The sequence below is a fragment of the Actinoplanes sp. M2I2 genome (assembly GCF_023544445.1).
Classification (GTDB): domain Bacteria; phylum Actinomycetota; class Actinomycetes; order Mycobacteriales; family Micromonosporaceae; genus Actinoplanes.
In genome coordinates, this window is sequence record NZ_JALPVJ010000012.1 from 1 (window position 1) to 111,390 (window position 111,390).

Consider the following 111,390-nt stretch of genomic DNA (forward strand, 5'->3'; position numbering starts at 1 on the left):
ACGCCACGTCCGGTGAGTGCACGAGCACCTCCCGGCCGGAGTCGACAGATCCCAGGCAAGACCCGAAGTCAGTGGGAGGGTGGGTCAAACCCCGGCGGGAGGTGCTCATCACCATCCTCTCTGTGGGCGGGGGAGGCGGAGGCGCACCAGGCAAGATCGAGCGGTTGATCGGCGATCTAAGCTGTGACTGTGCCGGCTTCCGCCTCGCCCCGCCTCCGCGCGATCGTGCACGCGCTGCCCCTGCGGCCCCACCTGCGCGTCCTCGAGATCGGCTGCGGTCCCGGCGTCGCCGCCCGGCTGGTCGCCGCCCGGCTCGACAGCGGCCACATCCTGGCGATCGACCGGTCGGCGGCCGCCGTCGCGCAGGCCAGGGCCGGATCGGCCGAGGAGATCGCCGCGGGCCGTCTGATCGTTCGCCAGATGGCAGCCGAGGAGCTCGTCCTGAGTCTCGGGGAGGACCCGTACGATCTGGTGTTCGCCGTGCGGGTCGGCGCGCTCGACGGCCGCCACCCGGCCCTGGGCGAGCGGATCATGGCCCGCCTCACCGACGCCACCCGTCCCGGCGCCCGGCTGTTCGTCGACGGCGGCGACCCGCTGCGGGAACTCCCTCTGCCTCGTTGACGCTGCGACCGCCCGCCACGCGTGGGGAGCAGCGCGGCGGGCCGAGGATCGAGCTCGGACGGGCGCCGCCGACGTACCGGCCCTGGCAGGATGGCCCAGGTCGGCATTCACCACGGCGGGGGGCGAACATGGGACAGCCGGTTGTCCACTTCGAAATCATCGGGTCCGATCCCGGCCGGCTGCGCGGTTACTACGGCGAGCTGTTCGGCTGGGAGTTCGCCACGGGCGGGCCGGTCGCCGAGACGGTGTCCGAGGCCGGCGACTACGGCTTCACCGAGGGCGCGACGATCCCGGGCGGAGTGGGTGGCGGCGCCGGCTTCCGGCCGCACACCGTCTTCTACGTCGGCGTCCCGGACGTGGAAGCCGCGTTGGCGAAGGCCGAAAGTCTCGGCGGCCGCCGGGTCATGGGTCCGGTACGGTCCCCCGGCACCAAACTCGTCGTCGCCCACTTCACCGACCCCGAGGGCAACGTGATCGGCCTGGCCGGCGAAGTCCCTGACTGACGAGCCACGGACCTGCTACAAAGCCGCACGCGGCCACCGGAGCCACCCGCCGGAACGCTTCCGGAATCCGGCTCGGGCGGCGGCGGCCTCGTGCCGGACGCGGCGACCGGCAGGCCGAGCGCGGGCCGGCCCAGCGCATCATGCCGGACAGGCCCGCGCCCGCGAGGACGACTCAGCGCTTGAGCGTGAAGGTGAAGTCGCCGGAGACCGTTCCTCTCAGCCGAATCGTCGCAGCGACTCGGCCCTGCGCGATCAGCCGTTCGACCTCGGCTCGCGCGAGACCGCAACCCTCAGCGATCAGTCGCGCCGGCCGGACCGGGATCGGCGCCCCGAACCGGACGGCGACGTCGATCACCTCGCGGTCCCGGTAGTCCGACCCGCCGGTGTCCAGGCGCCAGGCGCCACCCCAGTCGAGGGCGATGCGATTGCGCCGCTGGAAGCCCGGATCCCCGAGCACCTCGGTTATCAGGCCGGGATTGTTGCCGTACAGCTGATGCAGCAGCTCAGGTCGTATGGAGCGCACCGTCACCCGCTCCAGGATCGCGAGCTTCGCTGTCGCTCCACATGCGGCACAGAGCACGAGGAGCCAGGCGTCGATCAGCTTGTGGTTGGCGTTGACACGAAATTTGCCGCTCGGGCGGAACCGCTCGGACGCGCAGGCGTGGCAACGGAGACGGACGAGGGGCAGGCCGATGGGCACGACCATCCAGTTGTCGAGCACAGAAGTACACCGGTTTCAGTGAGAAGTCCGCAGCAAGAAGGAGCGCGGCGCCAGATGCGCGACGCGCGACAGATCAGCGCTCGGGAGGTCTCACAGGGTGTACAACGGCACGTCCTCGCCTTGACGTCCTGGTCGAGCCGCACGGTAATAGCGCCCCGCGGTGCCGAGCCACCGGTTTTCAGGGCCGGGGCGGCGCGCGGGGCCTGTGTCAGCAACAGCCAACGCCGTGCCGCGGCCAGGAACACCGGCCGAGAAAAGCGCCTCCGTACGTGCGTGTCGTCTTCCCCCGGTTTCGCGTGTCGCGGCCGCCGAGGGGTTGGATGAGCTGATGCCCCAGGTGACCATCAGCGCAGCCGACCACGCCCTGTTCTCCTCGTCCGCCGCCGCGGCGGGCCTCACCGTCGACGAGTGGCTGGCCGAGGCGGGCCGGCGCCGCGCGTCGCTCACCCCGCCGCCGAAGAGCCTGGACGAGGTGTGGGCCGACACCCAGCACGACCTCATGGCCGACGTGACCTCCCGGCAGCAGCGGTCGTTCCTGGCGGTGACCCGCCTGACCGCCATCGTCGAGGGCGTGGCGCTCGTCGACGTCCCCGACGCGTTCACCCGCGACGTCCTCGAGTCGCGCCTGCGCCCGGCCGTCGTCGAGGCACTGAGCCGCCGGCTCGGCACACCCCTGCAGATCGCCGTACGGGTCACCGAGCCGCCGGCCCCCGCCACGCCGTCGCCGGACGGCCCGCAGCCTCCCGACGACATCCGGCGCTACGCCGAACTGATCTCCCGCCCCGAGGTGGCCCGGCAACTCGCCGAGGTCCTGGCCGCGGCCGACCGCTGAGGGCGCATCGCCCGGTCCGCGGGCGTCCCACCGCCCTCTCAGCTGAGGCGACCAGCCGACGCCACGGCCGAGCCGCCTCCGCGCCGGCCTGCGGTGGCGTCGGTCATCGGTCCTCCTCGTCGTGGGGTACCGGCGGCTGCCACCCGAGCCGGTGCCCCGATCCCCGGGTCGCCACGCTGATCCTGTGGGACGACCTCGGCTACCCGCCGCGAGCGCGACACGCACGCAGGTCGCCCGGGCGGGGTGAGCGTTCCGGGCGCGCCAGCGCCCTGCTCGCCCCGCCCGGGCCCTCGGCGTGAGCAGCGGTCGGCACCACCCACCCCGCTACGACACCGGTCTGTGCTTCGCGGTTGATTTCCCGATGATCCGCAGACGCGGCTCAGGCGTGACTTAGGGGGCTGGGTGGGGGCGATGCCCGATGACACGCACCGCTGTCGATGGCAACGCTGAGCTCTGTCGACTCGTGGAGGGAGCGCAACGATGTCCTACAGATTCTGGGTGGCCGGACTGGCCGCCGCCGCGATGATCGCTGTGGTGACGCCGGTGCAGGCCGGGCCGGGAAAGCTGCAGCGGGACCTCGACGCCATCGTGGCCGAGGGGCCGGTCAGCGCGCTGGTCGAGGTGCGTGACGGGCGCCGGACGGTGCGGTTGGCCGCCGGGAGTGTCCGGTACGGGACGGGCGAGCGGGTCGATCCGCGCGGCCGGTTCCGGGTCGGCAGCGTCACCAAGATGCTGATCGCGTCCGTGGTGCTGCAGCTGGTGGCCGAGCGGCGGATCCGGCTCGAGGATCGGGTCGACCGGTGGCTGCCGGGGCTGTTGCCGGCCGGGAACGGTGTGACGGTGCGGCAGTTGCTCGATCACACGAGCGGCCTGTACGACGTGACGAGGACACTGCCGCTGCGGCCGCCCGTCGCGTTCCTGCCGTTGCGGTGGAAGACGTGGACCCCACGGGAGCTGATCGCACGGGCCACAGCCGAGGAACCGACGTTCCCGGCCGGGCGCGGCTACGCCTATTCGAGCACCGGATATCTCGTTGCCGGCATGCTCATCGAGCGGGTCACCGGGCAGCCGTATGCCGTCGAAGCATCGCGGCGGCTGCGACTGCCGGAGACGATCTTCCCCGGCACCGGCACCCGGATCCCCGGGCCGCACGCGCACGCCTATGTGCCGGACGGCAACGGGGGCGTCGTGGACGTCACCGAGCTGAACCCGTCGGTGATGGGCGCCGCCGGCGAAGTCATCTCCACGGCGGCCGACCTGAACCGGTTCCTGACGACCCTGCCGCCGCGCCTGCTCAACCGCATGAAGCCGGTGCGGCCGCCGTCCGAGCGCGGCCTCGGGCTCGAGTTCGTGGACACCCGGTGCGGCACCGCCTACGGGCACATGGGAGACGCGTACGGGGCGTCGGCGTGGGTCTTCGCGACCGGACCGCACCGGGCGGTGACGTTGTCGGTCGCCTGGGGCACCGACCGGCCGAGTGACGAGGCCGTGCAGGCACTGCTCGACGACGCCCTGTGCCCGACGAGATAGCGCCCGACGAGATAGCGCCCTACGAGGTGATCATCAGGTAGAGCCAGCCGAGCAGCACCACGCCCAGGACCGCGGCCAGCACCCAGGTCGGCACCCGGTGGCCGCCCTCGCGGTTGCGCCGGATCTCGGCGCGGATCCGGTTGCGCCGGCGCTCGAGGCGGGACGGGGGTGGCTGGTCGGGCGGGCTCATCGCCCGACCAGCCTAACGCCCGGTCACATGCTGGCGATCAGGCGTTCCACCCGCTCGTCGTAGGCGCGGAACGGGTCCTTGCACAGGACGGTGCGCTGCGCCTGGTCGTTGAGCTTGAGGTGCACCCAGTCGACGGTGAAGTCGCGGCGCTTCTCCTGCGCGTGACGGATGAACTCGCCGCGCAGGCGAGCCCGGGTGGTCTGCGGCGGGGTCTCCTTCGCCTCGAAGATCTCGAGGTCGTTGGAGATGCGGTCGACCTGCTTGCGCTTCTCCATCAGCGCGTAGAGGCCGCGGCCCCGGCGCACGTCGTGGTAGGCCAGGTCGAGCTGGGCGATCCGCGGGTGGCTCATCGGGATCTGGTGCTTGGCCTGGTATCGCTCGATCAGCTTGTACTTCGACACCCAGTCGATCTCGCGGGCCACCGGGTCGAGATTCTCGCTCTCGATGGCGTTGAGCACGCGGCCCCACAGCTCGACGACGCGCTTGGCGGTCGGGTCGCCGCCGCGGCGCTCGACGAACTCGGTCGCCTTGGCCAGGTACTCCTGCTGGATCTCGAGCGCGCTGACCTCCTTGTTGTTGGCCAGGCGGATCTTGCGGCGGCCGGTGATGTCGTGGCTGACCTCGCGAATGGCGCGGATCGGGTTCTCCAGCGACAGGTCGCGCATCACGACGCCGGCCTCGATCATGCGGAGCACGATGTCGGCACTGCCCACCTTGAGCAGCGTGGTGACCTCGTTCATGTTCGAGTCGCCGACGATCACGTGCAGACGCCGGTAACGCTCGGCGTCGGCGTGCGGCTCGTCGCGGGTGTTGATGATCGGGCGCGACCGCGTCGTCGCGCTGGAGACGCCCTCCCAGATGTGCTCGGCCCGCTGCGACAGGCAGAACACGGCCCCGCGCGGCGTCTGCAGCACCTTGCCGGCGCCGCAGATCAGCTGGCGGGTGACGAGGAACGGGATGAGGACGTCGGCGAGCCGGCCGAACTCGCCGTGCCGCGACACCAGGTAGTTCTCGTGGCAGCCGTACGAGTTGCCGGCCGAGTCGGTGTTGTTCTTGAAGAGGTAGATCTCCCCCGCGATGCCCTCGTCGTGCAGCCGTTTCTCGGCGTCGACGAGCAGGCCCTCGAGGATGCGCTCACCGGCGCGGTCATGGGCGACCAGATCGGTCACGGAGTCGCACTCGGGCGTCGCGTACTCAGGGTGGGAACCGACATCGAGGTAGAGACGGGCACCGTTACGGAGAAAGACGTTGCTGCTGCGTCCCCAGGACACCACTCGGCGGAACAGGTAGCGGGCCACCTCGTCGGGAGACAGCCGCCGCTGCCCCCGGTAAGTACACGTGACGCCGTACTCGGTCTCGAGGCCGAAAATTCGCCGTTCCATGACGAAACACTAGCCGCATAAGCCATCCATTGGCAGTCACCACTCGCGCTTTCACCGGCGCCTGGCGCCCGCGACGCGCTTAGACTCGCGACAGGATGAACGTCTTGGTCACCGGTGGCGCCGGCTTCATCGGCTCGCACTTCGTGCGGGCCGCCCTGGCCGACCGCCTGGCCGGCCTCGAGGGCGCGCGGGTCACGGTCCTGGACAAGCTGACGTACGCCGGGAGTTTCGCCAACCTGGACGAGGTGGCCCACGACAAGCGCCTCGACTTCGTCCCCGGCGACGTGGCCGACACCGCCCTGGTCGAGGTGGTGGCCCGCCGGCACGACACGGTCGTCCACTTCGCGGCGGCCGACGACGCGGTCTCCAACGTGCTCGGCACCCAGGTGCTGCTCGACGCCGCCCGCCGCTCCGGCGTGGCCCGATTTGTGCACATCTCGACCGATGAGGTGTACGGGCCGATCGCGACCGGCGCCTGGACCGAGACCGCGGCCCTGTCACCGACGACCCCCTCCGCCGCGACGAAGGCCTCCGCCGACCTGCTGGTGCTGGCCGCCCACCGCACCCACGGCCTGCCGGCCACGATCGTCCGGCCCAGCGACACGTACGGGACCCACCAGCACCCGCGGAGGCTGATCCCCGGCCTCGTGACCGGCCTGCTCACCGGCGCGACGGCGGACCTGCCCGGCGACGGCGCCCACACCCGCGACTGGTTGCACGTCCACGACCTGATCCGCGCCGTGGCGGCCGTCGTGGCCGGCGGCCGGCCCGGGGAGGTCTACAACGTGGGCGGCAGCATCGAGCTCACCCACCGCGAACTGACCGGCCTGCTGCTCGAGGAGCTCGGCGCCGGCTGGGAGCGCGCCCGGTACGTCGCCGACCACCCGGGACACGACGCCCGGCACGCCGTCGACGACGGCAAGATCCGCCAGGAGCTCGGGTGGCGCCCCCAAGTCGAGTTCGTCCCGGGCCTCAACGCCACGGTCCGCTGGTAGCGCGACAACCCAGGCTGGTGGCAGCCCCTGCTGAACGACTGACCGGCCCGCGGGCGGGCGCCAGAGCCCGTCGCGCCACCACCAACGGCGGCTGCTGTAGCCGGGGCGACGATCGTCGGCGGCCATGAAAGCCGTCGCCGAAGTGAGCCCCGGCCCTGTCCTGGTTCTGCCCCCGGACTATCCGGCCGGGGGCAGGACCACGTCAGGAACCGTCGCCGTTGACGCCGTCGGCCGGCTCAGCCGGGTCGGCCTCGGTCGAGGACGGCTTCCCGGCCGCCCCGGTCGCCTCCGGCTTTCCGGCGACGTCCTCCTCGGCCGCCGCCGACACCGTGGGCTTGTCGACCGACGGGGGCTGCGGCGGAGCCGCGTCCACGCCGCCCAGGTCCTTGTCGAGCACGTCCTTCAGACCCTCGAGCAACTGGATCAGCGGCGGACCCTGGATGCGCCGGAACGCCCGGCCCTTACGCCGCCGGTCGAGCACGGCGACCTCGAGCTGCTTCTGGTCGAGCTTGCGGGTCTGACCGTTCTCGCCACCCACGCTGCCCAGCGCGGCCGCCGCCAGCGCCAGCGCGGCCGGCAACTCGGCCGACGCGTCGTGCCGCTCACGCAGCACGTTCGAGATGGCCTCGGCCTGGCCGCCCATCGCCATGAAACCGGGCTCGTCCATCACCGAACCGTCGTACGTGATCCGGTACAGCTCGTCCGTCTCCGGCGACGACCCGACCTGCGCGATGCAGATCTCCACCTCGTACGGCTTCTGCGTCTCGGTGAAGATGGCGCCCAGCGTCTGCGTGTAGGCGTTGGCCAGGAACCGGCCGGTCACGTCACGCCGGTCGTAGCTGTAACCGTTCACGTCGGCCATCCGGATACCGGCCCGGCGCAGACTCTCGAACTCGTTGTACCGCCCGACCGCGGCGAAACCGATCTTGTCGTAGATCTCGCTGATCTTGCGCAGCGTCGTGATGTTCTCGGCGACCAGCAGGATGCCGCCCTCGTACGTCAGCACCACGGCGGAACGGCCGCGGGCGATGCCCTTACGGGCGTACTCCGAACGGTCGCGCTGGACCTGCTCGGGTGATGCGTAGAACTGCATGGCCACGGGTGGCTACTCCCTCTCGTCCCTGGTGAATTCGGCTGCGGAGAACAACCGGACTCAGCCGCCCGGATTTTCCATGCGCCCGGCGACGACCTGCTCGGCCACCGCGGTGATCTCGGCCTCGGTCAGCCGGTGCGTCCCGTTCGCCGTCGCCGACATCACCACCGGGAAGATCTTGCGGGTCAGGTCCGGCCCACCCGTCGCGGTGTCGTCGTCGGCCGCGTCGTACAACGCCTCGACCGCCAGCCGGACAGCGTCATCGGTGCTCAGACCCGCGCGGTACTTCTTCTTCAGCGCCGACTTCGCGAACAGCGAACCCGAGCCGATCGCGTCGTAGCCGGTCTCCTCGTAGAGGCCACCCGCCACGTCGAAGCTGAAGATGCGCCCCACCTTGGCCGGGTCGGCCGGGGACAGGTCGTAACCGGCGAACAACGGCACCACGGCCAGGCCCTGCATCGCCGCGCCCAGATTGCCGCGCACCATGCCGGCCAGCCGGTTGGCCTTGCCGTCCGTCGAGAGCATCGTGCCCTCGATCTTCTCGTAGTGCTCCAGCTCGACCTGGAACAGCCGCATCAGCTCGATGCCGATGCCCGCCGTCCCGGCGATGCCGATCAAAGAGTACGAGTCGGCCGGATGCACCTTCTCGATGTCCCGGCTGGCGATCAGGTTGCCCATCGTCGCGCGCCGGTCGCCGGCCATCACGACACCCTCGGCGGTGGCGATCGCGACGATCGTCGTGCCGTGCGGCGCGATGTCGGCCGACAGACCCGGGGGCAACGGCCGGCGACCCGGCAGCAGCTCGGGAGAAACGTGCGTCAGGAACTGCGTGAAGGAGGACGTTCCCGCATTGACGAAGTAATCCGGTACACGCCCGGATGGATCAAAGTCCTTTGCCACGTGGTTCCCTTCAAATACTCGATCGCGCCGGCGAGGTAGTCCTGGTTGTCCCGGAACTGCCCCAGGCCGCCGTTGCAGTTGAAGCACAATATCCCGCGCACAGCGCCGGTGCGATGATCGTGATCGACGTGTTGAGGGTCCGGCGCCCGGCAGATCGCGCAGCGTCCGAATTGGCGCCACAGCATCTCGTCGAAGTCAGCCTGACCGATGCCGTAGCGCCGCCGCAGGTGGTACTCGCGAGTGCCGCCGTTGAGCCTGATCTTGGACTCGACACCTCGGGCCGTATGACAGGTCAGGCAGTAGGAGTGGTAGCCGCTCGCCTTGGCTGTCGTGCGGGCGAAGTCGATGAGCGGCTTGATGGTGTCGCAGTCCGGACACCATTGGGACCCGACCGGCACGGGCTCCGCCGACCGTTTGCGCGGCTGCACGCCACGCTTGCGCCGGCTCGTCTCGGATCGCTGCGCCGCACAGTCGCGGCAATAGAAGGCCAAACCGTCCGGCCGTCGAACGTTGCTGTGGAAACTCTCCCGTGGCAACGTCCGACGACATTGAGGGCAGTGCTTTCCGTCCGACCCCCGTAAATCGGACATTTAGTTCACTCCCCCCCTTTTTGCACGTATCCCCTCACGAATTCTTCGGCATTTTCCTCAAGAACGGAGTCGATTTCGTCGAGCAGGTCGTCGACGTCCTCGGTGATCTCGGCATGCCGCTCGGCTACCTCCGGGTTGGCCTCGACGGTGGCGTCCTGGACTTCCTCGTCCTGCCGGCCCTTGCCCGATTGCGACTGCCCGCCGCTGTCCCGAGTTGCCATCGGTGTCCCCCTTCTCAGCCACCCGAAGCCTGTGACATCGGGTTGGGAAAAACCTACCTCGCGGTTGTGACAAAACCGCCTGCTGCCATGGGCGTTTCTCAGCGACTGGTGATCACTTCGAGCAGATCCTTCGCGCTCTCACACTTGTCGAACAGCGCGCCCACGTGCTTCTTGGTCCCGCGCTCGGGCTCCATCATCGGAACCCGGACGAGCGACTCGCGGCCGACGTCGAAGATGACCGAGTCCCAGCTGGCCGCGACCACTTCGGACGCGTACTGGGCCAGGCACCGGCCCCGGAAGTAGGCCCGGGTGTCCTCCGGCGGCTCGGACATCGCCCGCTGGACGTCGTCGGGGTCGAGCAGCGTCTTCATCGATCCGCGCGCGACCAGCCGGTGGTAGAGGCCTTTCTCGGGCCGCACGTCGGCGTACTGCAGGTCGACGAGCTGGAGCTTGTGCGACGACCAGCCGAGGTTCTCGCGTTCGCGGTAGCCCTCGAGCAGCCGCAGCTTGGCCACCCAGTCGAGGGTGTCGGCGCATTCCATGGGGTCGCGGCCGAGCCGGTCGAGGACGTCCTCCCAGCGGTCGAGCACGTCCTTGGTCTGCTCGTCGGTGTCGTCGCCTTCGCGCTCGTCGACGAACTGGCGGGCGCGCTCGTAGTACGCCCATTGGAGGTCGAGGGCGGTGAGTTTGCGACCGTCGCGCAGCCGGATGAGGTGTTTGAGCGACGGGTCGTGGCTGACCGCCTTGAGCTCGCTGACCGGGTCGGCGATGCCGAGGTCGCCGCTGAACACCTTTTCCTCGATCATGTTGAGCACGAGCGAGGTGGTGCCGACCTTGAGGTAGGTGGCGATCTCGGAGAGGTTGGCGTCGCCGATGATGACGTGCAGGCGCCGGTATTTGTCGGCGTCGGAGTGCGGCTCGTCGCGGGTGTTGATGATCGGCCGCTTGAGCGTCGTCTCGAGTCCGACCTCGACCTCGAAGAAGTCGGCGCGGGAGCTGATCTGGAAGCCGGAGCCGGAGCCGTCCTGGCCGAGGCCGACGCGCCCGACGCCGGTGAAGATCTGCCGGGTGACGAAGAACGGCGTGAGGTGGGCGACGATGTCGGCGAACGGCGTCTGGCGCCGCATCAGGTAGTTCTCGTGGGAGCCGTACGAGGCGCCCTTGTTGTCGGTGTTGTTCTTGTAGAGCTGGATGCGGTGGGTGCCGGGGATGGTGGCGGCGCGGCGGGAGGCTTCGGCCATCACCCGCTCGCCGGCTTTGTCCCATTTGACGATGTCGAGCGGGTTGGTGCACTCGGGGGTGCTGTATTCGGGGTGGGCGTGGTCGACGTAGAGGCGGGCGCCGTTGGTCAGTATCACGTTGGCCAGGCCGAGGTCTTCGTCGGCGAGGGCGTCGGCCGGGTCGTAGGCGGCGCCGGAGTAGGTGAAGCCGCGCGCGTCGCGCAGCGGTGATTCTTCCTCGTAGTCCCAGCGTGCGCGCCCGTTGCGGTTGAGCTCGGGCCGTGCTCCGTAGGCGTTGACGACCTGTGAGGAGGTGACCATCGGGTTGGCGCCGGGCTGCCCGGGGACGCTGATGCCGTACTCGACCTCGGTGCCCATAATCCGTCGAACGCTCATGCGACCACCCCGCCTGCCACGTTGCCCCTGTTGCTCATGTAATGAGCCTAGACGCTCTCGCGGCTGTTCTCGCCCCGCCGGGTGCCCGATGCGGCACGCTCGGTGGTCGTTTGCCGGTGTCGCGGCGGATGTGTGTCGATCGCGCGCAGGAGGTGACGGCCGAGGGCCTGACCCGGTTGTTCCACCATGCGGTATGACAGTCCGGCCAGGGCGAGCACAAGGATCACGTACGTGAGCCCGGCCGCGACGCGGATGGGCAGGGTTGCCGTCCCGATCTCTGGGACGAGACGCGGCATCAGGAAGAGCACCGGCACGTGCAGCAGATAGAGCGAGTAGCTGACCTGCCCGAGCCAGGTGAGCGCTCGGGGCATCGCGCGGGTGCGTAAAACGTACGCCGAAAGGAAGGTCGCCATCACCGCCAGGACGGTCCAGATCTTCTGTGTATCGATGAGTCCGGCAGTGACGACGGTCAGCGCGGTCAGGCCGGCGGCGCGTCCGGTCTGCCCGTGCTGCCATCGGTAGACGACCGTGCCCGCGAACATGACGGCCAGCAACAGCAGCCCCTGCTGCGACGACGTGACGGTGCTGCCCGCGCCCGGGTGCCCGTTGAGGGCCGGCAGGAGCACGAAGGCCACGCCGATCGCCCCGGCCACCAGTCCCCTGATCTGCAGGGCCACGGTCAGGACCACGACCAGCACCAGTACGGCGGCCAGCACGCGACGGTCCTGCCGGGAGCTCACAAGGAGCGCGTCCGGCAGGTGCGGCCCGGCGAGCACCGCGAGCAGCCCGAGCCCGCCCGCGTACCAGGCGCTGTGCCGGTGCCCCCGCCACGCGAAGAGCCCGGCCACGATCAGGTAGAAGACCATCTCGTACGACAGGGTCCAGAACACCCGCACGACGCCGCGCACGCCGACCAGGTCGGGCATCATCGTGACGTGGGCGAGCAGCCCGGCGCCGGTCTCGGCACGCAGGGACGCCGGCCAGTGCAGCAGCCCGGCCGTCGCGAGCACCGCGAACAGCGCGATGGTGGCGAGGTAGGCCGGGTAGACGCGGCAGAGCCGGCCGATCCAGAACCGCCGCAGCGATCCGTGCCGTTCCAGCGACATGGGGATGACGTAGCCGCTGACCAGGAAGAACAGCAGCACGGCGTACTTGCCCAGGTCGATGTGCCGCAGGACCGCCAGGTGCGGCCCGGTGCCGATCACCTGCGGGCTCAGGTGGAACAGCACGACGGTGACGGCGGCGAGCCCGCGGAGGGCGTCGAGCCAGGCCAGCCTTCTCATGCCGGGTGCAACGACAGCACGGGCCGGGGGAAACCCCGGCCCGCGCTGGCTGAGCGTTCGTTACAGGTACTGACCGGTGTTGCTGGCCGTCTCGATGGAGCGGCCGGCCTCGGCGCCCTTGCCGCCGGAGACGAGCGTGCGGATGTAGACGATCCGCTCGCCCTTCTTGCCGGAGATGCGGGCCCAGTCGTCCGGGTTGGTCGTGTTGGGCAGGTCCTCGTTCTCGCGGAACTCGTCGACGCAGCTGTCGAGCAGGTGCTGCAGGCGCAGCCCCTTCTTGCCGGAGGTGAGGAACTCCTTGATGGCCATCTTCTTGCCGCGGTCGACGATGTTCTGGATCATCGCGCCGGAGTTGAAGTCCTTGAAGTACAGGACTTCCTTGTCACCGTTGGCGTAGGTGACCTCGAGGAAGCGGTTCTCCTCGGTCTCCGTGTACATCCGGAGCACGACCGCCTCGATCATGGCGGCGACCGTCATGTCGCGGTCGTTGCCGTGCTCGGTGAGGTCGTCGCTGCTCAGCGGCAGGTCGGACAGGATGTACTTGCCGAAGATGTCCTTGGCCGCCTCGGCGTCCGGACGCTCGATCTTGATCTTCACGTCGAGACGGCCGGGGCGCAGGATCGCCGGGTCGATCATGTCTTCCCGGTTGGACGCGCCGATCACGATCACGTTCTCCAGGCCCTCGACGCCGTCGATCTCGCTGAGGAGCTGGGGGACGATCGTGTTCTCCACGTCGCTGGAGACACCGGAGCCACGGGTCCGGAAGATCGAGTCCATCTCGTCGAAGAACACGATCACCGGGGTGCCCTCGCCGGCCTTCTCGCGAGCCCGCTGGAAGACCAGGCGGATGTGCCGCTCGGTCTCACCCACGTACTTGTTGAGCAGCTCCGGGCCCTTGATGTTGAGGAAGTAGCTGGTGTGCTTCTCCTCGCCGCGCCGCTCGGCGATCTTCTTCGCCAGCGAGTTGGCGACCGCCTTGGCGATCAGGGTCTTGCCACAGCCGGGCGGGCCGTAGAGCAGGATGCCCTTGGGCGGGCGCAGCTGGTGCTCCCGGAACAGGTCGGCGTGCAGGAACGGCAGCTCGACCGCGTCGCGGATCTGCTCGATCTGCGAGTGCAGGCCGCCGATGTCGGTGTAGTCGACGTCGGGGACCTCCTCGAGAACGAGCTCCTCGACCTCGCTCTTGGGGATGCGCTCGTAGGCGTACGCCGACCGCGGTTCGATCATCAGCGAGTCGCCCGCGCGGAGCTTGCTGATCTCGAGCGAGTCGGCCAGGAAGACGATGCGTTCCTCGTCGGCGTGCGAGACGACCAGAGCACGGTCGCCACGCTGGCCGTCGGGGCCCGCGAGGACCTCCTTGAGCGTCACCACCTCGCCGCTGCGCTCGAAGCCGAACGCGTCGACGACGTTGAGCGCGTCGTTGAGCAGCACCTCCTGCCCGCGCTGGAGCTCCTCGACCTCGAGGGACGGGGAAACCGCCACGCGGAGCTTGCGGCCGCCGGTGAAGACATCGACGGTGCCGTCCTCGTGTGCCGTGAGGAATACGCCGTAACCGCTGGGCGGCTGGGCGAGCCGGTCAATCTCTTCCTTGAGAGTGACGATCTGAGCTCGGGCTTCCTTGAGGGTCGCCACGAGCCTGTCGTTGTTCTCGGTCAGTCGGGCCAGCTGCGTCTGCGTTGCCGCGAGCCGTTCCTCGAGCTGCCGGACGTGTCGTGGGCTCTCGGTCAACTTCCGCCTAACGAGGGCGAGTTCCTCTTGCAGGAACGCGACCTGGCTGGAGAGATCGTTGGCCTCTTTCTCCCAACGTGCGGCTCGTGAGTCCGCCTCGTCGCTACGTGCCACGTCCCACCTCCCCGGGGGCTCGAACGTCTTGCGTCAACATTAGCCGCTGCGGACCGGATTTCGACCCATGCAACACCCTCGTCACCGAGTCTTGATCCGTTCGGCCGGTGCTGGCAAGGAGTTTGTCGGGGGGTTCCGGTACGGTCGGGCCGCTGTGCCTCCCCGCGGCCGGGCGTGTCCGCGCACACCCGGGGCGACCCGCCCCAGATCGGGGCGGATCAGCACGTTTGCCGTGGGAGGGGCCTCCGCGCGACCGGTCGTCGGGCCCTCACGGGTACGCCGGAAACGGTGCTCTCGAAGGGCGGCGGCCGACCCGGCACCGGTCAGATCCCGGTGCGGCGTTTACGAAAAAAGTCACACGCCCGAAACGCTTTCCGCCGTCCGGGGCGGCCGGATCCGGGACCCGGCTACAGCGTGGGCCGGCCCACCAGGGAGGCCACCACCCGCGAGAACTCCTCCAGACGGGCGATTTGTCCGGGTCCGCCGTCGTCCAGCGTCTTGCCGAAGCGCAGCGCGTCGTGGCGGATCGTCGTCCGCGACTCCGCCTCGTCCATGCCGGGCGGGGGAACCGCGTCGTCGACCGAGCTCAGCAGCAGGTAGACGTCGATGCTGTCGACCCGGGCCTGACCGTTGGAGGTGCGGGTCAGCCGGCGCCGGCAGCCCACCTCGGTGACCGTGGAGAGCGGCACCACCCGCAGCGAGGAGGTCATCGAGCCGACCGGCCCGTCGCCCGGGGCGACGTCCTCGCCGTGCCACAGCACCAGGCGGCTGCCGTCGCAGATGACGACCTCCTGCCAGACGCCGTTGACCTCGTTGACGAATCGCTCGAGCGTGAAGCAGAGCACCGACGCTCCCCGCAGCACCCCGAACAGGGCGTCCAGCGCCACCTCGGGATCGCGCAGGTAGGCCCGCGCGGCCGAGTCGAGATCCTGATAAGGCGACCAGTCGGGGAAGACCGCCGGCATCTCGTTGCTGCCACCGAACGGCGGAGAACTCATCGCGCCCACCCGATCCTCCCCGAGCCGTGCCACTGCCGAACTGGAAGCTACCCGAACGCCGCGCGCCGCGTCACATCGCCAGAGCCGGGCGGCCTCATTCCGTCGCTGAGCGGTCCCCGGCGGCCTCGTCCGGCGTATCCTCATCGATCTCGGCCGCGTCGAGCCCGGCCGCGGCGGCCAGAGCGGCCTGGGCCGCGCGCCTCAACGCGTACGCCTCGGCGCCCTTGCTGGGCTTGCGGCGCCTCGGCGGGGCGGTGACGCCGGGCGCGAGCTTGCGGGCCGAGACGAGGAACGCCGTGTGCGCGATCATGCGGTGGTCGGGCCGGACCGCCAGGCCCTCCGCGTGCCAGTCGCGGACCAGCGACTCCCAGGCCCGCGGCTCGGTCCAGCCGCCCCGCTCGCGCAGGGCCTCGACCAGCTCGGACAGCTGCGGCGTGGTGGCGACGTAGCCGACGAAGACGCCGCCGGGCAGCAGGGCCCGCTCGACCATGTCGAGCGCCTCCCAGGGCGTCAGCATGTCGAGGACGATCCGGTCGAAACCGGTCTCCGCGTTGCTCGCGACGTCCCCGGCGTGCAGGTGCCAGGCCGGGTGCGGTCCGCCGAAGAACGACTCCACGTTCTTGCGGGCGATCGCCGCGAAGTCGTCCCTCAACTCGTACGAGTGCAGCTCGCCGCTCGTGCCGACCGCGCGCAGCAGCGAGCAGGTCAGAGCGCCCGAGCCGACGCCGGCCTCGAGCACCTTGGCGCCCGGGAAGATGTCGCCCATCGCGACGATCTGCGCCGCGTCCTTGGGATAGATCACCTGGGCCCCGCGCGGCATCGACAGCACGTAGTCGCTGAGCAGCGGGCGCAGCGCCAGGTAGGCCGTGTTGCCGGTGGAGGTGACGACGCTGCCGTCGGGCAGGCCGATCAGGGCGTCGTGCTCGAGCGCGCCGCGGTGGGTGTGGTACGACTTGCCCGGCTCGAGCACGATCGTGTGCATCCGACCCTTGGGGTCGGTGAGCTGGACGCGGTCACCCGCCCGGAACGGCCCGCGGTGGGCGGGCTGCGATTCGTCGACGACGGTGGCAGGTGAAATGGTCACTACTTCTCTCTCTGCTTCACGGACGGTCCGGCACGGCGGGGCTCCAGCACCCGGGCGACGTCGCCCACGCGCAGAACTCCCACCACATCCTCGCCCGAGGTGACGACGTATTGCGCGGCAGGGTGCGCCTGCAACGCGCGCACGACCTGCTCGCCGGTGAGCCCCAGCGGCAGCGCGGGCACGGCGTCGCGCGAACGGGACACGCTGTCGACGGCCACCCACGGGCGCCGGTCGACCGGGACGCGCTCGGCGGCGACCGGATCGACCAGAGCCGTGAGGTTACCGGCCGAGTCCGACACGGCCAGCACCACGTCGGGTCGCGGGTCCTGCGAGCGGCGGCGCTGGGCCTCCCCGAGCGGGGTGCCGGCCGGCACGGTGAGCAGCGGCCGGGCCAGGCCGGCCAGGTCGACCAGCGGGAAACGGCGGGTCATCCGGGCCAGCCGGATCGACTGCCCGGCGCCCTGCCACAGCGTGAACACGACCAGCAGCACGAACAACAACCCGATCAGGGTGAGCGTGCCCAGGCGGTAGAACCAGAAGGCGGTCATGCCGGTGCCGAACGCGATGAGCCGCCCGGCCCAGCCGGCCGCCTCGGTGGCGCGGTCGCGGTCCTTGAGCATCGCCCACAGACCCGCGCGCAGCGCCCGCCCGCCGTCGAGCGGCAGACCCGGCAGCACGTTGAAGACGGCCACGAGGATGTTGCTGGCGGCCAGCTGGAACGCGATCTGGCCGGCCATCGTCCGGTCCGGCAGCGCGACGAACGCGGCCGTGGCGATCCCGCCGAGCAGCAGGCTCACGGCCGGGCCGGCCAGACTGACCAGGGCGTCGACCCGGGGCGTGGGCGCGTCCCGGTCCATCTCGGTCCAGCCGCCCAGCAGCTCCAGCGTGATGCCGCGGACCCCGATGCGGAAACGGCGGGCGGTCAGCGCGTGGCCCAGCTCGTGCAGCAGCACCGAGCCGAGCAGGCACACCACGAACCCGAAACCCACCAGGTACGCCACCGGGCCGGGCAGGTCGAGCTGACCCCGGACGTAGTTGCCGTAGACGACCGTCACCAGCACCGCGAGCAGGATCATCGACCCGTTGACGAAGATCGGGATGCCGAGCACGTGGCCCACCGGCCGGGCCGGGCGGCCCGTCCGCCGCCGCTGCCTCGCCCCGTTGCCGCCCGCCGCGCTGTCAGTCACGGCGTCGATGCTACGGAGTCGTCCTGGGAAGTCCCGGGGCGCGTTTTGTCGTACCCCTGCCCTAGCCTTTTCCCCATGACGGCACCGACGGTCTCCCCCACCGACCCTGCGGCTGACAGTGACTCAGCTGACAGCGACACTCCGGCTCCACACTCGGGGCCCTCGCTGTCGCCGTCGCGTGCGGCCGACTTCAAGACCTGCCCGCTGCTGTTCCGCTTCCGCACGGTCGATCGCCTCCCCGAGCAGCCCACCGCCGACCAGGTGCGCGGCACGCTGGTGCACGCCGTTCTCGAGGCCTTGTTCGACCTGCCCGCGGCCGACCGCACCCCCGCCGCCGCGGCGGCGCTGGTCGCCCCGTCGTGGGAGCGGCTGCTGGCCGAGGAACCGGCGCTGGCCGAGATCTTCGCCGCCGCCACCGGCGACCCGGCCCCACCCACGCTGCTCGACGCGGCCCCGGCCGGCGACCTGTTGGTCGACCCGGCTGCCGCCTCGGCCGAGATCGACGCGACCGGGGGCGTCACCGCGACCGCCGACGGGCACGCCCGGCTGGCCGCGTTCCTGTCCAGCGCCCAGGCCCTGCTGCCCGGCTACTTCGCCGTCGAGGACCCGCGCCGCCTCGAGCCCGCCGAGCGCGAGACGCTGGTGTCCACCCTGGTCGACGAGGAGCTGCTGATCCGCGGCTACATCGACCGGCTCGACGTGTCGCCGGCCGGCGACCTCCGCGTGGTCGACTACAAGACCGGCGGCGCGCCGCGCGAGGCCTTCGAGGGTCGCGCCCTGTTCCAGCTGAAGTTCTACGCCCTGGTGCTCTGGCGCACCCGTGGCGTCGTCCCCCGGGTGCTGCGCCTGGTCTACCTGAAAGACGCCGAGGCCTGCGACTACAGCCCCGACGCCGAGGAGCTGGAACGCTTCGAGCGCACGCTGGTGGCCCTGTCCGAGGCCATCGAGCGGGCGAAGCGTGAGCAGAACTTCCCGCCCAAGCCCAGCCGCCTCTGCGGCTGGTGCAGCCACCAGGCGCTGTGCCCGGCGTTCGGCGGCACACCCCCGCCCTACCCGGCCGCGCCCGGCGCCTCCGCCGATCCCCTGCCGGCCGGCCCGGCCGACGACGACCGCCTGGCCTGACCGCCCAGCCCGACCCCCTAGGGTTGCCGCCATGCCTTCCACGCGCGCCCGGGACGCCCGGTGACCGCACCGCGGCCCCTGCGGGTCCTGCTGGCCGACGCGGCGCCCCTGCAGCGCTCGGGCCTCCGCGCCGTGCTGACGGCAGCGCCGCACCGCGCGACCGCGCCGCCACCCGCCGGCGACGCGAGCATGCCGCCCGATGGCGACGCGGCAGCAGCCAGGACGCTGCCCGGCAGAGCCACGGAAACGGCCGGGATGCAGCTCGGCGACGATGCAGGGACGGCGGCCGGGACGTTCCGGGCCCGCAACTCCGAGGCGGGGACATCACACGGCGGCGGCCCGGCAGCTCACGGCGGCGGCCCGGCAGCTCACGGCGGCGGCCCGGCGGCTCACGGCGGCGGGTCGGCCGCATACGGTCGCGGTGCAGCGGCTCACGGCGGCAGCTCGGCAGCTCACGACGGCAGCTCGGCAGCCCACGGCGGCGGCCCGGCGGCTCACGGGGGTAGCTCGGCGGCGCACGGCGAGATCGTGGTGGCGGCCGAGACCGGTGACGGCGGCGAGGCGGTGGAACTGGCCCGGCGCCTGCTCCCCGACGTGCTGATCACCGACCTGACCCTGCCCCGCCTGGACGGGCTGGGCGTCACCCGCGCTGTCGTGGCGGCCGGCCTGCCGGTGCGCGTGCTGATCGTCACCGACCACGACACCGACGAGGACGTGCTCGCGGCGATCGCCGCCGGGGCGGCCGGTTACGTGTGCAAGGACGCGCCGGCCGACGAGCTCGTCGCCACCGTTCGCGCGATCGCCGCCGGCGGCGCGGTCGTCACCCCGATGGTGCTGGCCCGCATCCTGACCCGTGTCGCCGAGGCGCTGCCCGCCCCCGAGACCACCACGTCGTCCAAGCTGGACTCGCTGACCGAACGCGAGCGCGAGGTTCTCGTCCACGTGGCCCGCGGCCATTCGAACGCCGAGATCGCCGCGGCCCTGCAGGTCGGCGAGACAACCATCAAGACGCACGTCGGTCACGTCCTCACCAAGCTGCGCCTGCGCGACCGCACCCAGGCGGTGGTGCTCGCCTACGAGACCGGACTGGTCAAGCCGGGCGCCTGAAGCCGTGCGGTCGCTGCGAGGTCCGGCCCCCGAACCCGCAGACCACGCAGCCCGCAAACCACGCAACCCGCAGACCCCGCAGACCACACAGCCCGCCCTCCTCAGGGGGCTCCCCCGCTGTTCATTATCGCGGAAAGCCGCATGATCCTGCGGGTGAGGAGCGCCGGGCTGTGGACAACCGGGGACTGTGGACAACCGAGAACTGTCGACAACACCCGGCTGCCGACCCAGCGCCCGGGCCGGGGCGAAATCCCGGCTCGGGCGGGCGGCGATGGGCGGGCGGCGACAGTCAGTCGGACCGGCGGGGGTTCGGGGTGGGGCCCCGGCTCACCGGCCAGTCCGGCGGGGTGAACCGGCCGGCCCGCTTGCGACCGGCGGTGAGGCGGCGGCGTACGGAGCTTTCCAGGTTGAAGCGGTTGTCGGGGAGCATCAGGCGGCCTTCCTTTCGGCGGTGGCGCGGTGCAGGTGGATGTCGCCGCTGGCGGTGCGGACGGTCAGTTCGATGGTCGGGCCGTCGGTGGTCGGCGGGGCGACGCCCTGCTGGGTCAGGTCGGTGATGGTGCGGCCGGAGGCGGTGCTCACGTCGAGCCACACGCCCGCGCCGGGCTCGATGCCGACCTGGACGTCGCCGGACGCGGTCTTGATCAGGCTCTGGCCTTCGCGCAGCCGGCCGACCCGGATGTCGCCGGAGGCGGTGGAGGCGCGGAGCGCGCCGTCGATGCCGTCGAAGCTCAGGTCTCCGCTGGCCGACTTCGCCGCGACGTCACCGGTGACGTCGCCGACGCGTACGTCTCCGGAGGCGACGCTGACGCGCAGCGAGCCGCCGATGCGGCCGATGCGCAGGTCTCCGCTGGCGCTGTCCACACCGGCGTCACCGGCGGCCTCGTCGATCTGGACGTCGGCCGAGGCGACGTCCAGGGTGACCGTGTTCCAGTTGCCGGTGGCGGTCACGTCGGCCGAGGCGCTCTTGCCGGCCACCGAACTGCCCGCGGGCACCCGGACGGTGATGGCCAGCTTCGGGGTCCGGCGCAGCGACCACGACATGGTGCCGGACTCCCCGACGATCAGGGTGTCGCCCTCGAGCAGTACGGAAGTCTTGTCGGCGGCCTCGCGGGAGGTGTCCTTGCCGTCCATCGGCTCGACCGTGACCTGGATGTCGTCGCGGTCCTCGGCCGAGAGCCGGACGACTCCGTTGCGGGCGTGCAGCGCCACGGTGACGGGGGTGGGGTGCGGGAACTCGTACATGAGGGGTCTCTCTTCCTGCCGGATGAGGGCATGCGGATGAGGCTCGACCCTCACCGAGGGTCAAGGTCAAGCAGGGAGGGCGGGGGTCAGGCCTGGAAGTAGCCGGTCACCCGCTTCGGGTTACGGCCACCAGGCGAGCCACCGGGCGGGCCACCGGGCCGGCCACCGGAAAAGGGGAACGGGGGCGGTGCCGGCGCGTTGACCGCGGCGGTCACCGCGCGCACCAGCCATGCGTTGACCGAGATGCCCTCGGCTGCCGCCGTCTGTTCGACGTGGGTCTTCAGCGCTTCGGGCATCCGCAGGGTGAGCCGGGTCAGGTCGCCCGCGTCCGGTGGGAGCGGGGCGGCCGGCGGCGCCGGCGGGGTCGGCGGCGCCGGCGGCTCGGGGACGTGGTGGTTGACCACGAGGTCGGCCTCGCGGCCGCGCAGCCGCACCTCGACGCTGGCGTCAGGCAGCCGCGTGGTGATCTCGGCGGCGGCGTCGGACAGCGCCTCGAGCAGCGCCAGCCGGGCGGACGACTCGAGGGAGTGCCCGAGCAGTTCGGCGGCGCGGCTCGTCTCGGGGCCGGCCGGCGCCGCGGCGGCGGCGAGGTCCGCCCGGAGCGTTTCGAGGTACGGCGTCAGGTCCATGAGACCACTATGACGTCACTCATGACGTCAGTCAAGTGTCACACCGCAGTCACCATGACATCTCAGGGTGGACCCTGAGAGGCCCCTGGGTGCTCCCCGTACCCGAATCTCCGCGTTCCCGTACGCCCGTGGGCTGACGTCAACGCGCCGTCATACCGGAACACTGACCCCAGCAGAAACCACGACCAGGGGGCAGAGATGAACGGGACACAGGCCGCACGCGCCGACGACGTCTGGAAGGTGTACGGCAAGGGCGAAGCGCGCGTGGTGGCGTTGCGCGGCGTGAGCGCGAACTTCGAGCGCGGCAAGTTCACCGCCATCATGGGCCCGTCGGGCAGCGGCAAGTCCACCCTCATGCACTGCCTCGCCGGCCTCGACACGGTCACCCGTGGCACGGTGCACATCGGCGGCACCGAGGTCACCGGCCTCGGCGACAAGGCGCTCACCCGGCTGCGGCGCGACCGCGTCGGCTTCATCTTCCAGCAGTTCAACCTGCTGCCGACGCTCACCGCGGCCGAGAACATCCGGCTGCCGCTCGACATCGCCGGGAAGAAGCCCGACCCGCAGTGGTGGGACACGGTGATCGGCACGGTGGGCCTGGGCGACCGGCTCGGCCACCGGCCCAGCCAGCTCTCCGGCGGCCAGCAGCAGCGGGTGGCGTGCGCGCGGGCGCTGATGAGCCGGCCCGACGTCATCTTCGCCGACGAGCCGACCGGCAACCTGGACTCCAAGGCCGGGGCCGAGATCCTGTCGTTCCTGCGCAGCAGCGTGATGGAACACGGCCAGACGATCGTCATGGTCACCCACGACCCGGTCGCCGCCGGCTACACCGACCGGGTGGTCTTCCTGGCCGACGGTGAGATCGTCGCCGAGCTCGACAACCCGACCCCCGAGTCGGTGCTCGAGCAGATGAAGGCCGGGGAGGTGCTCGTCTGATGCTGCGCGCGACGCTGAAAAGCCTGCTGGCCCGCAAGCTGCGGCTGGTGCTGTCCGGGCTGGCGGTGGTGCTCGGGGTCATGTTCGTCGCCGGCGCGTTCGTCACCACCGACACGCTGGGGCGCACGTTCGACAACCTGTTCGCCGAGGGCTACGCGACGACCGACGTGGCCGTCAAGGCCAAGCCCAAGATCGCCGTGGCCGAGATGGACGGCGAGCAGGTCGACACGCCACTGCCGGCGTCGGTCGTGGCGACCGTCGGCCAGGTCCCGGGCGTGCGGGAGGCCATCGGCGTGGTCGCCACCGACGGCGCCCGGGTGATCGGCTCGGACGGCAAGGTGGTGACCAGCTTCGGTCCGCCGCGGATCGGTATGAACTGGGTCGGCACCGACGACATCATGGAGATGCGCCAGGGCCGCGGGCCTGGCCAGGACACCGAGATTGCGGTCAACGAGGCGGTCGCGAAGGCCGCCGGGCTCAAGGTCGGCGACCGGGTGGGCGTGCTGACCCAGCTGCCGAAGGAGACGTTCACGCTGGTCGGGGTGTGGGGCTACACCGACGGCCGGGACAGCATCGGCGGCGTGCAGGAGGTCGCCTTCACCGAACCGGTCGCGCAGCGCTCGATGCTGGGCCGGACCGGCGTCTTCAACCAGGTCACCGTGCGCGTCGACGACGGCGCCGAGCCCGCCGACGTACGGGACCGGATCGCCGCCCAGGTCGGCGCGGGCTACGACGTCAAGACGGGTGAGCAGCTGGCCGCCGAGAGCTCGGCGCAGTTCAAGGAGGCGCTCGGCTTCTTCAACAACATCCTGCTGGGCTTCGCCGGCGTGGCTCTGTTCGTCGGCACGTTCCTGATCCTCAACACGTTCTCGATCATCGTGGCCCAGCGGACCCGCGAGCTGGCGCTGATGCGCGCGCTCGGCGCCGGCCGCCGTCAGGTGATCAATTCCGTCCTGGTCGAGGCGCTCGTGATCGGGCTGATCGCCGCGGTGCTCGGTCTGGGCGCCGGGGTCGGCGTGGGGGCGCTGCTGGTCACCCTGTTCGGCTCGATGAGCGGGGGGCTCGACCCGGCGCCGGTGGGCGTCCCGCTCGCCGCGATCCTCAGCTCGCTGATCGTCGGCGTGGTCGTCACCGTCGTCGCGGCCGTGCTGCCGGCGTTGCGCGCCGCCCGGATCGCCCCCATCGCCGCGATGCAGGAGGTGTCCACCCCGGACCGGCCGCTGACCCGGGTCACCGTCACCGGCGCCGTGATCGGCGCGGCCGGCGCCACCATGCTCGGGGTCGGTCTGTACGGGACGAGTTCGCTGTGGCTGATCCTCGGCGGCGTGCTGGTGACGTTCATCGGCGTCGCGCTGCTCACCCCGCTCATCTCCAAGCCGGTCGTGTCCGGGCTGGGCCGGCTGTTCTCGTGGTCGGTGCCGGGGCGGCTGGGCCGGCTCAACTCGGGGCGCAACCCCCGGCGTACGGCGATCACCGCGGCCGCCCTGATGGTCGGCATCGCCCTGGTCACGGGGGTGACCGTGGTGATGGACTCGGCCAAGTCGAGCCTGGCCGCCCAGGCCGAGAGCACGGTCAAGGCCGAGATCGTGATCGGCGGCGAGCAGAACGGGCCGCGGCCACCGACCTTCGATCCGGCCGTGCTGGCCGAGACGGCCGCGGTGCCCGGAGTGCGGGCCGCCGCGGGCGTGTGGAACGACCAGGCGCTGATCGACGGCGAACGCACCTACGTCAACGCCACCGACAACCTCGCCCGGCTCGCCGAGGCGTACGGGTCGACGCCCTTGCCGGCTCTGCGGCCCGACCAGATGGCGGTGAGCACGCAGGAGGCGGCCGGCCACGGCTGGACGGTCGGCAGCGTGCTGACGGTGCAACTGGCCCGGGGCGCGGAACATCGCTACACGATCGCCGCGACCTACGACGAGGACGCCATGCCGGGCAGCTACCTGCTGCCGCCGGCCGCGACCCGGGAGTTCGGGCTGACCCAGCCGATCCTGGGCTTCGTGCGGCTCGCCGACGGCGCCACCGTGGCCCAGGTGCTGCCGCAGATCAAGGCGCTGGTGGCCGACAGCCCGGAGGTCAACGCCACCGACCGCAGCAGCTACATCAACCAGCAGGCGGGCGACTTCGACACCGTCATCACGATGGTGCAGGTGCTGCTCGGCCTGGCGATCCTCATCGCGGTGCTCGGCGTGGTCAACACGCTCGCGCTGTCGGTGCTGGAACGCACCCGCGAGCTGGGCCTGTTGCGGGCCGTCGGCCTGGGCCGCGCCCAGACGATGCGCATGGTGACGGTCGAAGCCGTGGTGATCTCGGTCTTCGGCGCGCTGCTGGGCGTCGTCGTGGGCGCGGGCCTGGGCGCCGCGGTGGTGCGGGCCCTGGAGAGCGACGGCATCACCGATCTGGTGCTGCCGTGGGCGCAGATGGGCCTCTACCTCGGCCTGGCCGCCGTGGTCGGCGTCCTGGCCGCCGTGCTGCCTTCGATCAAGGCCGCCCGGCTCAACGTTCTGGCTGCAATAGCCCACGATTGACGAGCAGACCGGCCAGATATTCGGGGTCCACGCCCACCAGCGAGGTGCGGAGGTGGACCCCGTCGGTCGGCGGCAGCTCCAGCTCGGACGGGACCGCCAGCACGGCCGCGCCCGAGGCCAGGGCGCTGGACACGCCGGTCGGCGAGTCCTCGATCGCGACGCAGTCCTCGATGGCGACGCCGAGCAGCTTGGCCGCCGCCCGGTAGGGCTCGGGGTCGGGCTTGGGCATGGTGACCTCGTCGCCGCAGACGATGACGTCGAAGTTGTCCCGGCCGATCGTCTCGAGGGCGACGTCGACGAGCCGGCGGCCGGTCGAGGTGACCAGCGCCGTCGGCAGGCCGGCGAACCGGACGGCGTGCAGCAGCGCCTGGGCGCCAGGCCGCCACACCAGCCCGTCGCCGAACAGCTCGAAGACGCGAGTGGTCAGCCACTCGACGTCGGGCGCCTCGGGGCGGTCGGGCTGACCCAGGTCGTCACGCAGGATCCGCATGCTGTTCGCCATGCTGCTGCCGATCATGGCGTGGCGGGCGGCCGGGGACAGCGTGCCCCCGGCCCGGGCGGCCAGCTCGTGCAGGGCGATCTCCCACACTTTCTCGCTGTCAACCAGCGTTCCGTCCATGTCGAAGAGCACCGCGGCCGGTCGTCGGGCGTTCAGGATGAGCCTCCATCGTCAAGGTGGGTGTCGCAGCCATTGTCCCCCGCGGGATCGGTACCGGGCCGCCGTTACCTCCATCACTGTCCCGGCCGGGGCGGGGCGGCGTACCTTCGGCGGCAGGAAGCCGACGTGAGTGAGGTCCCCGCTGAACCCCGAAGCCGTCACCCTCAACACGCCGCGCCCGCTACGGCGGTCCCTGCTCGGGCAACGCTGGGCCGACCTGGCCTTCCTGCACTGGCCGGTCGATCCCGCGCTGGTCGCGCCGCTGCTGCCGGTCGGCACGACGCCGGACACCCTCGACGGTCTCACCTACGTCGGGCTGATCGGCTTCCGCATGGAGGGCGTCGGCTTCCTGGGCGGTCCGGGCGTGCCCTACCTGGGCACGTTCGCCGAGACCAACGTGCGGCTCTACAGCGTCGACGAGCAGGGCCGCCGCGGCGTCGTGTTCCGCTCGCTGGAGGCCGAGCGCCTCATCCCGGTGATCGCCGCACGGTTGTCGCTGCGCCTGCCGTACATGTGGGCGCGCATGCGGATCACCCGGGCCGGTGACGTCCTGACGTACACGTCGCGCCGTCGCTGGCCCGGCCCGCGCACCGCGACGAGCGAGCTGTCGATCCGGGTGGGCGGCCCGGTGGACGAGCCGACGCCGCTCGAGCAGTTCGTCACCGCCCGCTGGGGCCTGCACACCTCGGCGTGGGGCGGCACGCGCCATCTCGCCAACGAGCACCCGAGCTGGCCGTTGCGACGCGCCGAGCTGCTGTCGCTCTCCGACACCCTGATCGGCGCGGCCGGTCTCCCCCAGCCGTCCGATCCCCCGGTGAGCGTCCTGTACTCGCCGGGCGTCGCGGTGGGGTTCGGCCGGACCCACATATTGGCCCCCACCTAGCCTCTAGCCTGGGGAAATGAGCGTCACGCAGCTGATCTACCGCAGCCGCAAGAACAGCCTGCCACCGAACGGGATCTTCGAGATCCGTGACGAGGCCCGGCGCAAGAACGTGGATCGCGACATCACCGGCGTGCTGCTGTTCAACCGCGACTACTTCCTGCAGTGCCTGGAGGGCGACGCGGAGAAGATCACCCGGACGTTCCGGACGATCAGCGACGACCCCCGGCACCGCGAGATCGCGCTGATCGCGGTGCACGACGTGCCCGAGCGAACCTTCCCGGACTGGTCGATGGGCCTGGTCGACAGCACCTCGCCGGAGCTCAAGGTCGCCCTGCGCGACGTGCTGCCCGGGTTCGAGTTCACCCCGGCCGCGCTGAACGCCGAGACGGCCACCACCCTGATGCGGCGGATGCGCGATCTGCGACGCGCCTACTGAACCGTGCTCGGCTGCCCTCAGGGGATCAGGGCGGCGGTGTACTGGTCGGCCACGCCGGCCGGGTCGGCGAGCTCGGGGCCGGCCGCGGTGAGGCCGAAGTCGACCACGTCGGCGCCGAGCTCGCGCAGCAGCCGGGCCAGGAACGCCTCGGCCGTGTCGGCCTGCGACTGCACCTCGGCGGTGACCACCGGCACGGCCAGCACGCCGGCCAGCGCGTTGGCCGGCAGCTGGTCGAGCAGCACCTTGAGCGCGCCCGAGAAGGTGCCGCGATAGGTCGGGGTCGCGACGATCAGCACCGCGGCGTCCTGCACCTCCAGCAGGGCCGCCCCGGTGGCGCCGTCGGCCGGGGTGAGCAGGCCGGGGCCGAGCTCGGCGACGTCGACGGTGACGAACGCCGCGTCGCCGCGGCTCCGCGCTATCCGCTCCCCCAGGGCCGCGGCCAGCCGCAGGGTTCGCGACCCGGGGCTCGGGTGACCGGAGACGACAACCACGTCCGGCATAGGGCGCCTCCTCAGAGCAATCGTCTCCCGTCATCATCGGGCGCAGCCTCGAAGATTGCCATACGTCGAACGATTGACTACTTTCAGCTACCGTTGAGGACAACGACCTTCCCGCTGACGCGGTTCTCCTCGATGTCGCGGTGGGCGTCGCGGATCCGGTCGAACGGGTACACCGTCACCGGGCCCAGCTTGAGCGTGCCGGCGGCCAGGCGGTCGAGCGCGTCCTGCAGGACGTGTTGCGGCAGGTCGGCCGCGTCTCCGCTGTACGCGGTGAGGCGTACACCGGTGGGCAGATAGTCGATGGGGTAGAAGTCGGGGATCGTCCACTGGTCGGAGAGCATCCCGGCGAAGCAGACCGTGCCGTGCACGCGGGTCGCGGCCAGCGTGTCGCGCAGCGTCGGCGTGCCGACGAGTTCCAGGGCGGCGTCGACCCCGGCCGGCACGACCGCGCGCACCCGGGCGGCGACCGCGCCGTCGTCGAGGACCGGGTGGTCGACGCCGTTGGCCGCGAGCCCGGCCAGGCGGTCGGGCCGGCGGGTGGTGGCCAGCACGGTGGCGCCCAGGTCACGGGCCAGGGCGGCGGTGGCGTAGCCCAGGGCCGAGGTGCCGCCCCGGATGAGCAGCGTCTGCCCGGCGCGCAGGTCGAGGCCGGCGGTCAGGGTCCCGTACGCGGTCTGGAGGGTCTCGGGAACGCCGCCGATCACCTGCCACGGCAGGCCGGAGCGGAACGGGACCACCTGCGAGCGCGGCACCACGGTGTAGTCGGCGTAGCCACCGTCGAAGGTGCGGCCCATCCCGCCCATCATCGCGGCGACCTGCTGTCCCGGGACGAGGTCGGTGCCCGGCGCGGCATCGACGACGCCGACCGCCTCGATGCCGGGCACGACCGGCAGGACGGCGCCGTCGGCGTACCCGAGGCGCAGGTGAAGCTCGGAACGGTTCAGGCCGAACGCCCTGACCCGGATGCGCACCTGGCCCGGACCCGGGGACGGCAGGGGCAGGTCACGGATCTGGAGGTTCTCGACGGGGCCGGGCTCGGTAAGGACGATCGCTCTCATGCCCCGGGAAACAACATTCCATGGAATCTAATTCCACGGAAGGTAAATTGGTCCCGTGACGCGACGGGTGCACTGGCTGAACGATCTGATCCGGCTCGAGATCCTGCTCTGGGACCACGTCGACGCCCGCCTCAAGCGGGAGCACGACCTGCCGCTCGCGTTCTTCGAGGCGCTGCTGGCGCTGGCCGGCGGGGACACGCTGCGGGTCGGCGACCTCGCCCGGGGGCTGCGCATCACCGTCGGTGGAGCCAGCAAACTGGCCGATCGTGTCCGCGCGGCCGGCCTGATCGAACGTACCGCCGACCCGGCCGACCGGCGGGCCAGCCTGATCACCCTGACGGCCGAGGGCCGCGCCCGCCTGGCCGCCGCCACGGTCACCTATGACGCCGCCGTGGCCGAAAGACTCGACGGAGTCCTCAACGACGCCGAGCAGCGGTCGATGCACGACATGGTCCGCCGGCTCCTCGCAGACAGCGCACAGCGATCGCACAGCTGAGCGACGCACAGTAGAGGGGTCGTTCCTTCGGGTACTGGAGGTATCCCTTGATCCTGGCCCTCGTGGACCTGGTTCTCCTGCTCGTGCAGCTGTTGCTGGTCGCCCGGGCCCTGCTCGACTGGAGCACCGTGCTGGCCGGGCCCGCCCAGGCCGGCGGCTTCCGGTCGAAGCTGATGTCCGGCGTCTACACCGTCACGGAGCCGATCCTCGCCCCCGTACGCCGGGTCGTCCCGCCGCTGCGCATCGGCGGCGCGGCGATCGATCTGGCCTTCCTCATCGTCTTCTTCGCCATCGTGGTGCTGCGGGCCATCATCTGAGCCGGGCCACCCCCGTCAGCGGTGCCGCACCCACAGGTTCTCCTCGACGTAGACCCCGCGGTCCTGCTCCACGTCGACGTGCACGAGGTTGAGCGCGCCCGGCACGACGTAGTCGCGGGTCACCGGGAACAGCATCCCGGTCCACTGCTCCCACTCGGCCACGGTCCCGGCGATCACCATCGAGCGCCGGGCCGGGCCGAGCACGGTCGCACCCATGCGCTGGTGGGTCCGGATCCACGGGTCGATCGACAGCCCGTCGGGCCGGGCCCACGTCGCGTACTCGGCCATCGGGACGGTCGGGTAACGGTCCTTCCACGTCGGCCGCAGGGGGGCCACGACGTGCGCCAGCCCGTCGGCGCCGGCCCGCTGCTCGAGCTCCTCGAGGACGGCGCCGGCCAGCCCGCGCCGGTCGTGAGCCGCCCCCACCGCCGCCGCCATGAAGCACAGCGTGGTCGGCGGCAGGCCGACCTCGTGCCCCTCGACCGCCCGGACCAGAGCGTCGTCGTACCCGCCCGGCAGGTCGTCGAACGAGCCGTCCCAGGCGATCGGCACACCCCAGCCACCGGCCAGCACCGCGCCCTCGTCGTCGAGCGCGACCACGTCGAAGCGCCCGAACCAGCGCTGCGCCCGGGGCAGATACCGCTTGGGGACGTGGTCGTGAAAGATGAACTCCGGCCAGCGTTCGCGGAAGACCTCGGCCGCCCGCTCGTCGAGGTCGGGCCGCTCGGCGCGGGTGACGATCTGCACACCGCGCACGATAGCGTCACACCATCAGACCGCCGGTGGCCCGGATGTGCTGGCCGGTCACCCAACCGCCTTGCGGCGAGGCCAGGAAGCCGACCACGGCGGCCACGTCGGCGGGCCGGCCGAGCCGGCCCAGGGCGGTCATCGCGGCCACGCCGGCCAGCGCCTCCGGCGGGTTGGCCGAGCGCAGCAGATCGGTGTCGGTCGCACCCGGCAGCACCGAGTTGACCGTGATGCCGCGCGGGCCCAGCTCCCGCGCGGCGACGGCGGTGATCTGTTCCAGGGCCGCCTTGCTGGCGCAGTACAGGGCCAGGCCGGCCGCCTGCGTGACCGTGTTGAGCGTGGAGATGTTGACGATGCGGCCGCCGTCGCGCAGCAACGGCGCCGCCGCGCGGATCGCGAACAGCGGGAACTTCGTGTTGATCGTGAAGACGCGGTCGAACTCCTCCGGGGTGAGGTCCCCGATCAGCGCCGCGGCGGCCGTCCCGGCGTTGTTGACCAGGATGTCGAAGCCGTCCCGGACGGGCTCGAGCATCGCGGCCAGGTCGCCCAGGTCCTCCTGATCGGCGCGGACGGCGACGGCGCCGGGAGTGCCTTCGACGACCTTCGCGGCGGCCGCGGCGTCCTGCCGGTAGGTGAAGACGACCCGGGCGCCCGCGCCCGCGAGTTCCTCGACGACGGCCCGCCCGATGCCGCGCGAGCCTCCGGTCACCAGCGCGGTCTTTCCCGTCAGCGTCATGCCCGCACGCTAGGACCGGCGGGCGCCGCCGGTCTTGGACGAATGCGACACCGTCAGCGGAGGGGTCCGGAGGTGGGCGGCGAGCGCGGTCGGGGTCAGACCGGTCATCGCGCGGGTCTCGCGGGCCAGGTGCGGGTGGTCGGCGTAGCCGCTGTCGGCCGCCGCGTCCGAGAGCGCCGCCCCCGCGCCGAGCCGCCCCACGACGCGCTGGAACCGGGCGATCCGGGCCACCGTCGCCGGTGACATCCCGAGGTGGCGCCGGAAGCCCCGCTCCAACCGGCGCCGCGTGACGCCGAGCTCGCCGGCCAGCCGCTCGACCGTCGGGCGGCTGTCCGACTGGAGCCGTCGCCACGCAGTCAGCACCGCGGGCTCGGGCGTGACGGACCGGGCGCCGCGCAGACGTACGCCGGCCCCGAGGCCCTGCAGAGCGGCCTCCAGGACCGCCTCCAGCAGGTCGAACCGCTCGCCCCAGCCCCCGGCGGCGCCGAGCCTCCCGGGCAGCTCCGTCGCCGCCGGCCCGAGCAGGTCGGCCAGCGCCACGGACGACTCCCCGAGCTCCCGCATCGGGACCCCCAGAAGCGTGCCCACACCGAGCGGGGTCAGCCCCACACTCACGCCGTGCCCCCAGCTGGTCCCGCCCCGCGTGGTGGCCACCTCGCGCGCGCCCGAGACGATGCCCGACGGCGACCCGAAGTCGACGATCACGGTCGTGCTGGCCAGCGGCAGCAGCAGATGCTCGACCGGGCACCCCGATCCCGAGCGGAACCCCGAGAACCCCAGCACGTACGGCTTCAGGGCGGGCGGCGCCGGGCGGACCGCCACCTCACACGGCTCGGCCGAGATCACCGCCGGCACGGAATGGATGTGCGCCCCCATGCCGCCAGGGTCCCCATCACCCTGCGCCCGGTCAAGGCTCAGACCTTCGTGGGCAGGCGGCGGTGCAGCTCGGCCAGCAGGACCTCGGGCGCCGGGGACATCAGGCCCACGTCGACCAGGTACGCCACCTGACCGCCGCGCCGCCGGGTCCGGGGCGCCCGCCCGGGGCCGCCCAGTCGCTCCACGAAGTCGGCGTCGACCGGGGTGATGACGAGTTCGGTGAACGGGCCGCGGTAACGCAGCGCCACCTCGCCGATGCCCGCCCACGGAAGGTGCACGGGGCGGCGACCGGTGGCGGCGAAGTCGAGCCCGCGCATCGAGCTGTGCAGCCAGCCGAACCGGTTCCAGGCCGCCAGCACGATGACGGCGGCCAGCACGACCGGCACGATCAGGGCCAGCTCGAGATAGAGGACGAGGTCGCCGGGGGTGGGCCGATCGCCGGCGGCCAGCCGGATCAGCGTGAACAGCCCGAGCGTGGTGGCCCAGACGGCGGCGATCACCCAGAGCATCGTGACGTAGACCATCGCCCGGGGCTGGAAGAACGTCACCGTGTCGTCATCGGGACCGAGCACCTCGTCGATGTGCGTCACGATGAGATTATGCCCTGGTTTGCCGGTTCTCTGGGTGATTATGAACAGGTGACCGTGACGCGATTGGGCAGCCTGGGCGACGTCGGGGCCGCGGCCGGGCTCCTCGACGAATACCGCCAGCACTACGGGGCCAACCCGGCGCCCGAGGCGGTCGCCACGTGGCTGCGCGAGCAGGTCGAGTCGGCGCGGGCCCGGGTCTACATCGCCGGCGACGCCGACGGCATCTGCACCGTCGCCGTGGTGCCGGCCGCCCTCACCCTGCGCACTGTGTGGCTGGTACGCGACCTCTACGTACGACCGGCCTCGCGGCGGCAAGGAGTGGCCCGCGCGCTGCTCGTGGCTGTCGGCGAGGAGGCGCGCGCCGCCGGGGCGCACCGCCTCTCCCTGCAGACCGAGACCGGCAATGCCCGGGCGGTCGAGCTCTACGCCCGGGCCGGGTTCGACGCCCTGACCGAGATCACCGTGATGGACAACGTCCTTTAGACGGCGACCGGGACCCGCTGCTCCTCGGGGCGGCGGCTCTTGCTCTTCGTGTAGGCGTACAGGCGGTGGATGAGCAGCAGCTCGAACGCGACCATCAGCACCGAGGACAGCTCGGCGACCAGGATGATCTGCCGGGTGACCGGGCCCAGGATGAAGACGAACATCATGAACTCGATGCCGCTGAACAGGTGCGGCCGGATCCGGTGCCGGACGAGGAAGTTGCGCAGCCGCCACACCGGCGACTCGCCGCCGGTCGGCTCGGCGACCACGACCGGGCCGGCCTCGGAGTCCTCGTCGGTCATCACGACGGCGCCCTGGTTGAGGTCGGCGCGCACCTTGCCCATCTGCAGCGCGTTGAGGTAGCGGAACATGTCGAGGAAGACGACGACCCCGCCGACCCAGAGGTACGTCAGGTTGTCCGTCGCCGCGTACTGCCCGCCGAACAGACCGACCGCGCACGCGGCCACCCGCAACCGGTCGAACACGTAGTCGAGCCACGACCCGAACGGCGAGCCGGTCCCGTTCAGCCGGGCGATCTTGCCGTCCATGCAGTCCAGGACGAAGCTGAGGTGGAACAGCAGCGCACCCAGCAGCAGCCACGGGTAGTCGGCGCGCCAGAACGAGTACGCGCTCCCGAGACCGACGACGAAGGCCAGCAGCGTCAGGCGGTTGGGAGTCACGGAACGCCACGGCGAGACGAGCCACACCAGGCGGGAGGCGAGCGGGTCGACCAGCCCGACGGTCCACCACGCGTCACGCTGTTTGTACGTGCGGTCGCGGATCACTTCGAGGGGGAACCGCTGCGCCATGCCGATCTCCTGCTGCTACCGATAGGTGAATGATCAACCGCGCGGACCTTACTAGAAGTTGAACAACTCTCAAAGGACGCGGACGGCAAAATCGGACGGAGGACTCCCGTGGAGGCCAGTCATGTCGCGGACGACCTGGAAAGCGTGCTCCTGACCGAGGACCAGATCCTCGCGCGCGTCGGTGCTCTCGCCGGCGAGCTGCACGACCGCTACGGGTCGCGGACGCCGGTGCTGGTCGGCGTCCTCGGCGGCGCGGCCACCTTCACCGTCGACCTGGCCCGCGCCTACCCCGGTCAGGTCGAGATCGGCTGGATGGCCGTCAAGTCGTACAGCACCCGCAACCGCGCGTCGGGCTCGGTGCGCCTGCTCAAGGACCTCGACCTGGACATCGCGGGACGCGACGTCGTCCTCGTCGACGGCGTCATCGACACCGGTCTGACCATGTCCTGGCTGATCACCAACCTGACCCGGCGCGGCCCGGCGTCGCTCGCGGTGTGCGCCCTGCTGCGCAAGCCCGAGACCGCCCATGTCGAGGCGGGCACCCCGACCCTCGTGGGCTTCGACGTCGGCGAGGGCCTGATCGTCGGCTATGGCCTGGACCACGAGGGCCGCTACCGCAACCTGCGCTGTGCTGCTGTTCTCTCCCCCACGGCGTCCAGGCGCGGCGCGGCCGCCGGGTGATGGACGACGGCCGCACGTAGGCTGTCTCCCATGACTGAGTTCGACGGCCTCCCGCTGCTCCGTTCCCCCGTGGCCATCGCCGCCTTCGAGGGCTGGAACGACGCGGCGGACGCATCGACCGCGGCCGTGGACCACCTCGAACAGGTGTGGCAGGCCCGCGAGATCTCCACCATCGACCCGGAGGACTTCTACGACTTCCAGGTCAGCCGGCCGACAATCACGATGGCCGAGGGCGAGACCCGCAAGATCGAGTGGCCGACCACACGGTTCACCGTGGCCAGCCCGCCCGGCTCCGACCGCGACGTCGTGCTGATCCGCGGCATCGAGCCGAGCATGCGCTGGCGTACGTTCTGCGAGCAGGTGCTGGAGATCTGCCACAGCCTCGAGGTCAACCGGATCGTCCTGCTCGGCGCCCTGCTGGCCGACGTTCCTTACACCCGCCCGCTGCCGATCAGCGGCTCGGCGACCGATCGCGACGCCGCCGACAAGTACAAGGTCGTTCCCACCCGCTACGACGGTCCGACCGGCATCGTCGGCGTGCTGCACGAGGCGGCGGGCCGGGCCGACCTCGACGCGCTGTCGTTCTGGGTGCACGTGCCGCACTACGCCAACAACCCGCCCTGCCCGAAGGCGACGCTCGCCCTGCTCAGCCGGCTGGAGGACGTGCTCGACCTGCCGGTGCCCCTGGCCGACCTGGCCGAAGAGGCCGACGAGTGGGAGAAGCGCGTCCGGGCCGCCGCCGAGCAGGACGCCGAGCTCGGCGAGTACGTGCGCGAGCTGGAGGAGCGCGTCGGCGACGAGGGCATCCAGCCGCTGACCGGCGACGAGATCGCCAGCGAGTTCGAGAAGTACCTGCGCCGCCGCGGCGGCTCCGCCGGTCCGACCGCCGGCTCCTGGTAGCGAATCCGCAGCGCCGGACGGACGAAGCGCGCGAGAATGTACGGGAGACATCTCTGGCTGCTATGTTGCTAACTGCGATATAGCACCCAGAAATGTGGCTCCCTGAATACGGACTGGCGTGACGTCATGAACGGCTCACTCGGCGACTCGCCGGCGGTGGCGCGGCACAAGGTACGCCGCCGCCTGCGCCAGGCCCGGCTGACTCTGGGCCTCACCCAGGGCGAGGTCGCTCAGCGTCTCGGCTGGTCCCTGTCCAAGGTCCAGCGCATCGAAGCGGCCGAAGTAGCGGTGTCCGAGACCGATCTGCGGGCCCTTCTGGCCATCTACGACATCACCGCTCAGCCGGTCGTCGACGAACTGGTCACCGATGCGTACCTCGCCCGGCGCGAGCGATGGTGGACGCCGCCCGAGCACCGGCAGTACCTGACGTACGGCACCCGCCAGCTCATCCAGTTCGAGCTGGCCGCCACGCACATCCGCGCGTACCAGCCCAACCTTGTGCCGGGCCTGCTGCAGACACCGGCGATGGCGGACTACATCATCAACGAGTCGGGCAGTGAACGCACGCCGGAGAACCGCCGGGTCATCCTCGACGTCCGGCTGATGCGCAGGAAAACAGTCCTGGAACGCCAAGAGCCGCCGATATATCAGCTCATTCTGGACGAGTCGGCCATCGAGCGCATCATCGGCGGCGCTCGCGTGATGGCCGAGCAACTCGAGGACCTCGCAGACGTCGCAACCCGGCCGAACGTCCTCATCCGCCTGATGCCGCTCCACAAGGGCGCCTTCGTTGCCGATCTCGGATCCTTCGCCCTGCTCACTCTCGACGGCGACACCGAGGACTCGGTGCTCTACCGGGAGCAGTTCGACGAGGACAGCATCGAGTACGACCCCGCCAAGACCGGCCGCTACGGAGCCGTCTTCGAGCAGGTCTGGAACCAGTCCTATCGCGAGGACGCGTCCCTGCGCCGCATCACGGCGAAGGCCGCGAGCCTCAGAGCGTCACTCGACACCCCCTGAGGGGACCGGATCACTGCCCGGCCGCTCGGGGTCCGAGCCTGCCGGCCGGGCGAGAAAGGAAGAAAGTTGCTACGCGCACCAGACACCACCCTGGATTGGCGCCGGAGCTCCTACTGCGCCGACAAGTCGTGCGTGGAGATCGCCGTGTCCGGCGACGAGGTCCTCCTGAGGGACTCGAAGGCCCCGAGCCGCCCGCCGCTGCGCCTCGACGCCGCGGCCTGGCGCCAGTTCACCGAAGACATCAAGGCAGACCACTTCTAGGTCAGCCGGTCACAGTAGTTCGAGGGGCGCTCCTGTCGCGGAGCGCCCCTCGCTTTTTCACCGGACCCGGACATGCGCGCCGCCCGCGAAAGACCGCCGGTCCGAACTGCGCATTCGAAGATCACCCGAAGAAGGGCACGATGCTCGCCGGGTTTCTCTCCGTCCTCGCCGGCGGATTCTTCTTGCCCTCTCACGATACCCGTGTGGTATGAAGGAATAGGCAGTGCGGTTGTCACGGTGGAACTCAGCCTCGGCCACCACCCCTTGACGGACCGGGTCGGCGGGGCACAGAAATGCAAGGCGCGGGTCGGCGCAGCACGATTACCAGAGATCGCGAGCATTCACGTGACGACGCATCGCTTACTGCTCTCACCATCACCCCGGAAGCAACCCACCCCTGGCCAGAGCCGGGTGCACGGGATAAACGCCCGCGGTCGCCACTCCCCGGCGGCCTGACCGACACGGCATCGAGGAGAAGGATGAATATTTCGCAACCTGACCTGGAATGGCGGAGGAGTTCCGTCTGCGCAAGCAATATGTGCGTCGAGGTCGCTCGGACCGGAAACACATTCCTTATCCGGGATTCCAAGGATTACCGTAAACCGCCATTGGCATTCGACGCGGCCGAATGGGCTGTTTTCGTGACGGCGATCAAAGAAGGAAATCTCGAGCTCTAGGAATTGCCCGGGGCGCGGAGCAGAAGACGCGTCCCGGACTTCCCGAATTCACCGTACATCCCAGTGACGCTCCAGAGACCGCCGCAACCCCCGGCACACCTGGTCGAATTCCGTGCGATCGGCCGAGGAGAACAACGTCGTCGCCTGCCCCCGGTGACGGGCCACGAGATCCCACCGGGTCACCGGTCGCCGGCCGAGGCTCGCGATGGCGCTCACCGCGAGCACCAGCACCGCGAATCCCGCGAGGATGCGGGACACCGGGCCCACCACGGGGATGACGAGCAGGGCCGCGCCCGTCGCCGAGAGTCCCATGACCCGGTCGGTCGCGCTGCGCTCAGGTTCCGTGCGGACGATCCGCACGTCGGCCAGATCCTTGATCGGGTACGTGTGTCGCGTCAGAGACGTCGTCTCGAACACCTCATGGGTGATGAACGCACGTCTGCCTTGATAGAACACCGACATCGCTGCGGCCCCCTTCAGGGACATACCGGTAGGGGGAATCGGCCGGACAAGCTTGTGCCGAGTTCCCTCCGCCAGGAGATCGAGCCCGGGGGTGGCTCCAGTCGCGAGCTGAAGGTCGCCCTGTGATGCGTGAGGGAGAAGTCCGCTCCCCAGCGTCCTCAGTATGTGGCGGGATCAACCTTGATCGGAAGATGCTATCTGCAATATTGCAGATAGGAACTCGCCCTATTTGCGAGGCAATCGACGTCGGCACTTCGCGAACGGCCGGATAGGAAGCCGGCGTGCCCGATATAGGTCACTCAAGCGCGCCTTCCTCCGTCTCGCTGATAGCTATGTAGCAGACAGCCGTCCTGCATGTTCATGCCGATGACGGCGTGTCGCTGCGAGCCACTAGGCCACCGATGGGCATCCTAGGAACCTAGGGTCTAGGAGGTCGGGATGACGATCAATCCGGGAGCGGCCGAGTTCCCGCATCGGCAGATCGCCGCTCAGCTCAAGGAACGCATCCGCCGCGGGGACTGGCAGCCCGGCGAGCGCCTGCCGTCGATCCCGGCCATGGCCGAGATGTTCGGCGTGGCCAAGCAGACCGTCCAGCGCACCGTCGACCAGTTGCGGGTTGAGGGCGTCCTGATCACCAAGCCGGGTTCCGGCACCTACGTCCGGGGCACGCGGCGCCGCCTCAACCGACTGTCGCGCGGCCGGTACGGCGCGCACCGCGGCTACCACGCCGATCTCGCCGCCCGCTATCGGCAGCAGCTGGTCACCGTACGCCGGGAGCCGGCCCCGCCGGAGGTCGCCGACGCGTTCGGCGTGCGCGACGGCACCGAGATGCTCGTCCGCCGGCACATCGTGCGCACCGACGACGCCGCCGTGGAGGTCGGCGCGTCCTGGTTCCGGGTGACCGACGCGAGCGGGACCTCCATCGAGCGCGCCGAGGCCTTCGGGCGCCCGCTCTACCAGGAGGCCGAAGAGGTGCTGGGCAAACGGTACGCCTCGGCGACCGACACGATCAGCGCCCGGCAGCCCAGCCGCGAGGAGGCCGAGATCCTGCAGATCCGGCCCGACACCCCGGTGCTGCACCTGCTGCACGTGGCCTTCGACGAGACCCGCAAGCCCATCGAGGTGGCCCAGGCGACCTGGCCCGGCCCGATGACCACGCTCACCGAGGAGTACAAGATCCCCGCGCCGGCCCCGGAGCCCGACCCGGACCCCGGCCTCGCGCTCGCCTGAGCCGCTCCCCAGCGCCGCCCGGCGGGACGGTGGACAACGGAAAACCCGAGGTGCCCCGTGCGAAGGGCCCCTCGGGTCTCTTGGTCAGCGGCGGCGGACCGCCGTCGTCTCCGTGCTGCCGGTCAGCGGCCCAGCAGGCCCAGGCCGGTGTTGCCCTGCCCGTTGGGGCTGAGGATGTTCAGCAGGGCGAACTGGTGGTACGAGTCGTTGTTGTCGGAGTAGTCGAGGTCGTAGCTCGACGACCGGTAGTCGAAGTCGTAGTCGTCGCCGTCACCGAACGGGCTGTGGGCGACGGACGACGTCTGTCCGTGGTGCGAGACGGCGGCAGCCGCAGGACCCGCGAAGGCGAGGCTCGCACCGGTGGCCAGGAAGAGGCCGGCGATGTACAGGACCGGACGACGCATGGTGTTTCCTTTCGGACGTTTTTCAGGACCACCGAAAGTCTCGCGGAATCGTGGCCGAATTGTGGCTCATTCCGGCCGAGTCCAGCCAAGCGCGTACAAAGTTCCCAAAACGCCCATTTGGTCATGAACAGCGTCTAAGGTCGGCGCGGGGTCCTCCGCGCCGCAAACCGGACAGACGACTGCTGGCATCGCCCGGAGGGACAGAGGTGAACGCTCAGAGGCGTACGCCCAGGAGCGCGTCGACCGTGCGGGCCATCAGCACCGGCGCCTGGTCGTCGTCGCCCACTCCGGAGAGCGCGGCCTCGGCCCAGGCGTCCACCACGGCGAGCGCCGCCGGTGAGTCGAGGTCGCTGGTGAGCGCCTCCCGCACGGCGGCCACGAGACCCTCGCCCGACGGCCCGGCCGGCGCGGCGGCGGCCGACCGCCACCGGGCCAGGCGCTCCTCCCCCGTCTTGAGCACCTCGTCGGTCCACTCACGATCGCCGCGGTAGTGATCGGCCAGCAGGCCGAGGCGTACGGCCATCGGGTCGACGCCGTCGCCGCGCAGGCGGGAGACGAAGACCAGGTTGCCCTTGGACTTCGACATCTTCTCGCCGTCCAGGCCGATCATGCCGGCGTGGACGTAGTGGCTCGCGAACGGCGCCCGGCCGGTCAGCGTCTCGGCGTGCGCGGCCGAGCACTCGTGGTGGGGGTAGAGCAGGTCGTTGCCGCCGCCCTGGACGTCGATCGTCTCGCCCAGGCGGCCCAGCGCGATCGTCGTGCACTCGATGTGCCAGCCGGGGCGGCCGGGACCGAGGCCGCCACCGTCCCAGGCCGGCTCGCCGTCGCGGGCGCCGCGCCACAGCAGCGGGTCGAGCGGGTCGCGTTTGCCCTCGCGGTCGGGGTCGCCGCCCCGCTCGCGGGACAGCGTGATCATCTCGTCGCGGGCGAGGTTCGACTCGTAGCCGAACCGGGGCGCCGCGGCCACCGAGTAGTAGACGTCGCCGGTGCCGTCGTCGAGCGTGTACGCCGCGCCGGAGTCCAGCAACTCGCGCACGTGCTCGACGATGGCCGGGATCGACTCGACCGCGCCGACGTAGTGGGCCGGCGGGATGATCCGCAGCGCCTCCATGTCCTCGCGGAAGAGGGCGGTCTCGCGCATGGCCAGCACGACCCAGTCCTCGCCGTCGCGGATGGCCCGCTCGAGCAGGGGGTCGTCGATGTCGGTCACGTTCTGCACGTAGTTGACATCGAGACCGGCGTCGCGCCAGGCCCGGTTGACCAGATCGAAGGTGATCATGGTGGCGGCGTGGCCGAGGTGGGTGGCGTCGTAGGGCGTGATGCCGCAGACGTACATCGTGGCGGTGGAGCCGGGAGCCGTCTCGGCGATCTCGCGGCGGGCCGAGTCGTAAAGGCGCGGCAGCGGCGCCTTCCCCTCCAGGGTCGGCACGTCGTGCCCGGTCCATGCATCCATGGTCAGGAGCCTATCCAGGGCCCCGGCCGGAAACCCCGGGGGCGTGAACAAAACTACACAGGGGGCCAGGGGATCGCGGGCCAGTCCTGCGGCGGATCGGGGAAGCGCTTGGCCCGCAGCAGCCGCTTGGCGCGCAGCCGGACGTGCTGCACCTCGGTGACGGTCAGGTGCTCCTCCAGCGACTCGCCGAGCGAGCCGTCCAGGCGGGCCAGCAGGGCCGGGAGCACCTCGGCGGCCTCGGGGATCAGCGGCTTGCCGGTCCAGCCCCAGAGCACCGTACGCAGCTTGTTCTCCACGTGGAAGCTGACCCCGTGATCGACCCCGTGGACCGAGCCGGTGGCCGGGTAGAGAACGTGCCCGCCCTTGCGGTCGGCGTTGTTGATCACCGCGTCGAAGACGGCCAGCCGGGCCAGCCGCTGGTCGTCCGCGTGGGCCAGGGCGTACGCGTCGCCGTCCTCATCGCGGGCGTTGGCCACCGGCAGCCAGCCGTCGGGCACGTCCCACGCCGGCACGAAGCCGATCAGCGACTCGGCCGTGTCGGGCTCGTCGATCCAGAGCTGCAGCGCGCCCGGGCCGAGCGGCCCGTCGCGCAGGATCGTGGGCGGCACCAGATCCCACCCCGTGGCCCGCGACACCAGGTAGGCCGAGACCTCACGCCCGGCCAGGGTGCCGTCGGGGAAGTCCCACAGCGGCCGCTCGCCCTGCACCGGCTTGTAGACGCAGCGACGGGTGAGCCCGTCCAGGGTGATCTCGGCCCGCAGTGTGGTGTTGGACGCGTCGACCAGCCGGCCCTCGATCTCGAGCCGGCCGCGGGCCAGCAGCTCGAGGGCGTCGGCCTCGGCCAGCGCCGCGGCGGGCTGGGTGGTCACCGGTGGTAGCCGTTGTGCCGGGGGCAGAGGTGGCCGGCCGGGTCGAGCGGCTGGCCGCAGAGCGGGCACGGCGGGCGTCCGGCCGCCACCACCCGCCGGGCGCGGTCGATGAACGCGCGGGTCGCCTCGGGAGTCAGCCGCACGCGGAGCCGGTCGAGGTCGTCGTCCGGCTCGTCGTCGGCGTCGTCCTCGTCGTCGTCGTCCTCGACGGTGGGCACGTCGTCCTCGTCGCCCAGCTCGATCTCGACCTCGGCCTCACCGGCCTCGATGGCCTCGATGACCACAGTGCTGGTGTCGACGTCGAAGGCCAGGCCGAGCGTGCCGACCCGGAACTCCTCGTCGACCGGGGTGTCCAGCGGCTCGTTGTCGTGCCCGGCCAGCACGGGGGCGTCGGGCAGCGAGACACCGAAGCGTTTGTTGGCCTCGACGAGCAGTTCCTCGAGCTTCTCGGCGAGCAGCGACACCTGGACCTTCTCCAGCGCGACGCTGACAACCCGGCCGCCGCCGCGCGCCTGGAGGAAGAACGTCCGATCGCCCGGCTCGCCCACCGTCCCGGCGACGAACCGCTCCGGCGGCTCGAACGAGTGCACCTGGTGGGTCATGCGAACAACCCTAACCGCGAAGGGAACGGCCCGCGCATCCCGGACGGCCGGGTTCGCCGAGGGCGCAACGCCGACCAGCCAGCGGTAACACGCCGGTCACACAACGCAGCCGGACACCGTGGCCGGGCACCGCGGCCGCCGGCGCGATCAGACGCCGCCGCCCGCGCCGCCGCCGACCGCCGCCTCCGAGCGTTCCGCCTGGGCCGCGGGGGGCGGGATCAGCGAGGCCAGGTCGGCGGTGTCGTTCAGGCGCACGATGAACGGCCGGGTCGGCGTATAACGGATCACACTGACCGAGGCCGGGTCGGCCACGATCCGCTGGAACTGGTCGAGGTGCAGGCCCATCGCATCGGCGATGATGGCCTTGATCACATCTCCGTGGCTGCACGCGAGCCAGAGCGCGTCCGGCCCGTGCTCGGCGGTGACCTTCGCGTCCCACCGGCGGATCGTGGCGACCGCGCGCGCCGACATCGCCGCCATGGCCTCGCCGTTGGGGAAGACGGCCGCGCTGGGGTGCTGCTGGACGACCGGCCAGAGCGGGTCCTGGGCGAGCTCCTTGAGCGGGCGTCCCTCCCAGTCGCCGTACCCGCACTCGGTCAGCCCCTCGTCGACCACCGGGGTGACGCCGGGCAGGGCCAGCTCGAGGGTGGTGCGGCAGCGGATCAGCGGGCTGGTGACGACCGCGGCGAGCGGCAGGGCCCGCAGCCGTTCACCGGCCCGGGCGGCCTGGCCACGCCCGGTGTCGTCGAGTTCCACCGGACGGCGGCCGGCCAGCTCGCCGCTGACGTTGGACGTCGTTCGCCCGTGCCGGAGGAGCAGTACGGTGGCCACTACTCGGCCACGCCGGATTCTTCGTACGCCTCGGCGACGATGCGCAGCGTGTCGAGGCCGCTCTTGAGGTCGCCGACGTACGGGCTGATCGAGAGCGTGCCCACGCCGGCCGCCGCGTACTGCCGGAGGCGCTCCTTGACCTGGATCTTGTTGCCCAGGATGGAGGTGCGCTCGATGAAGTCCTGGGGAACGGCCTCGGCCGCCTCCGCCTTCTTGCCGCTGAGGTAGAGCTCCTGCACCCGGGCGGCCTCCTCGGCGTAGCCCATGCGCACGGCCAGCTGGTTGTAGAAGTTCTGCTCGCGGCTGCCCATGCCACCGACGTACAGGGCCGCATAGGGCCGGATGACGTCGGCGCACCAGGCCACGTTGTCGCCCAGCACCACCGGCACGCTGGGGGCCACGTCGAAACCGGTCATCCCGAGGCCGTGCTTGGCCCGGCCGCGCTCGATGTGCTGCACGTACTCCCCCGCCGCGTCGGGCGCGAAGAAGATCGCCAGCCAGCCGTCGGCGACCTCGCCGGCGAGCTCCAGGTTCTTGGGGCCGACGGCGGCCAGATAGATCGGCACCGCCTCGCGCGGCGGGCGGAACCCCAGTCGCAGCGCCTTGCCCGGGCCGTCGGGAAGCGGCAGCGTGAAGTGCTCCCCCTCGTACGCCACCGGCTGCCGCGCGATCGCCATCTTCACGATCTCGACGTACTCCCGGGTGCGCCCCAGCGGCTTGGCGAAGCGCACGCCGTGCCAGCCCTCGGAGACCTGCGGGCCCGAGACGCCCAGGCCCAGCCGGAACCGGCCGCCGGAGAGAGCGTCGATGGTGGCCGCGGTCATGGCCGTCATGGCGGGTGTCCGGGCCGGGATCTGCATGACCGCGGCGCCCAGGTCGATCTGCTGGGTCTGGCCGGCGATCCAGGCCAGCATGCTGACCGTGTCCGATCCGTAGGCCTCGGCCGACCAGACCACGGCATAGCCGAGCCGGTCCGCTTCCTGCGCCATCGCCAGATGGTCCGCGGGCGTGGTCCACGCCGCCTGATAGCCGAGGCTGAGTCCGAGCCGCACGATGTCGTCCTCTCCCGCACATGGAGCCGTCAGGTGAAGACTACTGATCGCGCGCCGGGCGATCTCGGTCCGGTTACCGACGGGGTTGACGGCTGCGCGGGCATTTCGCTATGTGCGCTGTCTGAATAAGGTTCACTCATGCTGCAACGACCGCTCGGCCGTAGCGGGCTGGCGGTCTCCCGGCTCGCGCTCGGCACCATGACCTGGGGGCGCGACACCGACCCCGATGACGCGGCGGCGCAGCTCAAGCTGTTCCTGGAGGCCGGCGGCACGCTGCTGGACACGGCCGACGTCTATGGCGACGGCGACGCCGAGGACGTGATCGGGTCGTTGCTCGACCACCTCGTGCCCCGCGACGAGGTGGTGATCGCCACCAAGGCCGGCCTCACCCCGCACGGTTACCGCCGCCGGGACGGCTCGCGCGGCAACCTGCTGCGGTCGCTCGACGCGTCGCTGCGCCGGCTCGGCACCGACTACGTCGACCTGTGGCAGGTGCACGGGTACGACCCGATGACCCCGCTCGAGGAGACCCTGGCCGCCCTCGACCACGCCGTCGGCAGCGGTCGCGTGCGCTACGTCGGGGTGTCCAACTTCGCGGCGTGGCAGACCACCCGGGCCGCGACCTGGCAGGCGGCCTACCCCGGACGGGCCCCGATCGTCGCCTCCCAGATGGAGTATTCGCTGCTCGAACGGGGGATCGAGCGCGAGCTGCTGCCTGCCTCGGCGGCGCTCGGCTTCGGCGTGCTGGCCTGGTCGCCGCTCGGCCGCGGGGTGCTGACCGGCAAGTACCGCAACGGCCGGCCGCTCGACTCGCGCGCCGCCACCGAGCACCTCGCGCCGTTCGTCCAGACCTATCTGGAGCCGCGCAGCTCGAGCATCGTGCAGGCCGTCGCCACGGCCGCCGCCGGCCTCGGGGTCTCGCCGGTCGAGGTCGCGCTGGCCTGGATCCGCGACCGGCCCGGCATCGCCGCGCCGATCCTCGGCGCCCGCACCGCCGCCCAGCTGCAGGGCGCGCTGCAGAGCGAGGACCTGACCCTGCCGGCCGAGATCGCCGACGCGCTCGACGACGTCTCCGCGATCGACGTCGGCTATCCCGAGCGCGAGGGTGTGGGCTATCCGGACGGCGAGGGCTGACCCGTCGTCCTGCTGCGTCCGCTGATCCGCGCCGCCACCTACCGGCGCGCGGTCTTCCTCCTGCTCGGCGCGGTCGTCCTGCTGCCGTACGCCCTGATCACGACGTTGATCGTGGGCATGTTCCTCGCGGCCGAGGAGGACCTCGCCGGGATCGTCGCCACCGGGCTGGTCGCCGCGGCCGTCGCCGCCGTCCCGCCGTTCCTGGGCGGCACCCGCGAGCTCGAGATCGCCGCGGCCCGCGCGCTGCTCGAGGTCGACCTGCCCGCGCACGACCGCAACCGGCCGCTGGCCCGCGAGGCCCGGCTCCGGGCGGCCCTGTGGTTCGGCCTGCATCTGCTGACCGGCGCCGTGATCGGCGCGGCCGTGCTGATCGCCGTGCCTTTGGCCGTGCTGTCCATCACCGGGCAGGAACGGCTGCTGGGCCCGGTGCCGGGCGTCGCGGTCGGCGTGGTGCTGCTGGTGGCCGCGCTCTACGCCACGGCCGGGCTGGGTTCGCTCGCCGCCACCATGGCGCCGGTGCTGCTCGGCCCGTCGCAGGCCGAGCGCACGGCCCACCTGGAGGCCCAGGAACGCCGGCTGGCCGAGCGCAACCGCCTGGCCCGCGAGCTGCACGACTCGGTCGGGCACGCCCTCACCGCGGTCACTCTGCAGGCCGGCGCCGCTCGTACGGTGTTCGACCACGATCCCGGGTTCGCCCGGCGCGCGCTCACCGCGATCGAGGAGCAGGGCCGCGCCGCGCTGGAGGAGCTCGACGCCGTGCTCGGCCTGCTGCGCGACGCCGAGGCGCCCACGCTGGCCGACCTGGACCGCCTGCTCACCGCCGACGTGGACGCCGAAGTCGCCGACGTCGAGGTGCCCGTGACCGTCTCCCGCGAGGCCTACCGCATCGTCCAGGAGGGACTGACCAACGCGGCCAAGCACGGCCGGGGCCGCCCGGCGCTGCGGATCACCGCCCCGGACGAGCTGCTCATCGAGATCACCAACCGGGTCGGCTCCACATCGGATCCCGGCGGCGGGCGGGGCCTGGCCGGCATGCGCGAACGCGTACGGTTGCTCGGCGGCCGGCTGGAGACCGGGGAGAACAACGGGGTGTGGCGGGTCGTGGCCCGGCTGCCGATCGGAGGTGACCGGTGACCCGGGTGCTGATCGTGGACGACGACGACCTGATCCGTGCCGGGCTGAGCGCGGTGCTGGGCGCCACCGGCGACATCACGGTCGTGGGCGAGGCGACCGACGGCGACGAGGTCGTGCCCCAGTCCGTCCGGCTGCGGCCCGACGTGGTTCTCATGGACGTGCGGATGCCCCGCATCGACGGGCTGCAGGCCACCCGGTTGCTGCTGGAGCGCTTCGACGACCCGCCCCGCGTGCTTGTGCTGACGACCTTCGAGAACGACGAGTACGTGTACGAGGCGCTGGCCGCCGGGGCGAGCGGTTTCCTGCTCAAGCGGGCCCGGCCCGAGCGGATAGCCGAGGCCGTGCGCCTGGTCGCCCGGGGCGACTCGCTGCTCTTCCCGGCGGCCGTACGCCGGCTGGCCGCCGCCCACCACCGCCCGGCCGGGGGCCGGCTGCCCGGCGCCCGGCTGACCGAGCGGGAGGCCGAGGTGCTGGCGCTGATGGCCGAGGGCCTGTCCAACGCCGAGATCGCCGACCGCCTGGTGCTCGGGGTCGAGACGATCAAGACCCACGTCGGCAGCGTGCTCGGCAAGCTCGGGGTCCGCGACCGCACGCAGGCCGTCGTCACCGCGTACCGCACCGGTTTCATCAAGCCCTGACCCCGCTCCCCCGCACGGGGGAGACGGTTCCCTCGCGGCCGGGATCCAGCAAGCCCGCGTCTCCGCGATCGTCGGGGTATGACGAACACGGCACAGAAGCTGGCGGCCGGATGGGCCGCCCTCTACGGCACCGTCGCGCTGGTCTGGACAGTGACCGGCGCCGGCTTCCCCTACGGCCCCGGCAACAAGACCGGTGACGCGAGCCCGCTGCGAGCCCTGTCCCCCGAGATCGGCGCGCCCCTGTTCGCCGGCGTCCTGCTGGTGGCCGCGGTCGTCCTGCTGGGCCTGAGCGGGGGCCGGCCGCCGCGGGCGCTCCGGATCGCGATGCTCACCTATGTCGGGCTGGTCGCCACCGTCCTGCTCGTGGTGCTGCCGGACGTGCGGCTGCTCACGCTGGCCGGCTACCTGCCGATGCTGATCGTCGGGCTCCCGTTCGGCTGGCCGCCGGTCGACTACGCCGACATCTTCACCTGGACCCTGGCCAACCAGGCGTTCGCCGTGCTGGGTGGCCTGCTGCTGGCCCGGGCGGCGCTGCGGGCGCACTTCGGCGCCACGGGCGCCTGCGAGGACTGCGGCCGGAGCGCCCGGGGCCGGAACTGGACATCGCGCGAGTCGGCGGCCCGGTGGGGACGGTGGGCGGCCTACCTGGCGGCGCTCGTCCCGGTGCTGTACGGCGTCGTGCGGCTGGCCTGGGCGGCCGGCATTCCGCTGGGCATCTCGTCCGAGTTCCTCCGCGAGATGCAGGACAGCGGCCTCGTCTGGGCCGGGGCCGGGCTGGGTGCCTTCGCCGTGGCCGGTGCGGTCCTGACGCTGGGCCTCGTGCAGCGCTGGGGCGAGGTGTTCCCCCGCTGGATGCCCGGCCTGGCCGGGCGGCGGGTCCCGATCCGGCTGGCCACCGTGCCGGCCACCATCGTCGCGGTCTTCGTGATGTCGGCCTCGGTCGCCTTCTTCTCCCAGGCCGGCGCCTTCGCCGAGATGGTGGTGCACGGTCTCGCCGCCGCACCGATCCTGACCTGGCCGATCTGGAGCGTGGCGCTGGGCGCGGCGACCCTCGGCTACCACCTGCGGCGGCGTCCGGCCTGCGGCGTGTGCGGCCGCGGCGACGCCGGCGCGCAACCGCCGGAAAGGCTGTCCCCTGCGGTGTGACCTGCACCACGGGCCGTCGGCTGAGCTTGTGCGGTGTGGCCCTCGCCCGCAGCAAGTCCGGCGTTTCGCCGGCCGAACGGTCGACGCCCGGGCCGGGACACCCGGGTCCCGGAGGGTGGCCTGTGATCATCGCCGCAGCCTCGGCGAGCGGGCGCGGCTTGACCAGGCCAGATCCGGCGAGCACCCGCGCCGGCGCCCTCCCCGGTCCGTGATCGACCTGGATACGCGCTGGTCAGTGCTTGTCGGAGCCCTCAAAACCGAGGCATGCTACTTGCCATGGACTACGAATACGCGCCGCTGCGGTTGCCCTCGAATGTCGATCGGTTGACCGCCGCGGCGCAGCTCGCCATTCAGGCGGAGTTCTCGGGGTGGGAGCTGGCCCGCGTCCAGCTCTTCCGGGACGGCACCCGCAAGGTGATGCTCCGCCGCCGTGTTCAGCCCAGCCCGCAGCCGGGTCTGAGCTACTGAGAAGGGCCCGTCCGATCGGACGGGCCCTTCCTGGTCACGCCCTCGGTCAGTGCTGGTGGTTGTGCCCGGCGTGATCGTGGTCGTGCTCGTCCTCGTCCTCGTCGGGCAGGAACGGGTGCTCGTCGAGACGGCCGACCAGCAGGTCGCCCTGCTTCGGGGCGAACGGGCCGTCGCCGTCGGCGTCCTCGAACTCGTCGAGGTCGAGCGGCTCGGCGATCTCGGTGACCGTGAGCAGGCCGTCCAGCGGCTCCAGCTCGGGCAGGTCGAGCGACGACAGCGAACCGTCGCCGGCCTGCAGCAGCTCGAGCACGGCCTCGCCGACCGTCTCGACCGGGCCGGCGTCCTCGTCCTCGGGGACCGCCTTGCGGCGCTCGTCCTCGGCCCGGCGCAACAGGGCCGACACGCTCGGCACGCGGTAGTCGCGGCGCTGACGCACCGAGAGCACCTGCGGGTAGGGGTCGGCGCCGTCGGCCGCGTCGAGACCGGCCACGCCGAGGCCGAAGCGCTGGTCGGCCTCGTTCGGGTCGATCGACTCGACGTCCCACGGCGTCACCTCGCCGTACGCGTCGAGCAGCTTCTCGTCGTACGCGAAAGAGGCGTTGTTGAGGTCGACATACGCCTGCCAGACGCCGTCGTCGTCAACACGGCCCCCGGCCGCCTTGACCGCCGCGAGATGTGCCCGGGAGGCCTCGATCACCCGCTCTAGGGCGACGTCGAGCTCCGCGTTCTGGTCGGTCATCGGTATGGATCCTTCCAACAGGTCAGCTGTTCCGGAGCAGACGGTCGAGCACACGCACGCCGAACTTTAGCCCCTCGACCGGGACGCGCTCGTCGATGCCGTGGAACAACGAGGCGAAGTTCAGGTCGGCGGGAAGCCGCAACGGGGCGAACCCGAAGCAACGGATGCCCAGCGTCGAGAAAGCCTTCGCGTCCGTGCCACCCGACATCAGGTACGGCACAGTACGCGCTCCCGGGTCCTCGGCCCGCAGCGCCGCGCCCATCGCGTCGACGAGCGCGCCGTCGAACGAGGTCTCCACGGCGGGCTGCTGGTGCACGTGCTCGATCTCGATGTCGGGCCCGATCAGCTCCCGCATCGCGGCCAGGAACGAGTCGGCCTCGCCGGGCAGCGTGCGGCAGTCGATGGTGGCCGACGCCCGGCCCGGGATGACGTTGTCCTTGTAGCCGGCCTCGAGACGGGTCGGGTTGGCCGTGTTGCGGATGGTCGCGCCGATCAGGTTGGCGATCGGGCCCAATTTGGCGATCGCCGGCTCGGGCTCGGCCGGGTCGACGTCGATCCCCAGCGCGTCGCCGACCTGCTCGAGGAACGCCCGTACGGTCGGGGTGAGGACGGTCGGGAACCGGTGGTGACCGACCCGCGCGACCGCCTCGGCCAGGTTGGTGACCGCGTTGTCGTCGTGGATGAACGAGCCGTGACCGGGCCGGCCGGTCGCGTGCAGGCGCAGCCAGTCCAGGCCCTTCTCGGCCGTCTGCACGAGATAGAGCCGCAGGTCGTCGTTCACCGTGTAGGAGTAGCCGCCCACCTCGCCGACCGCCTCGGTGCACCCGTCGAACAGATCGCGGTGGTTCTCGACCAGCCACTGGGAGCCGAACTGCATGCCGGCTTCCTCGTCGGCGGTGAAGGCCAGCACGATGTCCCGCGGGGGCACGTATCCGGTGCGGTTCCAGTCCCGGACCACCGCGATCATCATCGCGTCGAAGTCCTTCATGTCGATCGCGCCGCGGCCCCAGAGGTAGCCGTCCTTCTCCTCCCCCGAGAACGGGTCGACCGACCACTCGCCGGCGTCGGCCGGCACCACGTCGAGGTGCCCGTGCACGAGCAGGGCGCCGCGGCTGCGGTCGGCGCCGGGGATGCGGGCGACCAGGTTGGCCCGCGTGGGCGCCGACTCGTGCAGCTCGACCTCGAGGCCGGCCTCGCCGAGCTGGGCGGCGACGTACTCGGCGGCGACGCGCTCGCCGACCGTGGTGCGCGGGTCGCCGGTGTTGGTGGTGTCGATGCGCAGCAGGTCACGGCAGATGCCGACGACCTCATCGGCGGCGGTGGTGGTCTCCATCCGCCCTTCTTACCAGCAAACTGTGTCGCCTTTGCCGTGCGGGTTTGATCTGAGCGCGGCTCAGGGTAATGCGGCGGCCGTGTCTTCCTTGAATCTTCCCCCGCTGCCGCCGGTGGGCGGCGAGACCACCGGCCGCAACGTCGTCGATGTGATCACCGGGCAGCACCGTGATCTGCTCGAGCTGTGCGACCGGCTGATCGCCGCGCCCGGCGACACGCGCCTGGCCGGCGTCGTGATCGCCGAGCTCTCCCGGCACCTGAGCGCCGAGGAGCAGTACCTCTATCCCGCCGTGCGGCGCACCGTGCCCGGCGGCGAGGACCTGGCCGACCGCGAGCTCGCCGAGGACCACCAGCTGTTGGTCACTTTGCAACAACTGCAGCGGGCCGGGAGCGAGAGCCGCGCCGAGCGGGTGGCCGAGGTGGCCGCGGCCGTACGCCGGCACGTGGACGCGGATGCCGAGGAACTGCTGCCCGTTCTCGTGCAGATGGTGCCGATCGAGGATCTGATCCGCGTCGGCAACCGGGTCGAGACGGCGGAGGAAGCGGCCCCGACCCGCCCCCACCCGGGCACACCTTCCACCCCGCCGTGGAACAAAGTGGTCGATCCGGCCGTCGCCGTCGTGGACAAACTGCGCGATGCCGTCACGCGGCGGACCACGTACGCCAAGGATTTGTAGGGAAAACACCGGATTCGTTAACCCATTTGTCATAAGTGGAGGATCTTTCGCAAGGCCGTAGGGCTAGCCTTCGATGTCTTCTTGGTCCTAACGTCACGTTATGAACCTGGAGCTGCGGCATCTCAAGGTGGTCTGCGCCATCGCGGAGACCGGCAGCGTCACCAAGGCGGCATCGCAGCTCGGGCTGGCCCAGCCGGCCCTGACCGCGCAGCTGCAGCGCATCGAACGCACTCTGGGCGGCCCGCTGTTCGAGCGGGACCGTCGCGGCGCCCGGCCCACCGCGCTGGGCGAGCTGGTGCTCGCCCGGGCCCGGGTCCTGCTGCCGGCCATGAAGGGCCTGCAGGACGAGGCGGCCCGGCTGGCCGGGGCGAGCGGGCACGACAGCCTGAGCCGCTACCGGATCGGGGCGGTGGGCGGCCCGATCATCGGCGGCATGGTGTCCCGGCTCTCCCAGGCCCAGCCGGATGCCCAGATCACCACGCACGCCTCCTACTACGTCGACGACCTGGCCAACATGGTGCTCGCCGGCAAGCTCGACTACGCCCAGGTGGGCGTGTGCGGCGACGCGATCCCGTCGGCCGACTACGGTCTGGTCTGGCAGACCATCGCCGTGGACGGCATCTGCGCGCTGATGCCCGAGGACCATCCCGGCGCCAAGGAGGCCGACGTCGACCTGGCCGAGCTGGCCTCGGAGTCGTGGGTGGCCTCCACCGGCGACGGCTGCTTCGGCGACTGTTTCGCGGCGGCCTGCGCGCGGGCCGGCTTCACGCCGCGGCGCATGCTCGAGAGCGATGTGCGCGGCTGCCTCGACATGGTGGAGTCGGGCATGGCGCTCGCGCTCTGCCAGGGGACGTTCCGGCCGCCGCGGGGGCTCACCTCGCGCCCGCTCCGGGGCTCTCCGCTGCGCTGGCGGCTGGTGCTGGGCTGGCATCCCGACTCGATGGCCGCGCTCAGCTCGGCCAAGCTGATGGTGATGGCCCAGGAGGCCTATCAGGAGGTCGTGGAACGCAACCCCGACTTCGTCGACTGGATGCGCGACCACCCGCACCTCGGGGTGGTCGGGCGCGGGCTGGCCGCGGTGAACGAGGCATAGCGAAAGGGCCCGGCGCGGTGCCGGGCCCTCTCGTTCGTACGGGTCAGACCTTGGCCGGCGAGGTGACCGCGAAGGTCAGCTTGCCGTCGGCCGCGTCGACCTGGACCGTCTGGCCGGGGGCCAGATCGGCCGCGAGCAGCATGGTCGACAGCCGGTTGTCCAGCTCGCGCTGGATGACCCGGCGCAGCGGGCGGGCGCCGAACTCGGGCTGGAAGCCCTTGTCGGCGAGCCAGTCGACCGCCGCCGTGGTGATCTCCAGGCTGACGTCCTGGTTGTGCAGCCGGCGCCGCGTCTCCGAGAGCATGAGCTCGGTGATCTGCCGCACCTGCTCCTGCTCCAGCTGCCGGAAGATGATGATCTCATCGATCCGGTTGATGAACTCGGGGCGCAGCTGCTCCTTGAGCCGGCGGTCCAGCCGGTCGCGCAGCTCCTCGTCGGGCGAGGCGCCGCCGACCGCGCCGAAGCCGACGCTGCGGCGGGAGCCGTTGATCAGATCCGAGCCCAGGTTGCTGGTCATGATCAGCACGGTGTTCTTGAAGCTCACTGTACGACCCTGGCTGTCGGTCAGCCGTCCGTCGTCCAGCACCTGCAGCAGGATGTTGAACACGTCCGGGTGGGCCTTCTCGATCTCGTCGAGCAGGACCACGCTGTACGGGCGGCGGCGAACCGCCTCGGTCAGCTGCCCGGCCTCGTCGTAGCCGACGTAACCGGGAGGCGCCCCGACCAGCCGCGACACCGTGTGCCGCTCCTGGAACTCGCTCATGTCGAGCCGGATCATCCGGTCCGAGTCGCCGAACAGCGCCCCGGCCAGCGAACGCGCCAGCTCGGTCTTGCCGACCCCGGTCGGGCCCAGGAACAGGAAGCTGCCCACCGGCCGGTCCGGGTCGCCCAGCCCGGCGCGCGAGCGGCGCACCGCCTCGGCGACGGCCTCGACCGCGTCGTCCTGGCCGATCACCCGCTCGTGCAGGTGCGCCTCGAGACGCAGCAGACGCTCCCGCTCCTCCTCGGTCAGCTGCGAGACCGGGATGCCGGTCGCCCGGCTCACCACCTCGGCGATGTCGGCCTCGGTGACGTGCGGGACGCCCTCGGTGCCGGTCACGCCCTGCTCGATCTCGGACTTGAGCCGGTTGATCTCGTCGCGCAGCGCGGAGGCCTTCTCGTAGTTCTCGGCCGCCACGGCCTGGTCGCGGTCGCGGGACAGCTCCTCGAGCCGGCGCTCCCGCTCACGCACCCCGGCGTCGGGCGTCTTGACCCGCAGCCGCACCCGGGCCCCGGCCTGGTCGATCAGGTCGATCGCCTTGTCGGGCAGGAACCGATCGGTGATGTAGCGGTCGGACAGCTCCGCCGCGGCGTCGAGCGCCTCGTCGGTGATCCGCACCTGGTGGTGCGCCTCGTAGTTGTCCCGCAGGCCCCGCAGGATCTGCACGGTGTCCTCGACGGACGGCTCACCCACCAGCACCGGCTGGAAACGCCGGGCCAGCGCCGCGTCCTTCTCGATGTACTTGCGATACTCGTCGAGCGTGGTCGCGCCGACCACCCGGAGCTGGCCCCGGGCGAGAGCCGGCTTGAGCATGTTGCTCGCGTCCATGCCACCGCCGTCTCCACCGCCGCCCCCGGCGCCGACCAGGGTGTGGATCTCGTCGAGGAAGACGATCAGGCCGTCGCCCTCGTTCTGGATCTCGTCGATGATCTTGCGGAGGCGCTCCTCGAAGTCGCCGCGGTAGCGGGTGCCCGCGACCAGACCGGCCAGGTCGAGCTGGATGACCCGCTTGTTCTCCAGGGTCAGCGGCACGTCGCCGTCCACGATGCGCTGGGCCAGGCCCTCGACGATCGCGGTCTTGCCGACGCCGGCCTCACCGATCAGCACCGGGTTGTTCTTGGTGCGCCGGGAGAGGATCTCGATGGCCTGCTCGATCTCGTCGGCCCGGCCGATCACCGGGTCGATCTCGCCCCGGCGGGCCATCTCGGTGAGGTCCACCCCGAACTGCTCGAGCGTGGGCGTGTTGGGGTTGCTCGGGTTCCCGCCACGGCTGCCGGGGCCGCTGCGGCCCGGGCCGGGCTGCGGGTCACCCTGCTGCGCCTGGAGCGCCTGCGGGTCGAGCTTGCCGGCGAGCAGGCGCCCGGCGGCGGAGTCGGGGTTGAGGCCGAGCGCCATCAGGATGTGCTCGGGACCGACGTACGAGGCGCCCAGCGCCCGCGAGATCTGCAGGCTGTCGAGCAGCGCGCGCTTCGCGGCGGGGGTCAGCGCGACCTGGGCCGGCAGGTCCTCACGCACCCCGGCCGGACGGCCGAGGGCGGCGAGCAGCGACTCGGGGTCGGCGCCGGCGCGGCGGACGGTCTGCTTCATCGGCTCCTGCTGGAGGACCGCCCACAGCAGGTGGTCGGTGTCCAGGTCGGCGACCGGACGATCCGGATCGGCGAGCTCGGCCGCGCGGCGGGCCGCCGCGGAGAGGACCTCACGCGCGTCGCCACTCATGTACTTCGTGATGTCGATGCGCGCGGAACGGCGCGGATCCGCCGCACCGAAGAAGCGCGCGAAGAAGTCGTCCCACTGGCCGGGACCAGTCGGTCCGATCGGTCCGATGCTCATACGTCTTCTCTTCTCTTTACGTAGCCTTCGTGCCAGACGGGATACCCGCCGCGCACGCCCCGTATCAGCGCTGTGGGCCGGCCCTCCATTCCCGGTTCCCGCGAAAAGTTGACTCGGGTACGCTCAACTTCATGACCGTACCTCTGGTGGTGGTCGACGGGGCCAACGTCGTCGGTTCCGTACCCGACGGGTGGTGGCGGGACCGCGCCGGAGCGGCCGAGCGGCTGCGCGACGCCCTGCACCCGGTCCTCGCGGCCGGCCTGCCCGACCTGCCCGGCCCGGTGGAGGTCGCGCTGGTCGTGGAGGGTCAGGCCAGGCAGGTCCCGGCCTCCGGCAACGGCGTCTCGGTCATCCGGGCGGACGGCTCCGGCGACGACACGATCACCGATCTCGTCCGCGCCTCGGCCGCTGAGCGACGCGTCGTGGTGATCACCGCCGACCGGGGACTCCGCGATCGCGTCACCGGTCTCGGGGCCGAAGTGAGGGGTCCCACGAGCGTCCCCCGCCGGTAAGCTGTGACGGTGATCGCACGCTTCGCCGCCCGTTCCTGGGTCGCCGCCCGTTCCTGGGTCGCAGCCCTTGCCTGGGCGCCGGCCATGGGCTGGATCACGCCCGAGTTGCCGCTGTACGGCGACGACCACCGGCGCCGCGACTTCGCGCCCTCTCGTTCCCTCTGGGGTCGACCTTCCTGAGGTGCGCCGCTCTCCGGCAGGCGCTGCCCGCGCCGGATGAGCGCCCGGTCCGCCGAACCACTACGGCCCCGGGGCACCCGCCGCCCGATCGTTCCGGGCGGCTCCGACCGCCCGGTCCACCGGGCGCCTTCCCGACCGCTCGCGAGCCTTCGCCGCCCGGTCGGCCGTCGAGACCTCCGGAGTGAACGCGTATGTCCGCACCATCTGCCGAGCGGGTCGGCGCGCGCGCCGTGCTGCGCCGGCCCTACGTTCCCCTCGTCCTGACCGCGAGCCAGGTCGGCCGCCTGCCCCTGGGTGCGTCGCCGCTGGCGCTGCTGCTCTTCGCCCGCGAGTCGGTCAGCCTCGTCGCGGCCGGGGCCCTCGTCGCCGTCTTCACCGCCGGGATGGCGGTCGGCGCCCCCGTGCTGGCCCGGGTGGTCGACCGCTACCGGCAACCACCCGTGCTGTACGGCTCGGCGGCCGTCTCCGCGGCCGGCTATGTGATCGTCTCGCTCGCTCCCGGCCGGCCCCTGGTGATCGGCCTCGGGGCCGCGCTGGCCGGGCTGGGCACCCCGCCGCTCGAGGCCTGCCTGCGGGCGCTCTGGCCCGCGCTGGTGCCGCCGAACGCCGTGCACGCCGCTTACGCCCTGGACATCGCGCTGCAGGAGGTCATCTTCGTGGCCGGCCCGCTGATGACCCTGGCCGCCGTGGCGATCGCCGGACCGGCCGCCGGCCTCTACGCCGCCGCGCTGTTCCAGCTGGCCGGTGTGATCGCGTTCGGGTGCGCCCCGGCCGTGCGCCGGTGGCGCGGGACGTCGGTCCACCGGCACTGGCTGGGGCCGCTGCGCGAACGCCGCCTGGCCGTCCTGATCACCGGCGTGGCGTTCGCCGGCGCCGCGGTCGGCAGCATCCCCGTCGTCCTGACCGGCTATGCCGAGGCCGCGGGCGACCGCTCGCTGACCGGCTGGCTGCTGGCCGCCCAGGCCGGCGGCGCGCTGGTCGGCGGCCTGCTCTACACCCGGGCCACCCCAGGCGGACCGCGCCGCCTGCCGCTGCTGGCCACGGCGTTCGCCGCCGGTTGGCTGCCCCTGCTGATCGCCCCGGGCACCGCGGCGATGACCGCGTTGCTGGTCCTCAGTGGGGTGATGCTGCCACCGCTGCTGACGGCCGTGTTCCTCACCGCCGACCGGCTGGCGCCGCCCGGCACCGCCGTCGAGGCCTTCGCCTGGATCGTGACCGCCTTCAGTGTGGGCAGCGCCCTGGGCGCGGCGGCGGCCGGCCCGCTCACCGATGCCGGCATCCGCACCGGCTTCGCTCTCGCCCCGCTGGCCGCGCTGCCGGCCATCGCGGCCATGGCCGCCACCGTCCACACCCGCTCCCGGCGTCGTCCCAAGTGGTCCGCCGACCCGGCTTGAACCGCCACCACGGAGTCCGCCCCGACGGCAACGTCGCCCGCGCGCGCCTAAACCTTGATCACCGGGACGGGTGTGCCCGGGTTCACGGCGGCGGGCCGATCCGCGCTCGCCGGGGTGAAAGCTTGCTCCTGAGCTGGGCCTGCGCTTCCGTCGAGGGGCGGCGGCTGCCACTCTCAGGATTCATTCCTGTTCAGTCAGCGGTCGGATCTCGGACCGGTCGAGCGGTGGGTGGCGCGGCCGGTACGAAGCTTTCCAATAGGGACGATGGGTCCGCATCGCCAGGGGGCCGCCCGCACGAACGGGAACGGACGGGGCAGTAGTCTGGCGTAGGTAGTCGGGATCACATAGCAGGAGGCTCTACGGGTGGCCAGTGTCGCCGAGGTCAAAGCGGCTGTGGACGCTGCACTGCAGCAGGTCACCGAGGGGCAGCAGGCGATACAGGCGGCCCGCGAGAAGCTCGGCGAGGCCCAGCAGAGCCTGGCCGCCGCGCTCGACGGCAGCGGCAACGACGCCGTCAGCACGGCGCATGCCTCACTGTCGCAGGCCGACCAGTCACTGGAGGACTGCTTGAGCGCGACGCTGCAGGCCATCGATCAGGCACAGACCTACACGGCGAACCTCTGACGAGATGTCGCTGATCCAGGACCTCGGCGCCCAGCTCCGCGCGATCTCCGACGAGCTGCCCACCGGTCAGGTCACCATCGCGCTCGAGAAGCTGCGCAGCGCGACCGAGCTGCTGATGTGGGTCCGCGAGACGTCGGTCGACCCGGTCGGCGTGCCGCAGCTGGGCAATGCCACCGAGCATGCCGAGCGGGCCGCGGCCGCGCTGCGCCTCGCGCAGGACTCGATCGCCCGCTACCTGGCGAGCATCGGCCTGAGCGGGGACGCGTCGGCGCCGCCCGACCGCGACTGGAAGGCCGGCCTCGAGGAACCCGACCGGGCCCCGGCGCCGGAGGCCGAGGCCGCTCCCCCGCCCGAGCAACTCGGCCCCTGGTGGCAGAAGCGCGTCGCCCAGCTGACCGGTGAGCCGGCCCCCGAGCAGCCCGACACGGCCGACAAGCCGGACACCGCCGAGCTGCTGCGCCGGGTCGCGTCGGGGGTCCGGGCCGGCGACCGGGCCCGGCTCGGCCGCGAGCTGCACCGGGTGAACGCCTCGACCGGGCTCGCCCTCTCGGCGGTGAGCTCGCCGGTGCTCAACCGCCTGGCCGGCGACCTGCTCGGCCACACGCCGCGCCCCGAGGACGTCCCCCGGCTGCGCTCCGCCGCCGAGGGCCGCGTCAAGTCCCTGCTGCCCGGCACGTCCCCGGCCGTACTGGAGACGTTGATCGCCCGCATCTGCCGTGTCCCGGCGCAGGACACGCCGCCCCAGCCCCCGCATCCGGCCGACAGCGCGGTGACCGCCGGCGTGCTGACCGGCGTGCTGCTCGCCCGCCTGGGCCGCGACGCGGGGACGCTCGACCCGTCCGCCCCCGACCCGGTGCCCCGCCCGGCCGAGGCCGACGACAGACGATGACGCACCACACGAACGCCCCGGGTGAGAGTGACGAGAACGTGCAGAGCCATGGCTGAGTCGACCGCGCAGCAGGTGATGGGCATCCGGGCCGGACTGTCGCACGCGCTCGGCGCGGCGTCGACCGCCCTCGAGGCCGCCCGGGCCGGCTATGCCCGCGCCGTCGACCGTCGCCGCCGGGTGACCGAGGCCGCCGAGGCCCGCCGCCACAAGGTGGCCGCCGCCCGGGACACCCGGCTGGCCGAGATCGACCAGCAGCACAAGGCCGATCTGGCGGCGTACGCCGAGGCCGCCGCGGCCGCGGCCGACCGGGCCGCCCCGGGGGCGGCGGGCGACCCGTGGGACGACTGGCAGGCCACCCCGCTCGACCGGGCGGCCGAGCTGCGGGTCGGCCGGCTGCTGTTGCCGCACCCGGAGGACGTGCCCGCCCTGGTGCCGTTGCTCGACCGCGGTCACGTCGTGGTGCGGGGCGACCGGCGGATCGGTGACGACGTGGTGGCCGGCCTGCTGCTGCGCGCGCTGGGCACGGCGCCGCCGGGCGGGGTGCAGATCATCGGCTACGACCCCGAGCACCTCGGCGGCGGGCTGGCCCGGTTCGCCCCGCTGGCGCCGGCCAACGTGCTGACCTTCGTCGGGCCGGGCGGGCTGGGCTCGCTGCTCGACGACCTGACCGACCAGGTACGCCGGATCAACGAGACCGTGCTGGCCGGCGAGTACACGTCGCTGCGCGAGCTGAACGCGGCCACCCACCGCCGGCCCGAGCCGTGGCGGATCGCCGTGCTGCTCGGCGTGGGCGAGCTCAGCCGGGCCGAGCAGGCCCAGCTCCAGCGGCTGCTGCGCACCGGGGCGGCGTGCGGGGTGCACCTGGTCATCCAGGGGCTGCCGGTGCCGGCCGGGCCGGGCATCGAGTTCATCACGGCGGCGCCGGACGACCGCGCCCGCATGAGCAGCGCGGGCGCTCTGCCCGTACGGCTGGACGGGGGCCCGCCGCAGGCGGTCGTGGCCGCGACCTGCCGCCGGATCGCCGAGGCGGTCGCCGCCGGGCCCGCCCCGGTCGCCCTGGACAGCCTGCTGCCCCAGGTGGAGTGGCAGGAGAGCTCGGCCACCGGGCTGACCGCGCCGCTCGGGGACAGCCCGCTGGGGGTGCCGGTGACAGTGACGCTGGCCGACTATCCGCCGCACGCGCTCATCGCCGGGCCGTCGGGCACGGGCAAGACCAACCTGATCTACGCCTGGATGGGGGCGCTGGCCGCCCGCTACTCCCCCGACGAGCTGGCGTTCTACCTCCTCGACTTCAAGGAGGGCGTGTCCTTCGCCCGGTTCGCGCCGGGCCGGCGCGACCAGACGTGGCTGCCGCACGTCCGGCTGGTCGGCGTCAACGTCAACACCGACCGGGAGTTCGGGCTGGCACTGCTGCGGTTCCTCGGCGAGGAGCTGCGCCGCCGGGCCGACGCGGCCAAGCGCTACGAGGTCACCAACCTGGCCGAGCTGCGGGCCGAGGACCCCGAGGGCTCGTGGCCGCGGATCGTCGCGGTGATCGACGAGTTCCAGGTGCTGCTCTCGGGCCGGGACGCCGTCGAGAAGGAAGCGGTCGACCTGCTCGAGGACCTGGCCCGGCGCGGCCGCTCGCAGGGCATCCACCTGATCCTGGCCAGCCAGGACGTCTCGGGCATCGAGGCGCTGTGGGGGCGCCCGGCCCTGGTCGCGCAGTTCTCGCTGCGCATCGCTCTGCCGCGGGCCCGGCGGGTGCTGGCCGAGCAGAACACGGCGGCCGAGTCGCTGCCCCGCTATCACGCCGTGGTCAACGCCGACTCGGGCGCGGCCGAGGCCAACCGGGTCGTCCGGGTGCCGGCGGCCGGCGACCGCGAGCGGTGGAACGCGTTGCAGCACCGGTTATGGCGGCATCGGCCGGACGACCCGCCGCGCCTGTTCGACGGCGACGTCGTGCCGCGGCTGGCCGACAGCCCGGACTTCCGCCGGCTCGCGCCGGCCGAGCAGATGCCGGCCCCGGTGGTGCTGCTCGGCGAGACCATCGACGTGGCCGCCCGGTCGGCACGCACGGTGCTGCGCCGGGCTCCGGGCCGCAACCTGGCCGTGCTCGGCACGCGCACCGAAGAGGCCTGTTCGGTGCTCGCCACCGCCGCGCTGTCGCTGGCCGCGCAGTTCCCGCCGGACGGCGCCCGCTACTCGATCCTCTGCCTCGACTCGGACGCCCGGCCCGCCGCGGCCGCGCTCTGCGCCGAGCTGCCCGAGTGCGGCTGGTACGAGCACGACAACGCCGACTGGGTGCTCGAGGACGCGGCGGCCGAGTCCGAGGCGTCCTGGCCGGCCGACCGTCCGCACTTCCTGCTGATCTACGCCGCCGACGCGTTGCCGGGCGGCAAGGCCGCCGCCGACCAGCTGCGCACGATCCTGCGGCAGGGCCCGGAGCGGCGCATCCACGTCCTGGGCTGGTGGCGGGGCGCGGCCCTGCTGCGCGAGGCCCTGGGCGGCCCGGCGTCGCGCACCGACCCGATCGGCGCGTGGGTGGCGCTCGACGTGCACGGCAGCGAGCTGGCCCCGTTCTATCCGGGCACCAGCACCCCGGCCTGGTATCCGCGTCCGTGGCGGGCGCTGCACTTCGACCGCTCGGTGCACCGCGGCGCCGAGGCGATCATCCCGTACGGAGTGGGCTCATGAATCCGAGCGGCGGCCTGCAGCCGGCCGACTTCGCGACCGCCGACTACCGCAGTGTGCTCCGGCGGCTGACCACGTTGGACGACGAGGCGGCCACGCTGCGGGCCGAGGCGCTGCGCTGGCACGACGAGCGGCTGGCGGCGGCCGAGGAGGCTGTCCGCACCGCCGACGAGGCGGTCGAGGAGGCCCGGCACGAGGTGGCGGCGGCCCAGCGCACGGTCGAACAGGTGGACGCGCGCGCCGCCGGCCTGTGGTCGGAGTACGTGCACAAGGTCGGTCCGGTGGCCGAGCGTTACGGCCGGACGGTGCCACCCGCGGCGATCCCCCGGCAGCGCAGCGACCGCGACGCCGCCGACTACCTGGACGAGGTGGCGACCAAGGTCAAGTACACCGCCCCGGCCCGGCCGATCACCGGCGGCGTCAAGCTGATGTTCGCCGTGTTCGGCTTCCTGGGCGGGGTGGCCGGTGCGATCGTCAACCAGGTGCTGCGGCAGACCGGCGCCGACGCCCCCGACGGCACCTGGAAGGACGCGCTGCCGGTGGTGGCGTTGCTGGCCCTGCTGGCCTGCCCGGTGCTGGCCGTCGTGGGGGCCAAGCGGGTCGCCGACCGCCGCGGCACCGGTCTCGATGCGGCGACGGTCGCGACCGTGCTGATCACCGGCCTGGTCACGGCCGGCGTTCTGGTGGCAGCCCTGCGGACAGCCTGAGCCGGCGTCAGCGGGCGGGGACGACCAGAGCCTCGTTGAGCAGGCGACGGGCCAGCACCGAGCGGTCCGCGTCGTCTTCCAGCGGCAGGTCGCCGACCCGCACCGGGTCGCCGGCCAGGGCGATGCGCAGCGCGGACGCGCAGGACGCCGGGAAGCGCATCGTGCGGCCGACCAGCCGCAGAGCGACGTGCTCGGGGCCGTCCTCGGCGAGCTGCCAGCGCAGGCCCTCGCGGACCCGGATCTGGTCGTCGCGGCCCAGGCCGGCCGCGAAGTCGAGCTGGGCCAGCGGGCTGACCGGCTCGGGACGGGCCGACGGCCAGTCGCGGCCGCGCAGCCGGGCGGCCACCTCGGCCGGCTCCACCGTGGTCAGCCAGTCGCGCAGGGCCTCGACCGTCTCGGTCAGCTCGGGCTCGATCGCGTCCGGGTCGGACACGTCCAGCGCGTACGGCAGGGTGGCCCGCAGCCGGGCGTCGCCCGCGGCCAGCGCCAGCAGCTCCTCGACGACGGCGTACCGGGTGAGCGCCCGGACCCCGATCGTCAGGTGCAGCGAGCGGCTGCCCAGGGCCTCGGCCGAGTGCAGCCAGCCGCGCGGCAGGTAGAGCGCGTCGCCCGGGGAGAGCACCACGTCCATGGCCGGTTCGCCCTGCGCGGTCGCCGAAACCTCGTCGGCCCGCCCGCCCCAGGCTTGCTTCTCCAGCGGGTCGGCCAGCACGGGCTCGTGCAGGCGCCAGCGCTTGGTCCCGTCGACCTGCAGCACGAAGACGTCGTGGGTGTCGTAGTGGGTGCTGAAACCCTGGCTGCCCGGCGGGGTCAGGTAGGCGTTCACCTGCAGCGGGCGGCGCAGCTCGGCGCCGAGGCGGCGGCTGTAGTCGATCAGCGGGGGCCAGAGCCGGTGCAGGCCCTGCAGGACGAGCGTGGCGCCGGAGGCGTACAGCTGCATGACCCGGTCGTCGAGGACCTGGTCGCTGATCTCGGCGCCCGCCCCGCCGCCGCCGGTGAACCGGTCGGCCGGCAGCACCTTGCCCTGCTGGGCGACCCGCAGGAACGGCGTGCGCAGCCCGCGCCGGCTCAGCAACTCGTCGACAGCCCCCGGGGAGAGCAGATCATCGAAACCGCCCGCGCCCGCGAGCTCACCGGCCCGGGACAGCAGCGGGACCTTGCCCCAGTACGCGGCGGCGAACTTGACCGGATCGACGGCCACGGCACGGGAAAGCGCCGGGCGGGAGCCGCCCGGCGCGTCGTCAGTCATCCCGGGCTCTCTCAGGACGCGGTGCCGTCGGCGCCGCCGTCGTGGCCGCCCGGGTTCGCGCCGCCGTCGGCCGGGCCCTCGCCCGCGCTGCCGTCCGCGCCACCGTCGTGACCATCCGGGTTTGCGCCGCCGTCAGCCGGGCCCTCGCCCGCGCTGCCGTCCGCGCCACCGTCGTGACCATCCGGGTTTGCGCCGCCGTCAGCCGGGCCCTCACCCGCGCTGCCGTCCGCGCCACCGTCGTGGCCACCCGGGTTCGCGCCGCCGTCGGCCGGACCCTCGCCGGAGCCGGTACCCGTGGTCGAGGTGATGTCGTCGTCGCTCAGTGACATTGCAGCTCCTTGGCGTCGGTGGATGCGCCGGGCACCTCACTGTGACCGGCAGCGAAGCGGTACCCCGTGATCATCCGGTCTAACCCGCGCCGGGACGGGTAACCCCGCTCACATGCTTGTGATCGGAACGTCGGGCTGGCAGTACCGCGACTGGCGGCCGGCCCGCGGGGCCGACGAGACCGGATACCTCTACCCCGGCGGCCTGCCGCAGCGGTCGTGGCTGGAACACTACGCCGAGCGGTTCGCGACCGTGGAGGTCAACAACGCGTTCTACCGGCTGCCCGAGCGGACGACCTTCGAGCAGTGGCGCGAGCGCACCCCGGACGACTTCGTGGTGGCGGTGAAGATGAGCCGCTATCTGACCCACATCAAGCGGCTTCGGGACCCGCAGGAGCCGGTGGCGCGGTTCTTCGACCGGGCCACCGGGCTCGGCGGCAAGCTGGGCCCGGTGCTGCTGCAACTGCCGCCGACCCTGAAGGCCGACCTGGGCGCGCTGGACGAGACGCTGAGCCTCGTGCCGGCCGGGGTCCGTGTCGCGGTAGAGCCCCGGCACGCCACCTGGTTCACCGACGACTGCCGGCGACTGCTCGAGAAGCACGGGGCCGCGCTGTGCTGGGCCGACCGGCTGAGCCGCCCGATCACGCCGCTGTGGGACACCGCCGACTTCGTCTATCTGCGCCTGCACGAGGGGCGGGCCAAGCCGTGGCCGCGCTACGGACGGGGGGCGCTGCGGACGTGGGCCGAGCGGTTGTCGGGCGTACGGGAGGGGTTCGTCTTCTTCAACAACGACCCGGGCGGCGCGGCCGTGATCGACGCGGGGGTGCTGGCGGCCGAGGCCGAGCGGCGGGGCCTGCCGGTGACGCGGGTGCCCCGCCTTAAGGTGAGACCGTGCGCACCATCCAATTGAACGGCCGGACGCCCGATCTCGCCGACACCCATCGGCTCGCCACGGTCAACTACGGCCACTTCACGTCGATGCAGGTCAGAGACCGGGGCGTACGCGGTCTGGGGTTGCACTTCGCCCGCCTGGCCGACGGCAACGAGGAGTTCTTCGGCTGGCGCGCCGAGCTGGACGACGAGCACCGGCTGCGCGAGCTGATCCTGTCGGCGCTCGGCGACGCCCGCGACGCCTCCGTGCGGGTGTCCTACGTGCCCGGCCCCTACCCCGACGGACCGCCCGACGTGGTGGTCGCGGTGGCCGAGCCCGCCCCCGAGGAGCCGGCCGCGCCACTGCGGGTGCGCATCGACCCCGACTTCCGCCGCCAGTGGCCCGAGCACAAGCACTCGGCCACCATGGGTCTGTTCCGCGCGCAGCGGCTGGCCCGGGCGGCCGGGTACGACGACGCGCTGTCGGTCGGCCCGGACGGCCTGGTCCGCGAGGGCACGGTCTGGAACGTGGCGTTCTTCAACGGCGACCAGGTGATCTGGCCGCAGGCGCCGATGCTCCGGGGCGTCACGATGGTGCTGCTGCAGATCTCGCTGACCATGCAGGGTGTGCCGTGGACGATGCGGCCCGTGCCGCTCTCCGAGCTGCTGGACTTCACGGCGGCCGTCGCGGTCAACTCGCGCACCGTCCGCCAGGAGATCGCCTCGATCGACGACCTCAGCTACTCGGCCGGCGACAAACTGGCCGACCTGATGGCCGAGGCCTGGCAGTCAGTCCCCTTCGACATTCTCTAGCAGCTCGATCATCTCGGTGGCGTTGCGCTGGGCGAAGTCCCGATAGCAGTTGTTGAAGAGCACGTGCGTGGTGTCGGCCTCGCCGGCCAGCTCGCGCAGCCGCGGCGCCCATCCGGCCAGTTCGTCGCGCGAGTACTCGTAGCCGAACTTCTCGTGGATGTCCTTGCTGGTCCACTTGTCGCTGTGGCCGTGGAAGCGGACCACGGCCAGGCCGGAGGTGGCGGCCAGCACGGGCGGCACCGACGACTTGTGGCCCTGCGGCATGTCGACACCGACGAAGGCGAGCTTGTGGGTGCGCAGGAAGTCGAGCGTCTCGGCCTGGTTGTCGCCCTCGAACCACGTCGCGTTGCGGAACTCGAAGACCGGCACGATCGGCTTGCAGCGGGCCGCGACCTCGAGCAGATAGTCCTTGTTGGACCGGCGAATGCCGAACCACGGCGGGAACTGGAAGAGCACCGCGCCCAGCTTGCCCGCCTCGGCCAGCGGATCCAGCGCGGCGAGGAACCGGGTCCAGACCTCCTCGTAGGCCTGCGCCGGGAGGTCGCCGGGATAGATGTTCTTCTTGTCCGTCTCGGGCCGCAGATCCTTGTAGATCGCCGACACCCTGGTCGGGTGACCGGTCAGCAGGCTGAACGCCTTGATGTTGAAGGTGAAGGCGTCGGGCGTGCGCTGCGCCCAGAGCTTGCTGGTCTGCTCGGCCGGCGGTCCGTAGTAGGTGGAGTCGACCTCGACCACCCGGTACTGCTTCGCGTAGTACGCCAGCCTCTTCTCGGGGGTGTCGGCGCTCGCCGGGTACCACCCCGAGTCGAGCAGCGTCTTGTCCGTCCAGGACGCCGTGCCGACCTCGATCGTGCCCATACCGTTCACGCTAGCCCCGATACGGCGGGTCCGCCGCTGGTGAGCGGCGGACCCGGACGTCTCGCGGTTTCCCGGCCGGCTCAGCCGGCTCGGCGCTCGCGGTTCTGCTTGCAGTTGACGCACGTGGTGGCCGAGGGGAAGATCTCCAGCCGCTCCCACGGGATCGGGTTGTGGCAGCCCTCGCAGTTGCCGTACGTGCCGTCCTCGAGCCGCGCCATCGCGTGCTCGGCCTGCGTGCGCCGGTCGAGCAGCGTGCGCAGCAGCGAGGTGGCCGCGTCGCGCTCGGCCGTCTTGGAGCCGCTGTCGGCCTGGTCGTCGCCGGCCGAGTCGCCGATCTCGACCAGCCGGAGCTGGTGGTTCTCGGCGACGGCCGTCTCGTACTCGGCGTTCAGGTCGTTGAACCGGTTGCGCAGAGTCGAACGGATCTGGTCGAGCTCCTCCGGCGTACGCCCCTTCGCGGCACTCTTCCCCGTGATGACCGCTTGATTGACGAGCATGCGCTCCCCCTGCCCTTCATACGCCCCTGCCGGCGAGTCCCCCGAAGTCGACACCATCGCACCGTGGAGCCGCCTGATACCCACCGCCGAAGATCCCAAACGGGGCCTCCGCTGAAAAAGTAACCGGAGCATAACTGTCAGTGGTGGGTTCCGCTACAGACTCGCTTCATGAACGTTCGAGGACCATCGCCGGGCGGCGCGGGTCGTCCACCCGCACGACCACATCGGCGAACGAGGCGGGCCCGACCTCCTCGGCGTACCGCCCGAAGGCGGGCAGCGTCCAGGCGTCCTCGGGCGGGGTCCGCCGGGCCAGCGCGGCGGCCGACATCTCGAGGTGCACGGTGACGTCGAAGGCCAGGCCGCCGCCGAGCAGCAACGGCCCGCTGACCAGCAGGATCGCTCCGGCAGCGAGATCGGCGTAGGGCTCGCGGGCGGCCCGGTCGGTGGCCGGGTTCCACAGCTTGGTGAGCACCCGGCCCGAGCCGCCGGGGCCGGCCGGGTCGAGCACCTCACGGGCCAGCCCGGCCTCGTCGAACCAACCCTGGTAGTACGAGTCCGGGTCGTGGCGGCCGAACTCCAGGCGCACCGAGGCCGGCCGCAGAAAGTCGCCGGTGTCGATCCGCAGCGCGGGACGGCCGCGGGCCCGCAGCGGGCCGACCAGGGCGTCGGCCAGCTCACCGGGACCGGCCGCCGGGGCGCCGTCGACGGCGACCCGGAGGTGACTGTCGACTTTCCGACATGTCAGCAGATCGACGAGTTCGTCGACGAGAACCTCGGTGGAGACGGGCCGGACACGCACGCGTCGAAGCTACCCGCCGGGCTCGATCGTCGTGGACGCGGTCACTCGTTCGGCTTGATCACCACGTGCGCGTCGTCGGAGAGCCGGTAGCCGACGCCGTAGACGGTCGTGATGAGCGGGGCCGTGCCGCCGAGCTTGAGACGCAGCCGGCGCACGTGCACGTCGACGGTGCGCTCGCCGGTGTGGTCGTAACCCCAGACGCCGGTCAGCAGCTGGGCCCGGGTGAAGACCCGGCGGGGCCGCTCGGCCAGGAAGAGCAACAGGTCGAACTCGAGCCGGGTGAGCGGCAGCGGCGCGCCGTCGACGATGACCTGCCGGGTGCCGGTGAGCAGGCGCACCTCGGGACCGGCGCCGAGGGCGGGCTCGAGGTCGGCGTCCTCGCGCGGCGCGGCCGCGGGCTCGAGGGTGACCGTGCCCTGACTGACCTCGACCAGCTCGCGCACGGCCTCGATCAGCTTGTGCGCCTGCGGGGAGATGGCATCACCGGTGAGCGGGATGGCGACCGTGACGGTCAGAGCGGGTTCCGCCGGGCGACGGGTGGCGGCGGAGCCGCGGACCGGCCCGGTGGCGTGTCGGGCGAGCCGAGGTGAAAGCGCACTGGCCGGCATTTAATTGATCCCCCTGAAAGCTGACCCAGCTGTGAAGCATGTCGGCAACCGAATACGACCGATCACCCTCCGTAATACCGCGGACGATGTTTCCGTCAGCCTCGTTGCCGGGTCAACCCGTCAACCACACTGTGGGAAAATCGTTCCACCGCGGAAAATGCATTCCGGTAACGGATTCTGTCAGACTGATTACGCGTTGCCGAACGCATGACGTACCGAGCATTCCTCCGGTCCTTAACATATGGCCTGGTGGGAGTGCTTGCGGAGGGTCGTTCGGGCGACATTTCTGAGACGAGAGCCACACCATTCTTCGTTGCCGGAGCAAAAAGAATCCGGGCGTTCCCGAAGGAACGCCCGGATGACAGTTGCCCTTTTTCCCGCCCTTGGCGGCGCCGTTACTCGCCCCGCGAGACCAGTCGGCGGCCGACCGCGGCGATGAGCCGATCGAGCTCGGAACCGAACGGGTTGTCGTGCACCAGGTAGGTCCAGGTGGCGCTCGGCCGGACGATCTTGGCGCGGTCGGGCTCCCAGCCGTCGCTGAAGTCGGTCTCCTCGAACGTCTCGATCGTCCTTCGCTCGATCTCGAGCAGGACCTTCTGGAACGCCGGCACGGCAGCCCGGTGGAACTCGTCGAGCGGGTCGAGCTTGCCCAGCGCCCGCAGGTGCACGCCCTCGCGCACCTCGGACAGCTCGGCCAGGTGCTCGACCCACAGCCGGTCGAGGTGGTACAGCGCGATCGCCCGGGCCGCGTCGGAGAGCACGTCCTCGTCGAGCTCCTTGGCCTTCTCGGACGAGCGCTCGAGCAGCATGATCGTCGCCACCTCGGAGGTCAGCAGCCGCTCGCGGCGCTCGGCCAGGGCCACCCGCTGCTGCTCGATGACGACGCTGTAGCGCCAGGTGTTGCGGTGGATCTCGTGGTTGACGCCCTCGGCGACCCGCTGGGCGTGCTCGACCGCGTAGTCGACCTGGTCGTCGTGCACCACGCCGTCCATGTCCATCCGGGGCGACGCCGGCAGGATGTCGCCCGCGTGCCGGGTGACCAGCTCGTCCTCCAGGCTGACGAAGAAGACCGAGCCACCCGGGTCGCCCTGGCGGCCGGCCCGGCCGCGGAGCTGGTCGTCGACGCGGCGGCTGTCGTGCCGGCCGGCGCCGATCACGTAGAGCCCGCCCAGCTCGACCACGCGGTCGCGGTCGGTCTCGTCGCTGCCACCGAGGCGGATGTCGACACCCCGGCCGGCCATCTGCGTCGAGACGGTGACCGCGCCCAGCGCCCCCGCCTCGGCGATGATCTGCGCCTCCTCGGCGTCGTTCTTGGCGTTCAGCACGTTCGACGGCACGCCGGCCGCGGCCAGCTGCTTGGCCAGCAGCTCGGACGCCTTCACGTCCAGGGTGCCCACGAGCACCGGGCGGCCCTTCTCGTGGGCGATCTTGATTTCCTCGACCAGAGCCTCGTCGCGGGTCTCGTGGGCCGAATAGATGCGGTCGGGCTCGTCGTCGCGGATGTTCTCGGCGTTCGACGGGATGACCGCGACCTCGAGGTTGAAGTACTCGCGGAGCTGTTCGCCGACGTGCACGGCGGTGGCGGTCATGCCGCAGACGGTCTGGTAGAGCGCGATGTAGGCCTGCACGGTGATCGTGTCGAGGACCTCGCCCTCGGCGGTGGCGGTCAGGCCCTCCTTCGCCTCGACGGCGGCCTGCAGGCCGTCGGGCCAGCGGCGGCGCTGAGCGACCCGGCCGCGCATCTCGTCGATCAGCTCGACCGAGCCGTCGCGGACGATGTAGTCGACGTCGCGGCGCAGCAGGGCCTCGGCGTGCAGCGCCACGTTGACCGCGGACAGCTGCCGCACCTGGTCGTCGGCGTACAGATCGATGTCGCCGAGCTGCTCCTCCATCTTCTTGAGCCCGGCCTCGGTGAAGGCCACGCTGCGGCCGTCCTCGGCCACCTCGTAGTCCTTGCCCGCCCGGAGCTGGCGCACCAGGTCGGCCGCGCCGAGCACCGGGTCGGCCTCGGTGGCCAGGCTGCCGGCCAGGACCATCGGCACCCGGGCCTCGTCGATCAGGATGGAGTCGGCCTCGTCGACGATCGCCGTGGCCAGCTCGCGCTGCACCCGGTCCTCCACGTCGGTGACCAGCTGGTCGCGCAGATAGTCGAAACCGGCCTCGCTGACCGACACGTAGGTGACGTCGGCCAAGTAGGCCTCGCGGCGCTCCTCGTGGGTCGACGCCTCGGTGACCCAGCCGACGCTGAGGCCGAGCAGCTTGTAGACCGGCTGCATCCACTCGGCGTCGCGGCGGGCCAGGTAGTCGTTGACGGTGAGCACGTGCACCGGGCCGTTGCCCAGGCGGACGTGGCCGTACGCCGCGACGACCGCCGTCAGCGTCTTGCCCTCACCGGTGGCCATCTCGGCGACCTTGCCCGAGAGCAGGGCCATCGCGCCGAGCAGCTGCACGTCGTACGGCCGCTGCTCGAGGGCCCGGTGGGCCGCCTCGCGGCCGATCGCGCAGATCTCGGTGAAGTCGGTGGCCTCCTGGGCGGCCGCGGTCAGCGCCTCGTCGTCGAGCTCGCGGAGCGCTTCCTCACGAGCGTCGATGGCCGGAAGACGCTTGCGGAACGGCGCCAGGTCGACCGTCGTGCCCGGACGCTGCAAGAACTTGCGAAACCGGCTCTTCAGCCGCTGAGACACACCCATGGCGGGCTACGGTACTTCATTTTCCTGAGCGGTTGGTCACGACTACCGGCCCGCGACGCGTTTGTGTCACCTTCACGCCGGGCAAAGCGACACGGCAGATTGTCCGACGAAGGAGGCAGGGTGCCGAGTCAGCTCGTGTGCCGGCCGGAACGAGGGTTCCCGGTCGCCGCGCTGCGCGTCAGCGGCACCCTCGATCAGGTCACCGGGGACGCCCTCCAGCAGGCCGTCCGGCTGCGGCTGGCCGACCAGCCGTCCGTGCTGCTGCTCGACGTCGCCGGGCTGCGCATCGGCGATCCGGTCGGACTGTCCGCGCTCAGCGCGACCGTGTGCGAGGCCCACGAGTGGCCGGACGTGCCGGTCGTGCTCTGCGGCGCCGACGCCCGGACCCGCGCGATGATCAACGACGCGCCCGACTGCGCGGAGCTGCGCTACGCCGACGACTTCACGGCCGCGGTCGCGTCGACCGGCGCCGGGACGTCCCCGCCGCCGCTGCGGGTGCGCCTGCGGCCGATGCCCGAGGCCTGCCGGCAGGTGCGCGGGCTGGTCGGCCAGGCCTGCACAGCCTGGCAACGGGCCGACCTGGTGGCCACCGCGACGTTGATCGCCACCGAGCTGGTGGCCAACGTGGTGCGGCACGCGCACACCACGATGGACTTCACCATGCGGCCGCTGCAGGGTGGCCGGCTGGGCATGAGCGTGCGCGACCACAGCCGCCGGATGCCCCGGCCCAAGGAGGCGGCGCTCTCCGACCCCGGCGGGCGGGGCCTGCGCCTCGTCCGGGATCTGACCGACGCCTGGGGCGTGCTGCCGGTGACCGACGGCAAAGTCGTGTGGACGCGCCTGCGCGCGGCGACTATCTGACCCGCCGCCATCGGCGCACCGGGCGGGGTCCGTACGGGTTGAAGTGCGGTAGCGTCTGTGTGTGCAGCCGACGGATCCGCATTTAGAGGCACTCCTGGTCTATCTCAAGGAGTCGCGCGGTTTCGACTTCACCGGCTACAAGCGGTCGAGCCTGGCCCGGCGGATCAACCGGCGGATGAGCCAGATCAACGCGACCGATTATCAGAACTATCTGGACTATCTGCAGGTCCATCCGGACGAGTTCGCCGCGTTGTTCAACACCGTCCTGATCAACGTGACCAGCTTCTTCCGCGACAGCGAGGCCTGGGACTACCTCAGCAAAGAGGTGCTCGAGCCGCTGATCGCGGCCAAGCCGGACGACTCGCCGATCCGGATCTGGTGCGCCGGCTGCGCGTCCGGCGAGGAGGCCTACACCCTCGCCATGGCCTTCGCCGAACTGCTCGGCGTGCCGGCTTTCAAGGACCGGGTCAAGATCTACGCCACCGACATCGACGAGGAACAGCTCAACGAGGCCCGCCAGGCGACGTACGGCGACCGCGAGATGGAGGCGGTGCCGCCGGAGCTCGCCGAGCGCTACTTCGAGCCGGTGAACGGCCGGTTCGCCTTCCGCAAGGACCTGCGCCGCTCGGTCATCTTCGGCCGCAACGATCTGGTGCAGGACGCGCCGATCTCCCGGATCGACCTGCTGGCCTGCCGCAACACGCTGATGTACTTCAACGCCGAGACCCAGGCCAAGATCCTCGGGCGGTTCCACTTCGCGCTGCGCGACGACGGCGTGCTGTTCCTGGGCAAGGCCGAGATGCTGCTCAGCCACACCGGCCTTTTCACCCCGATCGACCTCAAGCGCCGGGTCTTCCGCCGGGTTCCCCGCCTCTACGCGCGGCCCGGCACCGCCTTCGCCGACCTGCCGACGCCGCCCGACCTGGCGGTGACCGGGCTCGGCGAGCTCCGCGACGAGGCCTTCGCCGCCAGCCCGCTGGCCCAGCTCACGCTCACTCCCGACGGTCACGTCGCGGTGTTCAACCGGCAGCTGGAGAAGATGTTCGGGGTGTCGTCGCGCGACATCGGCCGCCCGTTCAGCGACCTCGAACTGTCCTACCGCCCGGTCGAGCTGCGCCGCTACGTCGAGCAGGCCCAGCTCGAACGGCGCGCGCTCCGGGTCCCCGACGTCGACTTCCAGCGCGGCGCCGACCAGCTCACCCTCGAAGTGCAGGTCAGCCCGCTCGCGGGGGCGGACGGCAGCCTTCTCGGCGTCACGCTCGCCTTCCATGACGTGACCGCGTCGCGGCGGCTCAAGGACGAGCTGGAGCACGCCAACCAGCAGCTCGAGACGGCGTACGAGGAGTTGCAGTCGACCAACGAGGAGCTGGAGACCACCAACGAGGAGCTCCAGTCCACGGTCGAGGAGCTGGAGACCACCAACGAGGAGCTCCAGTCGACCAACGAAGAACTGGAGACGATGAACGAGGAGCTCCAGTCGACCAACGACGAGCTCCAGAGCATCAACGACCAGCTGCGCATGTCCAGCGTCCAGCTGGACGAGGCCAACGTGTTCCTCGAGACGGTGCTGACCAGCATGGAGGCGGGCGTCGCGGTGGTCGATCCTGACCTGCGCGTCCGCATGTGGAATCGCCGGGCCGAGGATCTGTGGGGCCTGCGCTCGGCCGAGGTGATCGGTCAGCACTTCCTCAACCTCGACATCGGCCTGCCGATCGACCAGCTGCGACCGATCCTGCGGGCGGCCACCTCCCCGGAGGCGACCGGCGTCGAACTGGAGGTCGACGCCGTGAACCGGCGGGGTCGATCGATATCGGTACGGGTGGCGTGCACGCCACTGCGGCGCCGCGACGGTGGCCGGCTCGAGGGCGCGATCATCGTCATGGAGACCGGCTCGACCGAGGCGGTCTGAGGCGCCCGTTTGCCGATTCCGACGAAGGGTATGCCCCAGCGGTCGCCCCGGCTGGGAACGGCGAGGATGCGGAAGGCACAAGGATGGCCATCACGTACGAGGTCAGCATCGACGAGGCGGGCCTGGTCGGCTCGATCGCCGGTGCTCTGCGCCTGTCCGACGTGACCAGCCTCTACCTCCACATGCTGAAGTCGCTGGCCGAACAGCCCGACGCGTTGCTGCTCGACGTCTCCGGCATGCTGGTCTCCGAGCCTCTCGCGCTGTCCGTCTTCACGGCGGCGACGCGGCAGGCAGCCCGGTGGCCGGGCACTCCCATCCTGCTCTGCGCACCGCCGGGCGCGACCCGGGATGCCCTGGACGGGCCGGCCTACCGCCGGCTCACCGTCGTCGACAGCCTGACCGCCGCCCGCTCCAGTCTGGCCGGCACCCCGCACGACGAGATGCCGGCCCTCTCGGAGGAACTGCTTCCGGTCGCCGGCGCGGCCCGGCACGCCCGCGACGTAGCCACCGACGCCTGCCTGCGGTGGGACCTGCCGCATCTGGTCGCCCCGGCCAGCCTGATCGCCAACGAGCTGGTCAGCAACGTCGTCGACCATGCCCACACGATGATGACGCTGCAGTTGTCGTTGCGGTCGCGCTACCTCAACATCGCCGTCCGCGACGGTTCGGCTGTCGAGGTGCGGCCACCGGGCCACGTGCCCATCGAAGCCCGGCGTGGGCGTGGTCTGTTGCTGGTCGACGCGACCGCGCACACCTGGGGCTGCATGCCGTCGGCTGATGGCAAGGTGGTGTGGGCCTCCCTGCGCCGCGCAGAGTGACGTCTCGCTTTCCAGCAAGCGGGCGAGCCCGCGGCCTCAGCCTTCCAGCAGGCGGGCAAGCCCGGTGACCGAGAGGATGCTGGCCACGTAGGGCTGGGCGCCGGTCAGGGAGAACGGGATCTCGGCGACCGCGGCCGCCGAGGCAGCGTCGACCAGCACGGCGATGCCGGCCGCGTCGAGCAGCGGTACGCCCGACAGGTCGATCACGACCCGGTCGCGTCCGGCCAGGGCGATCGCGTGACGCAGCCCGAGGCGCATCCGCTCGGCCGTGTCGCGGTCGACCTCGCCGCGCACCCGGGCGATCACCAGGGAACCCTCGCGCACGGCCTCGACCTGCAACGGGTGCCGCTCCGACCGGCTCTCGGCGCCCTCCCAGCGCGGCGGGGTGTCGCTGAGCATCGCCTCGCGCAACCAGGCCAGCGCCCGGCTGAGCAGACGCGACACGTGCATCTGGGAGATGCCCAGCTCGGCGGCGATCTCGGCCTGGGTGCGGTTGCCGTAGAAGCGCATCGCGAGCATGCGGCGCTCCCGCGCGGGCAGGCGCATCAGCAGGTCGGCGACGGTCACCTTGTCGTCGACCAGTTCCAGGTCGCCGTCGAAGTCGCCGAGCAGGTCGCCGAACTCGGCCGCGCCGTCGCCACCACCGACGGGCGCGTTCAGCGACGAGGGCGAATAACCGGCCGACGACTCCTGCGCCTCCAGCACGGCGGCCACCGGAACGTTGAGCCGGGCCGCGATCTCGGCCGCGGTGGGCGTACGGGAAAGGGCGGTCGTCAGGGCCATGGTGGCGTGCCCGACCTCGAGGCTGAGATCCTGCACCCGCCGGGGCACGTGGACGCCCCACGTCTTGTCGCGGAAATGCCGCTTGATCTCACCCGAGATGGTGATGACCGCGTACGCCGTGAAGGAACCCCGCTCGGGGTCGTACCGGTCGATCGCCTTGACCAGACCGAGCCGCGCGACCTGTTCGATGTCCTCGAAGGTCTCACCGCGACCGCGGTAGCGCCGGGCCAGCCGACCGGCGAACGGCAGGCACAGCCGGGTCAGGGTGTCCCGGAGGGCGGCGCGCTCGGCCGGGCCGGCCATCGCGGTGCGTTCCGCGTAGGCGAGCGCGACGGCGTCGAGGTCCTCGAGCCCGTCATCGGTGACCGGAGTGGCCATCCGGCCGAGGATGCCCTGGTCGGCCGGGGACTGATCGATCCGGGTCTCCGACATCGGCCCTCCTGTCAACGGGTCCGGCCGCGAGTCCCGGCTCGGGTGGGCCAGGCGTCCGCGCAGACGCCGCACGTCAATGGGGGCGACCGGGTATGAACCCCATCGCCCATCGGCGACACTAGTGCCCTAGTTCATCAGCGCTCAAACTTCCGCGGCCGGGTCGAGGAGAATTCACCGTTCCGGGTTCGGCGGCGGGCCGGGACGGTCCCGATCGGTGAGCGGCTTGTTGAGCTGACCCATGTTGGGCGCCTCCAGCTTGGGCCGCGCCGGACGCGGTCCCGGACCACCCTCCCCCGGCGCGGCGGGGTGCCCGGCGGACGGCAGGCGGTTCATCGGGGTGGAGGGCGGAGTCTCCAGGGCGGCGCGGGGCGCGGCGTTCTGCTCGGGCCCGGAGCCGCCGAAGCGGGCCGAGCTGTTGCCCAGGCCGGGCAGGACGGCCGGACCCCCGGCCGGTCGGCCGGGCAGACCGGACGGCTCCGCGTCCGTCGAGGCGGGCGGGCCGGGCTGGGTGGCCGGCGCCGGACCGGCGTATCCGGGCGCCCGGCCCAGACCGGACGTCTGGTTGCCGGCCGTTCCCGGACCCGAGGTCTCGTGGCTGAAGGGTGAGGAGGGCGCCGGCACGGCCGACGACTCGTGCGCCGCCGGCGAGGTGGGCGCGAGGCCTGGCAGACCGGACGGCTCGCGACCGGTGGCGATGCCGGCCAGGCCGGACGGCTCGTTCGGCGCGCCGGACTCCGGTTGACCGGGCCGGTCGATCTGTGTCGGCTGAGCCAGCTCGCTGATCTGGGTCGGCTGAGCGAGGTGGCCGATCTGCGTCGGCTGGCCCGGCCGACCGGGCTGGGCCGAGTGCCCAGGCTGGTCGGATCGACCGGGCTGGGTCGGCTGTGCCGTTCCGGCGGACGGCGCGGGTGACCCTGCCGAACCACCGAAGAGCCCGGACAACCCCGAGGGTTCCTGGCCGGTGGGCATGGAGGACTGTGGGGCCGCGGACCCGCCGACGTCCGCCGACGGACCGGCCACCGGAGTGGGCGCCGTCGGATCGAGCGCGACCGAGGGAGGCGTGGTTCCGATCGGTGTGACCGGCGCGGCGGGCGGCTGCGGGCCGGTGACGACGGCCGGCGGCTTGCTGGGGCCGCCGGGCATGCCCGGGGGCGTGTGCCCGTTGGCGCCCGGAGCCCGCGGAGCCACCGGGCGGGACGGGACGAACGTCGGGGCGTCGAGAGGCCGGCTCTGGCGCCAGTTCGGTGGCAGCGGCGGTGACGCCTTGCGCTGCGCCGGCGGCTCGTCGGCGACCGGCTGCGGCGCCGAGGCCTGATGCGGCATCCCGATCGGCGCGTCGTCCTGCCGGCCGACACCGTCTCCGCCCATCGGCGCCTCGCCGATCCGGCCGCCGAGCGTTCCTCCCGCGACCGGCGGCGCAGTAACGCTCGTCGACGGGGTCAGGTCCGGCGCCTGCGCCGGCGGCACGATGGTGGGGCCGCCGTCGGCAGCCGGCGACTCGGGAGCGGCGGGACGTCCTGCGGGTTCCGTGATGACCGGCCCTCCGGCTGTCGCCGGGGCAGTCACGCCTCTCAGGCCACTCGGCTCATCGATCTCAGGCCGTGGCCCCGATCCCACCGCCGGCCGGCCGTCACTCGTCCCGGGTTGCAGGCCGCTCAGCTCGCCGATCCCCGGCCGCGGCTCCGATTCCGCCTCGGATCGACTTTGATCCATCCGGGACTGCAGAGCGCTCAGTTCGCCGATCGCCGACCGCGGTTCCGATTTTACGATCGGTCGGCCCTGATCCGCTCCCGCCCCCGGACCGCTCGGCTTGCCGATCTCCGGCCCTGATTCCGCCACCACTGAACGGTCGGGGTCGACCGCGGGCTGCGGACCGCTCGGCTCGAGGTGCGTACCGGACCAGTCGTCTTTCTCGTGGCGGCCCCGCTCCGGCAGCGCCTCGGGCCGCGGCTCGATCGGCGGAGGCGCGTTTCCCGGCGTGGCGGAGGCCTGGAAGGACACGTCGACCGGTCCCGCGTGCCGGGCGTCGCGGTATCGCGGCCCGGCCGAGGGGCTGTCGTCGTCCGGTGCGGCGCGGCGAGCCGCGTATTCGGGTCGCGCCGGCTCGTCGGGGAACGCCGCTTCGCGCGATTGATGGAAACTTTGCAAGCCGGTGGACAGGTGGTCCCCTGCCGGCCCGGAAGCCGCCGCGAAGCCTCCGGCAGCCGACACCTCGTCCTCCCGCCACGAAGTGTCGTCCTGGTGCGACCCGAAGGCCGCCCTGTCACCCTCAGCGGCAGCACCGTCCGGCACAGAACCACCGTCCAGGCCAGAGGCACCTTCCTCCTGCCACGATCGGTTGACCAGCATCTCTGGCTGCGAGCCGGCGGCCGACTCCGACGACGAACCGGAGGCAGCCGAGCCGGGGGCCGTGGACGACTCAGAGCTGTCAGCCGAGCCGAACGCCGTCAGCGGCTCAAGAACGCCGGGAGAGCCGAACGCCGTGGGCGGGTCGAAAACATCAGGCGAGCCGAACGCCGTGGACGGGTCGAAAACATCAGGCGAACCGAACGCCGTGGACGGGTCGAGAACGTCGGGCGAACCGGACGTCGGCGCGCCGAGCGTGCCGGGTGCGCCGAACGCCGTCGGCGGGTCGAGGACGACCGGCGAACCGAACGCCGTCAGCGCCCCGAGACGATCGGATGAGCCGAACGCCTCCGGCGCGTCGTGAACGTCGGGCGAGCCGAACGCCGTGGGCGGGTCAAGCGGCGGCACCGCGCCCACGCCCGGGCCCCGCGACCCGAAGCCGCTCCCCGTTGTCCCGTACGGCTCCCCCAGCCCCTGCCGCGAGGCGGCGACCAACCCGGATTCCTCGGCCAGCCCGGCCGCCTCGACCACCTCGGCCGCGGACCGGCCGGCTGCGCAGGGCAGCCGCTCGCCGCACGCGGGACACGTGGTCAGACCGCCTCCCGGCCCGCGGCCCCCGGCGTGCGCCTCGAGCATCTGGCGGGCGGTCCGCGCCAGGACGCTCTCCGGATCCACGAAGGCCTTGGTCGGTGCCACGTCAGCCGCCCCCATTCGTCCCGAGGCGAGCGCCTCGGCATACACGAGACAAGTTCACCGCTGATCGGGGGCGATTCGCGGGCTTTTCAGCATTTCGGCGACGCGGGTGGCGAACGAGCAAGAAGCAGAGCCATGACGCTTACCGTGCTCACGTATTCACTCACGGTGCTCGTTGATTAACTCTCCGTACGATGTGAGAACCCCTCAGGAGGTGCCCATGGACGACCTCGACCTGCACCGCGAGCAGATCCTCCGGCATGTCGGGCCCATCATCACCGGCCGGTTCGCGGGCTTCCGGACCTCGTACACCAGAGAGGTCAAAATCGGTCAGCCCCTGCTCATGGCCATTTTTCTCGCCTCCAGCGTGATCCACCTGCTGGGCGCGATCGTGCGGATGAAGGCCGGCCGGCGCAGCTTCAAGGAGCTCAAGAAGGGCCCCGAGTTCCTGGTGACACCGGTGCGGCTGCGCGACGACCTCGGACAGACCTACGAGGTCGAGATGCACGGGCAACTGCCGCAGTCCGCCCTGCACCGCGGCGACCTGGTGCAGGTCACGACCGTCCCGCAGAAGGACCCGACGCTCCCGGTACGCCTGGTGCGGTGCGTCAACCTGACCACCATGCAGCCGCTGACCCCGCGGATCCCGACGATGTGGTCGCACCTGGGTCCCGCGCTGCTGCTCCAGGCCGGGCTCGGCCTCGCCCTGCTGATCGCGGTCGTGGCGTTCTGGACGCTCTAGAGCCGGTCGAGCGGCACGGCCTCGGCGAGAGCCCGCATGCCCTCGTCGTTCGGGTGCAGATGGTCGCCCCCGTCGTAGCGGGCGCTCAGCCGCAAGGGGGCGAACGGATCGCGGACGGCCCGATCGAAATCAGCCACCGCGTCGAAAGCGCCACCGCCGGACGACCGGATCCAGGCGTTGACCCGCAGCCGCACCCGGTCGGCCGCCGGCGTGTACGCGTGGTAGCCCTGCCAGGGCGTGATGGTGCCGGCCACGACCCGCAGCCCCGCCGCGCGGGCGCGCGCCGCCAGGCCGGCCAGCCCGGCGGCGATCCGGGCCGGGTCGGTCTGCCGGGGCGCCTGCATGATGTCGTTGATGCCGGCCAGCAGGATGACCGTGCGGGCGCCCGAGCGTTCGAGGACGTCCTCGGTGAACCGCACGCGGCCCGACCGCCCGGCCACCGCGGTGATCCGGTAGCGCGGGTGGCCGGCGTCGAGCAGGATCCGGTTGCCGCTGATGCCGGCGTTGGCCACGCCGTAGTCGGGGTCCGGCGTGGTCGCGAGCCGGGCCGCCAGCAGGTCGGTCCAGCGCCGGTTGCGGCCCGGGGTGGAGGCCGCGCCGTTGGTGATCGAGTCGCCGAACGCGACGATCGTGCCGGGGGCGCCGGTCACCTCGACGGCGGTCACGAAGAACCAGGCCCACGTTCCCCGGGTGAACGCCGTGGCGGTCTCGTCGGCCGCGCGGTCGGCCTCGTCCGGGCTGATCAGCGACCGCTGCTTGGGCTCGCCGTGGAAGGTGGCCGCGCGCGGCCGTACCGGGGTCCAGACCGTCACCAGCAGGTCGGCGTCGGCCGGCACGGCGAGCGGCACGGCGTCGCTGAGCACGTCGCCGCCGCGGGGCACGGTCACGCCGCGGCGGCCGTCGAAGGTCAGGTCACGCAGGGTGCCGGGTGCGGCCGTACCGTCGCTGAGGTCTGCCGTGCCGTCCCGGCGGCCACCGCCGTGGGCCGAGAGGGCGACCGTGACGTGCCCGAAGCGCACGGCCCCGACGCCGAAGCGGTTGCTCAGCCGGACGCGCACGAGCGGGCCGCCGATCGTCGTGTGGACCACGTTGCGGATCGTGTGCCCGGCCGGCCGGGTGCGGCTGGCCGCCGACGGCGCGGCCGACCACGCTGTCGAGAACTCCGGCTCGCGCGGCACGGGCGGCGGCAAAGGGGCCGCGGCCTGGGCGGACGCCTGCGGGGACGGCGCCCCGGACCGCAACGGGCCGAGCGCCGCCCAGGTGACCGTCAACGTCGTGGACAGGACCGAAGCCACGACCACGCCGATCAGCAACCGCCGCACGTTCACGATCATGCCCTCCCCGGGTTGCGGATCCGGATGAAATCCGCCGCGAAGGGGTACCGCAGCGGACGTGTCCCCGGAACCACCCTCCGCCACACCGACGTGGCCGGAGAAGGACTGCCCGTGCGATCTCATGCTTTGGTGTCGCCTGGCGCGTCCGCCGGGGGTGTGTGTGAATGTGATGAGCGCCAGTTACCCGAGGGGGTGTGCCGTGGGCGAGGACGTCGAGCAGGCCAACTTCACCCGTGAGGACCGCGCCAGATACCGGCACAAGATCCGTCGCAGCCTGGACGTGTTCGCGGCCATGCTGCGCGAGTCCCGGTTCGACTTCGAGCGGCCGCTGACCGGCATGGAGATCGAGCTCAATCTGGTCGACGAGAACTGCGACCCGGCCATGCGCAACGCCGAGGTGCTGGGCGCGATCGCCGACCCGGACTTCCAGACCGAGCTCGGGCAGTTCAACATCGAGATCAACGTGCCGCCGCGGCGCCTGGCCGGCGACGAGAACGCCGACCTCGAGCGGACGCTGCGGGCCAGCCTCAACAACGCCGAGAAGCATTCCCGTACGGTCGGCGCGCACACCGTGATGATCGGGATCCTGCCGACGTTGCGGCGCGAGCACATGACCGACGACGCGCTCTCGGCCAACCCGCGCTACAAGCTGCTCAACGAGCAGATCTTCGCGGCCCGCGGCGAGGATCTCGACATCCGGATCGACGGGGTCGACCGGCTGGCCGTCACCACCGACACCATCGCGCCCGAGTCGGCCTGCACCAGCACCCAGTTCCACCTGCAGGTCAGCCCGGCCCAGTTCGCCGCGTACTGGAACGCGGCCCAGGTCATCGCCGGCGTGCAGGTGGCCCTCGGTGCCAACTCGCCGCTGCTGTTCGGCCGGGAGCTGTGGCGCGAGACGCGCATCCCGCTGTTCGAGCAGGCCACCGACACGCGGTCCGAGGAGATAAGAGCTCAGGGCGTACGCCCCCGGGTGTGGTTCGGCGAGCGGTGGATCACCAGCGTCTTCGACCTCTTCGAGGAGAACGTCCGCTACTTCCCGGCGCTGCTGCCGATCTGCGACGAGATGGACCCGGCCGAGATCCTCGAGCGGGGCGAGGTGCCCGAGCTCAGCGAGCTGCGGTTGCACAACGGCACCGTCTACCGCTGGAACCGGCCGATCTACGACGTCGTGCGCGGCCGCCCGCACCTGCGCGTGGAGAACAGGGTGCTGCCGGCCGGCCCGACCGTGGTCGACACGATGGCGAACGCCGCCTTCTACTACGGGCTGATCCGCACCCTGGCCGAGGCCGAGCGCCCACTGTGGACGCAGATGAGCTTCAGCGCGGCCGAGGAGAACTTCCACACCTGCGCCCGGCACGGCATCGACGCCACCGTGTTCTGGCCGGGGCTCGGCTACATCCAGGTCACCGAGCTCGTGCTGCGGCGGCTGCTGCCCATGGCCCACCAGGGGCTCGAACGCTGGGGCGTCTCGCAGGGGGAACGCGACCGTCTCCTGGGCATCATCGAACAGCGCTGCCTGCGCCACCGCAACGGCGCCGTCTGGCAGGTGCAGACCCTGCACGCCCTGGAGGCCGACGGCAACGACCGCCAGAAGGCTCTGCACGAGATGCTCGGGCAGTACCTGCCACTCATGCACGAGAACCTCCCCGTGCACGAGTGGCCCTACCCCAGCTGACCTACTCGGGCCGGCGTTGCCCGGCCCGGTCGGAGCGGGGCAGTTCAGCCGGACAGCCTCAGCTGAGTCCTTCGGTTGGGCAGGTGCCCGGCGCCGTCGATGACCGCCAGCGTCGAGCCGGGGATCAGGGCGTGCATCTCCTCGGCGTCGGCGACCGGGGTGAACTCGTCGTCGCGGCCGACGACGATCAGGGCCGGGACGGTGACGGTGGCCAGCAGGTCGCGGTAGTCGGGCCGCTCGGCCCGGCTGCGCAGGGCGGCGGCCGCCCCGGCCGGCGGGGCGCTCGTCATCATGGTCGTGACGTGGGCGGCCACGGCCGGCATGGCCTCGACGTTGTAGGAGGCGATCATCTTGGCCAGGTTGTCCCGGGCGTAGCCGGTCATCCCCTCGGCTTCGAGGCGGTCGGCTGTCGCGCGGCGGTGCGCCTGGCCCTCGGCGGTGTCGGTGCCGGGGAAGGTGTCGGCCAGCACGAGGCCGCTGATGCGGGACGGGAACTGGCGGTCGGACCGGCGAGCGCGGCAACCTGCGGCGCCCACATCGACCGGTCGAACGGGTGGCCGTGCACCAGCACCAGCGGCCGGCCCTGGCCGGTGTCGTCGTACCCGATCGTGATGCCGTTGACCGACGCTGTGCTCATGCGACCGACGCTAATGTCCGGTTCGCCGGTGGGATCGGTCCCATCCCGCGGTCGCGGCCCCGTTCAGCCCCGGCGCGAGCGCGGCCAGAGCCACGGTGACGCCGCCCGAGATGCGCTTCGGCGTCAGCAGGGCGCCGGCCGGGCCGGCCGCGCTGAGGGCGGCCGCCTCGGCCACGCTCGGGGTGCCGACCGCCGCGGCGACAACTCCGCTCGGGTTGGGCACCGGCTGCTGGGCCAGCACGGCGGCGGGCAGGGCGAGCAGCCGCCACCCCCGGTCGGCGGCCAGGTCCCGGACGGCGGGTTCGGCGGCCCGCCGGTCGACCGTGGCCAGCACCGACACGTCGGCCGGGGTCAGTCCGGCCGACGACAGGACCGCGTCGACGGCCGCGCGCAGGACGGCGGCCGGCACGCCCGGGCGGGCGCCGACCCCGACCGCCACGGTCACCGGTCGGCGACCAGGTGGGTGGCGAAGCCGGGGCTCCCGGCCCAGTGCAGGTGCAGGTAGGACGCGTGCACCGAGGCCGTCGCGAAGCCTTCCGGATCGGCGCCGCGCCAGGCCCACGCGGCCCCGCCGGCCGGGGACAGCAGCAGGCCGGAGCGGGGGTGCACGGTCGTGCGGTGGAACTCGTGACCGGTGACCCGGGTGCCGGCCGGGGCGAGCGGGCTGTCGGTGAGCGCCACCGCGTCGCGGTAGCCCAGGGTCAGCGTCGGGGTCATGGCCGCCTCGGCGTCGATCACGCCGCACATCGGGGCGCCGTCGAGAGTGCGGCACAGCCACAGCAGCCCGGCGCACTCGGCCGCGATCCGGCCTCCGCCCGCGGCCAGTTCGGCCACCGCGCGGCGCAGCGGCTCGTTGGCGGACAGCTCCGAGGCGTACACCTCGGGGAAGCCGCCGCCGACGACGAGGGCCTTCGTTCCGTCGGGCAGCTTCTCGTCGTGCAGCGGGTCGACCGTCACGACCGTGGCGCCGGCTCCGGCCAGCAGTTCGGCCGTCTCGGCGTACGCGAAGGAGAAGGCCGGCCCACCCGCGAGCGCGACGACCGGACGGCCGGGGACGGGATCGGCGGCGACCGGCGACCAGGGTTCGACGTCGAGCGGCGGCGCCGACCGCGCGACCGCCATCACCTCGGCCAGGTCGACCGACGACTCGATCAGCGCGGCCAGGGCGTCCACCGAGGCCAGGGCCTCCGCCCGGCGTTCGGCGGCCGGGACGAGCCCGAGGTGGCGGGACGGGGCGGAGACGGCGTCGGCCCGGCGCAGCGCCCCGAGCACGGGCGTGCCGACCTCCTCGCAGGCCTCGCGCAGGATCGCCTCGTGGCGGTCGGAGCCGACCCGGTTGAGGATGACGCCGGCCATCCGCACGCGGCCGAAGCTGCGGAAGCCGTGCACCAGCGCGGCGATCGACCGGCCCTGCGCGGCCGCGTCCACGACCAGGATCACCGGCGCGTCGAGCAGCCCGGCGACCTGCGCGGTCGACCCGGTCTCGCCGGCGCCGGTCCGGCCGTCGTAGAGGCCCATCACACCCTCGACTACGGCGAGCGAGGCGCCCTGCGAGCCGTGGGCGAACAGCGGGCCGATCAGCTCCTCCCCGACCATCACCGGGTCGAGGTTGCGGCCGGGCCGGCCGGCCGCCAGCGCGTGGTAGCCGGGGTCGATGTAGTCGGGTCCGACCTTGAACGGGGCCACCGGCAGGCCCCGGCGCGCGAAGGCGGCCAGCAGCCCGGTCGCCACCGTCGTCTTGCCGTGGCCGGAGGCGGGCGCGCCGATCACGACGCGCGGGATGCTCACCATTCGATGCCCTGCTGTCCCTTGCGACCGGCGTCCATCGGGTGCTTCACCTTCGTCATCTCGGTGACCAGGTCGGCCGCCTCGAGCAGCGCGGGCGCGGCGTCCCGGCCGGTGATCACCACGTGCTGGTTGCCGGGGCGCTCGGTCAGCGTGGCCACGACGTCGTCGACGTCGACCCAGCCCCACTTCATCGGGTACGTGAACTCGTCGAGCACATAGAACTTGTAGGTCTCGGCGGCCAGGTCGCGCTTGATCTGCGCCCAGCCCTCGGCGGCCTCGGCGGCGTGGTCGCGCTCGGTGCCGGCGCGCTGGATCCACGACCAGCCCTCACCCATCTTGTGCCAGGTGACCGGCGCTCCCCCGGTCGTACCGAGCGCCTTGAGCGCGGACTCCTCGCCGACCCGCCACTTCTCCGACTTGACGAACTGGAACACGCCGATCGGCCAGCCCGCGCTCCACGCGCGCAGCGCCATCCCGAACGCGGCGGTCGACTTGCCCTTGCCGTGTCCGGTGTGGACGGCCAGGACGGCCTGGCGGCGGCGCTGACGGGTGGTGAGGCCGTCGTCCGGTACGGCGGTGACCTTGCCCTGCGGCATCAGGCGGCCCTTCCCGTCTCGAGGCTGTCCAGCGGCATCAGGTCGGCGTCGAGCGCGGTGGCGAGCCGGGCCGCGAGCCGCAGCCGGATCGGCCCGGACTCACAGTCGACCACCACCGTGGACACGCCGCGCAGCGCGGGCGCGACGGTCGCCGGGTCGGGTCCGCTGGTCGCCCGGCCGTCGGTCACCACGATCAGGAGCGGCCGGCGGCGGGGGTCACGGCGACGCTCGGTCGCGATGGTCGCGGCCGCGGTCCGGAGGCCTTCGGCCAGCGGCGTACGCCCTCCCGTGCGCAGCGCGGCGAGCCGCAGCACCCCGACCTCGTGGCTGGACGTCGGCGGCAGCACCTGCTCGGCGGTGTGCCCGCGGAACGTGATCATCCCGATCCGGTCACGTCGCTGATAGGCGTCGCGCAGCAGCGACAGCACGGCCGTCTTGACCACCGTCATGCGTTTGCGCGCGGCCATCGACCCGGACGCGTCGACCACGAACAGCACCAGGTTCGACTCGCGGCCGACGTGGACGGCCTCGCGCAGATCCCGCGGCGTCACCAGTCGGCCGGCGCCGGGCCCGCGGTCCGCGCCGGTCCGGAACAGCGCGGCTCGCAGCGTGGCCGGCAGATGCGGCGCCCCGGCGAGCTTCCCGGCCGGCACCCGCGACCCGACGACGCGCCCCCGGCGCGACAGCGACGGCGACCGGCGTCCGGCGTGGCCGCCCTCACCGCGGCGCGCGATGCTCAGGTTTCTCGTGCGGTAGGCGGCGCCCGGCGAGGCAGCCGCCCCGGCCGGCTGCTGCCGGCCGGGCTTGTCGTCGGCCGGCACGCTTTCGGCGGCCGGGCCGTCACCCGGCTCCGGCACGGGGCCGGGTGACGGCCCAGCCGGCGCGTCCGGTCCCTCGTTGCTCGCTGCAGGCGGCCGGGACGGCGTACCTCCGTCCGGGCCGCCGCCACCGCCGCCGCCGTCGTCCGGCCCCGGTCCGCCGTCGCCGCCGTCGGGCGGCGTGTCGTCCGGTCCGTCCTCGTCCGGCTGCTGCGCGTCGGCCTGGGCCAGCGCGTCCTCGAGACGCTCCTCGTCGGTGCCGGGCGGGTCGAGCGGGTCCTTGCGGCGGCGGTGCGGCAGGGCCAGGCGGGCCGCGTCCCGGACGTCGTCGCGGGTGACCCGGTCGCGGCCGTGCCAGGCGGCCAGCGCGACCGCGCAGCGGGCCACGACGATGTCGGCGCGCATCCCGTCCACCCCGTAGGCCAGGCAGACCTGGGCGATCCGGTCGAGCTCGCCGTCGGGCAGCACCACCCGCGGCAGCCGCTCCCGGGCGACCGCGATGCGCTCGGCCAGCGCCGACTCGTCGGCATCGAAGCGGGCCGCGAAAACGTCCGGGTCCAGCTCGTACGCGAGCCGCCGGCGCACCACCTCGGCCCGGTCCTTGGCGTCGCGCGGCGCGGCCACGGTGACCACCAGCCCGAACCGGTCCACCAGCTGCGGGCGGGGTTCGCCCTCCTCCGGGTTCATCGTGCCGACCAGCAGGAAACGGGCCGCGTGCTTGACCGACACGCCGTCGCGCTCGACGTGGGCACGGCCCATCGCCGCCGCGTCCAGCAGCAGGTCGACCAGGTGGTCGGGCAGCAGGTTGACCTCGTCGACGTAGAGCACCCCGCGGTGCGCGGCCGCGAGCAGCCCCGGCTCGTACGCCTTGACCCCGTCGGCCAGCGCACGCTGGATGTCGAGCGTGCCCACGACGCGGTCCTCGGTCGCCCCGACCGGCAGCTCGACCAGGGCGGCGGGCCGGTTCAGGCCGGGGCTGTCGGGGGCGTGCGGCCCGTCCGGGCAGAGCGGGTCGGGCGCGGCCGGGTCGCAGGCGAACCGGCAGCCGCGGACGACCGCGACCTCCGGCAGCAGCGCGGCCAGCGCCCGGACGACGGTGCTTTTGGCGGTGCCCTTCTCACCACGCACCAGCACCCCGCCGACGGCGGGCGAGACGGCGGTGAGCAAGAGGGCGAGGCGGAGGTCGGCCAGGCCGACCACGGCCGAGAACGGGTACGGCGTCACGAGGACTCCCCTTCTGCGCGGGTGTCCACGCCCGCGCGGGCGGTTGGCACGAGCGGCCGGAGTCTCCTGGCTCCCGGATCGTCGCTTGCCGCGCGCCTTCCGACCGTTTCCGATCGTGGCCTCTGGTGGCGGGTCGCTCCCCGGTCACAGTGGCGGGACCGTCCCGGATTCGCACCGGGTTCCTCCGCTACCGCTCGTCCGTCATGCTGGCCTACCGCCGACCGGCGCGTCAACGCGGGGTGATCTGAGCCTCGGTCACGCCCCCACCGCCTTCTCGGTGGTGGGCAGCGGCTGCGGGGCGAGCCGGTCGAGTTCCCTGACCACGTCGAGCACGGCCAGGGCCGACTTCTCGACCAGCGGCCGCAGCCGGGCGTAGAGCTCGGCGTTGGCCGGGTCGGGGCGGGTCGGCTCGCCGACCGGCACCAGCGCCGCGGCCTCGTCGAGGTCGGGCAGCTCGCCGAGGGCGTGCCGGGCCAGCAGGCAGGCGCCGAGCGCGGTGCCCTCGGGCGTGTCGGCCACCCGGACGGGCACGTCGAGCGCGGCCGCGAGCACGCCGACCCACAGCTCCGACGCGACCGCCCCGCCGGTGGCGCGGACCTCGGTGACCGCGGTGCCCTCGGCCGTGAACGAGTCGCGGACCAGCGCGAGCTGCTGGCAGACCCCCTCGACGGCGGCCCGCACCAGGTGGGCGCGTCCGTGCTCGCGGCGCAGGCCGAGGTAGGCGCCGCGCAGACCGGACTTCCACCAGGGGGCCCGCTCGCCGAGCAGGTAGGGCAGGCAGAGCAGCCCGTCGCTGCCGGGCACCACGCCCTGGGCCTCCTCGAGCAGGGCCGCGTCGCGTTCGTCGGCGTCCTCCCCCTCGGCGCCCGGCCGTTCGAAGCCGGAGGCGAAGCTCTGCCCGGCCCAGCGCACGACCGACCCGGCGTTGTTGACCGCGCCGCCGATCACCCAGCGGTCCTCGGTCAGCGCGTAGCAGAACAACCGGCCCGCCTCGTCGGCCGTGGGGCGGTCGACCACCGTGCGCAGCGCGCCGCTGGTGCCCAGCGAGACCGCCGCGACGCCGGGCGGCGTGGCGCCGACCCCGAGGTTGGCCAGCGGCCCGTCGGCCGCGCCGATGATCAGCGGCGTGGCCGGGTCGAGGCCGGCCGCCCGGGCGACGGCCGGGCTGAGCCGCAGCCGGGCCGTCGTCGGCAGCACCTCGGCCAGTTGCCCGGCCCGCACCCCGGCGATGTCGAGCGCTTCGGGGTCCCAGCGCCGCTGGTGGATGTCGTAGAGCCCGGTGCCGCTGGCGATCGAGAGGTCCACCGCATACGGGCCGTCGGTCAGCGCCGCGACCATGAGCTCCTTGACGCCGCCCCACCGCGGGGTCTTGCGCAGGGTCTCGGGATCGTTGTCGCGCCACCAGGCCAGCTTGGTCAGCGGCGACATCGGGTGGACCGGCGTGCCGGTGCGGGCCTGCAGCCCCTTGCCCAGCCCGTCGGCGACGATCCGCTCGCTCTGCTCCCCGGCCCGGCCGTCGGCCCAGGTGACCAGCGGCCCGATCGGCCGGCCGTCGGCGTCCATCGGCACGACGGCGTGCAGGAACGCGCTGAGCCCGATGCCGATCACCCGGTCGCCGTTCTCGCGGCAGGCCCCGGCGATGTCGACGAGCGCCTTGACCGCGGCGTCGCGCACCGCGACCGGGTCGAGCTCGGCCCGCCCGGAGGCCGGCACCATCAGCGGATAGTGGACGCTGGTCAGCGCGCGAAGCGTGCCATCGGGCCCGGCCGCCACCCCCTTGGTCGAGGTGGTTCCGGTGTCGATCCCGATCACGACGTCCATGCGCGTCCTCCTGTTGTCTCCCGGCCCTTCAACCTAGGGCAGGGAGACGCGGACCGCTCGGCCACGGTGCGGGCGTGCCTCCAGTTCGGTCGCGGCCGCGGGGAGCACGGCGGCGTGCCCGGCTACCGGCAACCACGATCCCTTCCGTACGCGATAGAGCAGCTCGCAGCCGAGCGCGGCCACCGCCACCCCCAGCTCCTGCGGCAGCCGGGCGTGCAGGATCGGGTACCTCCGGCCGGACCCGTCCGTGGCGTCGGTCGACAGGCCGTCCTCGAGCAGGCCCAGATAGGTGACCCGGGGCTTCTCGCCCGCCCGGGCGGCCATCCAGAACGCCCGGGCCCGTCCGTCGATCGCGAGGGTCTGCACCACCAGCCGGCGCCCGTCGGCGGTCGCGCCGCTCAGCCGCCACTCGCTCGGGCCGGTCCCGGCGTGATACCCGAATCGGTCCCGGTACGGCTCCTGCGCGCCGACGTCCCACCAGTCCTTCTCGGAGCCGGTCGGCTCGTCCCGCCAGGCCTTCTCGCGGCCGGGCAGCGGCTGCTCGATCCGCTCGGGTCTCCGGTCGACCGCCGTCCGGTCGTCCACCACGGTGAGGTTGGCCAGCCACACCGTGCCGGGGTCGCCGGCCGCCCGCAGGGCGATCGGCACCCTCCCCGCCGGCCTCGGGATCCGCCGCACGACGGCGCCGTCGACCTCGATGAGCGGCCGGAACGTCCGGGCGATCCGTCCGGCGGCGTCGAGGCTGTAGCTGTCGGAGAACGACACCCCGCCCTCGCCGGTGATCACGACGAGAACGTCGCGGCCGGGCCCGGCCAGGAGCGCGGCCGGTTCGATGGTGCCCGGCTGCACGAGCATCGAACTGCCGACTCCCCGGAGCCGGCCGCCGACGGTCTCGACGAAGCTCTGCTCGTCCAGCCCCGTCGCCGACGGCCGGACCACCGCGGCGACCGGCCCGGCCGGGGTGGCGCCGATCCAGTGCACCCGCGCCCCGCCGCCCCACACCTGCTGGACCCGGCCGACCAGCTCGTGGTCGTGGGCCAGGTCGCCGTGCACGACCCGGCCGGCGGGCGGCGGGCCGCCGCGGTGACGGGTCAGCGGGACGAGCCCACCGGCGGCGGCCAGGGCGAGCGCCCCGCCGAGCGCGGTGCGCCGCCGGATCACCCGCCGGTGCCCGCCGGCCCGGACCCGGTCGAGCAGGTCGGGCGCCGGGCTGACGTCACCGGCGGTCCGCGCGAGCACGTCCCGGATCTCGATGTCGGTCACAGGTCCGCCCCTTCCGGGATCAAGGTCGGGCCGAGCACGTGGCGCAGCCGGTCCAGCCCGCGCGACGCGTTGCTCTTGACGGTGCCCTCGCTGCAGCCCAGCGCCTGCGCGACCTCGTGCACCGGCAGGTCGTCGAGGTAACGCAGCACGACCGCGGCGCGCTGCTTGGCCGGCAGGTCGCGCAGGGCGTCGAGCACGGCCGACCGGAGCGCCACGTCGTCGCCGTGATCCGGCCCCGGCTGCTCGTGCTGCGCGCCCAGCGGCGTCTCGGGGCGACGGGCCCGCGACCGCCAGCGGTTCGTCGCGCGGTTGACCAGGGCCCGGCGGGCGTACGCCTCGGGGGCGCCCTCGATGCGGCGCCAGCGCACGTACATCTGCTCGAGGACCTCCTGCAACAGGTCCTCGGCGGCGTGCCGGTCGCCGGTCAGCAGGTACGCCACACGCAGCAGACCCGTGGAGCGACGTCGCACGAAGTCGTCGAACCCCATCCGTGGTCTCCCCCGCGTCGCCGTCACCTCCTCCAAGGACAATGCGGACGCGGGAAAGGTTGCATCAGCCGGCGAGCAGCTTGGCGTACTGCTCGCGGAGCTCGTCGAAGCCGTGTTCCCGGGCTGCCCGGCCGCGGACGACCCCGTGCGGGTCACCGTCGAGCAGGCGCCGCAGAACGGCGACGCAGAGGTGCCACCCGGTGGCGACGGAGGCGTGGTCGGTCGGCTCGACGAGCGTGTGGCGCAGGGTCAGCCGGGTGCCGTCGCCGGCCTCTTCGAGCTCCCAGCGCAGCCGGTCGGAGCCCCACGAGTACTCGAGCACGTTCGGCGGTTCGGCCACGCGGACCACCGCCGGCAGATCGAGCGTCCGGTCCCCGTCGACCATGGTGAGCGTGGTGGCGCCGGGCTCGCCGAGATCGCGGGCCGCGCTGAACGGCGCCCACTGGTCGAGCTCGGCCGGATCGGTCAGCGCCCGCCAGACCACCGCCGGTGGCTGCCGCAGCTCCCGGATGAACACGAGCGTCCACGGCTCGCCGTCGCCCTCGAGGCGCGCGCCGCCGGCAGTTCCCAGATCCAGACTCACGGTTTCCTCCTCGTCGTCCCCGCGCTCCGGCGGGCCGCCGGAGCATTCACGCGCTCGTCAGCCTTGTCGCCCGCCCTCGTCGGCGCCGGCGGGCCCGGACGCCGCGTCGAGGTGCCGCTCGAGCTCGGCGAGATGGTGCGTCCACAGGCGACGGTAGGGGGCCAGCCAGGCGTCCAGCTCGCGGAACGGCCCGGGCTCGAGCCGATAGACGCGCTGCTGAGCGCGCACGTGAGCGGTGACGACACCGGCCTCGCGCAGCACCCGCAGGTGCTTGGAGACGGCGGGCTGGCTCATCCCGAGCGACGCCACGAGCTCCGACACCGTGCACTCGCGCAGCCGCAACGCCTCGGCGATGCGGCGCCGGGTCGGCTCGGCCAGAGCACTGAGAACGTCCACGACTCCCACCATGCCGTCATACGCATATAACTGTCAAGGCATACGCGGCAGCAGCCGGGATCCGGACGAGCTCAGGCGCAGCCCGGCCCGGCGGCCCGGCCGCGGACGATGCGGTAGGCGGTGATGTCGCCGTCGAGATACCCGGCGATCTGGGCCGTCGAGGCCGGCGGGTCGCCGTGCACGCCGACGTAGGCGACGATCGCCGAGTCGACCGCGCGGCAGGTGGCCTGCGCGGCGACGGTCCGGGCCTGCTGCTCGGCACGCTTCGTATCGAACTGTGAGTAACAAACGGCGGAAACACTGAGAGTCACGGCCGCGGCCACTGCTATGTGGGGAACATGCACCTGAGCAGCCTAGTTCTCATCACGCAGCGTGCCGACCTGGCCGTTCGGCCGATGATCTCGTCCGCGAGGGTGACTGTGGGTGAAACTACTCACGGGCAAATCAGGCGACCGGCACGTTCGCGGTGAGGAAGGCGAGAACCCGGCGGGTGACCCGCTTGTACCGACCGTCGCCGGGAAGCAGGAACTCGCCGTGACCGGCCCCGCCGACCGTCACGAACTGCTTCGGGACGGGCGCCGTCGCGTACGCCTGACGACCGGCCCGGATCGGCACGACCGGGTCGCGGTCGCCGTGCACGAACAGCAGCGGGGCGACCGGGCCGCCGAACCCCGCGGGCGGGCGACGGCCACTGATCGACACCCCGGCGCGCAGGTACGGCGCGTGTCCCGGCCCGAACAGCCCAAGGGTCGTGGTGCCGCCGGCCGAGAAACCGACGGCGGCGACCCGGTCGACGTCGAGGTGCCCGGCCAGCGCGTCCCCGGCCACGCCGTCGAGGTCCCGCACGGCGTCGATCACGTACGCCGCGTCGGCCGGCTGGTTGACGATGTCCCGGCGGTCGACCGGCCCGCGCCCGTTCGTGTGCGGATAGGCCGGCGCCGCCACCACGTAGCCGGCCTCGGCCCAGCCGGCGGCCAGCGGCGCGAACTGCTGCGGCGAGCCCCCCAGCCCGTGACTGAAGAGAATGATCGGGTGACGCCCGGTGAGCGGCGTCCGGTACCACAGCGTTGTCGGCAATGGACGGGCGACACCGCGGGCGAGCTGCACCTGGCGGGTCGCCACGGCCCCGCGCGCCTCGGCCGGCCGGGGCGCCCCGAGCCCGTCCAGCAGCAGGGCCAGCAGGGCCAGGATGATCAGCCCCGGCCGCCCGGCCCGGCGGCTTCGGCCGGATCGCGGGGCGGGGCCTGGTCTGCGCACGCCGCGAGCTTATGAACGTCACGCCAACCGGGCGATCACCGTTGTGGGTGACGATGAGACGACGAACATTCCTGGCCATCGGGGCAACCGCCGCCGGTGCCGCCGGATGGGTGGGCTATCACAGCCGATCGGGCTACCTGGAGCCGGTCGTCCCCCAGGCGCCGGTGGGTGACGAGCGGCTGGAAAGGCGCGCCTCCGCCGCCCGTGGCCGGCCGGTCGACTTCTACACCGCGGTGCCGGCGGGCCACGGGACCGGCCGCGGCCTGCCCGTCTGCCTGATCCTGCACGGCGGGTCCAAGACCGCGGCCGATTTCCCGGCGCTCGGCTTCGGACGGTTCCTGACCGATGCCGTACGCCGGGGATCGCCGCCGTTCGTGCTGGCCGGCGCGACCGGCGACCGCCTCTGGTGGCGCCCCGACGCGGGCGACGATCCGCAGCGGATGGTGCGCGAGGAGATCCCCCGCTGGTGCGCGCGACGGGGGTTCGACACCTCGCGGCTGGCGTTGCTGGGCTGGTCGATGGGCGGATACGGGTCGCTGCTGCTGGCCGAGGCCTATCCCGGTTTCGCCCGGGCCGTGGCCGCGCTCTCCCCCGCCGTCCGCCCGGGGGATGAGATCTTCACGGCCGCCGCGCAACTGCGGGGCACGAAGGTCGGCCTGTGGTGCGGCCTCCAGGACGGCCTCCTCGACAACGTCCGCGCGCTCGCCGAGGCGCTGCCCGAACCCCTGGCGGCGGGCAGTTTCTCGGAGGGACGGCACAACTTCGGCTACTGGTCGCGGTGCCTGCCCGCCGCAATGGACTTCGTGAGTGAAGCTTTACGTCGCTGACGCTCGCCCTCGTCCACACCTAGCGGTCGGCCCGCAGACCGGGGGCCGGAATTCCCTTGAGGGAAGCGTGAAGCACGGTCCGGTGAGGGTTATATCCCCTCAAACCAGGCAGCGCGGTGATCATCGGATCACGTCACCGCGAAACGGTACGACGCGGTGATCGAGTTTTAACCTGCGCGTCAAATGCGATGCCCGACAATGAGCGGGTGGTGACCGAGACGATGATGCCGGTCAACGGCATCGAGCTGTGCGTGGCGACGTTCGGCGAGCCCGGCGAGCCCGCCCTGTTGCTGATCGCCGGGGCGGCCAGCTCGATGGACTGGTGGGACGACGAGTTCTGCCGGCGCCTGGCCGCGGGCGGGCGGTTCGTCGTCCGGTACGACCACCGGGACACGGGCCGGTCGACGGCGTTCCCGGTCGGCGAGCCGCCCTACTCCGATGTGGATCTGGCCCACGACGCGCTCGGCGTACTCGACGCGCTGGGCATCCACCGGGCCCACCTGGTCGGGCTCTCGATGGGCGGCGGGCTGGCCCAGCGCATCGCGGTCGAACGGCCGCATCGCGTGCTGTCGCTGACGCTGATGTCGACCAGCACGGTCCCGCCCGCTTATGAGCTCGAGCTGCCCGGCGACGGCGACGCCGAGGAGCGCGTGTGGACCGACCGGCGGTCCGCGGTCGACGGGCTGGTGGCCGACGTCCGGCGGCTGGGCGGGCCGTTCACCGCCGACGTCCCGCACCTGCGCCGGGTGGCCGAACGGGTCTTCGACCGTACGCAGGACATGGCCGCCTCGCAGACGAACCACTTCAGCTGCGCGGGTGGGCCGCCGGTGCGCGACCGGCTGGGGGCGATCACCGCACCGACGTTGATCCTGCACGGCACGCTCGACTGCTTCTTCCCGCCACCGCACGCCGAGGCGCTGTGCGCCGAGATCCCCGGCGCCCGGCTCGTCTGGCTCGAGGGGGTCGGGCACGAGTTCCCGCCCGCGGCCGTCTGGTCGCAGGTGATCGACGAGATCATCGGTCAGGCCGGGCGGCGCACCCAACCGGCCTGACCGGGTTGCCGCCCGTTCCGGCGCGGGCCGAGTCGCGGTGCGGCCCGGGGCACCGCCGGGGCCGCGCTCCGGAACAGGCGTCAGCGGCGCAGGCCGTCGTGCAGGCGCTTGCCCGCGAGCACCGAGCCGCCGACCGCGATCAGATAGACGAGCAACAGCCCCGAGGCGGGGCCGGCCCCGGCCACCGCGAAGAAGAGGGCGGCCGCGAACGCGGCGGCGCCCGACCCCAGCACCAGGAACCAGGCGGCCGCCTTTTCGGCCGCCGTCCAGTGCGGTGAGGCGCTGGCCATCAGCATGCCGGCGACCGGACCGGCCCCCGGGAGCACGAAGGCACCCGCGGTGATCAGCCCGATCGCGGTGAATTCAGCCGCTCCCCCACCGGTGGCGGCCGGCGGGGGAGACGGGACCAGGGCGGGCAATCGGATGTGCGGGGGCAGGTGTCCGCGCCGGGCCGCCGCCACGAGCGCCTCCGGTGGGCCTAACCGGCGCACGATCTCGGTCGCGTCCTCGATGGGCGCCGACGGCGAGGTGCGGCGCACCGCGATGTAGTCGGCGACCGTGGTCATCAGCTCGTCGCGCAGCTCGGGCGTGAGGTCTTCGCTCTGGGCCCAGAGCGCGGCGAGGTAGTCGAGAACGATCACGTCCGTGTGAGCGAGCGGTGCCGTCGTCATCGGTGTTCCCCCTGGCTGTTCGGCGCGGTAGGACAAGCATCGGCACTGGCCGCCGCCGGAACATCGGCCCCCGGGACCGGATCCGGTGCCGGGCCTACGACTTTCGGCCGACCCGCCGGGGCAGGATGGGAGCATGCGCCTCGTCTCCCTGCTGCCGTCGGCCACCGAGATCGTCTATGCCCTCGGGCTCGGCGACGACCTGGTCGGGGTCACCTTCGAATGCGACGAACCGCCCACCGCCCGGACGGAGAAGGCCGTCGTGGTGGGCGGCAAGGACACCCGCGGCATGACGCCGGGCGAGATCGACGCGTACGTGCGGGGCCGGCTGGCCGACGGCGGGGACCTGTACACGTTGCACGCCGACGCTCTGGCCGGGCTCGCCCCCGACCTGATCCTCACGCAGGACCTGTGCCGGGTCTGCGCGTTGCCGTCCGGGCAGGTCACCGACGCCCTCGACCACCTGGGCTGCCGGGCCGACGTGGTCTCGCTCGACCCGTACAGCCTGGACGAGGTGCTCGGCACGATCCGGGCCGTGGGCGCGGCGGCCGCGGTCGAGGACCGCGCCGACGCGCTGGTCACCGCGTTGCGGGCCCGCCTGGCGACCGTGGCCGCGGCGGTCGCGGGCCGCCGCCGGCCCCGGGTGGCCGTGGTCGAGTGGTTCGACCCGCCGTTCACCGCCGGGCACTGGGTGCCGGATCTGGTGACGGCGGCCGGCGGGGACCCGGTCGGGGCGAACGGCGGCAAACGTTCCGTGGAGACCACCTACGCCGGGCTCGCGGCCGGGGACCCGGAGATCGTGCTGGTCACGCCGTGCGGGTTCCACCTCGACGGCGCGATCGGGCAGGCCCGCCAGGTGGTCCCGCACTTCCCCGGCGCCCAGGTGTGGGCGCTCGACGCGGACGGCCTGATCGTGCGGCCCGGCCCGCGCCTGGTCGACGGCGTCGAAGCGATCGCCGCCATCCTGCACCCGGGGGCCGTGTCCCAGCCGCCCGCCGGCGCGATCGCCCGGGTGAGCTGAGCCCGCGACAGAGGGAGCCGGTCAGTGCGCGAGGGCCGGGCGGCGGTGTGTGGCCGCCCAGCGCTCCCGGGCCGCCGCGCGGATGCGGGAGGCACGGAACAGCCAGTGCACGTCCAGGCCGAACGACCAGGTCAGGGAGGCCAGCGCGACGCCGAGCGCGACCATCGTGAGCGCGGTGGGCAGCAGCCCGGCGACGGCCAGGGCCAGCACGACCCCCTGCAGCGCGGCGACGACCTTGCGGGAGAACCGGGGCGGCAGCGCGGCGTTGAGCCACGGCAGGGCCCAGGCGGCGGCCACGAAGGCGTACCGGAAGGCCCCGATCGCCACCCACCACCAGCCGAAACGGTCACCGGCGTAGACGCTGAGCACCAGGATCAGGAACGAGTCGACTTCCATGTCGAAGCGCGCGCCGAGCGCCGTGGTGGTGCCCGTGCGCCGGGCCACCTGGCCGTCCACGCCGTCCAGGGCGAGCGCCACCCCGGCGATCGTGACCAGCGCGGGAGTGCTGACCGGCTGGGCGAAGGAGGTGACGACCATGGCGGTCACGCCGCCGACCAGGATCGCGCGGGCCAGCGTCACCGCGTTGGCCGGACCCATCTGCGCCATCCCGGCCCGGGCCAGCCCGGCGCCGAGCAGGCCGCAGAGTCCCAGGCCGTACGCCGCGCCGGCGATCAGACCGGTCGCGGTCAGCCCGAGGGTGCTGCCGAGAAGCGCGAGCAGGGCGAGCTGGGCGGCCATACCGGTGAACGGGGCGCGCGAGGACTCGCTGGTGGGTGCCGTTGCTGAAGTCACCGAGGCCTCCATATCCAAGATCGGCCGCCGCGTATGGTTGCCGTCGTCAGCGCTTAACACGCGCCCGGACGACAAACGGTTCAGCGGGCGGAGGGAAGAACCCATGACGAGTGACGCGTACGCGTTCTGGCTCGCCGAGCCGGGCCGGGGCGAGATCCGCCCGGCCGTGGTGGGTGAGCCGGGTGAGGACGAGGTGCTCGTCCGCACCCTGCACACGGGGGTGAGCAGGGGAACCGAGACGCTGGTGTTCGCCGGCCGGGTGCCCGAGAGCCAATGGCCGGCGATGCGCGCCCCCTTCCAGGAGGGTGATTTCCCGGCGCCGGTGAAGTACGGCTACCTCAACGTCGGCCGGGTCGAGCAGGGCCCGCCCGAGCTGCTCGGACGGACCGTCTTCAGCCTCTATACCCACCAGACGCGATTCGTCGCACCACGATCGGCGGTCACCGTGGTCCCGGACGGAGTGCCCGCGCACCGGGCGGTCCTGGCCGGCACCGTGGAGACGGCGGTCAACGCCCTCTGGGACGCCCGGCCCCTGGTCGGCGATCGCGTCGCCGTCGTGGGCGCGGGCATGGTGGGTGGTTGCGCCGCGGCCATCCTGGCGCGCTTCCCGGGCGTACGCCTGCAGCTCGTCGACATCGACCCGGCCCGGGCCGAGCTGGCCGCCCGGCTGGGCGCCGGATTCGCCACGCCACAGGAGGCGCTGGGCGGCTGTGACCTGGTCATCCACGCCAGCGCGACGTCGGCCGGGCTGACCCGGTCGCTCGAGCTGGTGGCCCCGGAGGGCACCGTCGTCGAGCTCAGCTGGTACGGCGACAAGCAGGTCAGCGTGCCGCTCGGCGAGTTCTTCCACTCCCGCCGCCTGACCATCCGGGGCAGCCAGGTCGGCGGCATCGTGCCCGGCCGGCGCCGCACGTACGCCGACCGGCTCGCGCTCTCCCTCGACCTGCTCGCCGACGAGCGGTTCGAGGCGCTGATCACCGGGCACTCGCCCTTCGCCGAGCTCCCGGAGGTGCTGTCCCGCCTGGCGGCCGGCAGCCCCGCCCTGTGCCACGTGATCGACTATCCCGAGGAGTAGCCCTTGTTCAGCATCACCGTCCGCGACCACATCATGATCGCCCACAGCTTCTCCGGCGAGGTCTTCGGACCGGCGCAGAAGTTGCACGGCGCGACCTTCGTGGTGGACGCGACCTTCCGCCGGCCCGAGCTCGACGACGACAACATCGTGGTCGACATCGGCCTGGCGAGCCAGGAGCTGCACGCGATCTGCGGCGGGCTGAGCTACCGCAACCTCGACGACGAGCCCGACTTCCTGGGCATCAACACGTCGACCGAGTTCCTGGCCAAGGTGATCGCCGACCGGCTGGCCGCCCGGATCGCCGCGGGCGACCTGGGGCCGGGCGCGACCGGGCTGACCGGGCTGTCGATCACCCTGCACGAGTCGCACATCGCCTGGGCCTCGTACGAGCGCGATCTGTGACCTCGGGCCCGGCGTCCTCCCCCCGTGACCGGCCCGCCGCCGGTCACGGGGCTCGCCCGTCCACCGCCGGGCCGCTGTGGGCGGTGGTGCCGGGCGGCATCGACGACCCGGCGGCGCCGAGCGGGGGGAACCGCTACGACCGCGCGGTGCTGTCGCTGCTGCCGGACGTGCACGAGGTGGCCGTCAACGGCTCGTGGCCACGCCCCGGACCCGAGGCCCGCCGCGCCCTGACCACGGCTCTGTCCTACATCCCCGACATGTCCGACGTGCTGATCGACGGGCTGGTCGGCTGCGGCGTGCCGGAGATCCTGGAGCTGCACGCCTCGCGGCTGCGTTTGATCGTGCTCGTGCACCTGCCGCTGAGCGACGAGACCGGGTTGTCGGCCACCGACGCGGCCGACCTGCGCGCCCGCGAACGCCGGGCCCTGCACCTGGCCCGGACCGTGGTCGCCACCAGCTCGGCGGCGGCCGAGCGGATCGCCGCCCTGCACGACCTGGCCCGCGTCGAGGTGGCCCCGCCGGGCGTCGACCCCGCTCCCCCGGCCCGGCCCGACCCGGCCGGGCGCCGGCTGCTCTGCGTGGCCGCGGTCAGCCCCCGCAAGGGCCAGGACCTGCTGGTGCCGGCGCTCGAGGACGACCTGCGCGGGCTCGACTGGCAGTGCACGTTCGCGGGAGCGGTGCTGCGGCCCGTCCCGCACAGCGATCCGCGCCTGCGTTTCACCGGGCCCCTGGCCGGGGCCGCGCTCGACACCGCGTACGCGACCTCGGATCTGCTGGTCCTGCCGTCGCGTGCCGAAACGTACGGCATGGTGGTGACCGAGGCTCTGGCCCGTGGACTGCCGGTCGTGGCCACCGCCGTCGGAGGCGTGCCCGAGGCGCTCGGCGCCGCGCCCGACGGCACCCGGCCCGGCCTCCTGATCCCGCCCGACGACCGGCCGGCCCTGGCCTCCGCGCTGCGGGACTGGCTCACCGACGGCGCGCTGCGCGAACGCCTGCGCGCCGCCGCCCACGCCCGCCGGGAAACCCTCCCGGCCTGGCGCGAAACCGCCCGATTGCTGTCCGCCGTCCGCTCACCCGCCGACGACGCACCTGGTGATGGCGGCTTGCCCGCCGAGAAGGAGATCCCTCGATGACCGGAGAGTTCAGTGAGTCGTGGCTCGGCCTGCGGGAGCCGGCCGACGCCGAGGCTCGCGCGGCCGACCTCGTGGGGATGCTGCCCACACCCGTCCACGTGATCCGTGACCTCGGCTGTGGCACCGGCTCCATGGCCCGCTGGCTGGCCCCCGAGCTGCCCACGCCGCAGCACTGGATCCTGGCCGACCGCGACCCGAAGCTGCTGCACCACGCCACCTCGCACGTGCGGGTGCCCGGAGTCACCGTCGAGGGCGCGCTGAGCGACGTGACCACGCTGACCGCGGCCGACCTGGACGGCACCGACCTGGTGACCTGCTCGGCCCTGCTCGACCTGCTCACCGAGGCGGAGATCGACGCGCTGGTGGCCGCGCTGGCCTCGGCCGGGGCGGCCGCGCTGTTCACCCTGTCGGTGGCCGGCGAGGTGAGCTTCGATCCGGCCCGCCCGGAGGACGCGCGCGTGGCCGAGGCGTTCGACGAGCACCAGCGCCGGACGGTGGACGGACGGCGGCTGCTGGGTCCGGACGCCCCGGCGTACGCGGCCCAGGCGTTCGAGAAGGCCGGTGCGACGGTCGTCACCCGGCCGAGCGCGTGGCGGCTCGGACCGGACCGGCCGGAACTGACCGCCGAATGGCTCCGGGGCTGGGTCGGCGCGGCCCGTGACCAGCAACCTTCCCTCGAACTGGACGACTATCTGGCCGCCCGTCTGGAGCGGATCCCGACCGTGTCGGTCGGGCATGTCGATCTTTTGGCGATCTTCGGCTGAACCCTTTGTGCCCGTCCCGGCGTACTAGGGGAAGGACGGGCAACCTGAAGGGAACGGCGACGTGGGACGAATCTGGGCTTGGGCACGAATCCTGGGCGGGGCGGGGATTCTCGTCTTCCTGCTGTGGCGGCTCGGCACGGGCGCGTTCCTCGACGGTCTGCGGGTGATCGACGCCCCGGCGCTGGCCCTGGCGTTCGGCATCGGCGTCGTCACCACGGTCTTCAGCGCCTGGCGGTGGTGCCTGGTGGCCCGCGGCCTCGGCCTGCGGCTGTCCGTCGGCACCGCGATCGCCGACTACTACAAGGCGCTGTTCCTCAACGCCGCGCTGCCCGGCGGGGTCCTCGGCGACGTCGACCGCGCCGTCCAGCACGGACGCGACGAGGGTGACGTGGCCAAGAGCGTCCGGGCGGTGGTGCTCGAGCGGACGGCCGGCCAGATCGTGCTGCTGACGGTCGGTGTGACGGTGCTGCTGACCGTTCCCTCCCCCGTCCTGACGGTCCTGCGGCAGCACGGCGCAACGGTCGTCGTGGTCCTCGCCGCCGTCGCGCTGGCCGTCGCGCTCGTGCTGCTGGCCTTCCGCAAGCTCCGCAGCGGTGGCTCCCGGGTCGCCTCCGGGGTGCGCACCGGCCTGGCCGAGATCCGCACCGGCCTGCTGGCCCGGCGCAACTGGCCGGGCGTCACGCTGGCCTCGGTCATCGTGCTGGCCGGTCACCTGGCGACGTTCGTGGTGGCGGCCCGGACGGCCGGCTCGGCGGCGTCGCTGACCCGCCTGGCCCCGCTGATGCTGCTGGCCCTGCTGGCGATGGCGCTGCCCCTCAACATCGGCGGCTGGGGCCCGCGCGAGGCGGTCACGGCCTGGGCCTTCGGCGCCGCCGGCCTGAGCGCCACGCAGGGCTTGACGACGGCGGTGGTCTACGGCGTCTTCGCCTTCGTGGCGGCCCTGCCCGGCGCGGCGGTCCTGATCGTCCGGGCCTTCGCCCGCTTCCGCACTGCGGCGGCGGTCCGCCTGGCCGCCCCGATCTCCCCGGTCCCGTACGGTCTGCCGGCCGCCCCGCCGCAGCCGGCCACCCAGCCGGCTCTGGTCATGGCGGGCCGCGAGCTGGCCCCCGCCGGCGCCTAGCGCATGACCGACAGCTCGATCCCACCGGCGCCGGCCCTCAGCAGGGGGCCGGCGCTCCGTACCCGTCCCGGCGCACCCGCCCGGGTCCAGGCCGTCCGCTCCCGCCGCCGGCCGGCGTCAGCGGGGGTCGTAACGGTCGGACAGGGCGTAGCGCAGCAGCACGACGTCGCCGATCTGGCGGACGTCGGCGAGCGTGGCGCGCCGGCGCGGACCCCACGGGAAATCGCCGTCGCCGACGAAGCGCGGGGCCCGCGAGTCGCCCACGAAGAACGGCGCCACCACCAGCTGCAACTCGTCGACGAAGCCCGCGGTGAGGAACTGCGTGTGCATCGTGCCGCCGCCCTCGACCATCAGCCGGCGCACGCCGCGCCCGGACAGGTCGGCCAGCACGCCGCTCAGGTCGATCGGGTCGCCGGCGTCGACGACCGTGGCCACGTCACCCAGTCGCTTCCGCGCCGAGTCACACGTCGACGACGCGCAGTAGACGAGCTTGTCCACGTCTCCTACGGTGAAGAACCGGGCGGTCGGGTCGATATCGCAGCGACCGGTGACCGTGACCTTCAGCGGGTTGGCAGCCTCGCCACGGGCCACCCGCGCGGCGCGGCGCTCGGCCGAGCGCACCAGCAGCCGCGGGTCGTCCTGACGGATGGTCGTGGCGCCCACGAGGATCGCATCACAACCACTACGAACCTCATCGACACGGTCGAAATCGGCTTCGTTGGACAGCAGCAGCCGTTCCTGCGCCGCGTCGTCCAAATAGCCGTCGATCGACATGCCACAGCTCAGCAAGATATAAGGACGCTCAACCACTGATGACGCCTCCAGTAGAGCGACGATCGTCACCCTGGTCGAACAGTTGCGTCCAAGATAATCCGCGACACGATTACTGGCACGTTCGCGGTCTGTTGCGGTGCGGTGACTCCGGCCGGCGGGTAAGCGGATCAACGGGGAACCAACGAGGAGGACCGATGTTAGAAGCCACGTTGCGGCAGCAGGTGACCGTCCCGCTGAGATTCGGCGACGGCTACGCAGCTTCCGCTCGTGTGATGACCTTCGACGGGCTCGTCGACGGCAAGGAGCATCTGGCCCTCGGGCTCGGTGACTGGCAGCGCGCGCTGAAGAAGTCGGCCGCCGGTGGCCGGGCGCCCCTGGTGCGCCCGCACAGCGAATGCCTGACCGGCGACGTCTTCGGCAGCCAGCGCTGCGACTGCGGTCCGCAGCTGCGCGAGGCCGTCGAGCGGATAGCCGAGCAGGGCGGCTTCCTGCTGTACCTGCGCCAGGAGGGTCGCGGCATCGGCCTCTACGCCAAGCTGGACGCCTACGCCCTGCAGGACGCCGGCCTGGACACGTACGAGGCGAACGTGGCCCTGGGCCGCGGCGAGGACGAGCGGGACTACACCGCGGCGGCCCAGATGCTGCTCGCGCTGGGCGCCGACCGCATCCGCCTGCTGAGCAACAACCCGGACAAGGCCCTCCAGCTCGAGAAGTCGGGCATCGAGGTCACCCAGCGGGTCCCGACCGGGGTGCACATGTCGGCGGCCAACGTGCGCTATCTGGCCACCAAGGCCTCCCACACGGCGCACACGATCGACCTCCCGCTGGCCGAGTGACGCTCCGGGACCGATGTCCGGCAGGATGAGCTGATGGTGGACGACCCGGCGCTGGTGCTGACCGCGATCGACCAGGTGCCTTTCATCCTGGCCGTGTGCGAGGGACCGGAGCTGCGGGTGCTCACCCTCAGCGCGGCCACCCGCTCGGTGCTGGCCGGTCGCGAGTTCCGCGGCCGGCCGATCCGCGAGGTGATCGCCGACCTCGCCGGGCAGCAGTTCGTCGACGCGTACTACGAGGTCTACCGCACCGGGGAGCCGGTCGACGGCCGGGAGTGGCGGACCCACATCACGGCGCCGGACGGCTCGGTGCACGAGCTGTATGCGAACTTCACCATCACCCCGTGGACCGTCGACGGGGAGCGGCGCGGGGTCATCGGGGTCGGCTTCGACGTCACCGCGATGGTGCAGCAACGGCAGGCCGCGGCCGAGCGCACGGCCCACCTGCAGATGCGTTACGACCAGGGCCGCGAGGTGATCACGGCCCTGCAGCGCGCGCTGCTGCCCTCGGGACTGCCGGTGCTGCCCGGGGCCCAGGTGGCGGCCAGCTATCTGCCGGCCGAGGCCGACACGGCTGCCGGCGGCGACTGGTTCGACGCCGTCGCCCAGCGCGACGGCCGCCTCGCGCTGGTCGTCGGCGACGTCGTGGGGCACGGGGTCACCGCCTCGGGCGTGATGGGACAGCTGCGCGCGGTGCTGCAGGACAGGCTCGAGGAAGGCGCCGGAATCGTCGAGGCGCTCGCCGCGGCCGACCGCTTCGCGGCCCGGGTGCCGGCCGCCCACGCGACCACGGTGGCGCTGGTGGCGCTCGACCCGGTGAGCGGCGACTTCGACTACTGCACCGCCGGGCACCCGGCCCCGCTGGTGGTCGGGCCGTCGGGCGAGACCCGCTATCTGCCGCTGACCGGTGGGGCGCCGCTGGGGACCGGTGGAACCTTCGGCGTACGCCGGGACCGGCTCGGCGACGGTGAGCTGCTCCTGCTCTACAGCGACGGGATCCTCGAACGGCCGGGGCGCGACCACGCCTCGAGCGGGGCCGAACTGGCGCACGTGGCCGCCGACAGCGCCGCCGGGCGGGCCCTGCACGACCCGGTGGCGACGCCGGCCGAACGGGTCTGCTCGCAGACGGTCGAGTTGCTGGTGCGCGCGACGGGGCACACCGACGACATCACGCTGCTGGCGGTTCAGCGCGTACCGGTCGTGCCGGACCTGGCCCTGGACCTGCCGGCCCAGGCGGCCGAGCTGCGAACCGCCCGGCACGAGCTGGGCGCGTGGCTCGGGCAGCTCGGAGCCACCGGGGAGGACGTCTTCGCCCTGCAGCACGCGGTCGGCGAGCTGCTGGCCAACGCCGTCGAGCACGCCGGGACGGCCGACGAGGCGACGGTCTCGGTCGAGGCGACCCTGAACCCGGCCGGCGTCGTGCTGGTCGCGGTGACCGACCACGGGACGTGGCAGGAGCCGCAGCGACAGGGCAACCGCGGGCGCGGACTGGCCCTGACCGCCCAGCTGGTGTCGCTGCTGACGGTGGACCACACCGAGACCGGGACGGTGGCGCGGATCTCGCACCGGCTGAGCCGGCCGGCCCGGCTGCTCGACCTCGCCACCGCGCCGCCGCACCCGGCGCGCGGGGACGAGCCCGGATTCCGGGTCGTCGAGCAGGACGGCGACGACGAGGCGCGGGTGCGGCTCGAGGGGCCGCTCGACCTGACGACGGCGGCGCTGGCCCGCCAGGAGCTGCTCAGGCGGGGCCGGGGCGGCACGGTGCCACTGACGGTGGATCTGTCGGGGGTCACGCATCTGTCCAGCGCCGGGGTGTCGGTGCTGCACCAGGTGGCAGGTCATCATGCGGCTCAGAACGCTCCTCTCGTGCTGGACGCCGCGCCGGGCACGCCCGCTCAGGTGATTCTCGAGCTGGTGGCGTTGCTGCCGGCGCGCTGAAAGTCTGCTCGCTCCGGCGTCCGGCCTGCGGGTTGTCCACAACTCGCGGTTGTCCACAGGGCTTCGCGGGAGGCGGGCCTTTCTCTGTACTGTCGCGGGGTGACTTCAGCCCACGCCCCCGCCCACGGCACGGCCGCCGTCGACGTCCTCAACCGGGTCTTCGGCTATCCGTCGTTCCGCGGGCAGCAGCACGAGATCATCGAGCATGTGGCCGGCGGCGGCGACGCGCTGGTCCTCATGCCGACCGGCGGGGGCAAGTCGCTGTGCTATCAGATTCCCGCGCTCGTGCGGCCGGGCACCGGCGTGGTCGTCTCGCCGCTGATCGCGTTGATGCAGGATCAGGTCGACGCGCTGCGCACGCTCGGGGTGCGGGCCGACTTCGTCAACTCCACCCAGGGTTACGACGAGCGCCGGCGGGTCGAGGCCGAGTTCGTCAACGGCGACCTCGACCTGCTCTACGTGGCCCCCGAGGGGCTGGGCGTCCCGGCCACCCAGCGGCTGCTCGACCGGGGCAAGATCTCGCTGTTCGCGATCGACGAGGCGCACTGTGTGTCGCAGTGGGGCCACGACTTCCGGCCCGACTATCTCGGCCTGTCGATGCTGCACGAGCGCTGGCCCGAGGTGCCGCGCATCGCGCTCACCGCGACGGCGACGAGCGCCACCCGCGACGAGATCGCCACCCGGCTGCAGCTGACCGACGCGCGCCACTTCACCGCGAGCTTCGACCGGCCCAACATCCAATACCGCATCGTGCCGAAGAACGAGCCGCGCAAGCAGCTGCTCGACCTGCTGCGCACCGAGCACCCCGGCGACAGCGGCATCGTCTACTGCCTGTCCCGGGCGTCGGTGGAGCGCACGGCCGAGTTCCTGTCGCAGAACGGGATCAACGCGCTGCCCTACCACGCGGGCCTCGACAACCGGGTCCGCGCGGCCAACCAGTCCCGCTTCCTGCGCGAGGACGGCCTGGTCATGGTCGCGACGATCGCCTTCGGCATGGGCATCGACAAACCGGACGTCCGCTTCGTCGCGCACCTCGACCTGCCCAAGTCGGTCGAGGGTTACTACCAGGAGACGGGCCGGGCCGGGCGCGACGGCCTGCCCTCGACGGCCTGGCTGGCGTACGGGCTGCAGGACGTCGTGCAGCAGCGCAAGATGATCGACAGCTCCGACGGCGACCTGGCCCACCGCCGCAACGCGGGCCGGCACCTGGACGCCATGCTGGCCCTGTGCGAGACCGTGACGTGCCGGCGGTCGCAGCTGCTGAACTACTTCGGGCAGACCTCCCCGTCGGAGAACTGCGGCAACTGCGACACCTGCCTGGTGCCCCCGGAGTCGTGGGACGGCACGGTGCCGGCTCAGAAGCTGCTGTCGACGGTGCTGCGGCTGCAGCGCGAGCGGGGGCAGAAATTCGGCGCCGGCCAGTCGATCGACATCCTGCTGGGCAAGGAGACCGACAAGGTCCAGCGGTTCCGCCATCATGAGCTGTCCGTCTTCGGCATCGGCAAGGAGCTGCGCGACGCCGAGTGGCGCGGAGTCGTGCGCAAGCTGCTGGCCGAGGGGCTGATCGCCGTCGAGGGCGAATACAGCACCCTGGTGCTCACCGACGCCAGCGCCGGTGTGCTGCGCGGCGACACCAAGGTGATGATGCGCCGCGAGGCCCCGGCCAAGGTCAAGGCGCCCAAGCAACGGGCGACGGCCGCCGTTGCTCCCGCGGCCGACCTCTCCCCCGCGGCTGCCTCCACCTTCGAGCGCCTGCGGGCGTGGCGGGCCTCCGTGGCCAAGGAGCAGGGCATGCCCGCCTACGTGATCTTCCACGACGCCACGCTGCGCGCGATCGCGGCGCTCGACCCCAAGACGCTGGGCGAGCTCGGCACGGTGAGCGGCGTCGGCCAGGGCAAGCTGACCAAGTTCGGCCAGCAGGTCCTCGACACCCTGCACGGCCCCGGCACTTCCGGTGACTCCCCCACGCCACCACCACCGGCCAAGTCCGCGGCCGCCTCGGGCAGCGCCTCCGCGGCCGCCTCCCGCTTCGGTGACGCTGAGCCCACCCACGCCTTCGTCTTCGACGAGGAGCCGCCCGACCTCGACTACGACCACGAGCCCCCGCCGCCCGACTACGACTGATCCGTCCGCCCCTGAACGGGGGGTCAGGTGGACAGCACTCGCTTGTAAGGCGAGTGTCGTCCGCGGTTGATGGCCGTCGTCCGTCGGGCGGGGCGCCGGGGCCGGTCGTCTGCTCGGCCGGGCGGTGGTGTGTGCCGCGCTGGCCGGTCGGGCGGAGAAGTCGGCCGGGTGTCGGTAGTGAGGCCGGTCCGGGGGCCGTAGCGTGCCTGCGGTACGGAGCGTGAAGATCGCTTCGACGTGACCGAGGGGGCGCCCGTGGGGGCACGTCTGTTCGTGGCGGGCGCCGTTGTGGCTCTGGCCGGGCTGGGGACGCTGAGCGGCTGTTCGGCGGACGACGACGAGCCGAAGATCGTCACACCCGTGGTCGCCGAGCAGGAGGCCGCTCCCAGCCTGCCGAAGGGGGACGAGGAGACCTACCTCCTGGCGTTGACGTCGGTCGACGCCAAGCTGACGGCCGACAAGCAGGCCGCGCTGGACAACGGCTACAACCTCTGCACCGACTTCACCAACGGCATGACGACGAGCGAGGCGGTCACCGACGCGATCAGCCTCTTCGCGGTGGACGCCAAGAAGGGCCAGCGCATCGTGGCCATCACCAAGACCAACCTCTGCAAGCCGTCGGCCTCCAAGGGCAGCTGACCGGCACGCCACGCCGGCGAGGGGCGCCACGCCGGCGAGGGGCGCCGCACCGGCGTGAGGCGCCGCACCGGCGTGAGGCGCCGCACCGGCGTGAGACGCCGCACCGGCGTGAGACGCCGCACCGGCGTGAGGCGCCGCACCGGCGTGGAGCGCGGCGAGGAGCGCCGGCGGGGATTACTGCGTGGCGCCCACGTTGACCATCCACGGGACGCCGTACTTGTCGACCAGCTGGCCGTAGAGGTCGCCCCACATCTGCTTCTCGAACGGCAGCGTGACCGTGGCGCCGTCGGCGAGCTTTTCCCACACGTCCTCGAGGCCCTCGCCGGGGTCGCCGCTCAGGCTGACTGTCATCGTGTCGCCGGGCGTGAAGGTGCCCATGCCGGGGGCCGTGTCGGAGGCCATCAGGACGTAGCCCCGGTCGGTGGTGAGCATCGCGTGCATGACCTTGTCGGCGATGGCCGGGTCGGGGGCGCCGAACTCGCCGAAGGTGTTGACCTTGAGCTCACCGCCGAAGATCGCGTGGTAGAACTCCATGGCTTCGCGGGCGTTGCCGTCGAAGGTCAGATACGGGTTGAGCTGAGACGCCATCACAGACTCCCTTGGCTGCGGAAACGACTGCTGCGAACGAACCCGACGCTAGACCTGCCCCCCGACAATTTTGAGTCCTCCGCCGGATCGCCACCCGAACAGTGGTCGCCCATCCCGGCCCTCCCGGGCGAAGCCGACGAAATGCCGCGGCGAACGGCCCGGCGGCCCTTGGGGAGCAGCCGGGCCCGGCACAGCCTCAGCGATGGTCGGAGCCGGCCGACTCCACTGCCGCGCGACCGGCTTCGAGCCGGGCGATCGGCACCCGGAACGGCGAGCACGACACGTAGTCCAGCCCGACCTCGTGGAAGAAGTGCACCGACTCCGGGTCGCCGCCGTGTTCGCCGCAGACGCCGAGCTTCAGGCCGGGCCGGGTGGCCCGGCCCTCGTCGGTGGCGATGCGCACCAGCCGCCCGACCCCGTCGCGGTCGAGGGACTCGAACGGCGAGATCCCGAAGATGCCCAGTTCGAGGTAGCGCCAGAAGAACGCGCCCTCCACGTCGTCGCGCGAGAAGCCCCACGCCATCTGGGTCAGGTCGTTGGTGCCGAACGAGAAGAACTCGGCCGCCTCGGCGATCTGCCCGGCGGTCAGCGCGGCCCGCGGCACCTCGATCATCGTGCCGATGAGCACCTCGACGCCCGTGTCGCCGACCACCTCGGCGATGATCTTCTCGGCCTCGGCCCGTACGGTCTCGAGCTCCTGGACCGCGCCGACCAGCGGGACCATGATCTCGGGGCGAGGGCGGCCGCCCTCGGCGGCCAGCGCGACCGCCGCCTCGGCGATCGCGCGCACCTGCATGGCGAACAGACCGGGGATGACCAGGCCCAGGCGTACGCCGCGCAGGCCGAGCATCGGGTTCTGCTCGTGCATGCGCCGCACGGCCGCGAGCATCCGCTCGTCGCGCTCGGCCTCCTCGCCGCGCTCCTTGGCCACCGCCACCTGCACCGCCAGCTCTTCGAGGGAGGGCAGGAACTCGTGCAGCGGGGGGTCGATCAGCCGCACGGTGACCGGCTGGCCGTTCATCTCGCGGAAGATGTCGAGGAAGTCGGCCCGCTGCAACGGCTGCAGCGCGGCCAGCGCCCCGTCACGCCCGGTCTTGTCGTGGGCCAGGATCAGCCGCTCGACCAGTTCGCGCCGGTCGCCCAGGAACATGTGCTCGGTGCGGCACAGGCCGATGCCGTGAGCCCCGAAGCGCCGGGCCCGCGCGGCGTCCGTACCGGTGTCGGCATTGGCCCGCACCCGCAGCCGGGCCCGCGAGTCGGCGTGGGTCATCAGCTGGTGCACGGCGGCGACCAGCGGTTCGTTGGCCAGCGCGGGATCGAGGTCGCCCTCGAAGTACTGCACCACTTCGGAGGGGCGCACCGGCACCTCGCCGAGGTAGACCCGCCCGGTCGTGCCGTCGATCGAGATCACGTCGCCCTCGCGCACGACCTGACCGCCGACCGTGAACCGGTCGCGGCCGACCTCGACCTGGTCGGCCCCGCAGACACAGGTCTTGCCCATGCCCCGGGCCACCACGGCGGCGTGCGACGTCTTGCCGCCGCGGGAGGTCAGGATGCCCTGGGCCGCGATCATGCCGGGCAGGTCGTCGGGGTTGGTCTCCCGCCGTACCAGGATCGCCTTCTCACCGGAGGCGGCCAGCTCGACGGCGCGGGCGGAGGTGAAGACGACGGAGCCGTACGCCGCGCCCGGGGACGCGCCGACGCCGCGAGTCAGCGGGGACGGGTGGCCGGCCAGGTCGAAGCGCGGGAACATCAGCTGCGCGAGCTGGGCCCCGCTGACCCGGGTGACCGCCTCGTCCAGGTCGATCATGCCTTCGTCGACGAGCTGCGCGGCGATCGTGAAGGCCGCGGCCGCCGTGCGCTTGCCGACGCGGGTCTGCAACATCCACAGTTTGCCGCGCTCGATCGTGAACTCGATGTCGCACAGGTCGCGATAGTGCCCCTCGAGCGTGGCCATGATCTGCAGGAGCTCGTCGTACGACTTCTTGTCGATCTTCTCGAGGTCGGCCAGCGGCAGCGTGTTCCGGATGCCCGCGACCACGTCCTCGCCCTGCGCGTTCTGCAGGTAGTCGCCGTAGATGCCGCTGTCGCCGGTCGACGGGTCGCGGGTGAACGCGACGCCCGTACCGGAATCGGGCCCGAGGTTGCCGAAGACCATCGCGACGACGTTGACCGCGGTGCCCAGGTCGGCCGGGATGCGCTCCTGGCGCCGATAGAGCACGGCCCGGTCCGCGTTCCAGGATCGGAAAACCGCCTCGATCGCCAGGTCGAGCTGCCGGCGCGGGTCCTGCGGGAAATCGTGACCGACGTGCTTGACGAAAACCTTCTTGTACGCCGACACGAGCGA

At 72.4% G+C, this 111,390-nt stretch carries 114 protein-coding genes and 1 riboswitch (1 of these 115 only partly in view); of the genes, 53 read left to right on the forward strand and 61 right to left on the reverse strand.

Translation table 11 applies throughout. From position 1 onward, the window contains the following. The first annotated feature begins 189 nt into the window (after positions 1-189). Together HJC40_RS24590 and HJC40_RS24595 are read left to right on the forward strand one after the other, a co-directional pair. Positions 190-621 carry a class I SAM-dependent methyltransferase gene (locus tag HJC40_RS24590; protein WP_250003906.1) on the forward strand — a complete coding sequence of 144 codons (432 nt, stop codon included), beginning with the start codon at positions 190-192 and terminating at the stop codon, positions 619-621. A 128-nt stretch (positions 622-749) separates the two neighbouring features. Further along, positions 750-1,124: a VOC family protein gene (locus tag HJC40_RS24595; protein WP_250003909.1), complete on the forward strand. Its 375-nt coding sequence runs from the start codon at positions 750-752 to the stop codon at positions 1,122-1,124. 172 nt (positions 1,125-1,296) lie between these two features. Here HJC40_RS24595 and HJC40_RS24600 read toward each other — a convergent pair whose 3' ends face one another. Beyond that, positions 1,297-1,830: a DUF1062 domain-containing protein gene (locus HJC40_RS24600; protein WP_250004482.1), complete on the reverse strand. Its 534-nt coding sequence runs from the start codon at positions 1,828-1,830 to the stop codon at positions 1,297-1,299. Between the two features lie 343 nt (positions 1,831-2,173). Here HJC40_RS24600 and HJC40_RS46660 point away from each other — a divergent pair, with 343 nt between their 5' ends. Together HJC40_RS46660 and HJC40_RS24610 are read left to right on the forward strand one after the other, a co-directional pair. Next, positions 2,174-2,677 carry a hypothetical protein gene (locus tag HJC40_RS46660; protein ID WP_374272622.1) on the forward strand — a complete coding sequence of 168 codons (504 nt, stop codon included), beginning with the start codon at positions 2,174-2,176 and terminating at the stop codon, positions 2,675-2,677. A 480-nt stretch (positions 2,678-3,157) separates the two neighbouring features. Next, positions 3,158-4,207, forward strand: a complete 1,050-nt coding sequence (locus HJC40_RS24610; protein WP_250003911.1) for a serine hydrolase — start codon at positions 3,158-3,160, stop codon at positions 4,205-4,207. A 19-nt stretch (positions 4,208-4,226) separates the two neighbouring features. Here the strand turns inward: HJC40_RS24610 and HJC40_RS24615 are convergent, their stop codons facing one another. Both HJC40_RS24615 and pafA read right to left on the reverse strand, forming a co-directional pair. Then, entirely contained in the window at positions 4,227-4,397 is a 171-nt protein-coding gene (locus HJC40_RS24615) for a hypothetical protein (RefSeq protein ID WP_250003913.1), read from the reverse strand. A gap of 23 nt (positions 4,398-4,420) precedes the next feature. Next, positions 4,421-5,779 (reverse strand): Pup--protein ligase, encoded by a 1,359-nt coding sequence (gene pafA, locus HJC40_RS24620; RefSeq protein WP_250003915.1) that lies wholly within the window; start codon positions 5,777-5,779, stop codon positions 4,421-4,423. Between the two features lie 95 nt (positions 5,780-5,874). On the opposite strand from pafA, the gene HJC40_RS24625 reads away from it, so the two are divergent. Then, a complete protein-coding gene (locus HJC40_RS24625; protein ID WP_250003917.1) occupies positions 5,875-6,774 on the forward strand; it encodes a dTDP-glucose 4,6-dehydratase in 900 nt (299 codons plus the stop codon). Positions 6,775-6,976: 202 nt separating this feature from the next. On the opposite strand, the gene prcA is transcribed toward HJC40_RS24625, so the two are convergent. The 10 genes from prcA to HJC40_RS24675 all read right to left on the reverse strand — a co-directional run bounded on the left by prcA (position 6,977) and on the right by HJC40_RS24675 (position 17,477). Beyond that, the gene (prcA, locus tag HJC40_RS24630; RefSeq protein ID WP_250003919.1) at positions 6,977-7,873 is read right to left on the reverse strand and encodes a proteasome subunit alpha; all 897 of its coding nucleotides are present in this window, start codon (positions 7,871-7,873) and stop codon (positions 6,977-6,979) included. 54 nt (positions 7,874-7,927) lie between these two features. Next, the gene (gene prcB, locus HJC40_RS24635; protein ID WP_250003921.1) at positions 7,928-8,767 is read right to left on the reverse strand and encodes a proteasome subunit beta; all 840 of its coding nucleotides are present in this window, start codon (positions 8,765-8,767) and stop codon (positions 7,928-7,930) included. Beyond that, positions 8,686-9,303: an endonuclease VII domain-containing protein gene (locus HJC40_RS24640; RefSeq protein ID WP_250003924.1), complete on the reverse strand. Its 618-nt coding sequence runs from the start codon at positions 9,301-9,303 to the stop codon at positions 8,686-8,688. The genes prcB and HJC40_RS24640 overlap by 82 nt, the downstream gene beginning before the upstream one ends. A 59-nt stretch (positions 9,304-9,362) precedes the next feature. Next, positions 9,363-9,578 carry a ubiquitin-like protein Pup gene (locus HJC40_RS24645; protein WP_250003926.1) on the reverse strand — a complete coding sequence of 72 codons (216 nt, stop codon included), beginning with the start codon at positions 9,576-9,578 and terminating at the stop codon, positions 9,363-9,365. 98 nt (positions 9,579-9,676) lie between these two features. Continuing rightward, positions 9,677-11,194 carry a depupylase/deamidase Dop gene (dop, locus tag HJC40_RS24650; RefSeq protein ID WP_374272627.1) on the reverse strand — a complete coding sequence of 506 codons (1,518 nt, stop codon included), beginning with the start codon at positions 11,192-11,194 and terminating at the stop codon, positions 9,677-9,679. A gap of 47 nt (positions 11,195-11,241) precedes the next feature. Next, the gene (locus HJC40_RS24655; protein ID WP_250003929.1) at positions 11,242-12,477 is read right to left on the reverse strand and encodes an acyltransferase; all 1,236 of its coding nucleotides are present in this window, start codon (positions 12,475-12,477) and stop codon (positions 11,242-11,244) included. Positions 12,478-12,537: 60 nt separating this feature from the next. Beyond that, complete coding sequence (gene arc, locus HJC40_RS24660; RefSeq protein ID WP_250003931.1) at positions 12,538-14,319, reverse strand: proteasome ATPase; 1,782 nt, start codon at positions 14,317-14,319, stop codon at positions 12,538-12,540. 407 nt (positions 14,320-14,726) lie between these two features. Then, complete coding sequence (locus HJC40_RS24665) at positions 14,727-15,317, reverse strand: hypothetical protein (protein ID WP_250003933.1); 591 nt, start codon at positions 15,315-15,317, stop codon at positions 14,727-14,729. Between the two features lie 94 nt (positions 15,318-15,411). Then, the gene (locus HJC40_RS24670) at positions 15,412-16,401 is read right to left on the reverse strand and encodes a tRNA (adenine-N1)-methyltransferase (protein WP_374272631.1); all 990 of its coding nucleotides are present in this window, start codon (positions 16,399-16,401) and stop codon (positions 15,412-15,414) included. Then, positions 16,401-17,477 (reverse strand): site-2 protease family protein, encoded by a 1,077-nt coding sequence (locus HJC40_RS24675; protein ID WP_250004488.1) that lies wholly within the window; start codon positions 17,475-17,477, stop codon positions 16,401-16,403. The genes HJC40_RS24670 and HJC40_RS24675 overlap by 1 nt, the downstream gene beginning before the upstream one ends. A 186-nt stretch (positions 17,478-17,663) precedes the next feature. On the opposite strand from HJC40_RS24675, the gene HJC40_RS24680 reads away from it, so the two are divergent. Further along, the gene (locus tag HJC40_RS24680) at positions 17,664-18,710 is read left to right on the forward strand and encodes a PD-(D/E)XK nuclease family protein (RefSeq protein ID WP_250003935.1); all 1,047 of its coding nucleotides are present in this window, start codon (positions 17,664-17,666) and stop codon (positions 18,708-18,710) included. A gap of 60 nt (positions 18,711-18,770) precedes the next feature. Continuing rightward, positions 18,771-19,817, forward strand: coding sequence for a LuxR C-terminal-related transcriptional regulator (locus HJC40_RS46665; protein ID WP_374272633.1), 1,047 nt, complete (start codon positions 18,771-18,773; stop codon positions 19,815-19,817). A 289-nt stretch (positions 19,818-20,106) separates the two neighbouring features. On the opposite strand, the gene HJC40_RS24690 is transcribed toward HJC40_RS46665, so the two are convergent. The 3 genes from HJC40_RS24690 to HJC40_RS24700 form a co-directional block, all read right to left on the reverse strand. After that, a complete protein-coding gene (locus tag HJC40_RS24690) occupies positions 20,107-20,247 on the reverse strand; it encodes a hypothetical protein (RefSeq protein ID WP_250003937.1) in 141 nt (46 codons plus the stop codon). Next, positions 20,247-21,062, reverse strand: a complete 816-nt coding sequence (locus HJC40_RS24695; RefSeq protein WP_250003938.1) for a DUF4097 family beta strand repeat-containing protein — start codon at positions 21,060-21,062, stop codon at positions 20,247-20,249. The genes HJC40_RS24690 and HJC40_RS24695 overlap by 1 nt, the downstream gene beginning before the upstream one ends. 86 nt (positions 21,063-21,148) lie before the next feature. Beyond that, complete coding sequence (locus HJC40_RS24700; RefSeq protein WP_250003940.1) at positions 21,149-21,691, reverse strand: hypothetical protein; 543 nt, start codon at positions 21,689-21,691, stop codon at positions 21,149-21,151. A gap of 198 nt (positions 21,692-21,889) precedes the next feature. Here HJC40_RS24700 and HJC40_RS24705 point away from each other — a divergent pair, with 198 nt between their 5' ends. Together HJC40_RS24705 and HJC40_RS24710 are read left to right on the forward strand one after the other, a co-directional pair. Continuing rightward, the gene (locus HJC40_RS24705; protein ID WP_250003942.1) at positions 21,890-22,627 is read left to right on the forward strand and encodes an ABC transporter ATP-binding protein; all 738 of its coding nucleotides are present in this window, start codon (positions 21,890-21,892) and stop codon (positions 22,625-22,627) included. Next, positions 22,627-25,155: an ABC transporter permease gene (locus HJC40_RS24710; protein WP_250003944.1), complete on the forward strand. Its 2,529-nt coding sequence runs from the start codon at positions 22,627-22,629 to the stop codon at positions 25,153-25,155. Before HJC40_RS24705 ends, HJC40_RS24710 begins: the two co-directional genes overlap by 1 nt. On the opposite strand, the gene HJC40_RS24715 is transcribed toward HJC40_RS24710, so the two are convergent. Further along, complete coding sequence (locus tag HJC40_RS24715) at positions 25,124-25,786, reverse strand: HAD family phosphatase (protein WP_250003946.1); 663 nt, start codon at positions 25,784-25,786, stop codon at positions 25,124-25,126. The genes HJC40_RS24710 and HJC40_RS24715 overlap by 32 nt on opposite strands. Before the next feature lie 157 nt (positions 25,787-25,943). Between HJC40_RS24715 and HJC40_RS24720 the strand changes: the two genes are divergently transcribed. After that, entirely contained in the window at positions 25,944-26,696 is a 753-nt protein-coding gene (locus HJC40_RS24720) for a YqjF family protein (protein WP_374272637.1), read from the forward strand. Between the two features lie 16 nt (positions 26,697-26,712). Next, on the forward strand, positions 26,713-27,132 hold the full coding sequence (locus tag HJC40_RS24725) for a BLUF domain-containing protein (RefSeq protein ID WP_250003948.1): 420 nt from the start codon (positions 26,713-26,715) through the stop codon (positions 27,130-27,132). 17 nt (positions 27,133-27,149) lie between these two features. Here the strand turns inward: HJC40_RS24725 and HJC40_RS24730 are convergent, their stop codons facing one another. Together HJC40_RS24730 and HJC40_RS24735 are read right to left on the reverse strand one after the other, a co-directional pair. Next, positions 27,150-27,632, reverse strand: coding sequence for an NADPH-dependent FMN reductase (locus HJC40_RS24730; protein WP_250003950.1), 483 nt, complete (start codon positions 27,630-27,632; stop codon positions 27,150-27,152). 83 nt (positions 27,633-27,715) lie between these two features. Continuing rightward, positions 27,716-28,690 carry a zinc-binding dehydrogenase gene (locus HJC40_RS24735; protein ID WP_250003952.1) on the reverse strand — a complete coding sequence of 325 codons (975 nt, stop codon included), beginning with the start codon at positions 28,688-28,690 and terminating at the stop codon, positions 27,716-27,718. Positions 28,691-28,745: 55 nt separating this feature from the next. Here HJC40_RS24735 and HJC40_RS24740 point away from each other — a divergent pair, with 55 nt between their 5' ends. Both HJC40_RS24740 and HJC40_RS24745 read left to right on the forward strand, forming a co-directional pair. Then, complete coding sequence (locus tag HJC40_RS24740) at positions 28,746-29,186, forward strand: MarR family winged helix-turn-helix transcriptional regulator (RefSeq protein WP_250003954.1); 441 nt, start codon at positions 28,746-28,748, stop codon at positions 29,184-29,186. A 62-nt stretch (positions 29,187-29,248) separates the two neighbouring features. Then, on the forward strand, positions 29,249-29,503 hold the full coding sequence (locus HJC40_RS24745) for a YggT family protein (protein ID WP_250003956.1): 255 nt from the start codon (positions 29,249-29,251) through the stop codon (positions 29,501-29,503). A gap of 15 nt (positions 29,504-29,518) precedes the next feature. On the opposite strand, the gene HJC40_RS24750 is transcribed toward HJC40_RS24745, so the two are convergent. Genes HJC40_RS24750 through HJC40_RS24765 form a run of 4 tightly spaced genes read right to left on the reverse strand, consistent with a single transcriptional unit; the run spans position 29,519 to position 32,452 of the window. Then, on the reverse strand, positions 29,519-30,250 hold the full coding sequence (locus HJC40_RS24750; protein WP_250003958.1) for a hypothetical protein: 732 nt from the start codon (positions 30,248-30,250) through the stop codon (positions 29,519-29,521). 16 nt (positions 30,251-30,266) lie between these two features. Beyond that, on the reverse strand, positions 30,267-30,986 hold the full coding sequence (locus HJC40_RS24755) for an SDR family oxidoreductase (protein WP_250003960.1): 720 nt from the start codon (positions 30,984-30,986) through the stop codon (positions 30,267-30,269). A gap of 9 nt (positions 30,987-30,995) precedes the next feature. Beyond that, positions 30,996-31,862, reverse strand: a complete 867-nt coding sequence (locus HJC40_RS24760; RefSeq protein ID WP_250003962.1) for a helix-turn-helix domain-containing protein — start codon at positions 31,860-31,862, stop codon at positions 30,996-30,998. A 38-nt stretch (positions 31,863-31,900) separates the two neighbouring features. Then, positions 31,901-32,452, reverse strand: coding sequence for a hypothetical protein (locus tag HJC40_RS24765; protein ID WP_250003964.1), 552 nt, complete (start codon positions 32,450-32,452; stop codon positions 31,901-31,903). A gap of 48 nt (positions 32,453-32,500) precedes the next feature. Between HJC40_RS24765 and HJC40_RS24770 the strand changes: the two genes are divergently transcribed. After that, complete coding sequence (locus tag HJC40_RS24770; RefSeq protein ID WP_250003966.1) at positions 32,501-32,935, forward strand: GNAT family N-acetyltransferase; 435 nt, start codon at positions 32,501-32,503, stop codon at positions 32,933-32,935. Here HJC40_RS24770 and HJC40_RS24775 read toward each other — a convergent pair. Next, positions 32,932-33,744, reverse strand: a complete 813-nt coding sequence (locus HJC40_RS24775; RefSeq protein WP_250003968.1) for a CDP-alcohol phosphatidyltransferase family protein — start codon at positions 33,742-33,744, stop codon at positions 32,932-32,934. The two genes, HJC40_RS24770 and HJC40_RS24775, sit on opposite strands and share 4 nt — an antisense overlap. A 108-nt stretch (positions 33,745-33,852) precedes the next feature. Between HJC40_RS24775 and HJC40_RS24780 the strand changes: the two genes are divergently transcribed. From HJC40_RS24780 to HJC40_RS24800, 5 genes are all read left to right on the forward strand, one after another. Then, on the forward strand, positions 33,853-34,425 hold the full coding sequence (locus HJC40_RS24780; RefSeq protein ID WP_250003970.1) for a phosphoribosyltransferase family protein: 573 nt from the start codon (positions 33,853-33,855) through the stop codon (positions 34,423-34,425). A 30-nt stretch (positions 34,426-34,455) separates the two neighbouring features. Beyond that, positions 34,456-35,325, forward strand: a complete 870-nt coding sequence (locus HJC40_RS24785; protein WP_250003972.1) for a PAC2 family protein — start codon at positions 34,456-34,458, stop codon at positions 35,323-35,325. A gap of 126 nt (positions 35,326-35,451) precedes the next feature. After that, a complete protein-coding gene (locus HJC40_RS24790) occupies positions 35,452-36,345 on the forward strand; it encodes a helix-turn-helix transcriptional regulator (protein ID WP_250003974.1) in 894 nt (297 codons plus the stop codon). A gap of 66 nt (positions 36,346-36,411) precedes the next feature. Continuing rightward, positions 36,412-36,606, forward strand: coding sequence for a DUF397 domain-containing protein (locus tag HJC40_RS24795; protein WP_250003975.1), 195 nt, complete (start codon positions 36,412-36,414; stop codon positions 36,604-36,606). A 479-nt stretch (positions 36,607-37,085) separates the two neighbouring features. Continuing rightward, positions 37,086-37,283: a DUF397 domain-containing protein gene (locus HJC40_RS24800; protein WP_284043699.1), complete on the forward strand. Its 198-nt coding sequence runs from the start codon at positions 37,086-37,088 to the stop codon at positions 37,281-37,283. A 48-nt stretch (positions 37,284-37,331) separates the two neighbouring features. Here HJC40_RS24800 and HJC40_RS24805 read toward each other — a convergent pair whose 3' ends face one another. After that, positions 37,332-37,769 (reverse strand): DUF6232 family protein, encoded by a 438-nt coding sequence (locus HJC40_RS24805; protein ID WP_250003978.1) that lies wholly within the window; start codon positions 37,767-37,769, stop codon positions 37,332-37,334. Between the two features lie 414 nt (positions 37,770-38,183). Between HJC40_RS24805 and HJC40_RS24810 the strand changes: the two genes are divergently transcribed. Beyond that, complete coding sequence (locus HJC40_RS24810; RefSeq protein ID WP_250003980.1) at positions 38,184-38,975, forward strand: GntR family transcriptional regulator; 792 nt, start codon at positions 38,184-38,186, stop codon at positions 38,973-38,975. A gap of 122 nt (positions 38,976-39,097) precedes the next feature. On the opposite strand, the gene HJC40_RS24815 is transcribed toward HJC40_RS24810, so the two are convergent. The 6 genes from HJC40_RS24815 to HJC40_RS24840 form a co-directional block, all read right to left on the reverse strand. After that, on the reverse strand, positions 39,098-39,379 hold the full coding sequence (locus HJC40_RS24815) for a hypothetical protein (protein WP_250003982.1): 282 nt from the start codon (positions 39,377-39,379) through the stop codon (positions 39,098-39,100). A 214-nt stretch (positions 39,380-39,593) separates the two neighbouring features. After that, positions 39,594-40,832 (reverse strand): cysteine--1-D-myo-inosityl 2-amino-2-deoxy-alpha-D-glucopyranoside ligase, encoded by a 1,239-nt coding sequence (gene mshC / locus HJC40_RS24820; RefSeq protein ID WP_250003983.1) that lies wholly within the window; start codon positions 40,830-40,832, stop codon positions 39,594-39,596. 53 nt (positions 40,833-40,885) lie between these two features. Further along, on the reverse strand, positions 40,886-41,701 hold the full coding sequence (locus tag HJC40_RS24825) for an SCO1664 family protein (protein WP_374272647.1): 816 nt from the start codon (positions 41,699-41,701) through the stop codon (positions 40,886-40,888). Beyond that, positions 41,698-42,303, reverse strand: coding sequence for a DUF3090 domain-containing protein (locus tag HJC40_RS24830; protein ID WP_250003985.1), 606 nt, complete (start codon positions 42,301-42,303; stop codon positions 41,698-41,700). The genes HJC40_RS24825 and HJC40_RS24830 overlap by 4 nt, the downstream gene beginning before the upstream one ends. 147 nt (positions 42,304-42,450) lie before the next feature. Next, positions 42,451-43,134, reverse strand: coding sequence for a histidine phosphatase family protein (locus HJC40_RS24835; protein WP_250003987.1), 684 nt, complete (start codon positions 43,132-43,134; stop codon positions 42,451-42,453). Then, entirely contained in the window at positions 43,134-44,186 is a 1,053-nt protein-coding gene (locus HJC40_RS24840; protein WP_250003990.1) for an LLM class F420-dependent oxidoreductase, read from the reverse strand. Before HJC40_RS24840 ends, HJC40_RS24835 begins: the two co-directional genes overlap by 1 nt. A gap of 138 nt (positions 44,187-44,324) precedes the next feature. Here HJC40_RS24840 and HJC40_RS24845 point away from each other — a divergent pair, with 138 nt between their 5' ends. The 5 genes from HJC40_RS24845 (at position 44,325) to HJC40_RS24865 (ending at position 48,706) form a co-directional block, all read left to right on the forward strand. Beyond that, entirely contained in the window at positions 44,325-45,320 is a 996-nt protein-coding gene (locus tag HJC40_RS24845; RefSeq protein ID WP_250003991.1) for an aldo/keto reductase, read from the forward strand. A 117-nt stretch (positions 45,321-45,437) separates the two neighbouring features. Then, on the forward strand, positions 45,438-46,454 hold the full coding sequence (locus tag HJC40_RS24850; RefSeq protein ID WP_250004496.1) for a sensor histidine kinase: 1,017 nt from the start codon (positions 45,438-45,440) through the stop codon (positions 46,452-46,454). Continuing rightward, the gene (locus HJC40_RS24855; RefSeq protein ID WP_250003992.1) at positions 46,451-47,092 is read left to right on the forward strand and encodes a response regulator transcription factor; all 642 of its coding nucleotides are present in this window, start codon (positions 46,451-46,453) and stop codon (positions 47,090-47,092) included. Before HJC40_RS24850 ends, HJC40_RS24855 begins: the two co-directional genes overlap by 4 nt. Positions 47,093-47,170: 78 nt before the next feature. Continuing rightward, positions 47,171-48,238 (forward strand): hypothetical protein, encoded by a 1,068-nt coding sequence (locus HJC40_RS24860; protein WP_250003993.1) that lies wholly within the window; start codon positions 47,171-47,173, stop codon positions 48,236-48,238. A gap of 276 nt (positions 48,239-48,514) precedes the next feature. Beyond that, complete coding sequence (locus HJC40_RS24865; RefSeq protein ID WP_250003994.1) at positions 48,515-48,706, forward strand: DUF5703 family protein; 192 nt, start codon at positions 48,515-48,517, stop codon at positions 48,704-48,706. A 46-nt stretch (positions 48,707-48,752) separates the two neighbouring features. Here HJC40_RS24865 and HJC40_RS24870 read toward each other — a convergent pair whose 3' ends face one another. Both HJC40_RS24870 and HJC40_RS24875 read right to left on the reverse strand, forming a co-directional pair. Beyond that, on the reverse strand, positions 48,753-49,445 hold the full coding sequence (locus HJC40_RS24870; protein ID WP_250003995.1) for a hypothetical protein: 693 nt from the start codon (positions 49,443-49,445) through the stop codon (positions 48,753-48,755). A 22-nt stretch (positions 49,446-49,467) separates the two neighbouring features. After that, positions 49,468-50,778: a M20/M25/M40 family metallo-hydrolase gene (locus HJC40_RS24875; protein WP_250003996.1), complete on the reverse strand. Its 1,311-nt coding sequence runs from the start codon at positions 50,776-50,778 to the stop codon at positions 49,468-49,470. A gap of 88 nt (positions 50,779-50,866) precedes the next feature. Here HJC40_RS24875 and HJC40_RS24880 point away from each other — a divergent pair, with 88 nt between their 5' ends. Further along, a complete protein-coding gene (locus tag HJC40_RS24880; protein ID WP_250004499.1) occupies positions 50,867-51,454 on the forward strand; it encodes a hemerythrin domain-containing protein in 588 nt (195 codons plus the stop codon). A gap of 100 nt (positions 51,455-51,554) precedes the next feature. Further along, on the forward strand, positions 51,555-52,547 hold the full coding sequence (locus HJC40_RS24885; RefSeq protein WP_250003997.1) for a LysR family transcriptional regulator: 993 nt from the start codon (positions 51,555-51,557) through the stop codon (positions 52,545-52,547). Between the two features lie 43 nt (positions 52,548-52,590). Here HJC40_RS24885 and HJC40_RS24890 read toward each other — a convergent pair whose 3' ends face one another. Further along, entirely contained in the window at positions 52,591-55,137 is a 2,547-nt protein-coding gene (locus HJC40_RS24890; protein ID WP_250003999.1) for an ATP-dependent Clp protease ATP-binding subunit, read from the reverse strand. A gap of 131 nt (positions 55,138-55,268) precedes the next feature. Between HJC40_RS24890 and HJC40_RS24895 the strand changes: the two genes are divergently transcribed. From HJC40_RS24895 to HJC40_RS24925, 7 genes are all read left to right on the forward strand, one after another. After that, positions 55,269-55,649 (forward strand): hypothetical protein, encoded by a 381-nt coding sequence (locus HJC40_RS24895; protein ID WP_250004000.1) that lies wholly within the window; start codon positions 55,269-55,271, stop codon positions 55,647-55,649. Between the two features lie 9 nt (positions 55,650-55,658). Further along, positions 55,659-55,829 (forward strand): hypothetical protein, encoded by a 171-nt coding sequence (locus tag HJC40_RS24900; protein WP_250004001.1) that lies wholly within the window; start codon positions 55,659-55,661, stop codon positions 55,827-55,829. Positions 55,830-56,020: 191 nt separating this feature from the next. Continuing rightward, complete coding sequence (locus HJC40_RS24905; RefSeq protein ID WP_250004002.1) at positions 56,021-57,223, forward strand: MFS transporter; 1,203 nt, start codon at positions 56,021-56,023, stop codon at positions 57,221-57,223. 363 nt (positions 57,224-57,586) lie between these two features. Beyond that, on the forward strand, positions 57,587-57,847 hold the full coding sequence (locus HJC40_RS24910; protein WP_250004004.1) for a hypothetical protein: 261 nt from the start codon (positions 57,587-57,589) through the stop codon (positions 57,845-57,847). 4 nt (positions 57,848-57,851) lie between these two features. Beyond that, complete coding sequence (locus tag HJC40_RS24915; RefSeq protein WP_250004006.1) at positions 57,852-58,736, forward strand: hypothetical protein; 885 nt, start codon at positions 57,852-57,854, stop codon at positions 58,734-58,736. Positions 58,737-58,784: 48 nt separating this feature from the next. Next, entirely contained in the window at positions 58,785-61,412 is a 2,628-nt protein-coding gene (locus tag HJC40_RS24920; protein ID WP_250004008.1) for an FtsK/SpoIIIE domain-containing protein, read from the forward strand. Then, positions 61,409-62,116 carry a hypothetical protein gene (locus tag HJC40_RS24925; protein WP_250004010.1) on the forward strand — a complete coding sequence of 236 codons (708 nt, stop codon included), beginning with the start codon at positions 61,409-61,411 and terminating at the stop codon, positions 62,114-62,116. The genes HJC40_RS24920 and HJC40_RS24925 overlap by 4 nt, the downstream gene beginning before the upstream one ends. A 7-nt stretch (positions 62,117-62,123) precedes the next feature. Here the strand turns inward: HJC40_RS24925 and HJC40_RS24930 are convergent, their stop codons facing one another. Together HJC40_RS24930 and HJC40_RS24935 are read right to left on the reverse strand one after the other, a co-directional pair. Continuing rightward, positions 62,124-63,365, reverse strand: a complete 1,242-nt coding sequence (locus HJC40_RS24930) for a cupin domain-containing protein (protein ID WP_250004012.1) — start codon at positions 63,363-63,365, stop codon at positions 62,124-62,126. An 11-nt stretch (positions 63,366-63,376) separates the two neighbouring features. Then, entirely contained in the window at positions 63,377-63,694 is a 318-nt protein-coding gene (locus HJC40_RS24935; protein WP_250004015.1) for a BatC protein, read from the reverse strand. Between the two features lie 112 nt (positions 63,695-63,806). Between HJC40_RS24935 and HJC40_RS24940 the strand changes: the two genes are divergently transcribed. Together HJC40_RS24940 and HJC40_RS24945 are read left to right on the forward strand one after the other, a co-directional pair. Next, positions 63,807-64,601: a DUF72 domain-containing protein gene (locus HJC40_RS24940; RefSeq protein WP_250004016.1), complete on the forward strand. Its 795-nt coding sequence runs from the start codon at positions 63,807-63,809 to the stop codon at positions 64,599-64,601. After that, positions 64,583-65,374, forward strand: a complete 792-nt coding sequence (locus tag HJC40_RS24945) for an aminotransferase class IV (RefSeq protein ID WP_250004018.1) — start codon at positions 64,583-64,585, stop codon at positions 65,372-65,374. Before HJC40_RS24940 ends, HJC40_RS24945 begins: the two co-directional genes overlap by 19 nt. On the opposite strand, the gene HJC40_RS24950 is transcribed toward HJC40_RS24945, so the two are convergent. The 5 genes from HJC40_RS24950 to secA2 form a co-directional block, all read right to left on the reverse strand. Then, positions 65,351-66,232: a DUF72 domain-containing protein gene (locus HJC40_RS24950; protein ID WP_250004020.1), complete on the reverse strand. Its 882-nt coding sequence runs from the start codon at positions 66,230-66,232 to the stop codon at positions 65,351-65,353. The two genes, HJC40_RS24945 and HJC40_RS24950, sit on opposite strands and share 24 nt — an antisense overlap. Before the next feature lie 80 nt (positions 66,233-66,312). Then, positions 66,313-66,729, reverse strand: coding sequence for a TraR/DksA C4-type zinc finger protein (locus HJC40_RS24955; protein WP_250004022.1), 417 nt, complete (start codon positions 66,727-66,729; stop codon positions 66,313-66,315). 166 nt (positions 66,730-66,895) lie between these two features. Then, positions 66,896-67,528, reverse strand: coding sequence for a uridine kinase (locus HJC40_RS24960; RefSeq protein ID WP_250004024.1), 633 nt, complete (start codon positions 67,526-67,528; stop codon positions 66,896-66,898). Positions 67,529-67,569: 41 nt separating this feature from the next. Next, positions 67,570-68,136 (reverse strand): winged helix-turn-helix domain-containing protein, encoded by a 567-nt coding sequence (locus HJC40_RS24965; protein ID WP_284043700.1) that lies wholly within the window; start codon positions 68,134-68,136, stop codon positions 67,570-67,572. A gap of 395 nt (positions 68,137-68,531) precedes the next feature. Then, positions 68,532-70,826: an accessory Sec system translocase SecA2 gene (secA2, locus tag HJC40_RS24970; protein WP_250004026.1), complete on the reverse strand. Its 2,295-nt coding sequence runs from the start codon at positions 70,824-70,826 to the stop codon at positions 68,532-68,534. A 120-nt stretch (positions 70,827-70,946) separates the two neighbouring features. Between secA2 and HJC40_RS24975 the strand changes: the two genes are divergently transcribed. The 3 genes from HJC40_RS24975 (at position 70,947) to HJC40_RS24985 (ending at position 74,414) form a co-directional block, all read left to right on the forward strand. Beyond that, positions 70,947-71,687, forward strand: coding sequence for an ATP-binding protein (locus tag HJC40_RS24975; RefSeq protein ID WP_250004028.1), 741 nt, complete (start codon positions 70,947-70,949; stop codon positions 71,685-71,687). Between the two features lie 61 nt (positions 71,688-71,748). Next, a complete protein-coding gene (locus HJC40_RS24980; protein WP_250004030.1) occupies positions 71,749-73,596 on the forward strand; it encodes a CheR family methyltransferase in 1,848 nt (615 codons plus the stop codon). A gap of 83 nt (positions 73,597-73,679) precedes the next feature. Further along, the gene (locus tag HJC40_RS24985; RefSeq protein WP_250004032.1) at positions 73,680-74,414 is read left to right on the forward strand and encodes an ATP-binding protein; all 735 of its coding nucleotides are present in this window, start codon (positions 73,680-73,682) and stop codon (positions 74,412-74,414) included. A 36-nt stretch (positions 74,415-74,450) separates the two neighbouring features. Here HJC40_RS24985 and HJC40_RS24990 read toward each other — a convergent pair whose 3' ends face one another. Both HJC40_RS24990 and HJC40_RS24995 read right to left on the reverse strand, forming a co-directional pair. Beyond that, positions 74,451-75,587: a SigB/SigF/SigG family RNA polymerase sigma factor gene (locus HJC40_RS24990; protein ID WP_374272744.1), complete on the reverse strand. Its 1,137-nt coding sequence runs from the start codon at positions 75,585-75,587 to the stop codon at positions 74,451-74,453. Positions 75,588-75,800: 213 nt separating this feature from the next. After that, positions 75,801-78,671, reverse strand: coding sequence for a hypothetical protein (locus HJC40_RS24995; protein WP_250004034.1), 2,871 nt, complete (start codon positions 78,669-78,671; stop codon positions 75,801-75,803). Between the two features lie 217 nt (positions 78,672-78,888). Here HJC40_RS24995 and HJC40_RS25000 point away from each other — a divergent pair, with 217 nt between their 5' ends. Beyond that, positions 78,889-79,410, forward strand: coding sequence for a hypothetical protein (locus tag HJC40_RS25000; protein ID WP_250004036.1), 522 nt, complete (start codon positions 78,889-78,891; stop codon positions 79,408-79,410). On the opposite strand, the gene HJC40_RS25005 is transcribed toward HJC40_RS25000, so the two are convergent. Then, complete coding sequence (locus HJC40_RS25005; RefSeq protein ID WP_250004039.1) at positions 79,407-80,744, reverse strand: GDSL-type esterase/lipase family protein; 1,338 nt, start codon at positions 80,742-80,744, stop codon at positions 79,407-79,409. The genes HJC40_RS25000 and HJC40_RS25005 overlap by 4 nt on opposite strands. A gap of 199 nt (positions 80,745-80,943) precedes the next feature. On the opposite strand from HJC40_RS25005, the gene HJC40_RS25010 reads away from it, so the two are divergent. Continuing rightward, positions 80,944-82,422, forward strand: coding sequence for a glutamate--cysteine ligase (locus HJC40_RS25010; protein ID WP_250004041.1), 1,479 nt, complete (start codon positions 80,944-80,946; stop codon positions 82,420-82,422). A 44-nt stretch (positions 82,423-82,466) separates the two neighbouring features. Here the strand turns inward: HJC40_RS25010 and HJC40_RS25015 are convergent, their stop codons facing one another. From HJC40_RS25015 to HJC40_RS25070, 12 genes are all read right to left on the reverse strand, one after another. Beyond that, a complete protein-coding gene (locus HJC40_RS25015) occupies positions 82,467-82,892 on the reverse strand; it encodes an alpha/beta hydrolase (protein WP_250004044.1) in 426 nt (141 codons plus the stop codon). Between the two features lie 177 nt (positions 82,893-83,069). Further along, a complete protein-coding gene (locus HJC40_RS25020) occupies positions 83,070-83,504 on the reverse strand; it encodes a cobalamin biosynthesis protein (RefSeq protein ID WP_250004046.1) in 435 nt (144 codons plus the stop codon). Next, a complete protein-coding gene (locus HJC40_RS25025; protein ID WP_250004048.1) occupies positions 83,501-84,850 on the reverse strand; it encodes a cobyrinate a,c-diamide synthase in 1,350 nt (449 codons plus the stop codon). The genes HJC40_RS25020 and HJC40_RS25025 overlap by 4 nt, the downstream gene beginning before the upstream one ends. After that, positions 84,844-85,443 carry a cob(I)yrinic acid a,c-diamide adenosyltransferase gene (gene cobO, locus HJC40_RS25030; protein WP_250004050.1) on the reverse strand — a complete coding sequence of 200 codons (600 nt, stop codon included), beginning with the start codon at positions 85,441-85,443 and terminating at the stop codon, positions 84,844-84,846. Before cobO ends, HJC40_RS25025 begins: the two co-directional genes overlap by 7 nt. Then, complete coding sequence (locus HJC40_RS25035; RefSeq protein ID WP_250004052.1) at positions 85,443-87,485, reverse strand: VWA domain-containing protein; 2,043 nt, start codon at positions 87,483-87,485, stop codon at positions 85,443-85,445. Before HJC40_RS25035 ends, cobO begins: the two co-directional genes overlap by 1 nt. A gap of 59 nt (positions 87,486-87,544) precedes the next feature. Then, positions 87,545-87,670, reverse strand: a riboswitch (cobalamin riboswitch). 70 nt (positions 87,671-87,740) lie between these two features. Continuing rightward, on the reverse strand, positions 87,741-89,306 hold the full coding sequence (locus HJC40_RS25040) for a gluconokinase (protein WP_250004054.1): 1,566 nt from the start codon (positions 89,304-89,306) through the stop codon (positions 87,741-87,743). A gap of 33 nt (positions 89,307-89,339) precedes the next feature. Next, positions 89,340-90,569 carry a hypothetical protein gene (locus HJC40_RS25045; protein WP_250004056.1) on the reverse strand — a complete coding sequence of 410 codons (1,230 nt, stop codon included), beginning with the start codon at positions 90,567-90,569 and terminating at the stop codon, positions 89,340-89,342. After that, entirely contained in the window at positions 90,566-91,057 is a 492-nt protein-coding gene (locus HJC40_RS25050) for a SigE family RNA polymerase sigma factor (RefSeq protein ID WP_250004058.1), read from the reverse strand. The genes HJC40_RS25045 and HJC40_RS25050 overlap by 4 nt, the downstream gene beginning before the upstream one ends. A 64-nt stretch (positions 91,058-91,121) precedes the next feature. After that, positions 91,122-91,640 carry an SRPBCC family protein gene (locus tag HJC40_RS25055; RefSeq protein WP_250004060.1) on the reverse strand — a complete coding sequence of 173 codons (519 nt, stop codon included), beginning with the start codon at positions 91,638-91,640 and terminating at the stop codon, positions 91,122-91,124. 57 nt (positions 91,641-91,697) lie between these two features. Then, the gene (locus HJC40_RS25060; RefSeq protein ID WP_250004062.1) at positions 91,698-92,036 is read right to left on the reverse strand and encodes a metalloregulator ArsR/SmtB family transcription factor; all 339 of its coding nucleotides are present in this window, start codon (positions 92,034-92,036) and stop codon (positions 91,698-91,700) included. A gap of 71 nt (positions 92,037-92,107) precedes the next feature. Then, complete coding sequence (locus HJC40_RS25065; protein WP_250004064.1) at positions 92,108-92,380, reverse strand: hypothetical protein; 273 nt, start codon at positions 92,378-92,380, stop codon at positions 92,108-92,110. Positions 92,381-92,480: 100 nt separating this feature from the next. Next, positions 92,481-93,293 (reverse strand): dienelactone hydrolase family protein, encoded by an 813-nt coding sequence (locus tag HJC40_RS25070; RefSeq protein WP_250004066.1) that lies wholly within the window; start codon positions 93,291-93,293, stop codon positions 92,481-92,483. A gap of 53 nt (positions 93,294-93,346) precedes the next feature. Here HJC40_RS25070 and HJC40_RS25075 point away from each other — a divergent pair, with 53 nt between their 5' ends. Together HJC40_RS25075 and HJC40_RS25080 are read left to right on the forward strand one after the other, a co-directional pair. After that, positions 93,347-94,120 (forward strand): alpha/beta hydrolase family protein, encoded by a 774-nt coding sequence (locus HJC40_RS25075; protein WP_250004068.1) that lies wholly within the window; start codon positions 93,347-93,349, stop codon positions 94,118-94,120. A 188-nt stretch (positions 94,121-94,308) separates the two neighbouring features. Next, positions 94,309-95,172, forward strand: coding sequence for an alpha/beta fold hydrolase (locus HJC40_RS25080; RefSeq protein ID WP_250004070.1), 864 nt, complete (start codon positions 94,309-94,311; stop codon positions 95,170-95,172). Positions 95,173-95,252: 80 nt separating this feature from the next. Here HJC40_RS25080 and HJC40_RS25085 read toward each other — a convergent pair whose 3' ends face one another. Further along, positions 95,253-95,843 carry a hypothetical protein gene (locus tag HJC40_RS25085; RefSeq protein ID WP_250004072.1) on the reverse strand — a complete coding sequence of 197 codons (591 nt, stop codon included), beginning with the start codon at positions 95,841-95,843 and terminating at the stop codon, positions 95,253-95,255. Between the two features lie 133 nt (positions 95,844-95,976). Here HJC40_RS25085 and HJC40_RS25090 point away from each other — a divergent pair, with 133 nt between their 5' ends. After that, a complete protein-coding gene (locus HJC40_RS25090) occupies positions 95,977-96,861 on the forward strand; it encodes an ABC transporter substrate-binding protein (RefSeq protein ID WP_250004074.1) in 885 nt (294 codons plus the stop codon). A gap of 21 nt (positions 96,862-96,882) precedes the next feature. On the opposite strand, the gene HJC40_RS25095 is transcribed toward HJC40_RS25090, so the two are convergent. Then, the gene (locus HJC40_RS25095) at positions 96,883-97,653 is read right to left on the reverse strand and encodes a CDP-alcohol phosphatidyltransferase family protein (protein WP_250004076.1); all 771 of its coding nucleotides are present in this window, start codon (positions 97,651-97,653) and stop codon (positions 96,883-96,885) included. A gap of 103 nt (positions 97,654-97,756) precedes the next feature. On the opposite strand from HJC40_RS25095, the gene HJC40_RS25100 reads away from it, so the two are divergent. The 5 genes from HJC40_RS25100 to HJC40_RS25120 all read left to right on the forward strand — a co-directional run bounded on the left by HJC40_RS25100 (position 97,757) and on the right by HJC40_RS25120 (position 102,147). Continuing rightward, positions 97,757-98,728, forward strand: coding sequence for a zinc-binding alcohol dehydrogenase (locus HJC40_RS25100; protein WP_250004078.1), 972 nt, complete (start codon positions 97,757-97,759; stop codon positions 98,726-98,728). 3 nt (positions 98,729-98,731) lie between these two features. Next, positions 98,732-99,130: a 6-carboxytetrahydropterin synthase gene (locus HJC40_RS25105; RefSeq protein WP_250004080.1), complete on the forward strand. Its 399-nt coding sequence runs from the start codon at positions 98,732-98,734 to the stop codon at positions 99,128-99,130. A 74-nt stretch (positions 99,131-99,204) separates the two neighbouring features. Further along, positions 99,205-100,263: a glycosyltransferase family 4 protein gene (locus tag HJC40_RS25110; RefSeq protein ID WP_250004505.1), complete on the forward strand. Its 1,059-nt coding sequence runs from the start codon at positions 99,205-99,207 to the stop codon at positions 100,261-100,263. Beyond that, positions 100,260-101,027: a class I SAM-dependent methyltransferase gene (locus HJC40_RS25115; protein WP_250004082.1), complete on the forward strand. Its 768-nt coding sequence runs from the start codon at positions 100,260-100,262 to the stop codon at positions 101,025-101,027. The genes HJC40_RS25110 and HJC40_RS25115 overlap by 4 nt, the downstream gene beginning before the upstream one ends. Positions 101,028-101,088: 61 nt before the next feature. Further along, positions 101,089-102,147, forward strand: a complete 1,059-nt coding sequence (locus HJC40_RS25120) for a lysylphosphatidylglycerol synthase transmembrane domain-containing protein (protein WP_250004084.1) — start codon at positions 101,089-101,091, stop codon at positions 102,145-102,147. A gap of 117 nt (positions 102,148-102,264) precedes the next feature. Here HJC40_RS25120 and HJC40_RS25125 read toward each other — a convergent pair whose 3' ends face one another. Continuing rightward, positions 102,265-102,957: a dihydrofolate reductase family protein gene (locus tag HJC40_RS25125; protein ID WP_250004507.1), complete on the reverse strand. Its 693-nt coding sequence runs from the start codon at positions 102,955-102,957 to the stop codon at positions 102,265-102,267. Between the two features lie 158 nt (positions 102,958-103,115). Here HJC40_RS25125 and ribA point away from each other — a divergent pair, with 158 nt between their 5' ends. The 4 genes from ribA to HJC40_RS25145 all read left to right on the forward strand — a co-directional run bounded on the left by ribA (position 103,116) and on the right by HJC40_RS25145 (position 108,455). Continuing rightward, positions 103,116-103,757 carry a GTP cyclohydrolase II gene (gene ribA, locus HJC40_RS25130; RefSeq protein WP_250004086.1) on the forward strand — a complete coding sequence of 214 codons (642 nt, stop codon included), beginning with the start codon at positions 103,116-103,118 and terminating at the stop codon, positions 103,755-103,757. A gap of 33 nt (positions 103,758-103,790) precedes the next feature. Continuing rightward, on the forward strand, positions 103,791-105,692 hold the full coding sequence (locus HJC40_RS25135) for a SpoIIE family protein phosphatase (RefSeq protein WP_250004088.1): 1,902 nt from the start codon (positions 103,791-103,793) through the stop codon (positions 105,690-105,692). Positions 105,693-105,791: 99 nt separating this feature from the next. Beyond that, a complete protein-coding gene (gene recQ, locus HJC40_RS25140) occupies positions 105,792-107,816 on the forward strand; it encodes a DNA helicase RecQ (protein ID WP_250004090.1) in 2,025 nt (674 codons plus the stop codon). Between the two features lie 255 nt (positions 107,817-108,071). Beyond that, positions 108,072-108,455 carry a hypothetical protein gene (locus HJC40_RS25145; protein WP_250004092.1) on the forward strand — a complete coding sequence of 128 codons (384 nt, stop codon included), beginning with the start codon at positions 108,072-108,074 and terminating at the stop codon, positions 108,453-108,455. 174 nt (positions 108,456-108,629) lie between these two features. On the opposite strand, the gene HJC40_RS25150 is transcribed toward HJC40_RS25145, so the two are convergent. Further along, positions 108,630-109,043 (reverse strand): VOC family protein, encoded by a 414-nt coding sequence (locus tag HJC40_RS25150; protein ID WP_250004094.1) that lies wholly within the window; start codon positions 109,041-109,043, stop codon positions 108,630-108,632. Between the two features lie 196 nt (positions 109,044-109,239). Continuing rightward, positions 109,240-111,390: the 3' portion of a pyruvate, phosphate dikinase gene (gene ppdK / locus HJC40_RS25155; protein WP_250004096.1), read on the reverse strand. The gene runs 531 nt beyond the window's last position; the window shows 2,151 of its 2,682 coding nt (coding positions 532-2,682); the start codon falls outside the window, past its right edge — the gene reads right to left on this strand; it ends in the stop codon at positions 109,240-109,242.

Coding starts and splice junctions, on each gene's coding strand:
- HJC40_RS25000 (WP_250004036.1), top strand. CDS start 78,889: ATGGACGACCTCGACCTGCACCGCGAGCAGATCCTCCGGCATGTCGGG.
- HJC40_RS25040 (WP_250004054.1), bottom strand. CDS start 89,306: ATGGACGTCGTGATCGGGATCGACACCGGAACCACCTCGACCAAGGGG.
- HJC40_RS24875 (WP_250003996.1), bottom strand. CDS start 50,778: ATGGAGACCACCACCGCCGCCGATGAGGTCGTCGGCATCTGCCGTGAC.
- HJC40_RS24915 (WP_250004006.1), top strand. CDS start 57,852: ATGTCGCTGATCCAGGACCTCGGCGCCCAGCTCCGCGCGATCTCCGAC.
- HJC40_RS24755 (WP_250003960.1), bottom strand. CDS start 30,986: ATGACGCTGACGGGAAAGACCGCGCTGGTGACCGGAGGCTCGCGCGGC.
- HJC40_RS25085 (WP_250004072.1), bottom strand. CDS start 95,843: ATGACGACGGCACCGCTCGCTCACACGGACGTGATCGTTCTCGACTAC.
- HJC40_RS24675 (WP_250004488.1), bottom strand. CDS start 17,477: ATGATCCTGCTCGCGGTGCTGGTGACGGTCGTCTACGGCAACTACGTC.
- HJC40_RS24695 (WP_250003938.1), bottom strand. CDS start 21,062: ATGTACGAGTTCCCGCACCCCACCCCCGTCACCGTGGCGCTGCACGCC.
- HJC40_RS24965 (WP_284043700.1), bottom strand. CDS start 68,136: ATGCCGGCCAGTGCGCTTTCACCTCGGCTCGCCCGACACGCCACCGGG.
- HJC40_RS24800 (WP_284043699.1), top strand. CDS start 37,086: ATGAATATTTCGCAACCTGACCTGGAATGGCGGAGGAGTTCCGTCTGC.
- HJC40_RS24805 (WP_250003978.1), bottom strand. CDS start 37,769: ATGTCCCTGAAGGGGGCCGCAGCGATGTCGGTGTTCTATCAAGGCAGA.
- HJC40_RS24690 (WP_250003937.1), bottom strand. CDS start 20,247: ATGCTCCCCGACAACCGCTTCAACCTGGAAAGCTCCGTACGCCGCCGC.
- HJC40_RS24815 (WP_250003982.1), bottom strand. CDS start 39,379: ATGCGTCGTCCGGTCCTGTACATCGCCGGCCTCTTCCTGGCCACCGGT.
- HJC40_RS24890 (WP_250003999.1), bottom strand. CDS start 55,137: ATGAGCATCGGACCGATCGGACCGACTGGTCCCGGCCAGTGGGACGAC.
- HJC40_RS25135 (WP_250004088.1), top strand. CDS start 103,791: ATGGTGGACGACCCGGCGCTGGTGCTGACCGCGATCGACCAGGTGCCT.
- HJC40_RS24665 (WP_250003933.1), bottom strand. CDS start 15,317: ATGAGTTCTCCGCCGTTCGGTGGCAGCAACGAGATGCCGGCGGTCTTC.
- HJC40_RS24625 (WP_250003917.1), top strand. CDS start 5,875: ATGAACGTCTTGGTCACCGGTGGCGCCGGCTTCATCGGCTCGCACTTC.
- HJC40_RS24925 (WP_250004010.1), top strand. CDS start 61,409: ATGAATCCGAGCGGCGGCCTGCAGCCGGCCGACTTCGCGACCGCCGAC.
- HJC40_RS24730 (WP_250003950.1), bottom strand. CDS start 27,632: ATGCCGGACGTGGTTGTCGTCTCCGGTCACCCGAGCCCCGGGTCGCGA.
- HJC40_RS24700 (WP_250003940.1), bottom strand. CDS start 21,691: ATGGACCTGACGCCGTACCTCGAAACGCTCCGGGCGGACCTCGCCGCC.
- HJC40_RS25090 (WP_250004074.1), top strand. CDS start 95,977: ATGCGCCTCGTCTCCCTGCTGCCGTCGGCCACCGAGATCGTCTATGCC.
- HJC40_RS25075 (WP_250004068.1), top strand. CDS start 93,347: ATGAGACGACGAACATTCCTGGCCATCGGGGCAACCGCCGCCGGTGCC.
- pafA (WP_250003915.1), bottom strand. CDS start 5,779: ATGGAACGGCGAATTTTCGGCCTCGAGACCGAGTACGGCGTCACGTGT.
- HJC40_RS25115 (WP_250004082.1), top strand. CDS start 100,260: ATGACCGGAGAGTTCAGTGAGTCGTGGCTCGGCCTGCGGGAGCCGGCC.
- HJC40_RS24935 (WP_250004015.1), bottom strand. CDS start 63,694: ATGTCACTGAGCGACGACGACATCACCTCGACCACGGGTACCGGCTCC.
- HJC40_RS25150 (WP_250004094.1), bottom strand. CDS start 109,043: ATGGCGTCTCAGCTCAACCCGTATCTGACCTTCGACGGCAACGCCCGC.
- HJC40_RS24850 (WP_250004496.1), top strand. CDS start 45,438: ATGTTCCTCGCGGCCGAGGAGGACCTCGCCGGGATCGTCGCCACCGGG.
- HJC40_RS24885 (WP_250003997.1), top strand. CDS start 51,555: ATGAACCTGGAGCTGCGGCATCTCAAGGTGGTCTGCGCCATCGCGGAG.
- HJC40_RS24790 (WP_250003974.1), top strand. CDS start 35,452: ATGAACGGCTCACTCGGCGACTCGCCGGCGGTGGCGCGGCACAAGGTA.
- mshC (WP_250003983.1), bottom strand. CDS start 40,832: ATGGATGCATGGACCGGGCACGACGTGCCGACCCTGGAGGGGAAGGCG.
- HJC40_RS24940 (WP_250004016.1), top strand. CDS start 63,807: ATGCTTGTGATCGGAACGTCGGGCTGGCAGTACCGCGACTGGCGGCCG.
- HJC40_RS25005 (WP_250004039.1), bottom strand. CDS start 80,744: ATGATCGTGAACGTGCGGCGGTTGCTGATCGGCGTGGTCGTGGCTTCG.
- HJC40_RS24725 (WP_250003948.1), top strand. CDS start 26,713: ATGAGCGTCACGCAGCTGATCTACCGCAGCCGCAAGAACAGCCTGCCA.
- HJC40_RS46660 (WP_374272622.1), top strand. CDS start 2,174: ATGCCCCAGGTGACCATCAGCGCAGCCGACCACGCCCTGTTCTCCTCG.
- HJC40_RS24600 (WP_250004482.1), bottom strand. CDS start 1,830: ATGGTCGTGCCCATCGGCCTGCCCCTCGTCCGTCTCCGTTGCCACGCC.
- HJC40_RS25050 (WP_250004058.1), bottom strand. CDS start 91,057: ATGGGGTTCGACGACTTCGTGCGACGTCGCTCCACGGGTCTGCTGCGT.
- HJC40_RS24735 (WP_250003952.1), bottom strand. CDS start 28,690: ATGAGAGCGATCGTCCTTACCGAGCCCGGCCCCGTCGAGAACCTCCAG.
- HJC40_RS24920 (WP_250004008.1), top strand. CDS start 58,785: ATGGCTGAGTCGACCGCGCAGCAGGTGATGGGCATCCGGGCCGGACTG.
- HJC40_RS24895 (WP_250004000.1), top strand. CDS start 55,269: ATGACCGTACCTCTGGTGGTGGTCGACGGGGCCAACGTCGTCGGTTCC.
- HJC40_RS24705 (WP_250003942.1), top strand. CDS start 21,890: ATGAACGGGACACAGGCCGCACGCGCCGACGACGTCTGGAAGGTGTAC.
- HJC40_RS24865 (WP_250003994.1), top strand. CDS start 48,515: ATGGACTACGAATACGCGCCGCTGCGGTTGCCCTCGAATGTCGATCGG.
- HJC40_RS24810 (WP_250003980.1), top strand. CDS start 38,184: ATGACGATCAATCCGGGAGCGGCCGAGTTCCCGCATCGGCAGATCGCC.
- HJC40_RS24760 (WP_250003962.1), bottom strand. CDS start 31,862: ATGGGGGCGCACATCCATTCCGTGCCGGCGGTGATCTCGGCCGAGCCG.
- HJC40_RS24645 (WP_250003926.1), bottom strand. CDS start 9,578: ATGGCAACTCGGGACAGCGGCGGGCAGTCGCAATCGGGCAAGGGCCGG.
- HJC40_RS24955 (WP_250004022.1), bottom strand. CDS start 66,729: ATGCTCGTCAATCAAGCGGTCATCACGGGGAAGAGTGCCGCGAAGGGG.
- HJC40_RS25025 (WP_250004048.1), bottom strand. CDS start 84,850: ATGGTGAGCATCCCGCGCGTCGTGATCGGCGCGCCCGCCTCCGGCCAC.
- HJC40_RS24610 (WP_250003911.1), top strand. CDS start 3,158: ATGTCCTACAGATTCTGGGTGGCCGGACTGGCCGCCGCCGCGATGATC.
- dop (WP_374272627.1), bottom strand. CDS start 11,194: ATGAGCGTTCGACGGATTATGGGCACCGAGGTCGAGTACGGCATCAGC.
- HJC40_RS24595 (WP_250003909.1), top strand. CDS start 750: ATGGGACAGCCGGTTGTCCACTTCGAAATCATCGGGTCCGATCCCGGC.
- HJC40_RS24870 (WP_250003995.1), bottom strand. CDS start 49,445: ATGACCGACCAGAACGCGGAGCTCGACGTCGCCCTAGAGCGGGTGATC.
- HJC40_RS24860 (WP_250003993.1), top strand. CDS start 47,171: ATGACGAACACGGCACAGAAGCTGGCGGCCGGATGGGCCGCCCTCTAC.
- HJC40_RS24775 (WP_250003968.1), bottom strand. CDS start 33,744: ATGGCGCAGCGGTTCCCCCTCGAAGTGATCCGCGACCGCACGTACAAA.
- HJC40_RS24615 (WP_250003913.1), bottom strand. CDS start 4,397: ATGAGCCCGCCCGACCAGCCACCCCCGTCCCGCCTCGAGCGCCGGCGC.
- HJC40_RS24710 (WP_250003944.1), top strand. CDS start 22,627: ATGCTGCGCGCGACGCTGAAAAGCCTGCTGGCCCGCAAGCTGCGGCTG.
- HJC40_RS24905 (WP_250004002.1), top strand. CDS start 56,021: ATGTCCGCACCATCTGCCGAGCGGGTCGGCGCGCGCGCCGTGCTGCGC.
- HJC40_RS25080 (WP_250004070.1), top strand. CDS start 94,309: ATGCCCGACAATGAGCGGGTGGTGACCGAGACGATGATGCCGGTCAAC.
- cobO (WP_250004050.1), bottom strand. CDS start 85,443: ATGCCGCAGGGCAAGGTCACCGCCGTACCGGACGACGGCCTCACCACC.
- HJC40_RS25100 (WP_250004078.1), top strand. CDS start 97,757: ATGACGAGTGACGCGTACGCGTTCTGGCTCGCCGAGCCGGGCCGGGGC.
- HJC40_RS24830 (WP_250003985.1), bottom strand. CDS start 42,303: ATGACCCACCAGGTGCACTCGTTCGAGCCGCCGGAGCGGTTCGTCGCC.
- HJC40_RS24845 (WP_250003991.1), top strand. CDS start 44,325: ATGCTGCAACGACCGCTCGGCCGTAGCGGGCTGGCGGTCTCCCGGCTC.
- HJC40_RS24985 (WP_250004032.1), top strand. CDS start 73,680: ATGGCCATCACGTACGAGGTCAGCATCGACGAGGCGGGCCTGGTCGGC.
- secA2 (WP_250004026.1), bottom strand. CDS start 70,826: ATGGGTGTGTCTCAGCGGCTGAAGAGCCGGTTTCGCAAGTTCTTGCAG.
- HJC40_RS24680 (WP_250003935.1), top strand. CDS start 17,664: ATGACGGCACCGACGGTCTCCCCCACCGACCCTGCGGCTGACAGTGAC.
- HJC40_RS24950 (WP_250004020.1), bottom strand. CDS start 66,232: ATGGGCACGATCGAGGTCGGCACGGCGTCCTGGACGGACAAGACGCTG.
- HJC40_RS24785 (WP_250003972.1), top strand. CDS start 34,456: ATGACTGAGTTCGACGGCCTCCCGCTGCTCCGTTCCCCCGTGGCCATC.
- HJC40_RS24930 (WP_250004012.1), bottom strand. CDS start 63,365: ATGACTGACGACGCGCCGGGCGGCTCCCGCCCGGCGCTTTCCCGTGCC.
- HJC40_RS24655 (WP_250003929.1), bottom strand. CDS start 12,477: ATGAGAAGGCTGGCCTGGCTCGACGCCCTCCGCGGGCTCGCCGCCGTC.
- ribA (WP_250004086.1), top strand. CDS start 103,116: ATGTTAGAAGCCACGTTGCGGCAGCAGGTGACCGTCCCGCTGAGATTC.